Origin of the sequence: Sulfitobacter sp. PS-8MA, assembly GCF_040933935.1 — a bacterium.
Classification (GTDB): Bacteria; Pseudomonadota; Alphaproteobacteria; order Rhodobacterales; family Rhodobacteraceae; genus Sulfitobacter.
In genome coordinates this window covers 448,578-561,033 of the sequence record NZ_JBFQYJ010000006.1, presented here as the reverse complement: position 1 = coordinate 561,033, position 112,456 = coordinate 448,578, and the positions used below count along the sequence as shown (strand labels likewise).

The 112,456-nt window shown below is 64.2% G+C and carries 107 protein-coding genes and 1 riboswitch (2 of these 108 only partly in view); of the genes, 45 read left to right on the top strand and 62 right to left on the bottom strand.

The genetic code is table 11. From position 1 onward, the window contains the following. Positions 1-278, bottom strand: the 5' portion of a protein-coding gene (gene rpmB, locus AB4M76_RS06655) for a 50S ribosomal protein L28 (RefSeq protein ID WP_368441021.1). It extends 22 nt beyond the left edge of the window; the window shows 278 of its 300 coding nt (coding positions 1-278); the start codon lies at positions 276-278; its stop codon lies off the left edge, out of view. 269 nt (positions 279-547) lie between these two features. Here rpmB and AB4M76_RS06650 point away from each other — a divergent pair, with 269 nt between their 5' ends. The 3 genes from AB4M76_RS06650 (at position 548) to AB4M76_RS06640 (ending at position 2,750) form a co-directional block, all read left to right on the top strand. Beyond that, positions 548-1,243, top strand: coding sequence for a phosphatidylcholine/phosphatidylserine synthase (locus AB4M76_RS06650; RefSeq protein ID WP_368441020.1), 696 nt, complete (start codon positions 548-550; stop codon positions 1,241-1,243). 65 nt (positions 1,244-1,308) lie between these two features. Next, positions 1,309-2,166: an MFS transporter gene (locus AB4M76_RS06645; RefSeq protein ID WP_368441019.1), complete on the top strand. Its 858-nt coding sequence runs from the start codon at positions 1,309-1,311 to the stop codon at positions 2,164-2,166. Further along, complete coding sequence (locus AB4M76_RS06640; RefSeq protein WP_368441018.1) at positions 2,166-2,750, top strand: MFS transporter; 585 nt, start codon at positions 2,166-2,168, stop codon at positions 2,748-2,750. The genes AB4M76_RS06645 and AB4M76_RS06640 overlap by 1 nt, the downstream gene beginning before the upstream one ends. On the opposite strand, the gene AB4M76_RS06635 is transcribed toward AB4M76_RS06640, so the two are convergent. Both AB4M76_RS06635 and ileS read right to left on the bottom strand, forming a co-directional pair. Then, positions 2,747-3,202, bottom strand: coding sequence for a methylated-DNA--[protein]-cysteine S-methyltransferase (locus AB4M76_RS06635; protein ID WP_368441017.1), 456 nt, complete (start codon positions 3,200-3,202; stop codon positions 2,747-2,749). The genes AB4M76_RS06640 and AB4M76_RS06635 overlap by 4 nt on opposite strands. A gap of 144 nt (positions 3,203-3,346) precedes the next feature. Then, a complete protein-coding gene (gene ileS / locus AB4M76_RS06630) occupies positions 3,347-6,268 on the bottom strand; it encodes an isoleucine--tRNA ligase (protein WP_368441016.1) in 2,922 nt (973 codons plus the stop codon). A 397-nt stretch (positions 6,269-6,665) separates the two neighbouring features. Here ileS and AB4M76_RS06625 point away from each other — a divergent pair, with 397 nt between their 5' ends. Continuing rightward, the gene (locus AB4M76_RS06625) at positions 6,666-7,409 is read left to right on the top strand and encodes a Crp/Fnr family transcriptional regulator (protein ID WP_368441015.1); all 744 of its coding nucleotides are present in this window, start codon (positions 6,666-6,668) and stop codon (positions 7,407-7,409) included. Here AB4M76_RS06625 and AB4M76_RS06620 read toward each other — a convergent pair. From AB4M76_RS06620 to AB4M76_RS06605, 4 genes are read right to left on the bottom strand one after another with little or no spacing between them, the layout of a single operon-like run. After that, positions 7,406-8,563, bottom strand: a complete 1,158-nt coding sequence (locus AB4M76_RS06620) for a glycosyltransferase (RefSeq protein WP_368441014.1) — start codon at positions 8,561-8,563, stop codon at positions 7,406-7,408. The two genes, AB4M76_RS06625 and AB4M76_RS06620, sit on opposite strands and share 4 nt — an antisense overlap. Next, positions 8,560-9,504: a glycosyltransferase family 2 protein gene (locus AB4M76_RS06615; protein ID WP_368441013.1), complete on the bottom strand. Its 945-nt coding sequence runs from the start codon at positions 9,502-9,504 to the stop codon at positions 8,560-8,562. The genes AB4M76_RS06620 and AB4M76_RS06615 overlap by 4 nt, the downstream gene beginning before the upstream one ends. After that, a complete protein-coding gene (locus AB4M76_RS06610; protein WP_368441012.1) occupies positions 9,476-10,633 on the bottom strand; it encodes a hypothetical protein in 1,158 nt (385 codons plus the stop codon). Before AB4M76_RS06610 ends, AB4M76_RS06615 begins: the two co-directional genes overlap by 29 nt. Beyond that, on the bottom strand, positions 10,630-12,678 hold the full coding sequence (locus AB4M76_RS06605; protein WP_368441011.1) for an HAD family hydrolase: 2,049 nt from the start codon (positions 12,676-12,678) through the stop codon (positions 10,630-10,632). Before AB4M76_RS06605 ends, AB4M76_RS06610 begins: the two co-directional genes overlap by 4 nt. Positions 12,679-12,825: 147 nt before the next feature. Here AB4M76_RS06605 and AB4M76_RS06600 point away from each other — a divergent pair, with 147 nt between their 5' ends. Next, a complete protein-coding gene (locus AB4M76_RS06600) occupies positions 12,826-13,605 on the top strand; it encodes a sulfotransferase (RefSeq protein ID WP_368441010.1) in 780 nt (259 codons plus the stop codon). Positions 13,606-13,609: 4 nt separating this feature from the next. Here the strand turns inward: AB4M76_RS06600 and AB4M76_RS06595 are convergent, their stop codons facing one another. From AB4M76_RS06595 to AB4M76_RS06585, 3 genes are read right to left on the bottom strand one after another with little or no spacing between them, the layout of a single operon-like run. After that, the gene (locus AB4M76_RS06595; protein ID WP_368441009.1) at positions 13,610-14,614 is read right to left on the bottom strand and encodes a YcjF family protein; all 1,005 of its coding nucleotides are present in this window, start codon (positions 14,612-14,614) and stop codon (positions 13,610-13,612) included. Continuing rightward, a complete protein-coding gene (locus AB4M76_RS06590) occupies positions 14,614-15,078 on the bottom strand; it encodes an N-acetyltransferase family protein (RefSeq protein ID WP_368441008.1) in 465 nt (154 codons plus the stop codon). The genes AB4M76_RS06595 and AB4M76_RS06590 overlap by 1 nt, the downstream gene beginning before the upstream one ends. Next, the gene (locus AB4M76_RS06585) at positions 15,075-16,502 is read right to left on the bottom strand and encodes a YcjX family protein (RefSeq protein WP_368441007.1); all 1,428 of its coding nucleotides are present in this window, start codon (positions 16,500-16,502) and stop codon (positions 15,075-15,077) included. Before AB4M76_RS06585 ends, AB4M76_RS06590 begins: the two co-directional genes overlap by 4 nt. 89 nt (positions 16,503-16,591) lie before the next feature. Between AB4M76_RS06585 and truA the strand changes: the two genes are divergently transcribed. Then, positions 16,592-17,365 carry a tRNA pseudouridine(38-40) synthase TruA gene (gene truA / locus AB4M76_RS06580; protein WP_368441006.1) on the top strand — a complete coding sequence of 258 codons (774 nt, stop codon included), beginning with the start codon at positions 16,592-16,594 and terminating at the stop codon, positions 17,363-17,365. Between the two features lie 77 nt (positions 17,366-17,442). Here truA and gndA read toward each other — a convergent pair whose 3' ends face one another. After that, positions 17,443-18,891 carry an NADP-dependent phosphogluconate dehydrogenase gene (gene gndA, locus AB4M76_RS06575; protein ID WP_368442388.1) on the bottom strand — a complete coding sequence of 483 codons (1,449 nt, stop codon included), beginning with the start codon at positions 18,889-18,891 and terminating at the stop codon, positions 17,443-17,445. A gap of 137 nt (positions 18,892-19,028) precedes the next feature. On the opposite strand from gndA, the gene AB4M76_RS06570 reads away from it, so the two are divergent. After that, entirely contained in the window at positions 19,029-19,490 is a 462-nt protein-coding gene (locus AB4M76_RS06570) for an NUDIX hydrolase (RefSeq protein ID WP_368441005.1), read from the top strand. 177 nt (positions 19,491-19,667) lie between these two features. Continuing rightward, positions 19,668-21,149: an inorganic phosphate transporter gene (locus AB4M76_RS06565; RefSeq protein WP_368441004.1), complete on the top strand. Its 1,482-nt coding sequence runs from the start codon at positions 19,668-19,670 to the stop codon at positions 21,147-21,149. A 30-nt stretch (positions 21,150-21,179) separates the two neighbouring features. Here AB4M76_RS06565 and AB4M76_RS06560 read toward each other — a convergent pair whose 3' ends face one another. The 3 genes from AB4M76_RS06560 to AB4M76_RS06550 all read right to left on the bottom strand — a co-directional run bounded on the left by AB4M76_RS06560 (position 21,180) and on the right by AB4M76_RS06550 (position 24,348). Then, positions 21,180-22,202 carry a 2-dehydropantoate 2-reductase gene (locus AB4M76_RS06560; RefSeq protein WP_368441003.1) on the bottom strand — a complete coding sequence of 341 codons (1,023 nt, stop codon included), beginning with the start codon at positions 22,200-22,202 and terminating at the stop codon, positions 21,180-21,182. Continuing rightward, on the bottom strand, positions 22,199-23,104 hold the full coding sequence (gene argF, locus AB4M76_RS06555; protein WP_368441002.1) for an ornithine carbamoyltransferase: 906 nt from the start codon (positions 23,102-23,104) through the stop codon (positions 22,199-22,201). The genes AB4M76_RS06560 and argF overlap by 4 nt, the downstream gene beginning before the upstream one ends. 68 nt (positions 23,105-23,172) lie before the next feature. Then, a complete protein-coding gene (locus AB4M76_RS06550; RefSeq protein ID WP_368441001.1) occupies positions 23,173-24,348 on the bottom strand; it encodes an aspartate aminotransferase family protein in 1,176 nt (391 codons plus the stop codon). Positions 24,349-24,697: 349 nt separating this feature from the next. Here AB4M76_RS06550 and AB4M76_RS06545 point away from each other — a divergent pair, with 349 nt between their 5' ends. After that, entirely contained in the window at positions 24,698-25,306 is a 609-nt protein-coding gene (locus tag AB4M76_RS06545; protein WP_368441000.1) for a GcrA family cell cycle regulator, read from the top strand. Positions 25,307-25,381: 75 nt separating this feature from the next. Here the strand turns inward: AB4M76_RS06545 and AB4M76_RS06540 are convergent, their stop codons facing one another. From AB4M76_RS06540 to AB4M76_RS06530, 3 genes are all read right to left on the bottom strand, one after another. Beyond that, on the bottom strand, positions 25,382-26,176 hold the full coding sequence (locus AB4M76_RS06540) for an SseB family protein (RefSeq protein WP_368440999.1): 795 nt from the start codon (positions 26,174-26,176) through the stop codon (positions 25,382-25,384). Next, positions 26,157-26,756 (bottom strand): uracil-DNA glycosylase family protein, encoded by a 600-nt coding sequence (locus tag AB4M76_RS06535; protein WP_368440998.1) that lies wholly within the window; start codon positions 26,754-26,756, stop codon positions 26,157-26,159. Before AB4M76_RS06535 ends, AB4M76_RS06540 begins: the two co-directional genes overlap by 20 nt. Before the next feature lie 127 nt (positions 26,757-26,883). Next, positions 26,884-28,359 (bottom strand): sensor histidine kinase, encoded by a 1,476-nt coding sequence (locus AB4M76_RS06530; protein WP_368440997.1) that lies wholly within the window; start codon positions 28,357-28,359, stop codon positions 26,884-26,886. 216 nt (positions 28,360-28,575) lie between these two features. On the opposite strand from AB4M76_RS06530, the gene AB4M76_RS06525 reads away from it, so the two are divergent. The 5 genes from AB4M76_RS06525 to AB4M76_RS06505 all read left to right on the top strand — a co-directional run bounded on the left by AB4M76_RS06525 (position 28,576) and on the right by AB4M76_RS06505 (position 34,332). Continuing rightward, the gene (locus AB4M76_RS06525) at positions 28,576-29,382 is read left to right on the top strand and encodes an acyl-homoserine-lactone synthase (RefSeq protein WP_368440996.1); all 807 of its coding nucleotides are present in this window, start codon (positions 28,576-28,578) and stop codon (positions 29,380-29,382) included. 194 nt (positions 29,383-29,576) lie between these two features. Beyond that, positions 29,577-30,236, top strand: a complete 660-nt coding sequence (locus tag AB4M76_RS06520; RefSeq protein ID WP_368440995.1) for an ABC transporter ATP-binding protein — start codon at positions 29,577-29,579, stop codon at positions 30,234-30,236. Next, positions 30,214-31,980 (top strand): capsule biosynthesis protein, encoded by a 1,767-nt coding sequence (locus AB4M76_RS06515; RefSeq protein WP_368440994.1) that lies wholly within the window; start codon positions 30,214-30,216, stop codon positions 31,978-31,980. Before AB4M76_RS06520 ends, AB4M76_RS06515 begins: the two co-directional genes overlap by 23 nt. After that, complete coding sequence (kdsA, locus tag AB4M76_RS06510; protein WP_368440993.1) at positions 31,977-32,810, top strand: 3-deoxy-8-phosphooctulonate synthase; 834 nt, start codon at positions 31,977-31,979, stop codon at positions 32,808-32,810. The genes AB4M76_RS06515 and kdsA overlap by 4 nt, the downstream gene beginning before the upstream one ends. A 25-nt stretch (positions 32,811-32,835) precedes the next feature. Further along, complete coding sequence (locus AB4M76_RS06505) at positions 32,836-34,332, top strand: phosphomannomutase/phosphoglucomutase (protein WP_368440992.1); 1,497 nt, start codon at positions 32,836-32,838, stop codon at positions 34,330-34,332. Positions 34,333-34,409: 77 nt separating this feature from the next. Here the strand turns inward: AB4M76_RS06505 and AB4M76_RS06500 are convergent, their stop codons facing one another. The 5 genes from AB4M76_RS06500 to AB4M76_RS06480 form a co-directional block, all read right to left on the bottom strand. Then, positions 34,410-35,057, bottom strand: coding sequence for a phosphoribosylanthranilate isomerase (locus AB4M76_RS06500; RefSeq protein ID WP_368440991.1), 648 nt, complete (start codon positions 35,055-35,057; stop codon positions 34,410-34,412). Positions 35,058-35,066: 9 nt separating this feature from the next. After that, positions 35,067-35,417: a lipopolysaccharide assembly protein LapA domain-containing protein gene (locus AB4M76_RS06495; RefSeq protein ID WP_368440989.1), complete on the bottom strand. Its 351-nt coding sequence runs from the start codon at positions 35,415-35,417 to the stop codon at positions 35,067-35,069. Beyond that, entirely contained in the window at positions 35,417-35,701 is a 285-nt protein-coding gene (ihfB, locus tag AB4M76_RS06490) for an integration host factor subunit beta (protein WP_368440988.1), read from the bottom strand. The genes AB4M76_RS06495 and ihfB overlap by 1 nt, the downstream gene beginning before the upstream one ends. A gap of 275 nt (positions 35,702-35,976) precedes the next feature. Beyond that, the gene (gene rpsA / locus AB4M76_RS06485) at positions 35,977-37,797 is read right to left on the bottom strand and encodes a 30S ribosomal protein S1 (RefSeq protein ID WP_368440987.1); all 1,821 of its coding nucleotides are present in this window, start codon (positions 37,795-37,797) and stop codon (positions 35,977-35,979) included. A gap of 271 nt (positions 37,798-38,068) precedes the next feature. Continuing rightward, complete coding sequence (locus AB4M76_RS06480; RefSeq protein WP_368440986.1) at positions 38,069-38,893, bottom strand: response regulator; 825 nt, start codon at positions 38,891-38,893, stop codon at positions 38,069-38,071. Positions 38,894-39,021: 128 nt separating this feature from the next. On the opposite strand from AB4M76_RS06480, the gene AB4M76_RS06475 reads away from it, so the two are divergent. From AB4M76_RS06475 to AB4M76_RS06460, 4 genes are all read left to right on the top strand, one after another. After that, entirely contained in the window at positions 39,022-39,723 is a 702-nt protein-coding gene (locus tag AB4M76_RS06475) for a tRNA (guanosine(46)-N(7))-methyltransferase TrmB (protein WP_368440985.1), read from the top strand. Between the two features lie 125 nt (positions 39,724-39,848). Beyond that, a complete protein-coding gene (aroA, locus tag AB4M76_RS06470) occupies positions 39,849-41,201 on the top strand; it encodes a 3-phosphoshikimate 1-carboxyvinyltransferase (RefSeq protein ID WP_368440983.1) in 1,353 nt (450 codons plus the stop codon). Beyond that, positions 41,198-41,695, top strand: coding sequence for a hypothetical protein (locus AB4M76_RS06465; RefSeq protein WP_368440982.1), 498 nt, complete (start codon positions 41,198-41,200; stop codon positions 41,693-41,695). The genes aroA and AB4M76_RS06465 overlap by 4 nt, the downstream gene beginning before the upstream one ends. Continuing rightward, positions 41,692-42,327 carry a d(CMP) kinase gene (locus AB4M76_RS06460; protein WP_368440981.1) on the top strand — a complete coding sequence of 212 codons (636 nt, stop codon included), beginning with the start codon at positions 41,692-41,694 and terminating at the stop codon, positions 42,325-42,327. Before AB4M76_RS06465 ends, AB4M76_RS06460 begins: the two co-directional genes overlap by 4 nt. Before the next feature lie 72 nt (positions 42,328-42,399). Here the strand turns inward: AB4M76_RS06460 and metK are convergent, their stop codons facing one another. The 8 genes from metK to AB4M76_RS06420 form a co-directional block, all read right to left on the bottom strand. Beyond that, entirely contained in the window at positions 42,400-43,581 is a 1,182-nt protein-coding gene (gene metK / locus AB4M76_RS06455; protein WP_368440980.1) for a methionine adenosyltransferase, read from the bottom strand. 4 nt (positions 43,582-43,585) lie between these two features. After that, positions 43,586-43,635, bottom strand: a riboswitch (SAM-SAH riboswitch). A gap of 31 nt (positions 43,636-43,666) precedes the next feature. Continuing rightward, positions 43,667-45,163, bottom strand: a complete 1,497-nt coding sequence (gene lnt, locus AB4M76_RS06450) for an apolipoprotein N-acyltransferase (protein ID WP_368440979.1) — start codon at positions 45,161-45,163, stop codon at positions 43,667-43,669. Beyond that, positions 45,160-46,062, bottom strand: coding sequence for a hemolysin family protein (locus tag AB4M76_RS06445; RefSeq protein WP_368440978.1), 903 nt, complete (start codon positions 46,060-46,062; stop codon positions 45,160-45,162). Before AB4M76_RS06445 ends, lnt begins: the two co-directional genes overlap by 4 nt. A gap of 15 nt (positions 46,063-46,077) precedes the next feature. Then, positions 46,078-46,602: an rRNA maturation RNase YbeY gene (gene ybeY / locus AB4M76_RS06440; RefSeq protein WP_368442387.1), complete on the bottom strand. Its 525-nt coding sequence runs from the start codon at positions 46,600-46,602 to the stop codon at positions 46,078-46,080. 4 nt (positions 46,603-46,606) lie between these two features. Continuing rightward, positions 46,607-47,596 (bottom strand): PhoH family protein, encoded by a 990-nt coding sequence (locus tag AB4M76_RS06435; RefSeq protein WP_368440977.1) that lies wholly within the window; start codon positions 47,594-47,596, stop codon positions 46,607-46,609. Between the two features lie 147 nt (positions 47,597-47,743). After that, positions 47,744-48,067, bottom strand: a complete 324-nt coding sequence (locus AB4M76_RS06430) for a hypothetical protein (protein WP_368440976.1) — start codon at positions 48,065-48,067, stop codon at positions 47,744-47,746. A 12-nt stretch (positions 48,068-48,079) separates the two neighbouring features. Then, positions 48,080-48,631, bottom strand: a complete 552-nt coding sequence (locus AB4M76_RS06425) for an OmpA family protein (protein ID WP_368442386.1) — start codon at positions 48,629-48,631, stop codon at positions 48,080-48,082. Positions 48,632-48,729: 98 nt separating this feature from the next. Next, positions 48,730-48,978: a hypothetical protein gene (locus AB4M76_RS06420; protein ID WP_368440975.1), complete on the bottom strand. Its 249-nt coding sequence runs from the start codon at positions 48,976-48,978 to the stop codon at positions 48,730-48,732. A 103-nt stretch (positions 48,979-49,081) separates the two neighbouring features. Between AB4M76_RS06420 and AB4M76_RS06415 the strand changes: the two genes are divergently transcribed. Then, positions 49,082-49,426, top strand: coding sequence for a hypothetical protein (locus tag AB4M76_RS06415; RefSeq protein ID WP_368440974.1), 345 nt, complete (start codon positions 49,082-49,084; stop codon positions 49,424-49,426). Positions 49,427-49,459: 33 nt separating this feature from the next. On the opposite strand, the gene miaB is transcribed toward AB4M76_RS06415, so the two are convergent. After that, positions 49,460-50,764 carry a tRNA (N6-isopentenyl adenosine(37)-C2)-methylthiotransferase MiaB gene (miaB, locus tag AB4M76_RS06410; protein ID WP_368440973.1) on the bottom strand — a complete coding sequence of 435 codons (1,305 nt, stop codon included), beginning with the start codon at positions 50,762-50,764 and terminating at the stop codon, positions 49,460-49,462. Positions 50,765-50,888: 124 nt separating this feature from the next. Between miaB and AB4M76_RS06405 the strand changes: the two genes are divergently transcribed. The 4 genes from AB4M76_RS06405 to AB4M76_RS06390 all read left to right on the top strand — a co-directional run bounded on the left by AB4M76_RS06405 (position 50,889) and on the right by AB4M76_RS06390 (position 54,036). Further along, on the top strand, positions 50,889-51,758 hold the full coding sequence (locus tag AB4M76_RS06405; RefSeq protein ID WP_368440972.1) for a hypothetical protein: 870 nt from the start codon (positions 50,889-50,891) through the stop codon (positions 51,756-51,758). A gap of 177 nt (positions 51,759-51,935) precedes the next feature. Then, on the top strand, positions 51,936-52,628 hold the full coding sequence (locus AB4M76_RS06400; protein ID WP_368440971.1) for a phosphatidylserine decarboxylase: 693 nt from the start codon (positions 51,936-51,938) through the stop codon (positions 52,626-52,628). 9 nt (positions 52,629-52,637) lie between these two features. Next, entirely contained in the window at positions 52,638-53,417 is a 780-nt protein-coding gene (gene pssA, locus AB4M76_RS06395) for a CDP-diacylglycerol--serine O-phosphatidyltransferase (RefSeq protein WP_368440970.1), read from the top strand. A gap of 1 nt (position 53,418) precedes the next feature. After that, positions 53,419-54,036: a class I SAM-dependent methyltransferase gene (locus AB4M76_RS06390; protein WP_368440969.1), complete on the top strand. Its 618-nt coding sequence runs from the start codon at positions 53,419-53,421 to the stop codon at positions 54,034-54,036. Between the two features lie 29 nt (positions 54,037-54,065). Here AB4M76_RS06390 and AB4M76_RS06385 read toward each other — a convergent pair whose 3' ends face one another. Both AB4M76_RS06385 and irrA read right to left on the bottom strand, forming a co-directional pair. Continuing rightward, positions 54,066-54,392, bottom strand: a complete 327-nt coding sequence (locus tag AB4M76_RS06385) for an SH3 domain-containing protein (protein WP_368440968.1) — start codon at positions 54,390-54,392, stop codon at positions 54,066-54,068. 129 nt (positions 54,393-54,521) lie between these two features. Then, a complete protein-coding gene (irrA, locus tag AB4M76_RS06380) occupies positions 54,522-54,941 on the bottom strand; it encodes an iron response transcriptional regulator IrrA (protein WP_368440967.1) in 420 nt (139 codons plus the stop codon). Positions 54,942-55,103: 162 nt separating this feature from the next. Here irrA and fabA point away from each other — a divergent pair, with 162 nt between their 5' ends. Beyond that, a complete protein-coding gene (fabA, locus tag AB4M76_RS06375; RefSeq protein WP_067261401.1) occupies positions 55,104-55,613 on the top strand; it encodes a bifunctional 3-hydroxydecanoyl-ACP dehydratase/trans-2-decenoyl-ACP isomerase in 510 nt (169 codons plus the stop codon). Positions 55,614-55,678: 65 nt separating this feature from the next. Here the strand turns inward: fabA and AB4M76_RS06370 are convergent, their stop codons facing one another. Beyond that, a complete protein-coding gene (locus tag AB4M76_RS06370; protein WP_368440966.1) occupies positions 55,679-56,281 on the bottom strand; it encodes an SDR family oxidoreductase in 603 nt (200 codons plus the stop codon). 68 nt (positions 56,282-56,349) lie between these two features. Continuing rightward, complete coding sequence (locus AB4M76_RS06365; protein ID WP_368440965.1) at positions 56,350-57,729, bottom strand: NAD-dependent succinate-semialdehyde dehydrogenase; 1,380 nt, start codon at positions 57,727-57,729, stop codon at positions 56,350-56,352. 165 nt (positions 57,730-57,894) lie between these two features. Here AB4M76_RS06365 and fabB point away from each other — a divergent pair, with 165 nt between their 5' ends. Continuing rightward, on the top strand, positions 57,895-59,124 hold the full coding sequence (gene fabB, locus AB4M76_RS06360) for a beta-ketoacyl-ACP synthase I (RefSeq protein ID WP_368440964.1): 1,230 nt from the start codon (positions 57,895-57,897) through the stop codon (positions 59,122-59,124). Between the two features lie 9 nt (positions 59,125-59,133). After that, complete coding sequence (locus AB4M76_RS06355; protein ID WP_368440963.1) at positions 59,134-59,925, top strand: enoyl-ACP reductase; 792 nt, start codon at positions 59,134-59,136, stop codon at positions 59,923-59,925. 185 nt (positions 59,926-60,110) lie between these two features. On the opposite strand, the gene AB4M76_RS06350 is transcribed toward AB4M76_RS06355, so the two are convergent. Together AB4M76_RS06350 and AB4M76_RS06345 are read right to left on the bottom strand one after the other, a co-directional pair. Then, on the bottom strand, positions 60,111-61,226 hold the full coding sequence (locus tag AB4M76_RS06350; protein ID WP_368440962.1) for a class I SAM-dependent RNA methyltransferase: 1,116 nt from the start codon (positions 61,224-61,226) through the stop codon (positions 60,111-60,113). 98 nt (positions 61,227-61,324) lie between these two features. Continuing rightward, positions 61,325-61,762, bottom strand: a complete 438-nt coding sequence (locus AB4M76_RS06345) for a peptidylprolyl isomerase (RefSeq protein WP_368440961.1) — start codon at positions 61,760-61,762, stop codon at positions 61,325-61,327. 193 nt (positions 61,763-61,955) lie between these two features. Here AB4M76_RS06345 and AB4M76_RS06340 point away from each other — a divergent pair, with 193 nt between their 5' ends. The 7 genes from AB4M76_RS06340 to AB4M76_RS06310 all read left to right on the top strand — a co-directional run bounded on the left by AB4M76_RS06340 (position 61,956) and on the right by AB4M76_RS06310 (position 69,055). Next, a complete protein-coding gene (locus AB4M76_RS06340) occupies positions 61,956-62,642 on the top strand; it encodes a haloacid dehalogenase type II (protein ID WP_368440960.1) in 687 nt (228 codons plus the stop codon). Further along, positions 62,643-63,467 carry an alpha/beta fold hydrolase gene (locus AB4M76_RS06335; protein WP_368440959.1) on the top strand — a complete coding sequence of 275 codons (825 nt, stop codon included), beginning with the start codon at positions 62,643-62,645 and terminating at the stop codon, positions 63,465-63,467. It begins immediately after the preceding gene. Continuing rightward, positions 63,464-64,435 (top strand): threonine/serine dehydratase, encoded by a 972-nt coding sequence (locus AB4M76_RS06330; RefSeq protein ID WP_368440958.1) that lies wholly within the window; start codon positions 63,464-63,466, stop codon positions 64,433-64,435. Before AB4M76_RS06335 ends, AB4M76_RS06330 begins: the two co-directional genes overlap by 4 nt. Before the next feature lie 111 nt (positions 64,436-64,546). Further along, positions 64,547-65,350: a 3-oxoadipate enol-lactonase gene (gene pcaD, locus AB4M76_RS06325; RefSeq protein ID WP_368440957.1), complete on the top strand. Its 804-nt coding sequence runs from the start codon at positions 64,547-64,549 to the stop codon at positions 65,348-65,350. Between the two features lie 2 nt (positions 65,351-65,352). Further along, positions 65,353-66,678 carry a lyase family protein gene (locus AB4M76_RS06320; protein WP_368440956.1) on the top strand — a complete coding sequence of 442 codons (1,326 nt, stop codon included), beginning with the start codon at positions 65,353-65,355 and terminating at the stop codon, positions 66,676-66,678. 4 nt (positions 66,679-66,682) lie between these two features. Next, positions 66,683-67,894, top strand: coding sequence for a TCR/Tet family MFS transporter (locus AB4M76_RS06315; protein ID WP_368440955.1), 1,212 nt, complete (start codon positions 66,683-66,685; stop codon positions 67,892-67,894). 69 nt (positions 67,895-67,963) lie between these two features. Beyond that, the gene (locus AB4M76_RS06310; protein ID WP_368440954.1) at positions 67,964-69,055 is read left to right on the top strand and encodes a Zn-dependent alcohol dehydrogenase; all 1,092 of its coding nucleotides are present in this window, start codon (positions 67,964-67,966) and stop codon (positions 69,053-69,055) included. Positions 69,056-69,122: 67 nt separating this feature from the next. On the opposite strand, the gene AB4M76_RS06305 is transcribed toward AB4M76_RS06310, so the two are convergent. From AB4M76_RS06305 to AB4M76_RS06260, 10 genes are all read right to left on the bottom strand, one after another. Then, positions 69,123-70,403, bottom strand: coding sequence for a glycerate kinase (locus AB4M76_RS06305; RefSeq protein ID WP_368440953.1), 1,281 nt, complete (start codon positions 70,401-70,403; stop codon positions 69,123-69,125). A 48-nt stretch (positions 70,404-70,451) separates the two neighbouring features. After that, complete coding sequence (locus AB4M76_RS06300) at positions 70,452-71,420, bottom strand: ROK family protein (RefSeq protein ID WP_368440952.1); 969 nt, start codon at positions 71,418-71,420, stop codon at positions 70,452-70,454. Between the two features lie 114 nt (positions 71,421-71,534). Beyond that, positions 71,535-71,753, bottom strand: a complete 219-nt coding sequence (locus tag AB4M76_RS06295) for a hypothetical protein (protein ID WP_368440951.1) — start codon at positions 71,751-71,753, stop codon at positions 71,535-71,537. 127 nt (positions 71,754-71,880) lie between these two features. Next, the gene (locus AB4M76_RS06290) at positions 71,881-73,017 is read right to left on the bottom strand and encodes a M20/M25/M40 family metallo-hydrolase (protein WP_368440950.1); all 1,137 of its coding nucleotides are present in this window, start codon (positions 73,015-73,017) and stop codon (positions 71,881-71,883) included. A gap of 71 nt (positions 73,018-73,088) precedes the next feature. After that, on the bottom strand, positions 73,089-74,261 hold the full coding sequence (locus tag AB4M76_RS06285) for a M20 aminoacylase family protein (protein WP_368440949.1): 1,173 nt from the start codon (positions 74,259-74,261) through the stop codon (positions 73,089-73,091). After that, positions 74,258-75,943 carry an ABC transporter ATP-binding protein gene (locus AB4M76_RS06280; RefSeq protein ID WP_368440948.1) on the bottom strand — a complete coding sequence of 562 codons (1,686 nt, stop codon included), beginning with the start codon at positions 75,941-75,943 and terminating at the stop codon, positions 74,258-74,260. Before AB4M76_RS06280 ends, AB4M76_RS06285 begins: the two co-directional genes overlap by 4 nt. A 3-nt stretch (positions 75,944-75,946) precedes the next feature. Next, complete coding sequence (locus AB4M76_RS06275) at positions 75,947-76,834, bottom strand: ABC transporter permease (protein WP_368440947.1); 888 nt, start codon at positions 76,832-76,834, stop codon at positions 75,947-75,949. 1 nt (position 76,835) lies between these two features. Further along, positions 76,836-77,777 (bottom strand): ABC transporter permease, encoded by a 942-nt coding sequence (locus tag AB4M76_RS06270; RefSeq protein ID WP_368440946.1) that lies wholly within the window; start codon positions 77,775-77,777, stop codon positions 76,836-76,838. Between the two features lie 110 nt (positions 77,778-77,887). Beyond that, positions 77,888-79,498, bottom strand: a complete 1,611-nt coding sequence (locus tag AB4M76_RS06265) for an ABC transporter substrate-binding protein (RefSeq protein WP_368440945.1) — start codon at positions 79,496-79,498, stop codon at positions 77,888-77,890. Positions 79,499-79,530: 32 nt separating this feature from the next. After that, positions 79,531-81,108 carry a M81 family metallopeptidase gene (locus AB4M76_RS06260; RefSeq protein ID WP_368440944.1) on the bottom strand — a complete coding sequence of 526 codons (1,578 nt, stop codon included), beginning with the start codon at positions 81,106-81,108 and terminating at the stop codon, positions 79,531-79,533. Between the two features lie 161 nt (positions 81,109-81,269). Between AB4M76_RS06260 and AB4M76_RS06255 the strand changes: the two genes are divergently transcribed. Together AB4M76_RS06255 and AB4M76_RS06250 are read left to right on the top strand one after the other, a co-directional pair. Beyond that, a complete protein-coding gene (locus AB4M76_RS06255; protein ID WP_368440943.1) occupies positions 81,270-82,076 on the top strand; it encodes an IclR family transcriptional regulator in 807 nt (268 codons plus the stop codon). 90 nt (positions 82,077-82,166) lie between these two features. Further along, on the top strand, positions 82,167-82,595 hold the full coding sequence (locus AB4M76_RS06250; RefSeq protein WP_368440942.1) for a YqaA family protein: 429 nt from the start codon (positions 82,167-82,169) through the stop codon (positions 82,593-82,595). An 11-nt stretch (positions 82,596-82,606) separates the two neighbouring features. On the opposite strand, the gene AB4M76_RS06245 is transcribed toward AB4M76_RS06250, so the two are convergent. Then, positions 82,607-83,032 carry a c-type cytochrome gene (locus AB4M76_RS06245; RefSeq protein ID WP_368440941.1) on the bottom strand — a complete coding sequence of 142 codons (426 nt, stop codon included), beginning with the start codon at positions 83,030-83,032 and terminating at the stop codon, positions 82,607-82,609. After that, the gene (locus tag AB4M76_RS06240) at positions 83,029-84,327 is read right to left on the bottom strand and encodes a multicopper oxidase family protein (protein ID WP_368440940.1); all 1,299 of its coding nucleotides are present in this window, start codon (positions 84,325-84,327) and stop codon (positions 83,029-83,031) included. The genes AB4M76_RS06245 and AB4M76_RS06240 overlap by 4 nt, the downstream gene beginning before the upstream one ends. Positions 84,328-84,571: 244 nt before the next feature. Here AB4M76_RS06240 and AB4M76_RS06235 point away from each other — a divergent pair, with 244 nt between their 5' ends. Next, on the top strand, positions 84,572-85,246 hold the full coding sequence (locus tag AB4M76_RS06235; protein ID WP_368440939.1) for a L,D-transpeptidase: 675 nt from the start codon (positions 84,572-84,574) through the stop codon (positions 85,244-85,246). Positions 85,247-85,312: 66 nt separating this feature from the next. Here AB4M76_RS06235 and AB4M76_RS06230 read toward each other — a convergent pair whose 3' ends face one another. After that, on the bottom strand, positions 85,313-85,582 hold the full coding sequence (locus tag AB4M76_RS06230; RefSeq protein WP_368442385.1) for a hypothetical protein: 270 nt from the start codon (positions 85,580-85,582) through the stop codon (positions 85,313-85,315). Positions 85,583-85,694: 112 nt separating this feature from the next. Beyond that, positions 85,695-86,177, bottom strand: coding sequence for an Lrp/AsnC family transcriptional regulator (locus AB4M76_RS06225; RefSeq protein ID WP_368440938.1), 483 nt, complete (start codon positions 86,175-86,177; stop codon positions 85,695-85,697). 117 nt (positions 86,178-86,294) lie between these two features. Here AB4M76_RS06225 and AB4M76_RS06220 point away from each other — a divergent pair, with 117 nt between their 5' ends. Continuing rightward, complete coding sequence (locus tag AB4M76_RS06220) at positions 86,295-88,688, top strand: transketolase (protein WP_368440937.1); 2,394 nt, start codon at positions 86,295-86,297, stop codon at positions 88,686-88,688. 12 nt (positions 88,689-88,700) lie between these two features. Here AB4M76_RS06220 and AB4M76_RS06215 read toward each other — a convergent pair whose 3' ends face one another. Further along, positions 88,701-90,059 (bottom strand): formimidoylglutamate deiminase, encoded by a 1,359-nt coding sequence (locus AB4M76_RS06215; RefSeq protein WP_368440936.1) that lies wholly within the window; start codon positions 90,057-90,059, stop codon positions 88,701-88,703. Between the two features lie 86 nt (positions 90,060-90,145). Here AB4M76_RS06215 and hutI point away from each other — a divergent pair, with 86 nt between their 5' ends. The 5 genes from hutI (at position 90,146) to AB4M76_RS06190 (ending at position 96,296) form a co-directional block, all read left to right on the top strand. Then, complete coding sequence (hutI, locus tag AB4M76_RS06210) at positions 90,146-91,357, top strand: imidazolonepropionase (RefSeq protein ID WP_368440935.1); 1,212 nt, start codon at positions 90,146-90,148, stop codon at positions 91,355-91,357. Continuing rightward, complete coding sequence (hutH, locus tag AB4M76_RS06205; RefSeq protein WP_368440934.1) at positions 91,354-92,892, top strand: histidine ammonia-lyase; 1,539 nt, start codon at positions 91,354-91,356, stop codon at positions 92,890-92,892. Before hutI ends, hutH begins: the two co-directional genes overlap by 4 nt. Continuing rightward, positions 92,889-93,689: an N-formylglutamate deformylase gene (gene hutG, locus AB4M76_RS06200; RefSeq protein ID WP_368440933.1), complete on the top strand. Its 801-nt coding sequence runs from the start codon at positions 92,889-92,891 to the stop codon at positions 93,687-93,689. Before hutH ends, hutG begins: the two co-directional genes overlap by 4 nt. Then, entirely contained in the window at positions 93,686-95,365 is a 1,680-nt protein-coding gene (gene hutU / locus AB4M76_RS06195) for a urocanate hydratase (protein WP_368440932.1), read from the top strand. Before hutG ends, hutU begins: the two co-directional genes overlap by 4 nt. A 151-nt stretch (positions 95,366-95,516) precedes the next feature. Continuing rightward, positions 95,517-96,296, top strand: a complete 780-nt coding sequence (locus AB4M76_RS06190; protein WP_368440931.1) for an ion channel — start codon at positions 95,517-95,519, stop codon at positions 96,294-96,296. A gap of 18 nt (positions 96,297-96,314) precedes the next feature. On the opposite strand, the gene AB4M76_RS06185 is transcribed toward AB4M76_RS06190, so the two are convergent. Further along, positions 96,315-97,949, bottom strand: a complete 1,635-nt coding sequence (locus tag AB4M76_RS06185) for a BCCT family transporter (RefSeq protein WP_368440930.1) — start codon at positions 97,947-97,949, stop codon at positions 96,315-96,317. A 305-nt stretch (positions 97,950-98,254) separates the two neighbouring features. Here AB4M76_RS06185 and AB4M76_RS06180 point away from each other — a divergent pair, with 305 nt between their 5' ends. Beyond that, complete coding sequence (locus tag AB4M76_RS06180; protein ID WP_368440929.1) at positions 98,255-98,908, top strand: GntR family transcriptional regulator; 654 nt, start codon at positions 98,255-98,257, stop codon at positions 98,906-98,908. A 15-nt stretch (positions 98,909-98,923) separates the two neighbouring features. Here the strand turns inward: AB4M76_RS06180 and AB4M76_RS06175 are convergent, their stop codons facing one another. The 5 genes from AB4M76_RS06175 to AB4M76_RS06155 all read right to left on the bottom strand — a co-directional run bounded on the left by AB4M76_RS06175 (position 98,924) and on the right by AB4M76_RS06155 (position 105,832). Beyond that, entirely contained in the window at positions 98,924-100,609 is a 1,686-nt protein-coding gene (locus AB4M76_RS06175) for a peptidase M14 (protein ID WP_368440928.1), read from the bottom strand. After that, entirely contained in the window at positions 100,606-101,445 is an 840-nt protein-coding gene (locus AB4M76_RS06170; protein ID WP_368440927.1) for an ABC transporter permease, read from the bottom strand. The genes AB4M76_RS06175 and AB4M76_RS06170 overlap by 4 nt, the downstream gene beginning before the upstream one ends. 4 nt (positions 101,446-101,449) lie before the next feature. Beyond that, positions 101,450-102,373, bottom strand: coding sequence for an ABC transporter permease (locus AB4M76_RS06165; protein WP_368440926.1), 924 nt, complete (start codon positions 102,371-102,373; stop codon positions 101,450-101,452). Between the two features lie 72 nt (positions 102,374-102,445). After that, positions 102,446-103,969, bottom strand: a complete 1,524-nt coding sequence (locus AB4M76_RS06160) for an ABC transporter substrate-binding protein (RefSeq protein WP_368440925.1) — start codon at positions 103,967-103,969, stop codon at positions 102,446-102,448. 33 nt (positions 103,970-104,002) lie between these two features. After that, the gene (locus AB4M76_RS06155) at positions 104,003-105,832 is read right to left on the bottom strand and encodes a dipeptide ABC transporter ATP-binding protein (RefSeq protein WP_368440924.1); all 1,830 of its coding nucleotides are present in this window, start codon (positions 105,830-105,832) and stop codon (positions 104,003-104,005) included. A gap of 267 nt (positions 105,833-106,099) precedes the next feature. Between AB4M76_RS06155 and AB4M76_RS06150 the strand changes: the two genes are divergently transcribed. Then, a complete protein-coding gene (locus AB4M76_RS06150; RefSeq protein WP_368440923.1) occupies positions 106,100-106,969 on the top strand; it encodes a lytic transglycosylase domain-containing protein in 870 nt (289 codons plus the stop codon). A gap of 18 nt (positions 106,970-106,987) precedes the next feature. Here the strand turns inward: AB4M76_RS06150 and AB4M76_RS06145 are convergent, their stop codons facing one another. The 4 genes from AB4M76_RS06145 to AB4M76_RS06130 form a co-directional block, all read right to left on the bottom strand. Further along, positions 106,988-108,061, bottom strand: coding sequence for a DUF1513 domain-containing protein (locus AB4M76_RS06145; protein WP_368440922.1), 1,074 nt, complete (start codon positions 108,059-108,061; stop codon positions 106,988-106,990). Next, on the bottom strand, positions 108,061-109,050 hold the full coding sequence (locus tag AB4M76_RS06140; RefSeq protein ID WP_368440921.1) for an imelysin family protein: 990 nt from the start codon (positions 109,048-109,050) through the stop codon (positions 108,061-108,063). Before AB4M76_RS06140 ends, AB4M76_RS06145 begins: the two co-directional genes overlap by 1 nt. Further along, positions 109,050-110,642: a di-heme oxidoredictase family protein gene (locus AB4M76_RS06135; RefSeq protein ID WP_368440920.1), complete on the bottom strand. Its 1,593-nt coding sequence runs from the start codon at positions 110,640-110,642 to the stop codon at positions 109,050-109,052. Before AB4M76_RS06135 ends, AB4M76_RS06140 begins: the two co-directional genes overlap by 1 nt. A gap of 77 nt (positions 110,643-110,719) precedes the next feature. Beyond that, positions 110,720-111,982, bottom strand: coding sequence for an imelysin family protein (locus AB4M76_RS06130; RefSeq protein ID WP_368440919.1), 1,263 nt, complete (start codon positions 111,980-111,982; stop codon positions 110,720-110,722). A gap of 336 nt (positions 111,983-112,318) precedes the next feature. Between AB4M76_RS06130 and AB4M76_RS06125 the strand changes: the two genes are divergently transcribed. Further along, positions 112,319-112,456: the 5' end (the start) of an iron-siderophore ABC transporter substrate-binding protein gene (locus AB4M76_RS06125; RefSeq protein WP_368442384.1), read on the top strand. Its footprint extends 804 nt past the window's final position; the window shows 138 of its 942 coding nt (coding positions 1-138); its start codon is at positions 112,319-112,321; its stop codon lies beyond the right edge, outside the window.

Here is a 112,456-nt window from a genome sequence, read left to right as displayed (position 1 = left end):
GCGCTGGACTTGGCGATCGCTTTCTTGATCTTCAGCGCGTTCTCGGACAGTTCAACGTCCTTGGCTTTCGCCAGGAACTTGTCCAGACCACCGCGGTGGTCAACGCTGCGCAGGGCTGCGGCAGAGATGCGCAGTTTGAACGCACGGCCCAGTGCCTCGGACTGCAACGACACGTCGTTGAGGTTCGGCAAGAACCGGCGACGGGTGCGGTTGTTGGCGTGGCTTACATTGTTGCCCGTCATCGGGCCTTTTCCGGTCAATTCGCAACGGCGCGACATGGGTTCATCCTTTTGCTGTTGTGCCTTCCCAGCGATCCGGGGCAACACATACGATAGGGGCCGCGCAGAGCCGACCCTGAATTGGTCCGCTGGCTTTAGTGGGAATCGCGGGAGCCGTCAACCCGAAGCGCAGCCGATGGAAGCTTTTCCCTTGAAATGAGGCCGAGCTCTCCCCACCGGCACCCCCCATCTTAGAAAATTGGGCCGCTTTCCGCCATAGAAGCAAGACTTTCCTTTGCATCCGCCGGGCGGATTTGCGATGCAGACCCATGACTTTACAGATGCGCGCGCTCCTCGTTCACCTTTTCACCGCCACCGGTGCCGTTCTCGCCATGCTGGCGATGCTCGCCGCTGTGGAGGAGGAATGGGACCTGATGTTCCTCTGGCTGGTGATTGCCTTTTTCGTCGATGGGATCGATGGGCCGCTGGCGCGGAAATATGATGTAAAGACCAATGCGCCCGAGTTCGACGGCGTCTTGATGGATCTCATCATCGACTATCTGACCTATGTCTTCATCCCGGCCTTTGCGCTTTTCACCTCCGGCCTGATGGATGGCTGGAGCGGCTGGGCGATGATTATCATCATCACCTTTACCAGCGTGATGTATTTCTCGGACACGCGCATGAAGACAAAGGACAATTCTTTCAAAGGCTTCCCCGGCTGCTGGAACATGCTTGTGCTGGTGCTCTTTGCGCTCGCGCCGGAATGGTGGGTCAGCCTGATCATCGTGACCATTCTGTCGGCGGCGATGTTCGCCCCGATCAAATTCGTGCATCCGGTCCGCACCGAGCGCTGGCGCGCGGTGACCCTGCCGATGGCGCTGGCATGGACCTTCTTTGCCGGCTGGTCGGCCTGGGTGAACTTTCACCCCGAAAGCTGGGCGCATTGGGGTCTTGTTGTCACCTCGGTCTATCTGGTCGGCGCGGGGGCGGCGCAGCAATTGATCCCGGCAAAGGACGATTGAGGATCAAAAGCCTTGACCTCAACCTAGGTTGAGGCGTCAGACAGGTCTCATTCAAGGAGACCGCCATGCCCCAGATCACCCCTGATTCTATCGAGACATCAACCGCCTATGTATCCTGGGCCGAGTTTCTGGGCAGCGCCTATGCGGCCTCGCTGGCCCTGGTCTGTCTGGCGGTCTGGCTCCACGCTGCCGACAGTTTGATCGTGGCCACCATGCTGCCCTCTATCGTGGCAGAGATCGGCGGCGCGGCCTTGGTAAGTTGGAGCGTGTCGATCTATGAGATCGGCTCCATCGTCGCCGGGGCCGCGGCGGCCCTGCTGACCATGCGCCACGGGCTGCGCGGACCGATGAGCCTTTCTGCCGTGCTCTTCGGTGCCGGCTGTGCGCTCAGCGCGATCAGCCCATCGATGACGGTGCTTTTGGTCGGGCGCGCGCTTCAGGGCCTGGGCGGCGGTGGTCTGGTCGCGATGAGCTTCGTGGCGCTTGGCGTGCTCTTCCCCCGGCGCTATGCCGCTCGGGCTTTGGCGGTCGTCTCCACCTTCTGGGGCATCTCGGCCTTTCTCGGTCCGCTGATTGGCGGTTTCTTTGTCGAATACGCAAGCTGGCGGCTGGGGTTCTGGTTTTTCGCGGCCCAGGCCTTTGGCCTCGCGCTTTGGATCGCCCTGCGCGGCGGAATCGCTCAGCCCGCTGCGGTGACCGAGATGGACCGTTTTCCGGTCACCCGTCTGGCGCTGCTGTGTCTGGCGGTGGTGCTGATCTCGCTCGGCGGTGTGCGGGTCGAACCGCTGAGCACCACGCTTTACGTCGCGGCGGGGCTTTTCTGTCTCGGCTGGTTCTTCTGGCGCGACAATGCCGCCGGGGAGACCGTCTGCTGCCCGCCGCGTCACTGGACCCGCGCCATGCCGCGGGCGCGACATTGCTGATGTTGCTTTTGCTGTCGATGGCAACGGTCGCGATCCTTGCTTACGGGCCGTTGCTGATGGTGGCTGTGCATGGCACCTCGGCGCTGATCGCGGGCTATATCGTGGCCGCCTCCTCGGTGGGCTGGACCTTGACCGCCGTCGTGGTCAGCGGCGCGCCGGAGCGGCAGGACCGCATGTGGATCGTGGCGGGCATGGCAATGACAACCTTTGCCGTGGCGGGGTTCGCCTATGCGGTGCCGCAAGGGCCCTTGTGGCTGATCGCGGTTTTCGCCCTGCTTGAGGGCGGCGGCTTTGGTCTGGCCTGGACCTTCATTCTGCGCCGCGTCACCGCGCTTGTGCCAGAGAGCGAAGAGCAGCGTGTCTCCGGCGCCATGCCGACGATACAGCGCCTCGGCTATGCGCTCGGCGCGGCCTATCTGGGCATCATCGCTAATGCCTCGGGCTTCCTGACGATGGACGGCGCCGCAGAGGCCGAGACGGTCGCGCGGTGGGTGTTCCTGTCCTGCGTCCCGCTGGCGCTGGCGGGGCTTCTCGCCGTCTGGGGGCTGGTGCGGCGGCATGGCTACGACGCGGGCCTGACCTAGATCAGCAGCCCCGCCGCCCCCTCGTGGCGCAGCAGGGCCACTTTCGTCTCCACCCCGCCCGCGCCGCTGAAGCCGGTCAGCCCCCTAGCGCCCATGACACGGTGACAGGGGATCAGGATCGGGATCGGATTGCCGCCGCAAGCGCCGCCGACCGCCTGTGCCGGGACGCCAAGCTCGCGGGCGATCTCGCCGTAGGTGCGGGTCTCGCCAAAGGGGATGGCCGCGATGGCTCTGCAGACAGCGCGCAGAAAGTCGCTGCCCGCCACGCGCAGCGGCAGGTCAAAGGACCGGCGCCGGCCTTGGGCATATTCGCCAAGCTGCGCAAGCGCGGTTTCCAAAAGGTCAGAGCGGTCCTGCCGCGCGGCCCGCCCCCAGCCAAGCGCCGCGATCGCGCCGCCGTCCTCGGTGAGGATCAGATCGCCGAAGGGCGTGGAGAGGGAGGCCTGTTTCATCCCCCCACCCTGCCCCGGAAAACACTGTTGCGAAAGAGCGCTGAGGGCAGCGCCTCTCTGGCGGGCATCGCTCGGTTGCAGCGGCGCATAAAAAACGGGCGGCGGATGAACCGTCGCCCGTTTCAATCAGATCAAGCGCAAGCCTCAGGCTTCCACCAGCGCCTCACGCACCGCTTCGTCGCAGCGCCCGCAGACGCCGGGATACTCATGCCGCCCGACATCCGGCAGCACCTTCCAGCAGCGCTCGCATTTGGCGCCCTCGGCTTTCTCAAACACCACCGCCACGCCTTGGGTCTCGGGCATGCGGAAGGCCTCTGCCGGGGCCGGATCGCCGGTCACGGTGATGTCGGAGGTGATCGCGACATCCTCGAAAGACACGCTTTCGAGCGCCTCGCGCTGCGCTGCATCATCGACATGGACCACGGGCGCGGCCTCAAGCGAAGCGCCGATCACCTTCTCGGTCCGCTGCACCTCGAGCGCCGCCGTCACCACACGCCGCGCGGCGCGGACCTTGGCCCATTTCGCCGCCAGTTCGGGGTTCAGCCAAGCCTCGGGTGTCTCGGGCATATCCACCAGATGCACCGAAGATGCGTCGCCCGGGAAGCGCTCCAGCCAGACCTCTTCCATGGTAAAGACCAGCACCGGCGCCAGCCATGTGGTCAGACGGTGGAACAGGATATCCAGCACCGTCCGCGCGGCGCGGCGGCGCTGAGTATCGCCGTCACAATAGAGCGCATCCTTGCGGATATCGAAGTAGAAGGCCGAAAGATCGACCGTGGCAAAGGTAAAGACCGCCTGAAACACGCCTTGGAAGTCGAACCGCGCGAAACCGTCGCGCACCACCTTGTCGAGTTCCGCCACCCGATGCAGCACCCAACGCTCCAGTTCCGGCATTTCGGCGGGATCAACCCGATCCGCCTCGCTGAAATCGCTCAGCGCGCCCAGCATGTAGCGCATAGTGTTGCGCAAGCGGCGATAGCTGTCGGCCACGCCTTTCAGGATCTCATCCCCGATCCGCTGGTCGGCGGTATAATCGGTCTGCGCCACCCAGAGCCGCAGGATATCGGCGCCATATTGCTGCACGATCTTCTCGGGCACGATGGTATTGCCGATGGACTTGGACATCTTCATGCCCTTGGCGTCCAGCGTGAAGCCATGGGTCACGACATTGCGGTAGGGCGCACGGCCCGTGGTGCCGACGGATTGCAACAGCGAGGAGTGGAACCAGCCACGGTGCTGATCGGTACCCTCCATATAGACATCGGCGATGCCGTCCTCGGTCCCGTCCTCGCGGTCGCGCAGGGTGAAGGCATGGGTCGAGCCACTGTCGAACCACACGTCGAGAATGTCGGTCACCTGATCGAATTCCGCCGGGTCGACGATGCCCTGAAGGAACCGCTCCTTGGCGCCTTCAGCATACCAGGCATCCGCGCCTTCGGCCTCGAAAGCCTCGACGATACGCTGGTTCACCTCTTCGTTGCGCAGCAGGAAGTTTTCATCCGTCGGCGCCACGCCCTTGCGCACGAAGCAGGTCAGCGGCACGCCCCAAGCACGCTGGCGGCTCAGCACCCAGTCGGGGCGCGCCTCCATCATCGAATGCAGGCGGTTGCGGCCCGACTTCGGCACCCAGTTGACCTTGTCGATGCAGGTCAGCGCGCGCTCGCGGATGGTCTTGCCGTTCTGGTCCAGCCCGTCGCCGACCTCCTTGTCGATGGCGGCGAACCACTGCGGCGTGTTGCGGTAGATCACCGGCGCCTTGGAGCGCCAGGAGTGCGGATAGCTGTGCTTGATCTTGCCGCGCGCCAGCAGCCCGCCGACCTCGACGAGCTTGTCGATGATGGCGCTGTTGGCGTTGCCCTCCTTGCCGTTGGGCTTGAGGATCGCCTTGCCGCCGAAGAAGGGCAGATCATCGCGGAAACGGCCGTCTTCCATGACGTTATAGGTGATCACCTGCGGCAGCATGCCGAGGTCGCGGTAAAGCTCATATTCCTCCAGACCATGCGATGGCGCGCAATGGACAAAGCCGGTGCCCTCGTCCGAGGTCACGAAGTCGGCGGCACGGAAATCGCGCAGATCGTCCCATTCGCCCTCCGCGCCCTCGGCCCCGGCCAGCGGGTGCTGGAGCGAGATGTTGGCGAGCTCGTCATTGGTCACGCCGCGCACCCGCCGCCACATGCCATCCTCAAGCCGCGCCCGTCCCAGCACATCCGCCGCCAGATCGTCGGCCAGCAGATAGCGATCACCGACATTGGCCCAGCATTCCTCCGGTGTCGCGGTCACCTCATAGAGGCCGTAGGAGATGCCCTCGCCATAAACCACGGCCTTGTTCGACGGCATGGTCCAGGGCGTTGTGGTCCAGATCACGACCTTCGCACCGTCGAGGTCACTTTCCGTGCCGACGACGTTGAACTTCACCCAGACGGTGTGGCTTTCCTTGTCGTGATACTCGACCTCGGCCTCGGCCAGCGCAGTCTTTTCCACCGGCGACCACATCACGGGCTTGGAGCCTTGATAGAGCGTGCCGTTCATCAGGAACTTCATGAATTCCTCGGCGATGACCCGCTCGGCGTGGAAATCCATCGTCAGATAGGGGTTTTCCCAATTGCCGGTGATGCCGAGGCGCTTGAACTCCTCGCGCTGCACATCGACCCATTTGGCGGCAAAGTCGCGGCATTCGGCGCGAAATTCGTTGATCGGCACCTGATCCTTGTCGCGGCCCTTCTTGCGGTACTGCTCTTCGATCTTCCACTCGATCGGCAGGCCGTGGCAGTCCCAGCCGGGGATGTAGCGCGCGTCATAGCCCATCATCTGGTGGGAACGCACGATCATGTCCTTGATCGTCTTGTTCAGCGCGTGGCCGATGTGCAGGTTGCCGTTGGCATAGGGCGGGCCGTCATGCAGCGTGAAAGGCTCCCGCCCCTCCTTTTCGCGCAGCCGGTCATAGACGCCGATCTTCTGCCAGCGGTCCAGCCAGCCGGGCTCGCGTTTGGGCAGTCCGGCGCGCATGGGGAAATCGGTCTTGGGCAGGTTCAGCGTGGCTTTATAGTCGGGGGTCTCGGCGCACATGGGGGGCGTCCTTCAGGCATATGGGGGGTTATTCACTCTGGTTCGGTGCGAGCGGCTCAAACACCTCGGCCCGGCGTCTCAATGGATCAGAGCGCCGGGGATATAATTCGAATAATGAGCGCGGTGAGGCGTGTCATGGGCCCGCTTATAAACAGCCCCCCCTGCCCCGACAAGCCCCCCGGCAGGCGGGCGGCCCAGGGGCCGTCTGACCGCGCGCGGCCGCGCAGGCCGCCGTAAAACCGCCCCGGAACCCGTTTAACATTTTTTAAGCCTCTCCCCCGCACTCTTGAATTAGTCGGTTAAAACAGCATGATGCGCGGCATTACTTGACGACTTAAAGCGCGGCCCCCGACATTATGGAAATCGCGACTATATTGATGGGTGGAAAGGCCTGAACGTGGAAATCGAACAACGCCCCTCTCCAGATGCGACCGTCAAGCCTGCGGGCATGGTCAATCACCTTAGCGCGGCACAATGGGAAATGCTCGTACCCCTGCTGGCCGTGCAGGGTGAATATGCGGCGGGCGATGTTGTCAGCCTCCGCGGTGATCTGTTGGACCACAGCCTGCTGCTGCTCGACGGTCTGGTGGCCCGCAGCGTGCCCCATGGGCAGGGCGCGCGCAGCACCGTGGTGGCCTTGCAATTTCCCGGCGAATTTGTCGATCTCCATGCCTTCCCGCTCAAGCGTCTGGACCATGATGTGGTGTCGCTCACCGCCTCTCGGGTGGGCAAGATCAGCCATGACGCCCTGCAAGGTCTGCTGAATGGCAATGTCGAACTTGCGCGCAAGCTCTGGTTGATGACCTTGGTCGATGCGTCGATCCACCGGCATTGGGTGATGCGCAACAGCGCGATGCGGGCCTTGGCGCGGGTGGCGAATTTCCTCTGTGAATATGACGCCCGGATGACCGCCGCCTTCGCCGAAGAGCGGGACATCCTGCCGTTTTCGCTCCGGCAGGCCGATATCGCAGATGCCACCGGGCTGACCTCGGTGCATGTCAGCCGCACCCTGCGCGATCTGCGCGAGCATGGCTGTTGCACCGTGGCGGGCGGCAAGCTGACGATCCATGACCGCAAAGCCCTGTTCAAGATGGGCAATTTTGACGGGGCCTATCTCTATATGCCTGAGCCGGCCCTTTAGCCTGCCGCAGCGCTCGCCCGCGGCTGCGCTTCCACGCGGAAGGCAAAATCGGGGTAGGTTCTCTGCGCCAACTGGCTGTGACGCGCGGCAACGGCACGACGATAGAGCGTCTCGAACCTTGTCACCATGTGATCCGCGTCAAACAGGCGCTCAACCCGCGCCCGGGGGCGCGCCGGCGGGATGGTCAGCGCCTGTTTAAGCGCCTGCGCCAAAGCCTCGGCGGTATCGTCGCAGGCAATCACCCCGGCCTCTCCGATCACCTCCTCCACCGCGCCATGGGGGGTTGCGGCCACCGGCAGCCCGGTCGCCATTGCCTCCACCGCGGCGAGGCCGAAAGGCTCCTCCCACTGCGGGGTGAAAAGCGCGACCGAGGCGCGGCCATAGGCATCGGCCAGCGCAGCGGTGTCCAAATGCCCGCCATAGTCGACCGCCCCATGGAGATGCGGTTTCACCGCCTCTTCGAAATAGTCCCGATGTTCGATCGCGCCATAGATGCGCAGCGGCACGCCCGCCAATTGCGCCGCCTCGGCGGCCAGATGGGTGCCTTTGGTGGGGGTGATCCGACCGGCCCAGACGGCGCTGCCGTCCCCCACGCCGCCCTGCCGCCAATGGGCGAGGTCGATGCCATTGTGGACGACATGGGCCGTGGCGGGCGCCCCTTCGGGATACCAGATGCCGCGCTGGCGCTCGGACACGACGGTGGTCAAATGCCAAGGCGCGCTGCCATCGGTGACCGCGCGGCGCAGAACCTTGAAGGGGGGGATATGCAAAGAGGTCACCATCGGCACCCGTCTGGCGCGGGACAGCCGGGGCAGGAAACGGTGCAGCGCATTGTTGTGCACCACGTCAAACCGGCCTTCGAGCAGCAGCCGGGCCGCGCGGGCATAGCATTCATCAAGGTGGTCATTCAGCACCTCGGTGCCGTGATACTCGTGCCAAGGATAGCGGGCATCATAATGCGCCTCGCAAATAGGCAGCAGCGTCACCCCCGGCGGCAGCCCCGCTGCACTATCGCCACTGGCCAACAGGGTCACCTCATGCCCTCGCGCCGCCAGCATCCGCGCCAGCGCATGGGTAAAGGCCTCCATCCCCCCTTTGAACGGCGCTGCGATGGGATGGCGGATATGGCCGACAATGGCGATGCGCAGGGTCATTCCGCCGCGATCCTTTCCTCGCCCCGCAGATAGCGCAGCACCCGCGCCGTATTGGCATAGGGCTGGTCCGACTGCTGCTCGCAGAGGGCGAAATCCTCGGCATCCGGTTCGCGCAATTGCACCAGCGCGTCGCCATCCGTGTCGACAAGCCCCATCAGGCGAAAGGCGGTCAGCCAGTGGTTCATCGTGCGGTGGCCCCATTTCTCGGCAAAGATCTCGGTATTGCGCAGGATCGACGGGATATGATGGATCGGCGGCATGCAATGGGGGTGATGCTGGTGAAACACCTTCGCGCCCTTGGCCCAGTGGATCGGCACGGCGCGTTCGTCCAGGTTGCGGCCAAAATCCGTGTCTTCGCCACCATAGCCGGTGAAACGCTCATCAAAGCCGCCCGAACGGTTCCAATCATCGCGGTGAATGGCAAAGTTCAGCGACCAGAAGCAGCGGTAGTCATTGCAACGTTTCAACCCTTCGGCGGGTGGCCCCTGACGGTCCGAATGGCGCACCGCCACGGCCTCAAGCTCGGGGTAGGTCCAGCCGTCGGTCGCGGTGCCGGCGGGGAGGTAATTGACCTCGCCCATGATCAACCCGTTTCCGGGGAGGGCATAGCCCACGTAATCCTCGATCAGGTCCGGCGCAGGGATGCAATCGACGTCGAGAAAGACCAGACAGGCGCCACACGCCTCCTCTGCCACGGTGTTGCGCGCCCGTGAAAGGGGCAATTCGCTGCCCCTGACCTGCACCTGCCGGATCGGGAAATCCGTCTGCGGCAGATCGCTGTAAAGCCTGTCCTGCATCACCCCGATGACCAGTTCATCCGGCTGCCGGGTCTGGCGGGTCAGCCCAAGGATCACATTGCGCAGATGCGCGTCCCGCCCGCGGGCGAGCGTCAGGGCGCTGACCTTGGTTTCTTCAGGCGCGGATGGGGTGAACGACGTCATTTAAATCTCCTGTTTTATGCGTTGTTTTGGAAAGCAGCTTTTGGGTTAAACCCGCCAGCCAAAGGGCAGTTCCTGCCGCGGCCTCTTCGTCGACCAAGGCGCGTTGGCGCAGCGGATCATGGCGGGCAAAGGTCTCCGCCATCGCCGCGCGCCACTGGCCTGCCGAGGCCGGAAAGCGGGGCAGATGATGCGCCGCACCCGCGCGGTCGAGGGCGCGGGCTTTCTCGACCTGCTCATCGAAATAGCGCCATTCCGGCACCGCGAGCCAAGGGCTCTCGGCGGCGAGGATCTGGTGACAGGTGGTATTGCCGGTCGAGGCCACAACCATATCGGCGGCGGCGAGGTAATCGGCGGCGTTCTCGACCCAGCCGTGATGTTGCAGGTTCGCAGGCTCCGTCGCGTGCCAATCCCGCGCCATCTGCCCGATGGTGATGAAAGCGGTTTCCGGCATCGCCCGCGCGGCAATTCCAAAGGGCGCCGAGGCAAAGCCCGTGCCACCGCCGCCCGACATCACGACGACCAGCCGCTGATCGGCGGGCACGCCAAGCGCCGCCCGCGCGGCCGCGCGCCGGCTCGCATCGGGGCGCTGCACATCCACCCCCAGACCGCCTGCGAAATGGGTTTTCGCCAAATGCCGCTCCGGCCAATCCGGCTGGGCCAAGGCCCGCGCCGCCGGACAGAGCAGCCCCACCGCCCCGTCATAGGCCGCCTGATGCCCCGGATCGTCGCGCAGCCCATGTTGCAAGACTTTGACATGCGGCACCGAGCAGAGCCGCGCCAGCTGCGCCACTTCCGCCGAGACGTCGCTGATCATCAGGACCGGGTTCGCGCTGTCGAACCAAGCGGCGAGCCGGGCCATGGCGCGGCGGATGCCGGGCCAGCCCAATGGCGCGCAATGCACCGTTTCGGGGGCGGCGGTGTGGTCGTTGATATCCTCCTCCCCCGTGGCTTCGAAAAGCGAGGGCAAGGCGATCACCTCAACCGGGCGCGTGAAGGCGGGAAACATATCGGGCCGGGCAGAAAACACCGTCACCGGCTGCGCGGCGGGCAAGGCATTCACCACCGCGGCACAACGTTCCGCATGGCCCCGCCCCTGATGATGCACGAAATATCCGATCGGCCGGGTCATTGCGCGACCAGCTTGCTGTCGGCGTCTATGGCGTTTCGGGCAAAGCCAAAGGTCTCCAACCCTTCCAGCACCCCCGCCGCATGCGCCGCCCGCGCGTGATAAAGCCGGGTGCCCCTGAGCCGTTCGCGCATCCCGTCCATCGCATTGCCAACCAGAATGCCACGCCCGGGGCCGGCCTCGACCGCCTGCAACATGTCAAAGTCATTGCCACTGTCGCCCGCAACCACCACCTGATCCATCGGCACGGCCAAGCGTTTCGCAACCGCGCAGACCGCCGGCCCCTTGCCCGCCGCCACCGGCAGCACGTCAATCATCCGCCCATGGGACGCGATGATCTGGGCCACCACGCCCCGGCGGTCCAAATGCCGCTGCAGCCGCCGCACGGTCCGGGCCGTGCCAAAGCCGCTCAGCTTCCAGCGCCGCTGTTCGATCGCGGGCTGCCAGTCGAAGCCGAAGTCCTGCAGCGCCCGCAACACATGGCTCCGGCGCCATGAGGCGTCGAGCTTGCGGGCAAAGGCCATATCGAAACAGAGGCGCCCCTCGGCATCCGGCAGATAAATCTCGGTCCCTACCGAGGTGATAAAGACCTCCGGCATCGGCAGGTCCCAATCGCGCAGGACACGGCGCGCTTCGGGCAAGGACCGCCCCGTCGCCACCGCGAAAAGCGGCGCATCGCGCGTGACCCAGCCGCGAAACAGCCCGGCAGAGGGGACACAGCCGGTGAGCGTGTTGTCGATGTCACTGGCCAGCATCACCGGCGCGCGGCGGGTTGGCTGGGGGCGCTGGATTTCCTGACAGATCAGCTGCACCTGCGCGGCCCATTGCGACCAATCATAGCGCGCCACATGCGCCTTGCCGGCCCGGGCGGCGTCCTTCCAGAGCGCGGGGTCATCCAGCAAGCGCAGGACCGCCGCCTCAATCGCGGGTTCATCGCGCGGCGGCACGCAGATGCCATGGCCAAGGTCAGCGACGATATCCGCCGGGCCACCCTCCTGCGTTGCCACCACCGGCACCCCATGGGAGGCGGCCTCCAGCATGGTCAGGCCAAAGGGTTCATGCAGGGCAAGGTTCACGAATATCCCGCCGCTCTGCGCCGCACCTTCGTAGAGCGCGGCCACATCGGCCTGCGTATGCTGCGGCGGCAGCGCCACTTTGCCGCGCAGGTTTTCGCCCCCGAGCAGACGGCGCAACTGGTCCAATTCCCGCCGCGCCTCGGCATTGGCTTGCAACGGATCGCCATGCTGCCCGGCCAAGATCACAAGGTTCGCCCGCGCCTGCAGCTCGAGGCTCTTCGCATAGACCCGCGCCAGCGTTGACAGGTTCTTGCGCGCCACCGGACGGGCCACGGCCAGCAGCATCGGGCGGTCAGGATCGCTCAGCCTATCGGCCAGCAAAGCCCGTCCCGCGCCCTGCGTGGCCGGACGCCGCAGCGAGACCCCCGGCGAGACCCGGTGCACCCGCGCCTGCGCGTCATCGCCATAGGCAGCAACCTGATGTTCGGCCTCATCGCGCGAGGAGAGCACCACCGCATCCGCCTGCGTCAAGGCGCGGCGCTCGGCCGCCACGCGCTGTTCGTCCACCACTGCGCAGGATTTGCTCAAGGCCAGGGAATGCGGCGTATAGATCACCGGAATGCCGAAACGCGCCCGCGCCGCCAGCGCCAGTTCCGCCGCATCCGCGAAATGCGCATGGAGCACATCCGGCTTGCGCGCCGTCGCCGCAAGATCGGCCAGAAAGGCTTCGGTCAAAGCGGGGATTTCAGCAGCGAGGTTCTCCTTGCTCAGATAGCCCCGCTGCGCCGTCCAAAGGCGGCGGATCGACAACCCGCGACCGACCTGCTGATCGGTCTGCGCATAGACCGACCCCAAAGAGGCGTCTTCAAAAGCGCGGGTAACGATCTGCACCTTCTTCACGTCACTGCGCGCCGCCTGCGCGCGGGCCGCGCCAAGGATATAGGCAATATGGCCGCCGGTATCTTCCGTCACCCCATAGTTGACATTCGGAGCTGTCAGACAGCCCCCCAGAGCGATGTGGCAAATGAACATGAAACGGGTCTCCTTACGGTGGGGAAGCCCCGTTCGGGCCGGATACGTTCCGATAACAAATGTTAACGCCCAGAAGGGTGGAAGCCGCGCCAAACCACGCTAGGTCTTTTGCGATCCCTGCCCCAAGCCCTGCGAAGAATTGCCCAGATGACCAACCCAAAGAGGCCGCCGCGCTATCTGTTTATTGGCGGATTGCATCGCTCGGGAACGTCGCTGGTTAATCGCCTGGCCAATGCCCTGCCCGGCGCGGGCGGCATCACCGGTTCCGCCGCGCCCGAGAATGAGGGGGTCTATCTGCAAGGGGCCATCGCCCATACCGCCCAGTCGGGCCGGCCCATGCATTTCGCCACCAACCCGGCAGAGCATCTGACCGAAACACACCTGCTGAACAGCCTCGAAACCCGGCAAAGGCTTGAGCATGATTGGGCGCCTTGGTTCGCGCCCGACCTGCGCTGGCGGATCGAGAAATCCCCGGTCAATCTGACGCGCATGCGGCTGATGCAGCAGCTTTTTCCCATGGCCCAGTTTATCGTGGTGCTGCGCCACCCCGAAGCGGTCGCGGCCTCCGTGGCCTCATGGGTCGAGGCCCCCGCGCCGGCGCTCATTGACCATTGGCTGGCGGCACAGGCGCAATTGGCGCAAGACCTGCCCTATCTTCATGCGGTGATGATCCTGCGCTACGAAGACATTGTCGCAGACCCATCGCAGGCCCTGCGCCGCATCGCAGCCTTTCTCGACCTGCCCGAAGCCCCGCCCCCCGAAGCGGTGGCGGATGGCAACCTGCCCTATCACGGCGCCACGCCCCTGACCGAGGCGCAGGCCGCTCTGGCGCGGGAATGGGGCTATCTGCCGGGGCTGGCGGTTGCCCCATGGCAGGGGCTGGTCCAGCATCCCCTGCGGGCCATTCGCGAGGCTGCCGCCGTCTAGCGGCTCACTCTTTCCCGAAAACCCCGGTCAGGGCGCGCTTGATGATCCCGCGCACGCCGGGGCGTTTCTCACGAGCAAAGGGCAAGGGCCGGCAAACCTCAATCGCCGCCACCCCGACCCTTGCGGTGAGCGCCCCGTTCACCAGCCCTTCGCCAAAGCGGCGGCTGAGTTTCGCGACGAGGGAGCCGCCCAAAAGCGGCTCGATCAGATCATCGCCCACCGCGACAGCCCCCGTCGCCACCAGATGCGACAGCACCGCGCGGGTCAGCCGCCAAGAGCCGAAAAAGCCCGAGCGCCCGCCGTAGATTTCCGCAATCCGCCGGATCATCCGCAGATTGCTGCTCAGCGCAGCAGCCACATCGGCCAGGGCCAGCGGCACCAGCGCCGTGACCGCCGCAACCTGCCGGGCTGCGACCTCGACCTCGCGGGTGGCGGCCCGGTCCAGAGGCGCCAGCACTTCGCGTTCGGCCAATCCGATCAGGGCTTCCGCATCAAACTGATCGCCGCGCAGCTCGGCCAACCTGTCGCGCCCCCAGCGGGTGTCCTCGCGGTGTTTGTAAAGCATCTCCAGCCGGTCGGTCACGCTGCGCGCGGCGGCCAGGTCGCCCTGCGCCAGCGCTTCGCCGGCGTCATGGCGCAGCCCGTCCAGCCGCGCCAACCGGCCAAAGGCGGCCAATTCGCGCAGACAAAGCAGCGCCAGCACCAGCAAAAACGCCCCCAGCAGCAGGGTCATGGCCCAGCCGAGCAGCGGATAGCGCCCCATCAGATCGGTCACGAATGTCCATGCCGCGATCGATACCAGCGCGGTGATCAGCGCCCCGGCCAGCGCCCAGAACAGACGCAGCAGTTTCGACGGTTTGCGCGCCGCCAATTGCGCCGCGATCTGCATCGCCTGACCCTTGGGCGGAGGGGTTTCAAGCTCCATATCCGGCACCGGCTGCGCCTCTGCGACCGAGGGCTGCGGTTTGCTGTCGTCTTCGAGATCGAACAGGATCGGTCCTCGGGCCATCACGCGGCCTCCCTTTGCCAATGCAATGTCAGGTCCGGCAGCCCTTCGTCATTGCCGCTGCCGTCGCTCTGAGCCGTCGTTGAAAACCCATGCCGCTGGTAAAAGGCAATGGCGGGGGCATTGGCCTGAAAGGTCCAGCAGGTCAGCGCCGGGCGTGTCGCCTTGAGCCGCTCCAACAGGGCCGAGCCGACCCCCTGGCCCCGGGCCTGCTCTGCCACATAAAGCGCGTCCAGATCCCGGCCCGCGCAGGCGGCGAAACCCGCGATCTGACCGTCCTGTTCGGCCACCGTGACCCAGCCCCGCGCGATCATCGCATCGGCATGGGCAATGTCTTCGGCGGCACTATGGATGCGCGGCAACCATTTGGTATCGCGGGCAAAGTCGGTCATGATCTCTCCCACCGCCCCGGCGTCCAGCGGCTGCGCCGCGCGCAGGGTGGCGGGCCGTGTCCGCACCGCGCTCATAGCCGGTCCCCGATCAGAAATTCCGCCGCCCGGTCGAGCCGGATATGCGGCGGCCCGTCACCGGGGCGCAGGTCCAGCACCCCCGGGGCAAAGCGCATGATCTGGTAGTCCGCCCCCAGCCATTCCTGCGCGCCCTGCCGCGCGGGCGTCAGCAGATGCGCCGGGTCGTCGGGCAGTTCCCCGGGGTAGAAAGCCGCCTGCCGCCCGCGGGTGTCATCCGCGTTCAGCAAGGTGCCGCGCACCACGTCAAGCTGCTCCCCGCCATGGGTCATCACGTCTTCGGTCGTGGCGCGCAGGCTGGCAATGGCCATGGCCCGCGTGCCCGCGCCGGCATATTGCGCCCGGTCGCGCGCCTCGCGGATCAGCGCCTGCATGATGCCGCTGAGCCGCGGATGCTGGCTGTGGTGCAAATGGTCGGATTTGGTGGCGGCAAAGAGGATTTTCTCGACCCGCTTGCCGCGCAGCAGGGTGGTGAGAAAATTATTCGTCCCCGGGCGGAACGCGCCCAGAATATCGGCCATGGCACCGCGCAGGTCTTCCACCGCGCGCGGCCCCTGGTGGATCGCGCCAAGCGCATCGACCAGCACCACCTGCCGGTCAATGCGCGAGAAATGATCGCGGAAAAAGGGCTGCACCACCTGTTTCTTATAGGCCTCGAACCGCCGCGCCATCTCGCGGATCAGCGATTTGCGCGGCGCGCCGTCCGAGCCGGGCAACGGCGCGAAGGTCAGCACCGGCGAGCCGGCAAGGTCTCCGGTCAGCAGGAACCGGCCCGGCGTGCAGTCGGAATAGCCGTTCTTGCGGGCGGTTTGCAGATAGGCGGCAAAGCTGTCGGCGAGCTTGCGGGCGGTGGTCTCGTCAAGTTCCGCATGGGGGTCGGTTTGCTCGGCCAAGGCCCGGTAGCCCGCCGCCTCTTCACGGCTTGCGATGCGTTCGATCACCTGCGCGGACCAGTCGGCATAGCTCAGATCCAGCAGTGCCAGATCAAGCAGCCATTCGCCGGGGTAATCCACGATATCAAGATGCAGCGTGCGCGGCCCCTGCAACCCGGCCAGCAGCCCATTGGGCCGCACCTTGAGCGAGAGCCGCAGTTCCGAGATCGCCCGCGTGCTTTCCGGCCAATGCGGGGTCTTGCCGGTCAGCGCGGCGAGGTGGTTCTCATAGTCGAAACGCGGCACGGTATCATCGGGCTGGGGCTGCAAGAACGCCGCCTCGATCCGCCCTTCCGAGGCCGCGAGCAGCCCCGGCATCCGCCCCCGATCCAGCAGATTGGCAACCAGCGAGGTGATGAAAACCGTCTTGCCCGACCGCGCGAGCCCGGTGACGCCGAGCCGGATGACCGGCTCGAAAAACGTCTCGCCCACCGTGTCGGTGACATTCTCAAACTGCCGCCAGATGCCGTCGGCAATGCCCGTAATACCCAAAGCTGCGCCCTACTCTTTATCTTTGCCGCTAACATAGGGCTGGCGGGCGGGGATTGCCAGAAGCGCCCGCCCGCGCTAAGGCCCGGTTCATGCCCAGATATGCCCTGAAAATCGAATACCACGGCGCGCCTTTTAACGGCTGGCAGCGCCAAGTTGACCAGCCCACAGTGCAGGGCGCGATCGAGGCCGCTCTGGCGCGGCTGGAGCCCGGCGCGCATACCATCGCCGCCGCCGGTCGCACCGATACCGGGGTGCATGGTCTGGGCCAGGTGGCGCATTGTGACATGACGCGGGATTGGTCGCCCTTTCGCTTGGGCGAGGCGCTGAATTACCATCTCAAACCGCAGCCCATCGCGATCACCGACTGTGTGCTGGCGCCCGAGGATTTCCACGCGCGTTTCTCGGCCCGCGAGCGGCGCTACCATTTTCGCATCCTGAGCCGCCGCGCCCCGGCGGTGCATCAGGCGGGGCTGGTGTGGCAGATCAAACATCCGCTGGATGTAGAGGCAATGCAGGCCGCGGCGGATCTATTGGTCGGGCAGCATGATTTCACCACCTTCCGCTCGACCATCTGTCAGGCCGAAAGCCCGGTCAAGACGCTGGACCGGCTGGATGTCACCAAGGTCGAGACCGCGGGCGGGGTGGAGTATCACTTCGACGTGCGCGCGCGGTCCTTCCTGCACAATCAGGTGCGCAGTTTTGTCGGGTCGCTGGAGCGTGTGGGGGCGGGTTCTTGGAACCTGGCAGATATGGCGGCAGCGCTGGCGGCGCGGGATCGGGCCGCTTGCGGACCGGTGTGCCCGCCGCAGGGGTTGTATCTGGCCGGGGTGACCTATCCGGTGGACCCATTTGCCAAGACGTGACGAGGGCCATTGCCAGCCCGCGGGGCGGCGATCCAGACCTTAATTCCTGCCACTTTATGCTGCGGCCACGGGCGCTCTTACGGCAGCGGATTCCACGTCCCGTGGAACTTGCCTTCACCTTCCGTCCGCTCAAACCCATGCGCGCCAAAGAAATCCCGCTGCGCCTGGATCATATTCGCCGTGCCCCGCGCCCGGCGCATGCTGTCATACCACGCCAGCGCCGCCGAAAGCGCTGGCAGGGCCACCCCCAAAAGCGCCCCTGCCGCCACCACCCGGCGCAGCGCCGGGATGCTCTCTTCCAGACGTTTGCGCATGGCGGGGGCGAGGATCAGGTGACCGCCGGGCAGCTCGCCGCGAAAGGCATCGGCAAACTCGTCCAAGAGCGCCGAGCGGATGATACAGCCCGCGCGCCAGATCTCGGAAATCCGCGCGAGGTCGAGCCCCCAGTCAAATTCGGCGGAGGCCGCCGTGAGAATACGAAACCCCTGCGCATGGCCGATAATCCGCCCGGCCAGCAGCGCCTGCTCCAGATCCCCCGACTCTGGCAAAGGCGCATCCTGCACACCTTCGGGCAAGAGCGGCGCGGCCATCATCCGCACGGATTTCTCGCTCGACCAGCCCCGCGCGCCGACGGCGGCCTCGATCGTATTGGCCGACTGGCCCATCTTGAGCGCTTCGATCAGGGTCCAGCGGCCGGTGCCTTTCTGCCCGGCCTGATCGCGGATCACATCGACCATCGGCGCGCCGGTCTGTTTATCGACCGACAAGAGCGCCGCAGCGGAAACCTCGATCAAATAGGAACTGAGCGGCCCTTTCTGCCAGTCGGCAAAGAGGTTGCCGATCTCGACAGCCCCCTGCCCGCCGGCATCCCGCAGCAGCCCATAGACCTCGGCAATCATCTGCATATCGGCATATTCGATGCCATTATGCACCGTTTTCACGAAATGCCCCGCCCCATCGGGGCCAAGATGCGCAACACAGGGCGCGCCGTTGAACCGCGCGGCAATCGCCTCGGCCATCGGTTGGAACTGCTGCCAGGAATGCTCGCTGCCGCCAACCATCATCGAGGGGCCGTTGCGCGCGCCCGCCTCCCCGCCCGAGACGCCCATGCCGACGAAATGCAGCCCCGTGCCTTCAAGCTCGGCGCTGCGGCGGCGGGTGTCGTGAAAATCGGCGTTGCCACCGTCGATGATTGTGTCGCCCGTCCCCAACAGGGGTTTGATCGCCTCGATCATCGCATCGACCGGCGCGCCGGAGGGGATCATGAAGAGGATGCTGCGCGGCGGGGTGATCGCGGCGACGAAATCCTCAAGCCGCTCGGCCCCGGTCAGCCGCGCGGCCAGCGGGCCTGCTTCGGCAAGAAATGGCGCAATCCACTCGGCCTCGCGGTTGCTGACGGCGACGTTGAATCCCCTGTCTGCAAGGTTGAGCGCCAGCGCCGATCCCATGGTGCCGAGCCCGTAAACGCCGATGTCCGCCCTGCCCGTTTCTGCCGTTTCTGTCTTGGCCTGCGTGCCATGTGTCATATCAACCATGCCTCATCTCTTGCCGGGTCACACCGTCACCGCTTCCGACGTGCAGCGCAACAGTTTGATTTGCGTCGGGAAATACTATATAATGCAAGCATAACAAGAAAAACACCCGACCGAGGCTTAGTTAGTTCATGAATCATGTTTTTAAACGTGCATGGCAGGACATGGTTCTGCCGATCTTCAAACGCCCCAAGCGGGTGCAAGTGGCCGCCCTGTGTTACCGCGACACGGAGGCGGGCAAGAAGGTGCTGCTGATCACCAGCCGCGACACAGGGCGCTGGATCATGCCCAAGGGCTGGCCCATCGACGGGCTTGATGGTGCGGGTGCCGCCTTGCAAGAGGCTTGGGAAGAGGCCGGGGTGACCAAGGCCGACATCGAGACCGAGCCGATGGGGATCTTTGAATATGACAAAGGCCTGGGCGAAGGGCTGACCGTGCCGGTCACGACACAGGTCTATCTGACCCGCGTCCGCGATCTGAGCGAAGACTACCCGGATGCGAGCATGCGCAAGCGGGCGTGGTTCACGCCGCAGGAAGCCGCCGAATTGGTGGATGAGCCTGATCTCAAGGCCATTCTCAGCGCCTTTGGCTAAGCCGGAACCGCAGGCCGCGCCCCTCTGGCCTGCCGTTTATCGCAGGTTTTCCGCCGCACCAACCTCAGGTTGACCCGAGGGCGCATTGGCCGTTTTGCGACAGAACAGCTTGCGCCAAAGGCATCGTTATGCCACCTCAAGTCGGTACAAAGCGACCTTTTGAGGGATCACGACAGCATGGCGAATGAACCGCAAGGCAGCCAGTGGAAGACACTGGACAAAGACCTTAACCGTATTTCACAGGTCGAATTGGCCGCCACCTATGTTGCCCGCCCGCTTGTCGGTCCGGGCATTGCGCTGGCCTTTATCGTGGTGGCCGGGGCGGTCGCGGCGGTGTTCTTTGGCCAGACCCCTTCAAGCTATGTCGTCATCGCGGCGGCTGTTTTCGGCGCCTATATGGCGGTGAACATCGGCGCCAATGACGTGGCCAACAACATGGGGCCGGCGGTGGGTGCCAATGCGCTGACCATGGGCGGCGCCATTGTCATCGCGGCGCTATGCGAATCCGCAGGTGCGTTGCTGGCGGGGGGCGATGTGGTCTCGACCATCTCCAAAGGCATCATCGACCCGGCCAGTGTGGCGGACAACCGCATCTTCATCTGGGCCATGATGGCCGCGCTCATTTCCTCGGCGCTTTGGGTGAACCTTGCCACATGGGTCGGCGCGCCGGTCTCGACCACCCATTCCGTCGTGGGCGGCGTCATGGGGGCCGGCATCGCCGCGGCGGGCTTTGGCGTGGTGAACTGGAGCTCAATGAGCATGATCGCCGCCAGCTGGGTGATCTCCCCCGTCTTGGGCGGCGCCGTGGCGGCGATGTTCCTCGCCTTCATCAAGGCGCGCATCATCTATCAGGACGACAAGATCGCCGCCGCGCGCACATGGGTGCCGGTGCTGGTGGGGATCATGGCCGGGGTCTTTGCCGCCTATCTGGCGCTGAAAGGTCTGAAAAAGATCATCGCCATCGACATGCCCATGGCGCTGATCATCGGTCTTGTGGTGGGTCTGGTGACCTATGCCATCTCGGCCCCGCTGATCCGGCAAAAGTCGGAAGGCATGGAGAACCGCAACCGCTCGGTCAAGATCCTCTTTGGCCTGCCGCTGGTGCTGTCGGCGGCGCTGTTGAGCTTTGCGCATGGGGCGAATGACGTGGCCAATGCGGTCGGCCCGCTGGCGGCCATCGTCCATGCCAGCGAATTTGGCGGCTTTGAGGATAAGGTGAATATCCCGACCTGGGTGATGATCATCGGCGCTTTCGGCATCTCCTTTGGCCTGTTCCTCTTTGGCCCGAAACTGATCCGCATGGTGGGCAGCCAGATCACCAAGCTGAACCCGATGCGCGCCTATTGTGTGGCGCTCTCGGCGGCGATCACGGTGATCGTGGCCTCTTGGCTGGGCCTGCCTGTCTCCTCCACCCATATCGCCGTGGGCGGGGTCTTTGGCGTCGGCTTTTACCGCGAATGGCATATGGAACGGCGGCTGCGTCAGATCGGCGGCAAAAGCGGCGAGGTCAAGCGCATCGCGGTCGAAGAACGCCGCCGCCGCAAGCTGGTGCGCCGCTCGCATTTCATGACCATCGTCGCGGCCTGGGTGATCACCGTGCCTGCCGCTGCGCTGCTGTCGGGCATCGTCTTCTGGGTGCTGAATACGCTGGTGAACTGAGAGAAGGCGCTGCGGCGCCTTTTCTTTTGTCTAGCGCTGCCCTGCCGCGATCTCTGCGCGCAGGGCGGTGACCGGCAGATGCGGCAGTCCTTCACCCGCAAGTTCGGCCCAGCCCATCACCCGCAGCACCATATCCGTGACCGGGGTCGCCCGGCCCAAAGCCTGCCCCATCCGCTGCACCTCCCCCTGTAGCGCGTCGATCTCCGTCGGGCGGCGGGCGGCGAGGTCTTGCGCCATCGGTCGATGCGCCTGCGGATCAATCTCCAGCATCCGCGCGGCGAGGCGCGTGAACAGGGGCGTCGGCATGCGCAGCCCCATGGGCATCAGGCGCGGCGGCAGCGGGGTGGTGAGCTTTGCCTCGATCCCCCCGGCCCGCAACACGGCATGGGCTTCGGCCCATTGATCGGCCATCAGGCGGCGCCAGTCGCGGTCGCAAAGCTGCCTTCGCAGCGGCAGCCCGCTCAGGGCGTTCAAGGCGCTCAGCTGGTCGCTCAGGAACTTGCCCCATTGCAGCGCCTCGATATCCCCCCGTGCAACGGTGGTCAGCCCCGGCACGCTCAGCGGGTCGATCAGATCAATCGGCCCCCGCTCGATCAGCAGATCGCCCCCGCTGGCCCGGTGATAGCCGCCCTGCCCCAGCGGCATAATATCAAAGGGCACCAGCCCCGCACGCAGGTCGACCCCCGGCAACGCATCTGCCAGCAGGGCGCGATTGTCGACGCCATCCTGCAAGCTGACCACCGGCGTGCCCGGCGCGGCATGCTGCGCGATCTGCGCAGCCATGGCGGCGGTATCGCGCGACCTAACGGTGACCAACAGGATGTCGGCATGGCGCAGGCAGGCCGGATCGCCGGTAAGCGTCACATCATCGGGGGACAGATAGGCGGCCATCCCGCCAAAGTCGGTCAGGGTCAGCCCATGGGTGCGGATCTCGGCCTGAATGCGCGGGCGGGCCAGCAGGGTCACCCGCTTGCCCGCCGCGGCCAGCAGGCCGCCGATGAAACATCCAACCGCCCCCGCGCCGGCGACAACGATACGGGGGCCGGCGCTCACGTTCCGAGACACCAGCGCATGACCGCCTTTTGTGCGTGCAACCGGTTCTCGGCCTCGTCAAAGATCACCGAATGTGGCCCATCCATCACGCTCGACGTCGCCTCATCGTCACGGTGAGCAGGCAGGCAATGCATGAAAAGCGCGTCGGACTTGGCACGGCCCATCAGCGCGTCGTTCACCTGATAGCCGCGCAATTGGTTGTGCCGGCGTTCGCGGGCGGATTGCGGGTCATGCATGCTGACCCAAGTGTCGGTCACCACCAGATCAGCGCCCTCCACCGCCTTCAGCGGGTCGCGTTCAATGCTGTAAAGCCCCTTGAGCGCCGGTTCCGGGTCAAGCGGCTCGGGGCCGGTGAAGATCAGATCGAAATCGAACTGTTTGGCGGCATGGGCGAAGCTGGCAAAGACGTTGTTGCCATCGCCCGACCAGACCACCTTGCGCCCTTTGATCGGGCCGCGATGTTCCTCAAAGGTCTGAATATCCGCCATGATCTGGCAGGGATGGGTGCGGTTGGTCAGCCCGTTGATCACCGGCACGGTGGCATGTTCGGCCATTTCCAGAAGCGTGGCTTCTTCAAAGGTGCGGATCATGATCATATCGACATAGCGCGACAGCACGCGGGCGGTGTCGGCGATGGTCTCGCCATGGCCCAGCTGCATGTCGGCGCCCGAGAGCACCATGGTCTGCCCGCCCATCTGGCGCACGCCCACGTCAAAGGACACACGCGTCCGGGTCGAGGGTTTTTCAAAGATCAGCGCGACCATATGATCTTTCAGCGGCTGCTCATCATCCGGCGCGCCTTTCGGACGGCCCTGGCGCGCGGTTTTCATCGCGATGGCGCTGTCGATGATCTGCCGCAGCGCGGCCGGGTCGGTTTCATGGATGTCGAGGAAATCGTTCATCAGGATGTCTCTGTCTTGCGGGCGCCGAGCCGATTGGCCCCAAACCCAAGGAATATCTGGGTTGGAAATTATGCCGGGGTAAGGCTGCGAGCGACGGCATCAAGGCGGCGCAGCGCCTCTGCGATTTCGTCGTCACTGATGGTCAGCGGCGGCAGCAGGCGGATCACATTGTCGGCGGCGGGGACGGTAATCAGCGCCGCGTCATAGCCCGCCGCCACGACATCCGCGTTCGCGACCTTGCACCTGAGGCCGAGCATCAGCCCGGCGCCACGTACTTCTTCAAAGACTGCGGGATGTTCCGCCACCAGCCCTTCGAGACGCTGGCGCATCAGGCTGGCTTTGCGGTTCACCTCGGCCAGGAAACCCTCTTCGGCCACGATATCGAGCACCGCCGAGCCCACCGCGCAGCCCAGCGGGTTGCCGCCATAGGTCGAGCCATGCGAACCTGCGGTCATCGCCGCTGCCGCGTCTTCGGTGGCCAGCACCGCGCCCAGCGGGAAGCCCCCGCCGATGCCCTTGGCGACCATCATGATATCGGGCGTGACCCCCGCCCATTCATGGGCAAAGAGCCGCCCGGTCCGGCCCACGCCGCATTGCACCTCGTCGAGGATCAGCAGCAGCCCGTGTTCGTCGCAAAGCGTGCGCATCTGCTGCAATTCTGCGTCGGGAATGCTGCGAATGCCGCCCTCGCCCTGCACCGGCTCCACCATGATCGCGGCGGTCTTGTCGGTGATCGCGGCCTTTAGCGCCGCGCTGTCCCCTAGGTCGAGATGGACAAACCCCGGCAGCAGCGGGCCGAAGCCCTTGGTCATCTTCTCGGACCCCGCCGCCGCGATCCCGGCAGAGGAACGGCCGTGGAAAGAGCCGGAGAAGGTAATAATCTCAACCCGCTCGGGCTGGCCCTTGTCGTGAAAATGCTTGCGCGCCATTTTCACGGCCAATTCGCAGGCCTCGGTGCCGGAATTGCAGAAAAACACCGTGTCGGCAAAGGTCTCGGCCACCAGCCGGTCGGCCAGCGCCTCTTGCTGCGGGATGTGGTAAAGGTTCGAGGTATGCCACAGCGCCTGCGCCTGATCGGTCAGTGCCTTGACCAGCGCCGGATGCGCATGGCCAAGCGCATTCACCGCGATCCCCGCCCCGAGGTCGAGAAAACGTCGCCCATCCGCTTCGATCAGCCATGTGCCTTCGCCTTTGACAAAGCTCATCGGGGCACGGTTGTAGGTCGGCAAAACGGAAGCGATCATTTTCTTGTCCTTGAAAGAGGGCCTTGTCACGCCGGTAAAAGGGCATGGGGTCGGCGCCGGGTCAATGGGATTTGGTGGTTTTTGAAAGGGTGCAGCCCATCGGCTGCGGATCAGGCCCCGGGGGGCCGCGCAGTTATCGAACGGTGCGTCGTCGGATAGGAGATGTGGCGCTTTTGATCATAGGCCTTGCATAGCCGCGCTTCATCCCCCACGTAAAGCCCCAATCGCATGTGGCCGCCCGGCACAGGGATCGGCGCTTGCACCTGCGGCCCCAGAAGATAAAATGGGGGCCGATACACTGACAAAGCGGTCCGGGCTAGGGGGCCGCTTTTTAACTGGGGAACCCCATATGTCCTGGACTGATGAGCGCGTAGAGACACTGAAAAAGATGTGGGGCGAAGGCCAGTCCGCCAGCCAGATCGCGAAAGAGCTGGGCGGGGTGACGCGCAACGCCGTGATCGGCAAGGTGCACCGTTTGGGCCTGTCCAACCGCACCGCCGGCGCGCCTGCCGCCGCCGCCACGGCCAAGCCGGAAGCCAAGGCGAAACCCGCCGCCCCCAAGGCCGAGGCCAAGCCAAAGCCCGCCGCAGCCGCCGCCCCTGAGCCTGAGGTCGAAGCCGCGCCCGAACCCGAAGCCGAAGAGCCCGCCGCAGCCCCGGCGCCCAAGCTGCCCGCGCGCAAGCAGATCATCCCCGCAGGCCAGCCCCTGCCGCCGCAGCCTTCGGCCAATGAGATCAGTCCCGAGGCGCTGGCCAAGGTCAGCGAAGTGGAGAAGAAGGCCAAGAAGATCGGCTTGATGGAACTGACCGAACGCACCTGCAAATGGCCCGTGGGCGACCCCGCGACCGATGATTTCTGGTTCTGCGGCCTGCCGGTGCAACAGGGCAAACCCTATTGCGAAGCCCATGTCGGCGTGGCTTTCCAACCGATGAGCGCCCGGCGCGACCGCCGCCGCTAAGACCGGCACAGTAGAATGAAGAAAGGCGGGCGGGCGTGATGGCCCTGCCCGCCTTTTTCATGCGCAGCCTGAAGCTCAGCGCAGTTTCGGTGGTGTCGCCGGATCGCTGCCCGGCGCCATGCGCGGCGTGTTCTGCAAGGGCTCCATCTGCGGTAGGTCAAAGCGCAGCCCGACGCGGGCGAGCCTCTCGACCACCGCGTCTTTCGGCCCGAAGAAACCCACATCCATCGCCCCGGCCTCGATCCCCGAAAAGGTCAGCGCCTCAGAGGCGGCCCGCACCAGCGCGTCCTGCGCACGGGGAATCGCGCCGACGAAGGCCAGCAGATGCCCGCGCCCGCCGCTGCTATACTCGACCCCCACCAGGAACGCCCCCGCCGCCATGCCCGTGGCCGTGGCCAATTTGGCGTCAATCGCGGCGATCAAGGTCTCGGGCAGCCCCTGCGGCGGGAACACCCGGTCGATCCCGGCCTCGACCTCGCCCGGCGCATGGGCCAGCGTGTTGCGCAGCCAGTCCATCGCTTCGGCCGGCAGCAGAATCTCCGACGGCGCCACGCCGATGTTCACCGCCATGCCTAGGCGCTGCCCTTCCAACATCGCCGCAATCGCCCGGCCCGAGAGCGCCACATAGGGCGAGGCCGCCCCGACATAGGCCGATAGCCGGGCGGCGCGGTCAAAGACCACCACATAGCTGTCGTCGAGCAACACCGGGCTGATCTGATCGCCCTTCGGCTCCTCCTTGAGCAGCATGAAAAGCTCCACATCCGCGACGCGTTCGTAAAAGCGCAGGCGGGCGGCGTCATCTTCGGGCGCGGCCATCATCGCAGCATGGGCGTCGTCCAGCGGTGTGGCGTCAGGTTTCTCTTGGGTCATTCATCACCTCGGACACGGCGGCACGCAGACGGGGCAAGACCTCTTCCGCGAACCAGGGATTCTTGTTCAACCATCCGGTATTGCGCCAAGACGGATGAGGCAAGGCAAAGACCCCCGGCGGATGGTCGCGCCAGCCCGCCACCGCCTCGGTCACATTGCGAAAATCAGGCAGGTGATACTTCATCGCATAGCCTCCGATCAGCACGGTGAGCCGCAGGGCGGGCAGCATCTCAAGCACCGGCTGGCGCCATGTCCGGGCGCAGATCCGCGGCGGCGGCAGGTCACTGCCCTTGGCGTCATAGCCCGGAAAACAGAACCCCATCGGCACGATGGCAACGCGGTCGCGGTCATAAAATGTCGCCTCATCCAGCCCCAGCCAGTCGCGCAGACGGCTGCCGGAGTTGTCCCAAAAGGGTTTGCCTGCCTCATGCACACGCTTGCCGGGGGCCTGGCTTGCGATCAGCAGCCGCGCCCTAGGTTTGAACCAGACAATGGGCCGGGGGCGGTGCTGCGTGGCCGTGACAGCGAAACGCTCGGCACATAGGCGGCAGGCCTGCAGGTCTTCTCGGATGTCTTTCATGGCGCATAGATAGGCGCGTCAGGGGAAAGAAAAAGGGGAGGACGGATCGGGCGCGGCGGCCCGCGACGCTGGTCTATCTTGGCATGCATGGAGGTCAGACGCGGCGCCCTAGCCCCCGGGCGAGGCTTCAGGCCGCCGATTTCGCCGCGATGGGCCGCTCTTCCGAGGGTTTGTCTAACGCGCTCTTGCCGCTCACGATTTCCCGCACGGCGATGTCTTGGGCCAATTCACAGCCTTTGCCATCGTTCAACGGCAGATCGATAAAGAAGGTGGTGCCGGCGCCCTCGTTCTTGAAGTAATCGATCTGCCCGCCAAGCGCCTCAATGATTCGCTTGGAGATATTCATCCCCAATCCGGTGCCACCCACGGCCCGCTGGTCCGACGAATCGATCTGCGAAAACTCATCGAACACTTTCTCGCGCTCGGATTCGGCAAGGCCGATGCCCTCGTCGATCACGCTGATCCGCGCCATGCCATTTTGCACCTGCGAGGTAACCTTGACCGTCGATCCCGCGGGCGAGAACTTGGCCGCATTGGACAGAAGATTCGACATCACCTGCTGCAAGCGCTTTTCATCGGTGGCGATCCCGGCGCTTTCCGAAGGTTTTGCATAGCGCAGGGTCACATTGAGATTGCTGGCGAAGGATTGGTTCAACTCAATCGCATCTTCGATCACGGTCTGTACCTCCAGCGGCTCGATCTCGAAACTGATCTTGCCCGCCTCAAACTTTTGCAGGTCAAGAATCTCGTTGATGATGGAGGTCAGCCGCGCCGAGTTGCGCTGCGCGATCTTCAACACTTTCTCCATCTGCGGGGTCATCTCCCCCAAGACGCCTGCGCAGGCCATGTCCAATGAGCCTTTGATCGAGGTCATCGGCGTGCGCAATTCATGGCTGATGGTCGAGACAAACTCCGTCTTCGCCTTAAAGGCGATTTTCGTCTTCTCATGCTCTTTCTTCAGCTCTTCAAGCTGGCGCATATTGGTGCGGTACATCTTGAGGAAGATGCGCGAGCAATCGACGATGAAATAAAGGACGAACACAACCGTAAAGAGCTGTGTCCAAAGTTCGGACTGAATCTCGGCGCCGGTTCGGACGATGTCCCAGATCGGGATGAACAGGAATGTCGTGCCATAGATCGCCAGGCGCAGCATCAGCACCGGCAAGACATGGTGATTGTTCATCGAGGCAAAGAGGGCCGCCGTGAAGAGGAAGAACAGCGGCAGGAAATGCGTCGTGGCCCCCTGCTCCAGTGCGATGCCAAGGGCGAAATAGCTGATCGCACCGGCGCTGAGCACCGTGCTGATATAGATTCGCCGCATGAACATCTTGGCCAGCCGAGGGCTGCGCCCCCGCCAGCGGGTGATGTTCAGAAACAGAATGTAATCATAGGTTTCCGAGATCGCGATCAGAACAAGTGCCGAGATTGCCAGCCATAATTCGTAGTAGAAGGCGGACAGGCAGATCGCGGCGGCAAAGATCATCTGGCGCTGCCAGAACAGATTCACGCCCACCTGCGAATAATCGCGCATCTGCTTTACCTTGGTGGCATCGGCCAAGGCTGGGGCATGGGAGGGACCGTAAATCATTTTCTTTTGCGACATTGCGCTCTCGGTTTATTTCGATCGACTGCTCGTTTGATGGCATTCTGCCAGCGATTGCGCCCGAATAATGTGACATTTCAGCATCTAAGCACATCGGAGACGTGGTCTTTGAACGATCTTCCCACATAAATGAGACAGAACTATGGCTATTTAATGCAACTAGAGGTTAGCCTCCCGGGAAAGAGGCAGAATTACACGAGAAGCCGAGGCAGGAGCATGAGTTTACAAGACAGGACTTTTCACGGCAGATCATGGCAAGACGTTCTCCCCGAACTGACCCCGCAGGACGCCAGCGCATTGGAAAAGCAGGATAAACGCCTCCTGCGGAAGGCCGCTGCGGCCCAGGACCCTGCCAAAGACCCGTTCAGCCCCGAAGCTCTTGCCCGGCAAAACCCCTATATTCGAGCCACGACGCTGTCGTTTTTGAACATGCATGAGCATGGTGAATTGTTCGTTAATTTTTTACGCGCCCGGCGTGAAATCTTTATCGATGCCAAAGGCTGGGATCTGCCCCATGTGGATGGCATGGAGTTCGATCAATACGACACCCCCCGCGCCCGCTGGATCGTGCTGCATGAATATGGCGAGGTTCTGGGCGGTGTGCGGCTGATGCCTACGACCTCAACCTGCGCGCAATACAGCTATATGCTGCGCGATGCGCAATTGGGGATGCTGCCGGACATCCCGCAGGATGTCCTGTTCTTCAAAGCCCCGGTGCGCGACGACATCTGGGAGGCCACACGGCTGTTCCTGACCGCCGCGGTGCCGGCCCACCGCCGCATCGCCGTGCAACGGATGTTAATGAACCAGATGGCCGGCGTGGCCTGTTCCATGGGGGCCACCCATGTGCTGGGCATCGTCCCCGCCGCCTTTAGCCGCTGGATGACCCGCCTGCGGTTGATGAGCGCCGTTCCCGTGGGCCCGGTGCAGAACATCGACGGTGACCGCACTCAGGCTGCCTTGATGAATGTCACCTATGTGCAAGACCACGCCCCGCGCGAAGGACTGGCCAAGCTGCACTGACCGCGCACCGCTCTTTGGCTTGCGAAAAGCTCCCCCCTTGCCCGCGCGGCGGGAAACCAGCGAGGGATGATGCCCCTATGGTGGCTTTCAGGGGGATTTCGACATATTCTTGTCAAAATCGGTGGATAGGTCGTTAACATACCTCTGTTACAAGGAGGCGCCACAGAGCCACGACAGCCCCAACCGGAGCAGGAATGCTGGAATTTGAAAATGTCTCCAAGTCGTTTTGGACAGGCTCCCAGCACAAGGTCATTCTGGACCGGGTGTCTTTTCGTGTGGAACTGGGGCATTCGCTGGGCATCCTCGCGCCCAATGGCACCGGCAAGACGACCCTGATCAACATGATGGCCGGGCTTGAAAAACCGGATGAGGGCGAGATTCGGCGCGGCTGCAATATCTCTTTCCCGCTGGGCTTCATGGGCGGCGTGGTGACCAAGGTCTCGGCCATGGAAAACGCGCGCTACATTGCCCGGCTCTATGGGCTCGACCCGGATTATGTGGAGAGTTTCTGCCGCTGGCTTTGCGGTCTTGGGGAATATTTCGACCAGCCGCTTGGCACCTATTCCGCCGGCATGCGGGCGCGGTTTTCATTCGCCCTGATGCTGGCGCTCGATTTTGACATTTACCTGATCGATGAGGGCATGCCCGGCACGACGGATGTTGAATTCAATCGCAAAGCCGGAGATATCCTGCAAGAACGGCTGCGCACCACCACGATCATTATCGTCTCGCATCAGGCGCAGACCCTTGAAAAATTTGCCCGTTCTGCCGCCGTATTGGTGAACGGAAAACTGCATATGTTCGACACCTTGGAAGAAGCGAAACAGCTCTATGACTACGAAACCCAAGGCTAGGAAATTCCGCATCCGCAAAGCCCCGCCCCCCGCAGCCAGCAGCGGCGGCGGCGGGGCGGCCCCGCGGGCGGAGACCGGCGCGGCGAAAGATGCGGCCTCTGCCAAGCCGGACCGGAAGCTGCGCGCGGTGGCGGGCGACCCCGCGCCCGAGGCCAAAGCTGCGCCGCGCGACGCGGCAGCAGACCCCGCGGCGGCGACACCCCCAAAGGACAAACCAAGCCCCCCGCCTGCCCGCGACCCGTCCCGCGCGGGCGAGGTATCTTCGGCGGGTGAGGTCACCGGCGAGCAGGACATCGACGCGATCCGCCGCGAGGGGCTGACCGGACGGCAGTTGCGCATGGCCCGGCGCGTGGCGCAGAAACACGGGCTGGCACCCACCTCGGATTTCGACGCCGTGCGCCTGTTGCGCGCCAGAGGGATTGATCCTTTTCAACGGTCCAACATGCTTGAACTGGTGGTCCCGCAGGACGGCGACGCCCGTGCGGATCAACCCAATCTACCCGCCACGAAAGCCCGGGGCGCCGCGCGGATACAATTGCCCCAGACAGCCCCCCCGGGGGGCCGCGGCGTCCCGTCGACAGAGGTCAGCCCGGCCGAGCGGCGCCAACGCGAGATTTCCGACATTCAGCGCGACATCTCGCGCCGCCGCCGCAAGAAAGGCGCGTTGCTGCTGGTGCGTCTGGCCTTCTTTGTCATGCTGCCAACCTTGATGGCGGGCTATTACTTCTACAAGATCGCAACGCCGATGTATGCGACGGAAAGCCAGTTCCTGATCATTCAAAACGAAGGCGCCGGCGGGCCCAGCCCCTTTGGCGGGCTGCTGCCGACCCAATTCGCCAACAGCGCCGACAGCATTGCCACTCAGGCCTATCTGCAATCCAAAGACGCCATGCTGCGGCTCGACGAAGACGCCGGTTTCCGCACGCATTTCTCGGGCGAGGACATCGATCCGATCCAGCGTCTGCCCGAGAATCCCAGCAATGAAGAAGCCTATAAGGCCTACAAGAAAAACGTAAAAATCGGCTATGACCCGACCGAAGGCGTGATCCGCATGGAGGTGATCGCCGCCGATCCGCAAGTGTCCGAGGAGTTCTCGCAACGGCTGCTCACCTATGCCGAGGAACGGGTCAACAGCCTGAGCAAGCAAAAACGCGACGACGGCATGGCCGATGCGCTCGCAGGCTTTGAAACCGCGCAGGCCAACCGCCGTGCCGCGCAGGAGGCGCTGATCAAGCTACAGGTCGAAAACAACGTCGATCCGGAGGCGATGATCGCCTCGATCCGGACGCAGATCACCAATTACGAGACCTTGTTGATCGAAAAGGAACTCGAACTCGCCGCCCTTCTGGACAACCAGCGCCCCAATAAGGCCAAGGTCGATGGCGCCCGCGGCGATGTCCGCCGGCTGCGCGAACAGCTCACCAAATTGCGAGAACGCATGACCAGCGCCACCGAAGGCGAAAATTCGCTGGCCCAGCAGGCGGTCGCGGCACAGCTTGCACAGGCCGATTTGGCGGCCGCCGATATGGTCCTGCAAAACGCGCAAACCGCAATGGAACAGGCCCGGACCGAGGCCGGGCGGCAGGTGCGCTACCTCACCGTCGCGGTCAACCCCGTCGCCCCGGATGAGGCCACCTACCCGCGCAAGTTCGAAAACACGATATTGGCTTTTCTTATCTTTGCAGGCATCTACCTGATGTTGTCCCTGACAGCATCCATTCTTAGAGAACAGGTAACCTCATGACCCAACTGCGCATCGGAAATCTGACTGTCGGCAATGACCGCCCCCTGACCGTGATCGCCGGCCCCTGCCAGTTGGAGAGCGACGATCACGCCCAGATGGTCGCGGGCATCCTGAAAGAGGCCTGCGATGCCGCGGGCGCGCAGTTCATCTTCAAGGCAAGCTACGACAAGGCCAACCGCACCTCGCTTTCGGGCAAGCGCGGTCTGGGGATCGAAAAAGGGCTGCAGGTGCTGCAATCCGTGGCCCGCGCCAATAACGTGCCGGTGCTGACCGATGTGCATAATGAGGCGCAATGTGCCCAGGCCGGCGAAGTCGTCGACGTGCTGCAAATCCCCGCCTTTCTCAGCCGTCAGACCGACATCCTGCTCGCGGCGGGCGAGACCGGCAAGGCGGTGAACGTCAAGAAAGGCCAGTTTCTGGCCCCTTGGGAAATGCAGAACATCGTCGACAAGATCGAAAGCACCGGCAACCGCAACATCCTGCTGACCGAGCGCGGCACGACCTTTGGCTACAACACGCTGGTGGCCGACATGCGCAGCCTGCCGCAAATGGCCCAGACCGGCTATCCGGTGGTGATGGACGCGACCCATTCCGTGGCCCAGCCCGGCGGCAAGGGCGGCTCCTCGGGCGGCCAGCGCGAGTTTGCCCCCGTCATGGCCCGCGCCGCCGCCGCGATCGGTGTGGCCGCGATCTTCATGGAGACCCATGAAGACCCTGAGCGCGCCCCCAGCGATGGCCCGAATATGATTTACCTCGACCAGATGCCCGGGCTCATCAAATTGCTGATGGACTTTGACGCGCTGGCCAAAACCCACCCCGTTAGCTTCTAAATTTTTCGATAAAGTGAGTAATTACGTGACCAAACCGGCCTCCACCGTGACCCCGAACACTTGGGAATTTCTGCGCGATCCGATGATCACGCCCACCGGGTTCCGCGAATATGACGCACGCTGGAAATACCCGGACGACATCAACCTGCCCGGCATCACCGCCCTTGGCCTTGGCCTCGGCACCCAGATGCACGCCCGGGGGATCGAGCCGGTCATCGCCGTGGGCAATGACTACCGCGACTACTCTCTGGCGATCAAAAACGCCCTTATTCTGGGGCTCATGCAGGCCGGCATCACGGTCAAGGACATCGGCCCGGCGCTGTCGCCCATGGCCTATTTCGCCCAGTTCCACCTCAACGCCCCTGCGGTGGCGATGGTCACCGCCAGCCACAACCCCAACGGCTGGACCGGCGTCAAAATGGGCTTTGAACGCCCCCTCACCCACGGCCCCGACGAGATGGCCGAGCTGCGTGACATCGTCCTCGAAGGCCGTGGCCAGCCGCGTCCCGGCGGCGGTTATGAATTTGTCGAAGGGGTCCGCGAGGCCTATCTCGACGATCTTGTCGGCGATTTCAAAATGACCCGGAAGCTCAAGGTGGTCTGCGCCACCGGCAATGGCACCGCATCGGCCTTCGCGCCCGAATTGTTCCGCCGCCTCGGCGTCGAAGTGGTCGATAGCCACAATACGCTCGACTACACATTCCCGCATTACAACCCCAACCCCGAAGCCATGGAAATGCTGCATGACATGGCCGCCAGCGTCAAAGCGTCCGGCGCCGACCTGGCCCTTGGCTTTGACGGCGATGGCGACCGCTGCGGCGTGGTGGACGACGAAGGCGAAGAGATTTTCGCGGATAAGGTCGGCGTCATCCTGGCCCGCGATCTGGCCAAGCTGCACCCGGGCAGCACCTTCGTGGCGGATGTGAAATCGACCGGGCTTTTCGCCTCCGATCCAGAGTTGAAAAAACACGACGCCAAGGCCGACTATTGGAAAACCGGCCACAGCCATATGAAGCGCCGCGTCAAGGAGTTGGGCGCGCTGGCGGGGTTTGAAAAATCCGGCCATTACTTCCTCGCGGAGCCCATCGGCCGGGGCTATGACTGCGGCATGCGCGTGGCGGTGGAAATCTGCAAGCTGATGGACCGCAACCCGGATATGTCCATGTCCGACCTGCGCCGCGCCCTGCCCCAAACCTGGGGCACGCCCACCATGTCGCCCTATGCCTCGGATACCGAGAAATACGGCATCCTTGACCGGATCGTCGAGAAGCTGGTGGCCAAATCCAAAGCCGGTGACACGATCGGGGGCCGCGCGATCTCCGACGTGATCACCGTGAACGGCGCCCGCGTCATGCTGGACAATGGCGGCTGGGGCCTCGTGCGGGCCTCCTCCAACACGCCCAACCTTGTGGTGGTGTGCGAAAGCCCGGAATCGGAAACCGAGATGCGCGCCATCTTTGCCGATATCGACGCGGTGATCCGCAGCGAACCCGGCGTCGGGGACTACGATCAGTCGATCTGATCGCCCCGGGCGGCAACAGGAATGACAAAGGCCCGGGGCAATGCCACCGGGCCTTTTTTCTTTGATCTGAGAAAGGGTTACTTCAGCGCCGCGTCGCAAAAGGCGCGAATACGCTCCGCATCCTTCACCCCCGGCGCGCTTTCTACGCCAGAGGAGACATCGACCTGACGCGCCCCGGTGAGGGCAATCGCCTCGCCGACATTATCGGCGGTCAGCCCCCCGGCCAGCATCCAGGGCTTGGGCCAGCGCCGCCCCGCGATCAGCCGCCAGTCAAAGGCCAAGCCATTGCCGCCGGGCAGCACGGCGTCCTTCGGCGGTTTGGCGTCCACCAAGAGCTGATCCGCCACGCTCACATAGTCGTTCAGCGCCGCCAGATCATCCCGATCCGCCACGCCGAGGGCCTTCATCACCGGCAGGCCGTAACGCGCCTTGACCTCCGCCACCCGCGCCGGGCTTTCGGCCCCATGCAGTTGCAACATATCAAGGAAAGGCACTGCCGCCAGCAGCGCGTCCAGCGTGGCGTCATCGGCATTGACCGTCAGGCCGACCTTGCAGATCCCCTCGGGCACCGCCTCTGTCATATGGGCCGCGGCGTCCAATGACAGATGCCGGGGGGATTTCTCGAAAAAGACGAACCCCAAGGTCCGCGCCCCCGCCAGCAAGGCCGCGGGCACATCGGCAGGTTCGGTCAGACCGCAGATTTTAACGTTTACATTCTCAGGCATCCGGGGGTTTTAGCCCGTTTCATCCAAAAGCGCCAGAACCTCGTCCTTGCCCTGATGCTTTTCTTCCTTCAGCCGGATCACTTCCCGCTCCAACCGCCGCCGTTCGCGGGCTTGCCGCGCGAGCTCGGCCCGGTGCCCATGTTCGCGGATCCATTCCCAGACGAACCCGACCAGAAGCCCAACGATAATGCTGCCCAGGATCACGATGAAGAGGGGCAGTTGCACGCTGGGGTTCACGGCAAACCAGCCCGAAATCTCGGTCGGCAGGACCTGCAGGGTTACAATATTCCGGTTCGCCAGAGCGACAGAGACAAGAGCCACCGCGAAAAGCGCGATGCAGGCATAACGAATATAGCGCATTAGTCTTTTCCGTTCAGCCGGTCACGCAGGAGCTTGCCTGTCTTGAAGAAGGGCACATGTTTCTCTTCGACATTCACCGTCTCCCCGGTCCGCGGGTTGCGGCCCACACGGGCGTCCCGTTTCTTGACCGAGAAAGCGCCAAAGCCGCGCAACTCGACACGGTCGCCGCGCGACATGGCGCCGGTGATCTCATCGAAAACAGTGTTCACGATCCGCTCTACATCACGTTGATAAAGATGTGGATTGTCGTCAGCGATCTTCTGGATCAGTTCCGACCGGATCATGGCACGTCCCCCGAGATAATGGATGTCTATTCAGACTATAGGAAATAACGCCTCAGTCGGGAAGGTGTTCCGCCACCTGCTTGATTGTTTTTCCAAGCGAAGACCCTGTTTTCTCGCCCCTTTTCGGCAACGCCCGAGGCAGAGCCCGCGCGCAGCCCCGCGCGCGGGGCGTACCGCCCGCTCCCGCTCCTGCGATTCGAACCGCGGCGCAAAGCGCAAAAGGCCCCGCATGTTGCCATGCGGGGCCTTCGCTGTTTCACCTTTTGGGGAAACCCTTAGTCGTCGTCGCCTTTCAGCGCCGCACCAAGGATGTCGCCCAGGCTCGCGCCGGAGTCGGAGGAACCGTACTGCTGTACCGCCTCTTTCTCTTCTGCGATCTCGCGCGCCTTGATGGAGACGCCCAGACGGTGGGCTTTCGCGTCGACATTGGTGATGCGCACGTCGACCTTGTCACCGACCGAGAAACGCTCAGGGCGCTGTTCGGCACGGTCACGGCTAAGGTCGGACCGACGGATGAAGCTCTTCATGCCTTCGTATTCGACTTCGATGCCACCATCTTCGATGGAGGTCACGGTCACGGTCACGATCGAGCCGCGCTTCACGCCGCCAACGGCTTCGGCGAATTTGTCGCCACCGACGTTTTTGATCGAAAGCGAGATGCGCTCTTTCTCGACGTCCACTTCGGAGACAACGGCCTGAACCACGTCACCTTTGCGGTAGTCCTGGATCGCTTCTTCGCCGCGCTGGTCCCAGCTGAGGTCGGAGAGGTGAACCATGCCGTCGATGTCGCCGGGTAGGCCAACGAACAGACCGAATTCGGTGATGTTCTTGACTTCGCCTTCGACCTCGGTGCCCTCGGGATGGGTCTCAGCAAAGACTTCCCATGGGTTGCGCATGGTCTGCTTGAGACCCAGCGAAACGCGACGCTTGGCGCTGTCGATTTCCAGCACCATGACTTCGACTTCTTGCGAGGTCGACACGATCTTGCCGGGGTGCACGTTCTTCTTGGTCCAGGACATTTCGGAAACGTGAACCAGACCTTCAACACCCGGCTCCAGCTCAACAAATGCGCCGTAGTCGGTGATGTTGGTCACACGGCCGCTGTGCACGGAACCCAGCGGGTATTTCGCGCCAACCAGATCCCACGGATCTTCCTGCAGCTGCTTCATGCCGAGGCTGATGCGGTGGGTCTCTTTGTTGATCTTGATGACCTGAACCTTGATGGTCTCGCCAATCGCCAGGATCTCGGACGGGTGGTTGACCCGGCGCCACGCCATGTCGGTGACGTGCAGCAGGCCGTCAACACCGCCAAGGTCAACAAAGGCACCGTATTCGGTGATGTTCTTGACCACACCATCGACGGTCTGACCTTCGGTCAGGTTGCCAATGACTTCGGCACGCTGCTCGGCACGGCTCTCTTCGAGGATCGCACGGCGCGACACCACGATGTTGCCACGGCGGCGGTCCATCTTGAGGATCTGGAACGGCTGCTTGAGACCCATGAGCGGGCCGGCATCGCGCACGGGGCGCACATCGACCTGGGAGCCGGGCAGGAAGGCCACGGCGCCGCCGAGGTCAACGGTGAAGCCACCTTTGACACGGCCAAAGATCGCGCCTTCGACACGCTCTTCTGCGGCATAGGCTTTTTCCAGACGATCCCAGGCTTCCTCACGGCGGGCCATTTCGCGGCTGATGACAGCTTCGCCACGCGCGTTTTCGACTTGGCGAAGGAAAACTTCGACTTCGTCGCCAACTTCGATTTTGGGGGATTCGCCGGGATCAGCAAATTCTTTCAGCTCAACGCGGCCTTCCATTTTGTAGCCGACGTCGATGATGGCTTGGCCCGCTTCGACAGCGATCACCTTGCCTTTGACGACTGTGCCCTCTTGGGGCGTGTCCATCTCGAAGCTTTCGTTCAGAAGCGCTTCGAATTCGTCCATTGCTTTAGTCATGTAGCTTTTCGTTTCCTTATCAAATGTTTCTGGCCGCGCGGTTGTCTCCGCCGGTCTGGAGTTGCAATTGGTCGTCGTGGTGGCACTGAGCAGATCACGCCGGGGCAACCCGACGAAAAATTCACAGCGGTGGTCCACGCGCATGCGCGTGGCGCCGCAGTCGAACGCAAACAAAATAGGGCCGGTTGAAACCGACCCTGCCCGCTATATCGCGTCCGAAGCTGTAACCGCCCCTTAGACAGGGCGTCGTATAGGGGATAATTGCCGCTCTCGCAAGGGCCAAGCGCGCGCGGGCGGCGAACTTGCGCAAACCCGGCGGAAGGCCGCGATGCCTGCAGCCTGGGCGCGCAGGGCTATTTCAGGCGCCTCAATCTCGCATACCTGCCGCCCCTAACCCGCCCCGAGCCCAAGGTTTTCAGCGGCTTGCGCGAAACGGAGAGGGCGGCCTGCCCTCCGGATTGCGCCGCCCTGCCCCAAGCCCGCGCGCGGAGGACAGGGGGCGCTCCGCCAGTGCGTCCTGTGGCAGATCACCGGCTGTCAGATCAGCGCCCGCGTAGGTGCCAAGATCCTCCAGAAACGCCGACAGGCGCAGGCAGGAGCGTTCCATATCCGCCAGCCCATCGGCGAGCGCCTGCGCATTTGCTGGCCCCACCGCGCGCAACTGGCGCATCTGCTCCAGCATCCGGCTTAGGATTGGCCTGGCCTCTTGCGCAGATTCCTTGGCGAACTTCTGCAAAAGCGCCTCAACCTGGCTGCGTTTGAACTCCTGCGTCTCAAGCCCCAGTTGCAAGGCGCTTTTCTGAAGCGCGTTGATCGCTGAGCGGCGCAGGGCGGCGGGGGACAGCTCATCCTTGTCGATGTAGTCGCAAAAACCGCCGCGCAGCGCTTCGATCGCGACCTCGGTCTGATCGGTGCCGGTGATCATCACCGTGGCGGCGGCGGCGTTCCTCTCATGCGCCCGGATCATTTCCATACCCTGCAACCCGGTCCCATCCGGCAGGTTGTAATCCAGCAGGATCAGGTCAAACCGCCCCGCATCCAAGGCCCGGACCATGGCCGCCAGACTGTCAGCCTCGGCCAGCCGGGTGGCAAAATCCAAACCGCCGCAGAGCCGTTTCAGGCGCATCCGGTCAAACCTGTGGTCATCCACGATCAATATCCGCGCCGCGGGGCCCGAGGCCGCGCCCGCCTGTCGCGCTGCCTGCCTCTCCGCCGCGGTGTCTTGGCTGGCCCCCGTCATAAACCGTTCCTCTATCCCGTCGTGCCCCCATGCTAGGGACGCGGCCCCTAAGAAAGCGTTAACCGCGGGCGGAAAAGCCCGTCACTAGACCGTTGCGGTAGCGCGGCAGTGCCGCTACATGAGCGCGCATGAGTGATACAACACGCCCCCGCCGCAATTTCTATGGCCGTCTCAAAGGCAAGTCGCTGAAGAAATCGCAAAAGACCTATATCGACGAAGATCTCGCCCCGCTGTCGCCGGGCGCTGTCGATTGGGATGCGAACCCCGACCGCACACCGCTGGACCTCGACGGTCTGTTTGGCGGGCGCAAGGTCTGGCTTGAGATCGGCTTTGGCGGTGGCGAGCATCTGGTGCATCAGGCCGGCAACAACCCCGATGTCGGCATCATCGGCTGTGAGCCCTACATCAACGGTGTGGCGATGCTGCTGGGCAAGATCCGGCGCGCGGGCGTTGACAACCTCGCGATCCATCCCGGCGATGTGCGGGATATGTTTGACGTGCTGCCAGAGGCGTCGATTGACCGCGCCTTTCTGCTCTACCCCGATCCCTGGCCGAAAACCCGCCACCACCGCCGCCGCTTTGTCACGCCAGAGCATCTGGAGCCTTTGGCCCGGGTGCTGAAACCCGGTGCGATCTTTCGGGTGGCGACGGATATCGAAGACTATGTGCGCCAGACTTTGGAACAGGTGCCACAGCATGGGTTCGACTGGCTCGCCGAAGGGCCGGAGGATTGGCGCCAGCCCTGGGATGATTGGCTCTCGACACGCTATGAGCAAAAGGCCCTGCGCGAAGGGCGGAGGCCGCATTATCTGACCTTTCGCAAGCGCTGAACCCGAGGCGGGGGCCGCACCCCCGGACTCTCGACATAGGTCTTGCCAAAAAGAGCGGGGCGGCGGCGATGGACGCTGGCGGCGGGCTGGGATATCAGGGGCCTTGAGCAGATCAGAGGTACCTCATGTCCAGTCACGGCAGCCCCATTCCGATGTCATCCCGCGCCTGCGGACCGCTTAGCGGCACTGCCGAAGTGCCGGGGGATAAATCCATCTCCCACCGCAGCCTGATCCTCGGCGCCATGGCCGTGGGCGAGACCACGATCACCGGGCTCTTGGAAGGCCAGGACGTGCTTGACACCGCCAAGGCCATGCGCGCTTTCGGAGCCGAGGTGATCGACCACGGCGGCGGCTCTTATTCGGTGCATGGCGTGGGTGTCGGTGGCTTCGCCGAGCCCGACAATGTGATCGACTGCGGCAACTCCGGCACCGGGGTGCGCTTGCTCATGGGGGCGATGGCGACCTCTCCGATCAGCGTGACATTCACCGGCGACGCGAGCCTCAACAGCCGCCCGATGGCGCGGGTGACCGATCCGCTGGCGCTGTTCGGCACGCAATCCGTGGGCCGCGCCGGGGGCCGCTTGCCGATGACCTTGGTCGGCGCTGCCGAGCCTGTGCCGGTGCGCTACACCGTGCCGGTGCCCTCTGCGCAGGTGAAATCCGCGGTTTTGCTGGCCGGGCTGAACGCGCCAGGCAAGACCGTGGTGATCGAGGCCGAGGCCACCCGCGACCATACCGAACGCATGCTCGCGGGGTTCGGCGCAGAGATCACGGTAGAGGAGACCGACGAGGGCCGTGTCATCACCCTGACCGGCCAGCCTGAGCTGAAGCCGCAGCATATCGACGTGCCGCGCGACCCCTCCTCCGCCGCTTTCCCGGTTTGTGCCGCGCTGATCGTGCCCGGCTCTGACGTATTGGTGCCCGGCATCGGCTTGAACCCGACCCGCGCGGGGCTGTTCGCCACCCTGCGCGAGATGGGGGCGGACCTTACTTATGAAAACGAACGCAGCGAGGGCGGCGAGCCGGTGGCTGACCTGCGCGCGAAATTCTCGCCAAACCTCAAGGGCATCGAAGTGCCCCCCGCACGTGCCGCCAGCATGATCGACGAATACCCCGTGCTCTCGGTCGTGGCGGCCTGCGCCAGCGGCGAGACCGTCATGCGCGGCGTCAAGGAATTGCGCGTCAAGGAAAGCGACCGGATCGAGGCCATGGCCAGCGGGCTGCGCGCCAATGGGGTGGAGGTCGAAGACGGGCCGGATTGGTGGATCGTCAAAGGGCGCGGCCATGGCAATATCCCCGGCGGTGCGACCTGCCAGAGCCACCTTGACCACCGGATCGCCATGTCTTTCCTGATCCTCGGCATGGTGGCGCAACAGCCGGTGCAGGTGGATGATGGCGGGCCCATTGCCACCTCCTTCCCGATCTTCGAGCCGCTGATGGCCGAGCTGGGCGCGCAGGTGGCGCGGCTGCCCCAGTGACAGGGCGCGGGCTGACCCTTTTGACGCTGCTGACGGCGATTGCCTTTGCCACGCTGGCGGGGTTTGCCGAGCTTCGGCTGCGCGCCGAAGGGATGGGCGTATTCGACGCCCGGCTGCTGGGCTATGGCGCGGCGGAAGCGCGGGCCTATCTGGCCGCGCTGAGCGCCGAGCAGATCGCCCTGTATGAAAGCCAGTTCCGGCTCGCCGACACCGCCTTTCCCGCGCTTTTGGCGCTGGTCTTGCTGCTTTGGTTCCGGCGCGGGGCGCGCGGCGGGGTTCGGCTGGCGCTGACCTTGGCGGTCGCGCTCTATCTGGCGGCGGATTATACGGAGAATATGTTGATCGGGCGGCTGCTGGATCTGGGGCCTGAGGGCATCACGGAACCTTCGGTCGCCACGGCAAGCCTGTTCACACAGGCGAAATGGGCGATATTGGCGGTCTGTTTGGGGGCGGCAGTGCTCCTTTGGACCCGCAAAGAAAGGACGACGCGATGACGAGCGAGAGATTTGGCGGTCTGACCGTGGCCATTGACGGGCCTGCTGCGGCGGGCAAAGGCACGGTGGCCAAAGCGGTCGCGGCGCATTTTGGCTTTGCCCATCTTGATACCGGGCTCTTGTACCGGGCGGTGGCGGCCAAGACCCTGACCGGCATGGCCCCCGAAGAGGCGGCGCAATCGCTCGCCCCCGCTGATCTGGAAGACCCGAGCCTGCGCAATCCCGATGTGGCGCAGGAGGCCAGCAAGGTCGCGGTGATCCCGGCGGTGCGCGCGGCCCTTGTCCGCTTCCAGCGCAGCTTTGCCGCCCGCGCTGGCGGCGCGGTGCTGGACGGGCGTGACATCGGCACGGTGATCTGCCCCGATGCGCCGGTCAAACTCTTCATCACCGCCAGCCCCGAAGTCCGGGCAGAGCGACGCTTTGCCGAACTGGCCGGCAAGGGGATCGAGACCACCTATGACAGCGTGCTTGAAGACGTACGCCAACGCGATCTGCGCGACATGAGCCGCGATCAAGCGCCGCTGAAACCTGCCGACGACGCCAAGCAGATCGACACGACCGAGATGGCGATCGAGGATGCGATTGCTGCCGCCGTCGCGATGGTCGAGGCCAAGCGCCAGGCGCGGGGCTGAGCCGACCCGCAGACATGCAAAAGGCCGCCCGGCAATGCCGCGGCGGCCTTTTTCGTCTGCTGTCGCCGCGGTTTACACGGCGGCCCTCAACTGATCGACCAGATCGCGACGCTCCCAGCTGAACCCGCCGTCCGCGTCAGGCGCGCGGCCAAAGTGACCATAGGCCGCCGTGCGTTGATAGATCGGCTTGTTCAGTTGCAGATGCTCCCGAATGCCGCGCGGTGTCAGGTCGATGATCTGACGGATCGCCTTTTCGATGGCGGCGTCATGGACGTCGCCGGTGCCATAGGTGTCGCAATAGATCGACAGCGGCTGGCTCACCCCGATGGCATAGCTCAGCTGGATGGCGCATTTATGCGCCAGCCCGGCGGCCACGACGTTTTTCGCCAGATAGCGGGCCACATAGGCCGCCGAGCGGTCCACCTTGGTCGGGTCTTTGCCCGAAAACGCGCCGCCGCCATGCGGGGCCGCCCCGCCATAGGTGTCGACAATGATCTTGCGCCCGGTCAGCCCGGCATCCCCATCCGGTCCGCCGATGACGAAAACGCCGGTCGGGTTCACATGCCAGGCGGTGTCCGCGTCGATCCAGCCCTCGGGCAGCACCTCGCGGATATAGGGTTCGACAATGTCGCGGATGTCGGCGCTGGTCTGTTTCTCGCTCTCATGCTGGGTCGACAGCACGATCGAGCTCACCCCCACCGGCTTGCCGTTCTCATAGCGCACCGAGAGCTGGCTTTTCGCATCCGGCCGCAGGGTCGGCTCGGTGCCGTCCTTGCGCACCTCGGCCAAACGGCGCAGGATCGCATGGGCATAGTGGATCGGCGCGGGCATCAGCTCGGGCGTCTCATCGGTGGCAAAACCGAACATGATGCCCTGATCGCCGGCGCCCTCTTCCTTGCCGTCTGCCGCATCGACCCCTTGGGCGATATGCGCCGACTGGGGGTGCAGCAGATTGGTGATCTCGCATGTCGCGTGGTGGAACTCATCCTGCTCATAACCGATGTCCTTGATGCAGGCGCGGGCAATGTCTTCGACACCGGCCAGATATTCATCGAGCTTGGCCTTATTGGCCAGCCCCACTTCCCCGCCGATCACGACCCGGTTGGTGGTGGCAAAGGTTTCGGCAGCGACCCGCGCTTCGGGTTCCTCGCTGATGAAAGCGTCGAGGATCGCATCCGAAATCCGGTCGCAGACCTTATCCGGATGGCCCTCGGAAACGGATTCCGAAGTGAAAGTGTAGTTCTGACGGGACATGTCGTGCTCCAGTATGAAAAAACGCATCACGTCAGGAAGCCGTTGTGATGCTCGGTCAAAGGCTTAGAGAACCGCTGGTGGATGGTCAATCAGCATTCCCGGCGCGTCGGCGCCGCAGAGCCAACCCCGCCAGCAAGAGCCCCAGCAGAAGCGCCAGAGGCAGGTCGCCGCTGCGGCTATAGAGGGTCGGCGGCAGCGGTTTGGGCAGCGGCGCATCGACGAAACCTTCGGTGTTGAGCGCCAGTGACGCGGTCACCCGGCCCCAGGGATCGATCATCGCGGAAATGCCGGTATTGGCGGCGCGGGCCATCGGCAGACCCTGCTCGATCGCCCGCATCCGCGCTTGCGCCAGATGCTGCTTTGGTCCCGCCGCCTTGCCGAACCACGCGTCATTGGTCACCTGCATCAGAAAGCTCGGCCGCTCTGGCGCGGCGTTCACGTCATGGGCAAAAACCGCCTCATAGCAGATCAGCGGCAGCCCGGTCCCAAGCGCGCCAAGGTCCAAAAGTTCGGCGCCCGGCCCGCTGGAATAGCCATTCCCCTCCTGCGCGGCGAGGCCATGGATGCCAAAACGCGCCATGAGATCCCCCATCGGCATATATTCACCGAAGGGAACGAGGTGATGTTTGTCGTAAAGCTGGTCGACCGCGCCAGTGGCATCCAGCACCACCAGCGAATTATAATAGCGCATGTTCTCACGCCGCTGCACCCCAAGCACCACCGGCACATCGGAGGCAGCGCCGATCTCGGCCAGCGCGCTGCCGGCCATGTCCAAGGCCCATGGGATCGCCGTTTCTGGCCAGATCACCAGATCGGGCGCGGCGCCCGCAATCTGCGGCGCGGCGGCGGTATAGTCGAGCTGGCGTCTGAAGTAGAACTCGAACCTATCGGGGTTCCATTTGTCCCGCTGCGCCGCATTGGGCTGCACAAGACGCAGGACATTGTCGGTCAGCGGCGCGGGCGGCGCTTGCGGCGGCAGGGCCAGCAGCAGCGCCATGGAAAGCGCCATTGCCGCCTGTCCGACCCGCTGCGGCAAAGGCCCGCGCAGGACCAGCAAAGCCGCGATGGCAAAGAGCCAGAGGTTCAGCGCATAGGGGCCGATCCACGCCAGCCCCTGCCCGGCCACCACGCCCACCAGCGCCTGCGCGGGCATCGCCCAGGGAAAGCCGGTAAAGATATAGGCGCGCAGCAGTTCCACCGCCGCCCATGTGACCGCCAGAACCCAGACCCGGCGCGGGGCCAGCCAGCGCGCGGCGGCGAATGCCAGCCCCCAGAACAGCGCCATGCCGGCCGCCAGCAGGATCAGCGCAAAGGGCGCCATCCAGCCATGCCGCGCCACATCGACCATGAAGGGCGAGACGATCCATTGCAGCGCATGAAGGAAGTATCCGAAACCAAAGCCCCAGCCCAGCAAGGCCGCGCGTCCTGTGCCGCCCTGTTGCCTCCGGTAGAGCCAGAATGCCGCGACAAGCCCCGCGAAAAGCGCCAGCGGCAGGTCATAGGGCGCCTGCCCAAAAGCGGCGATGGCCCCGGCGAGCGGGGCCAGCAGAAACCGACCCCGCCGCGCCAGTTCTTCTGTCATCCCCCAGCCCCCTGGGTGCGCACCCGCAGGCGTTTGATGCGGCGCGGGTCGGCGTCGATCACCTCAAACTCCGGCCCGTCCGGGTGCAAGACCACCTCGCCCCGTGCCGGCACCCGGCCCGAGAGCATGGTGACAAGGCCGCCGAGCGTGTCGATTTCCTCTTCATCCACCGTGTCATGTTCGGTCAGCGAATGGCCGATCTCGGCTTCGAAATCCGGCAGCGGCGTCTTGGCCAGCGCCAGATAGGTGCCGGGCTTTTCAACCGTCCAATAGGTGCCCTCATCGACGTCATGTTCGTCTTCGATCTCGCCGATCACCTGTTCGATCAGGTCTTCGATGGTCACCAGCCCGTCAACGCCGCCATATTCATCGATCACCAGCGCCATATGGCGCCGCTCGGCCTGCATCTTGGTCAGCAAGACGCCGATCGTCATCGAAGGCGGCACATAGACCAGCGGGCGCAAGAGCCCCTGCATGTCAAATTTGGTGCCCTTGCCGTTGAACCCGTGGTTCAGCGCGAGATCTTTCAGGTGGACCATGCCCATCGGCGTGTCCAATGTGCCGTCATAGACCGGCAGCCGGGTCATGCCGCTTTCCTTGAAAACGGCCACCAGTTCATCAAGTGTCGCATTGGACGGCACGGCGATAATATCGGCTTTCGGCACCGCCACATCATCCACCCGCATCCGGCGCAGGTTCATCATGCCGTGGCCGCTTGGCCGCTCGGTCTGGGCCGAAGCCTCCACGCTGTCGTCCTCCCCGTCTGACGGGCTGAGCGCCTCGAACACGCGGGAAAAGAAATTACCGGTGCGCAGCGCCGTGTCATCCGGTTGATTTTGGCTGTTTTCATCCAGCAGCGCGCTCTGCGCCGCGTCAGATGATCCGTCTGTATCGCCCATTGGGTCCTGTCTGTGTTAACTGAGCCCTAGAGGCTCGCTCTCTTTATATGGGTCATCCAGACCCAGTTTGCCAAGTATTTCGGTCTCCAACCCTTCCATCAACAGGGCGTCGGGGTCATTTTCATGATCATAGCCCAGAAGATGCAACAGCCCGTGAACAATAAGATGGGTCACGTGATCGGCAAGTGGTTTGTCCGCCGCGTCGGCCTCGGCGGCGCAAGTCTCATAAGCCAGCGCGATGTCGCCCAACTCGGCCATCCCGTCAACACCCGGCGAAACCGGCAGCGGATCGCCGCCCGGAATGGCCGCGCCGCGTTCCTCGGCAGGCCAGCTGAGCACATTGGTGGCGCGGGGCTTTCCGCGGAAATCGCTGTTCAGCGCGGCAATCCGCCGGTCATCGCAGGCCAGCAGGGTCAGTTCCGCCCCCTCGGGGGCCAGACCCAGATGGCCCAGGGTGGCCGCAGCCGCCCGATGGGCCAGAGGCTCAAGGTCGACGGTTTCCCAACGGTCGTCCTCGATCACAACGTCGAAATCCTCCATCAGATCAAGCGGCACCGCTGTCCGCCTCATAGGCTTCGATGATGGCGGCCACGAGCGGGTGGCGCACGACATCCTTGGAGGTGAAGTAGTTGAAGCTGATGCTGGGGATGGTCTTGAGCAGACGTTCCGCATCCTGCAGCCCCGATTGCACCCCGCGCGGCAGGTCGATCTGGGTGCGGTCGCCGGTCACCACCATGCGCGACCCCTGGCCCAGACGGGTCAGAAACATCTTCATCTGCATCGAGGTGGCATTTTGCGCCTCGTCCAGCACAACGAAGGCATTAGACAGGGTGCGGCCCCGCATAAAGGCCAGCGGCGCGATCTCGATGCGCTTTTCCTCCAGCAGCTTGGCCAATTGCTTGCCCGGCAGGAAGTCGTTCAGCGCGTCGTAAAGCGGCTGCATATAGGGGTCGACCTTGTCCTTCATGTCGCCGGGCAGATAGCCGAGCTTTTCGCCCGCCTCGACCGCAGGGCGCGACAGGATGATCCGGTCGACATGGCCGCCGATGAACATCGACACGCCCACCGCCACCGCTAGATAGGTCTTGCCCGTCCCCGCAGGGCCGATGCCAAAGGCCAGTTCATTGTCGAAGAGCGCTTGCACATAGGCTTTCTGCGCGTCGGTGCGCGGCTCCACCCGTTTCTTGCGGGTCTGAATCTCGACCGCGTCGCCCATTGGCATTTCCAGCTGATCCCCCTGGCGCACCCCGGTATCGGCGTCGGAATTGCCCATCCGCAACATGCCGTCCACATCGCCCGCCTCGACCGAACGGCCGCCTTCGAGCCGCGCGTAGAGCGCGTTCAGCATCGCCTCGGCCTTTTCGATGGATTCGCCATCGCCCAAGAGCTGCAGGTGATTGCCGCGCCGGATGATCTGCACCTCAAGCGACTTCTCGATGGCCGCCAGATGCGCGTCATAGGCGCCGCAGAGGTCGATCAACAGGCGATTATCCGGAAATTCCACCACCCGTTCGGCCGCGGTGTCTGGGCTCATCAGATCAGTTGAAGGCAATGCGCGTATCCTTTGTGAAGCACTAGCTGTTGAAATAGGCAGAAAGGGTCGGATTACCAACCCATACGGACAAAAAAGGCCGAAGCGCATTGCGCTCCGGCCCGGTGTTTTCGGTATCCGCCGCCAAGGTCAGTTCGGGTCCTTGATGCGCGACCCACCTTTGAAGTGACCGGCAGTATGCGTCGGAGGGGCCACGCCGGAACATACCGGCTTGCCGAATTTGTCCAACCGCGCCGAGAGATAGCCCTCGACCCCGTCGTCGATGATCCAATGGTCGCAGCCATTGGGATCGACCCAGATGCCGGCCTGAAGCTGGCTCAGATGCTTTTTGTCGATGCCCCGGTCAAAGGTCTTGTCCGAGGGGTAGCCCCGGGTCAGCCCGCCTTCGTAATCGGCACAGGCCGAAAGGCCGACGGCACAGGCGGTGACCATGAGAAGTTTCGTCTTAATCACTTGTCTGTCCCTTCAGCGAATGCAGATAATTTCGACACGGCGGTTCTTGGCCATATTCGCCGCAGAATTATTGGGCGCGGCGGGCATCCGCTCGCCATAGCCGCGCACGTCAGCGATCTTTGCGCCAACCTGATGGGCGATCCGCGCCACGGCATTGGCCCGGTTATAGGACAGGCGCATGTTATAGGCATCCGAGGCGCGGCTGTCGGTGTGGCCGGTGATGATGTAGGACACGGCGCCGGTCGACTTGAAGAAATTCGCCAGACGCGCCTGACCGGCGCGCGAGATGCTGTATTTGTCGGTGGCAAAGAACTGATCCGTCTCCATCACCCCGCAGACATTGCCCCGGCGGCAAACCGGGATGCCCTGACGGCTGACATGAGGCGTCATATAGCCCTCGGCACCATCATCCATGACCCAATGTTCGCAGCCATCGGGATCCACCCAGATCGTCGGCGTATAGATGCCTTTGTCACGGCCCTGTTGCGAAGGGGTCTGGGCGTCGGCGACCGTCCCCGTCACGGTCAGCGCCGCTGCGAGCGCCAGACTGGCCAGCGCGCGCATCGCATTGGAAATATGGTTTCCCACAGCATTCGTCCTTATTTTAATCTTTGGCAAATTCAGCGCCCTTGGGGGCCGTACCTTGGCAATATCTCGTCAGGTTAGGCAAAAACCCGCCGCCTGTGAAGCAGGGTTATCAACATTTTGTGGCTCATTTGGCGGCGATCACAACGATTTCTGAAAATTGTTGCTTTTTTGAGGGCACGGCCTTGCTGCCCCATTCCGCTCCCTTCGGGGGCGAGAAGACGGCCAAAACGCGGCATTGATCCGGCAGGCTCAACAATCAAATCAGCCACTGCCGCACTATCCACCGGCGCGCAACAATGGCGCCGATTTTTCTTGAAATACAAGCGGCTGCACCTATGCCTCTATCTATCGGAGCGCGCGGGTGGGACTTTCGCGCGGCTTTGCCGAAGCCAAGAATTGCTGCAAACTTAATTGGGGGACTATGTGATGATGAAAACAATGCTTGCAACCGCCGTGGCCGGGATGCTCGCTCTGCCCGCCTTTGCCGGGGGTGTGAAATACGCCTACCACAACCAGGGCGTTGCCGTGCCGACCGGCAATGTGATCCACGTCAGCTGCTACCGTGGCCCGTGGCATGACGTGATCTGGGACCGGCCCAACAGCGTCTTTATCGATAGCCTTGTCGCTGTCGGCTATGACTTCCCCACCGCCCATGCCATCGCAGAACGGGTCTGCCGCGATGAGCGTCTGGTGGGCAACCCGGCCGGGTTGAAAGCGCATATGGAACGTATTTTCGCGGATGCGGCATCGCACCGGAAACACAACTACTGAGAGTGCGAGGGGTGCGCGGCGCCGCGCACCCTTTCAGACCAGAACGGCGGCCAGCGAGTTGGTTTTCGCCTCAGTCACCCGGACCCGCTGGATGTCGCCGATCGCGGCGCTGCTGTCCTCGATATGCACCGCATGCAGATACTCCGATTTGCCCAGCATCTGCCCCGGCAGGCGGCCCTTCTTCTCCACCAGCACCGACACCTCGCGCCCGACCATGGATTGCTGAATCTCTTGCTGATGCGAGGTGATCAGCCCTTGCAGCCGTTGCAGGCGGGCGTCGGCCACGGCGGGATCGACCAGCGGGCGTTCGGCGGCGGGCGTGCCGGGGCGGGTGGAGTATTTGAACGAATAGGCATAGCCGTAGCGCACCTGCCGGACCAGTTCCATCGTGGCCTCGAAATCAGCGTCGCTTTCCTCGGGGAAGCCGACGATGAAATCGCCCGAGAGCACAATATCGGGCCGCGCGTCGCGGATGCGTTCAATGAGCCGCAGGTAGCTTTCCGCCGTATGGCTGCGGTTCATGCGCTTTAGGATATGGTCGCTGCCCGATTGCACCGGCAGGTGCAGATAGGGCATCAGCTCCGGCACCTCGCCATGCGCCGCGATCAGATCGTCGCCCATGTCATTGGGGTGGCTGGTGGTGTAGCGGATACGCTCCAGCCCGTCGATCTTGGCCAGCGCCCGGATCAGTCCGGCCAGCGTCATACCGCCGTGATAGGCGTTAACGTTCTGGCCCAGCAGCGTGACTTCGCGCACGCCGCGCTCGACCAGATCGCGGGCCTCTTCCAGTACCTTTTCGGCGGGGCGCGAAACTTCGGCGCCGCGCGTATAGGGCACCACGCAGAAGGCACAGAATTTGTCGCAGCCCTCTTGCACCGTCAGAAAGGCGGCGGGCGCGCGTTTCGCCTTGGGGCGGGATTTGAGGTGGTTAAACTTGTCTTCGGTCGGGAAGTCGGTGTCGAGCGCGCTCTGCCCGCCCTGCACTTTCGCTTCCATCTCGGGCAGACGGTGATAGCTCTGCGGCCCAACCACCAGATCGACGGCAGGCTGCCGGCGCATGATCTCTTCGCCCTCGGCCTGTGCCACACAGCCGGCCACGCCGATCTTGAGATCGGGCCGCGCCTCTTTCAACGGCTTCAACCGGCCCAGTTCGGAATAGACCTTCTCCGCCGCCTTTTCCCGGATGTGGCAGGTGTTGAGCAGGATCATATCCGCGTCATCGGCGCGGTCGGTTGTGACATAGCCCTGACCGCCCAGGCTTTCGGCCATGCGTTCGCTGTCATAGACGTTCATCTGGCAGCCATAGGTCTTGATGAACAGCTTTTTCGGTTGGGTCATGGCGGGCATCCATCATGTTCGGGCAGATTTTGGGCAGATGGCGCCGCATAGCAGCGGCGGGCGCATCTTGCAATGCACCCGGAATTAACCGACGTTGCCCTATTGGGCGGCCATGCGGGGACATATGCGGTATCGCGACCTTGATCATCTTATCAAAGAAGCCCGCGGGGCGCTACGGGCAGGCCCCCTTGCGCTGGTGCTGGTGGAAGATGACGTCGAGGTCGCCACGACGCTACGCCACCACCAGCAGGCGGGGTTCACCTCGGTGGTGGCGCTGATGCCGCCGAGCTTTGATCTGCCGCGCGATTTGCAGGAAACCGTCTTGCGGGTGGACTATGACAGTTCTCACGAAGAGGCGCTGCAGCGGGCGGTGAACCGCGTGATCCCGGCGGTTGCTGGCCAGTGGGTCTATTACTGCTACAACGCCGAATATCTGTTCCACCCGTTTTGCGAGACGCGCAATATCGTAGAACTGCTGGCGTTTCACAGCGAAGAGCGCCGGGATGCGCTGCTGGCCTATGTGATCGACCTCTATGCGCTGGATCTCGACGCGAACCCGCAGGCGGTGTCCCTGGACGACGCGCATCTCGACCGCTCGGGCTATTATGCCCTGGCGCGCAGCGATCCGGCCAAGAACGGGCATCCGAAAGAACGGCAGTTGGATTTCTTTGGCGGGCTGCGCTGGCGCTTTGAGGAACATGTGCCCGCAGAGAGCCGCAAGATCGACCGCATCCCCCTGTTCCGCGCCAAGCCGGGGCTCCTGCTGCGCCCCGATCACACCTTCAATGACGAAGAATACAACACCTACGCCTGCCCCTGGCACCACAATATCACCGCGGCGGTCTGTTCCTTCCGCACCGCCAAGGCGCTGAAAAGCAATCCCGGCAGCCGCGACGAGATCCCCAGCTTTCACTGGCATAACTCCGAACCTTTCGAGTGGCATTCGCGGCAGTTGCTGGATCTGGGGCTGATGGAACCGGGGCAGTGGTTTTGAAGAGACCCCGATAGCAACCCCTTCGGCCTCTGGGCAACACGGGCATGCCCCCAGGGCGGGCGCTGCCCTTACCGCAAGCCCTGCACCCACCCGCCGACGCTGCGCCTATCCCCAAAACCTCCTTGCACTCCCGCGCTTTACTCCTATGACGGAAGACAGCCACCACCGGAGGGTCCGATGTCCGTCAACTTGCTCGACACATTCATCAAGCCAATGCACCGCGAGGGCGTCAAATTCGTCGCGATCTTTGCCGCCGTCACGCTGGTGCTCTTTGCCATCGCCGATGTGCTGGGCTGGATCGGCGTCGGCCTGACCATCTGGTGCTACTATTTCTTCCGCGACCCCGAGCGTGTTACCCCGGATCGGCCCGACCTGATCGTCAGCCCCGCCGATGGCATCGTCTCGCTGATCGAACCCGCCGTGCCGCCCGCCGAACTGGGCATGCCCGATGTGCCCCTGACCCGCGTCAGCGTCTTCATGAGCGTGTTCAACTGCCACATCAACCGCGCCCCCGTCGCGGGCAAGGTGCAGGCGGTGGCCTACCGGCCGGGCAAATTCTTCAACGCCTCGCTCGACAAGGCCAGCGCCGACAATGAGCGCAACAGCCTGTGTATCCGCATGGACGACGGGCGCGATCTGGCGGTGGTGCAGATTGCGGGCCTCGTGGCGCGGCGCATCGTCTGTTTCGTGAAATCCGGCGACGGGCTGGAAACCGGCGAACGCTTCGGCTTGATCCGCTTCGGCTCCCGGCTAGATGTCTACCTGCCCGAAGGCGTCGACCCCATGGTTCGCATCGGGCAAACCATGGTCGCCGGGGAAACCGTGCTGGCCGAATTGAAACCGCCGGTGGCCGAAACCACCCCGCTGTAGGATCTTCGCATGCGTCCCCCTTCTGAAAAGACCGGCGCGGACCTTGCGCTGATCCAACTGCTTCCCAATGCGCTGACCATCACCGCCATCTGCGCGGGGCTCTCCGCGATCCGTTTCGGGGTGCAGGGCAACTATGTGCTGGCGGTGCAACTCATTCTGCTGGCCTGTGTGCTGGATGGGCTCGACGGGCGGCTGGCGCGGCTTTTGCGCTCCTCCAGCCCGATGGGGGCGGAACTGGATTCGCTGGCCGATTTCCTGAACTTTGGCGTGGCCCCGCCGCTGATCCTCTATTTCTGGGCGCTGCAAGACATGCGCTCGGCGGCCTGGATCTCGGTGCTGGTCTATGCGGTCTGCTGCGTGGTGCGGCTGGCGCGGTTCAACGTGAACGACAAGGCCGAAGCCGAGCGGGCCAAGAATGGCGACGCGGTGGGCGAATCCGGCTCTTTCTTCACCGGCATCCCCTCCCCCGCGGGCGCGCTTCTGGTGCTCTTGCCGATGACCCTGTCCTTTGCCTTTCACAACCGGCCGATCCTGCCGGATTGGATGATTGCGCTGCATATGGTGCTGATCGGCTTTCTGATGATCAGCCGCATCCCCACATGGTCGTTCAAGAAGACCAAGATTTCCCGACGCCATGTAAAATACCTGCTGGTCGGCGTGGCGATCTTTGCCGCTGCGCTGGCGACATATGCCTGGACCACGCTTGTGGTGCTTTGCTTTGCCTATATCGGCATGGTGATCTGGGGCCTGCTGCGCAGCCGAAAGCCGAGTAAAAACAAAGAGGTTTGAGATGGATATCAAGGCGGTTGAAACGTCCTATGCCCGTTGGGCGCCGATTTATGACAAGACATTCGGCGCTCTGACCAGCGGCGGACGCCGCCATGTTGTGGCCCATATCAATCAAAGGGCCGGATCGGTGCTGGAAGTCGGCGTCGGCACCGGCCTGTCCCTGCCCCATTACGCGCCGCATCTTTCCGTGACGGGCATTGATTTCAGCGACGAGATGCTCGCCAAAGCCCGCGAACGGGTGGCGCGCGAAGGGGCGACCCATGTCGCCGAGCTGCGCCAGATGGACGCCCGCGACCTCGACTTTCCCGACGCCAGTTTCGACACGATCGCCGCCCTGCATGTGCTCTCGGTCGTGCCAGAGCCGGAGCGGGTGATGGGAGAGATCGCCCGGGTGCTGAAACCCGGGGGCCAAGTGGTCATCGCCAACCATTTCATGCGCACCTCGGGCGTGCTGGGTTTCCTTGAGAAGGTCTCGGCCCCCTTTGCCAATACGCTGGGCTGGCATTCAGATTTCGAGATGGACCGGGTCTTGCAACAGGACGCGCTGCATGTCGAAGATGAACGCGCGCTGCCGCCAATGGGCATGATGACCTTTCTGGTTCTGCGCAAGAAGGGCTGAAAAGCGGCAAAGGCCGCTCGGCGCGGGGCTCAGCCCGCCCCGTCGACCAGCCAATTGCCATGCACCCATCCCTTGCGGCGCGGCGTGCCGTAATAGACGCCGATCCAACGCCCGCTGCGCGCACAGGTCCGCACCGTGTCACCGTTGTAAAGCTGGTCGATCTTCGCGTGCTGCGTGCCCGGCCCTTTGCGCACCGCGAGGAAACCGTCGCCATTCGGGTCCAGGCCCGAGACGATGCTGCCGGCACAGCCCGCCGCCTGGGCATCTTCGATGATCTTGAACTCGACGTCGAGCTGCTGCGCCTGCGGCTGCGCGGCAAAGAGGGTCAGAGCAAGCGCCAGAACCGATATTCGCATTTGAGATACCTCGCTGCCAGATGGCGAGGAGCATAGCGCAGAATGCCGCCCAAAGCGGCGGCGCCGGATCACAGGTCAAATTCTGGCGGAATGCTGCCCAGCCTCCCCGGGCCGCGGCGTGGCGCAGGCTCAGCCCTTGCGGCGCAGGCGGATCACCACATCGACCGAGGCGATCTCGGCCCCTTCGGGCGCGTCGGGCAGCTGGGCGATGATCAGATCTTCAGAGGGCGCATCGGTCAGCCGATCTTCGTCTTCCCAAAAGAAATGCGGATGGTCATGGGTGTTGGTGTCGAAATAGCTTTTCGAGCCATCGACGGTCACCTCCTGCAACAGCCCCGCATCGCAAAAGGCGCGCAGCGTGTTGTAGACGGTGGCCAATGACACCGCATCCCCCTGCCCCTTGGCTGCTTCGAAAAGACTTTCGGCCGTGACATGGCGATCCTGACCGTCGCCGACCAGCAAACGCGCCAAGGTTACCCGTTGCCGTGTCGGACGCAGCCCGGCCTGAGCCAGCCAGCGCGTTCCAGCTTCATGTTCCTGTTCGGACATCACGTTCCCGCCTTTCCATAGTCATATAAAGGAGGAAATCACCAGTTTTCAAACAAAAACCGCCCCAGACGCCCCGCCGCCCGCCGCCTGCGGCTCTTGCGGGCCGCGTGGCCGGGGTGTTAGACGGGGCGTCAGTGAATTCACCATCAGGAGAGCCGCAGCATGGCCGACTACCCCACGAGTTTCGACAAGGAAGATCTGCTGAAATGCGCCCGTGGCGAGCTTTTCGGCCCCGGCAACGCGCAGCTTCCCGCCCCGCCGATGCTCATGATGGACCGGATCACCGATGTTTCAGCCGATGGCGGCGCCCATGGCAAAGGCCATATCACCGCCGAGTTCGACATCACCCCGGACCTGTGGTTCTTTGAATGCCACTTCCCCGGCAACCCGATCATGCCCGGCTGTCTGGGCCTTGACGGTCTGTGGCAGCTCACCGGCTTCAACCTTGGCTGGCGCGGCTGGCAGGGGCGCGGCTATGCGCTTGGCGTGGGCGAAGTGAAACTGACCGGCATGGTCCGCCCGGACCGCAAGATGCTGACCTATAAGATTGATTTCACCAAGGCGATCCAAACCCGCCGCCTGACCATGGGTGTGGCCGATGGGATCGTCGAAGCCGATGGCGAGGTGATCTATCAGGTCAAAGACATGAAAGTGGCGCTGAGCGAGAGTTAAGCTACTGACGGTCTATTAAAAAGGGGGCCTGACGGCCCCCTTTTGCGTTCCAGACAGCGGCTAATTTACGCCGTCTGCATCTCCTGCACCTTACCGTCATGCCGCCCCGTCACGGCGGCTTCGGCCAGAACGGCGGCCACATCCGCCCGATGGGCCCGTGCGCCCTGATCCACATCCGCGCCCAGCGTCACCGCATCGGTTTTGGGATCATCGGTCAGGGCCACCGGGCGCAGGATCGAATAGGTCAGACCCGAGGCTTGCAAATGCGCATCCGCCGCCTGTTTGGCTTTCAGATAATGTGTCATCTCATGATCCTCGGGCGGATTGTCCGCGCCCACGGAACTGAGCATGACGAAGCGCTCCACGCCGGCCTCCTTCGCAAGATCGACCAGATGCTGCGCGCCGTCGCGGTCGACCTTCTCGGTCATCTCCGGCCCGGTGTGGCCGCCCGAGCCGGCGGCGAAGACCACCACATCGACATGATCGCAAACACCGGCCTGCAGCTTGGTCAGGTCCCCTTTGCGCTGTTCGGTGCCTTCGGGCAAGACCGTCGTGTCGGAACCGTCCCGCACCAAAGCGATCGGGCTTGCGCCCCGGTCTTTCAATTCGCTGACCAGCAGCCGCCCGGTCTTGCCGGTTGCACCGGCCACAAGGACTTTCACTGTCATCTCTAACCTCCTGAAAACGTGGAACAATGGACAGGCGGAGGGGCAAATCCCCGCCCGCCGCATCGCGCTTATGACGGCAGGAACACGGCCTTGGCATTGACGAATTCAGTCATGCCGAAGCCGCCATGCTCACGCCCGTAGCCGGAATTTTTCACCCCGCCGAACGGCATATTCGGATCGGCAAGGCCAAAGCCATTGATGCGGATCATGCCGGTGTCGAACTCTTCCCGCGCGAGTTGCAACGCATGGTCTTCGTCGGTGCAAAAGATCCCGCCGCCCAAGCCGTAGCGGCTGTCATTGGCAATGCGCATCGCGTCCGCATCATCCTTGGCTCGGATGACCGCCGCCACGGGGCCGAAAATCTCATCATCATAGGCCGGCATCCCCGGCGTCACATTGGCCAGAACGGTCGAGGGGTAGAACGCCCCGGTTCTCTCCGGCACCTCGCCGCCGCAGAGCACCTCCGCGCCCTTCTCGACACTTTCCTTGACCTGATCCCGCACCGCTTCAAACTGCTCTTGGCTCGACAGCGGGCCGAGCTTGGTGTTCTCATCCATCGGATCGCCCATCTCAATCGCCTTCATCTGCTCGACAAAGGCCTCAAGGAAGGCGTCGTGGTTTTTCTCGGTCACGATAAAGCGTTTGGCCGAGATACAGGTCTGGCCGTTGTTATAGATGCGCCCCGCTGCAGAGAATTTTGCGGCCGTCTCGATATCTGCATCATCCAGCACGATAAAGGCGTCGTTGGAGCCCAACTCCAGCACCGATTTCTTCAGATGTTTCGCGGCCAGCGCACCGATATGGCTGCCTGCCTTGTCCGATCCGGTCATGGTCACGCCCCGCACCAGATCATGGGCGATGATCTTGTCGCTGGTGTCATGGTCGATGATCACCACGTTGAACAGGTCCTTGGGCAGCCCCGCTTCTTCGCAGATCTCCTTTAGCCGCAGCGCGCTGCCGGTACAGATCTGCGCATGTTTCAACACGCAGCCATTGCCCGTCATCAGGTTCGCCGCCAAGACCCGGACCGGCTGGTAAAAGGGGAAGTTCCACGGCTGGATGGAGTAGATCACGCCAATCGGCTGATAGGTGACGACACCGCGTTTCTTGCCGTTCATCAACTCGCGGGTCTCGTCTTGCAATTTTTCCGGCCCCGCCTCGGCGCTATAGTCAAAGATCGCGGCGCAGAGGTCCACCTCATCGAGACTGTCCTGATAGAGCTTGCCGACCTCGCGGGTCATCAGCTCGGCCAGCTCTTCCTTATGCGCGCGCAGTTTCTCGGCGATTTTCTTGAGATAGGGGGCGCGGTCGCTGTGCGACAGTTTGCGCCAGTCCTCAAAAGCCCTATGGGTCGCCTCAAGGGCGCCGATGGCCTCGGCTTCGGACATGACCTCATAGGTGTTGATCACCTCTTCGGTTGCGGGGTTCACTGTCTTGATCTCGGGCATTGCAGTCTCCTTTTGGATGTTGCAACCCCAACACGACGCGTGGCTTTGCCGTTCCATCACGGAACTTTGACCGCGCAGAAGCAACGCGGCTTAACGGCAAACCGCTTGCGCCGTCCCGCCGTGCTGTCATACACCGGGGGTTGATAAAACAAAGGAGTGCTGCCCATGCGCCGCGTCGTCGTCACAGGGTTGGGGATCGTCTCATCCATCGGAAATAACGCCGAAGAAGTGCTCGAAGCACTCAAAAACGGCACCTCCGGGATCGAAGCCAGCCCGGAGATGGCCGAACACGGGTTCCGCAGCCGCGTCGCCGGGACGCTCAAGATCAACCTCGCCGACCATATCGACAAGCGCACCCTGCGCTTCATGGGGCCGGGCGCGGGCTATGCCTATGTGGCGATGGATCAGGCCATCAAGGACGCGGGTCTGGACGAGAGCCAGATCAGCAACCCGCGCACCGGTCTGGTGGCAGGCTCCGGCGGGCCGTCGACCTCTGCCATGTTCGCCGCGCATAACATTGTGAAAGACACCGGGGCGACGAAGCGCATCGGGCCTTTCGCGGTGCCGAAGTGCATGTCCTCGACTGTCAGCGCGAACCTCTCGACCGCCTTCAAGATCAAGGGCATTAACTATTCGATCACCTCCGCCTGTTCTACGTCCCTGCATTGCATCGGCAACGCAGCCGAGCAGATCATGCTGGGCAAGCAGGACGTGATGTTCGCCGGCGGCGGCGAGGAGTTGGACTGGACGCTCAGCTGCCTCTTCGACGCAATGGGGGCGATGTCGTCCAAATACAACGACGCGCCCGAGACGGCGAGCCGCGCCTTTGACGCAGACCGCGACGGTTTCGTGATCTCCGGCGGCGGCGGGATGCTGGTGCTGGAAGACCTCGATCACGCGCTGGCGCGGGGTGCGAAGATCTACGCCGAGGTGACCGGCTATGCCGCCACCAGCGACGGGCACGACATGGTGGCCCCCTCCGGCGAGGGTGGCGAGCGCGCCATGCGTCTGGCGCTGGAGACCCTGCCCGAGGGCCGCAAGGTGGGCTATATCAACGCGCACGGCACCTCGACGCCGGTGGGCGATGTGGGCGAGATCGAAGCCGTGCGCCGCGTCTTTGGCGAGGGCAGCACCCCGCCCGTCAGTTCCACCAAGTCGATGACCGGCCACGCGCAGGGCGCTGCGGGGGCGCTGGAGGCGATCTTCTCGCTGCTGATGCTCGACAATGATTTCATCGCCAAGTCGATCAATGTGCAGAACCTCGACCCGGCGCTCGATCCTTCCGAGATTGCGTTGGAGCGTGTGGACAATGCAGGTCTTGATTCGGTGATGACCAACTCCTTCGGGTTCGGCGGCACCAACGGGTCGATGATCCTGTCGAAATACAAAGTCTGAGGGCGCGTCATGTCAGGATTGCTTGCAGGAAAACGCGGCCTCATCATGGGTGTGGCCAATGAACGCTCCATCGCCTGGGGCATCGCCAAGGCGATGGCCGAGGCCGGGGCGGAGCTGGCCTTTACCTATCAGGGCGAAGCCTTTGGCAAGCGGCTGGAGCCGCTGGCGCAGAGCGTCGGCTCGGACTTCATGGTCGATGTCGATGTGACCGATGACGCCTCGCTCGACCGCGCTTTCGAGGACCTGGGCGCGCGCTGGCCGACGATCGACTTCGTCGTGCATGCCATTGCTTTCTCGGATAAATCCGAATTGACGGGGCGGTTCCTGAACACCAGCCGGGAGAACTTCAAGAACTCGATGGATATCTCGGCCTATTCCTTCATCGACGTGGCCCGCCGCGCGCATCCGCTGATGGTTGAGAACGGTGGCACGCTGATGACCCTGACCTATATGGGCTCGAACCGGGTGACGCCGAATTACAACGTGATGGGCGTGGCCAAGGCGGCGCTGGAAAGTGCCACGCGCTATCTGGCGAATGATCTGGGGCCGGAGGGGATCCGCGTGAACGCGATCTCGCCGGGGCCGATGAAGACGTTGGCGGGCGCGGCGATTGGTGGGGCGCGCAAGACCTATAAGCACACGGATCAGAACGCGCCGCTGCGGTCGAATGCGACCTTAGAGGCCGTGGGTGGCACGGCGGTCTATCTCGCGTCCGATGCGGGGGCCTGCACGACGGGTGAGATCATCCGCGTCGATGGCGGGTTCCATGTGCTGGGGATGCCGCAGGCGGAGCATCTGTAAGGAAGCACGAGGGCCATCGCCTGCCCGCGGGTCGGCGGTGGCAACGTAGCTAGGTACCACTTTATTTCTCAACTATGATGTGGGTTCCGCGAGGTCACGCCCAGCCTCACCAAATCGCCTACCCGGGGGGCGGGCAGGCGATGGCCCGGCGCCTGCGGCTTGATTCCGGGCTGGGGTGGTATCCGCTACCGCAGCACATCCGTCTGCCAGAGCCAGACCTTCATCCCCCCATGCGCAATCGCTGGCCCCTGCGCTTTCCACGGCAGCCCGGTTGCCTTCGCAAGCGTCGGCTCCGAGGTCACCAGCCCAACACGCCAGCCGCGAAACCGCGTCTTCAAAGTCTCACCCAGCGTCCCATAAAGCGGATAAAGCAGCTTCTTGTTCCCGATCCGCCCGCCATAGGGCGGGTTCACGATCACCAGACCGGGCGGACCTTCGGGCGGCTGCACCTCCCCTGCCCCGTGGCAGGCGAAATGGCACCACTCCCCCACCCCGGCCCGCGCGGCATTGGCCGTGCTCATGCGGATCGCGCCCGCGTCCCGGTCCGAGCCATAGAACCGCGCGGCAGGCTCGGCCACTGCCCCATCGCTGCGCATCTCTTCCCACACCCCGGCATCAAAGCTCGCCAAATCCTCAAAAGCAAAACGCCGAGAACGCCCCGGCTTCAGCCCCGCCGCGATCTCTGCCGCCTCAATCAAAAACGTCCCCGACCCGCACATCGGGTCAACCACCGGCTCGCCCGGCACATAGCCACAAGACCGCAGCATCAGCGCCGCCATATTCTCGCGCATCGGCGCCTTGCCGACCGCCTCCTTATGCCCACGCTTGTGCAGCGCCTCGCCGGAGGTATCGAGGCTGAAGGTCACCTGATTGTCGTGAATGCGCACCTTCAACACCAGCGCCGACTCGGCATCCACGGTGATGCCATGGCTTTCGCGCAGCGCCGTTTCGACCCGCTGCTGCGCCGCACCGGCATGGTAGATCTTGGACGCCTTGGTGGTCACCTGCACCTTCACCGGCACATCGGTGCGCAGCACATCGGTAAAGGGAAACTTGCGACAGCGCTTGTCCAATTGCGCCAGATGGAAGGCCATGAAACCGCCGATCCGCGCCAGCACCCGGGCCGCCCCGCGCAGCTCCAAATTCGCGCGCCAGACCTCTGGCCAGCCACCCTGCACCGTCACGCCACCGGGCTGAGCCCGCGCGCCGGCAAAGCCTTTTTCCCGCGCCTCGGCGCAGAGCAAATCCTCTAGCCCGGGCGGGCAGACAAGGAAAATCTCGAATGTATCTGGGGTATCCATGGCCCCTGCATAAGCGTCTGAGCGCATGGGTGCGAGGGGAAAAGAGGCGACAAACGTCTTTGAGGCATGCCGGGGGGAAGCCCCCCCGGCCGCTTAAATCAGGCCGCCGAAGCGATCTTGACCAATTCGATGTCGAACTGCAGGTCCTTGCCCGCCAGCGGGTGGTTCGCGTCGAGGGTCACAGTGGTCTCATCAACCTCAACCACGGTCACCGGCAGCGCCTGACCTTCGGGGGTCTGCATCTGCAACTGCGTGCCGGGATCGAGCGGGATGTCCGCCGGGATACCTTCGCGCGGCACAGCCTGACGCATCTCGGGGTTCACGGGGCCGTAGGCTTCGTCGCTCGCCACTTGAACGACCTTCTTGTCGCCTTCGCTCATGCCAGGCAGCGCGCTGTCGAGCCCGGCGATGATCTGGCCGGAGCCCACAACGAACTCCAGCGGGTCACGGCCCTCGGAACTGTCGAATGTGGTGCCGTCTTGCAACGTGCCGGTATAGTGAATCTGTACTGTGTCGCCGGATTTGACCTCAGCCATCGGGTGTCTCCAATCTGTATGGGGGGAAAGGGGGGAGGCCGCGTATCTGCGCGGGTGCTCCGAATGCCCACGCAACATGGGGATTGCATGCCGGAGAGTAAACCCCCGCAGCGCGGCGCGGGTCAGATTTCGCCCCTTTTCGCCAACGGCACCACATGCCACTCTGCCCGGGAGTTATGGGAGAGCTTGCCAAATGCCGATCACCACTTGCGTTTTCGATGCCTATGGAACCCTGTTTGACGTGGCCTCTGCCGCGCGGGAAGCGGCAAGGGAGCCCGCATTCGCCGCCATTGCAGACACATGGCCGCAGCTTGCAGAACATTGGCGGCTCAAACAGTTGCAGTATTCATGGCTGCGCGCGGTCACCGGGGCGCATGTTGATTTCTGGCAGGTCACGCAAGAGGGGCTGGACTGGGCCCTGGAAAAGATGGACGTGGCCGGAGACCCCGCGCTGCGCGAACGTCTGCTGGCGCTCTATTGGGAGTTGCAGGCCTATCCGGAGGTGCCGGAGATGTTACGCACGTTGAAAGAGGGCGGGTTGAACACCGCCATTCTGTCCAATGGCTCGCCGGACATGTTGGAGGGCGCGGTGAAATCGGCGGGAATCGGCGAGGTGTTGGATGTCTCTCTCTCGGTCGAAAGCGTCGGCATCTTCAAACCCGATTCGTCGGTCTATGATCTGGTGAGCCAGCATTTCGGCTGCGCCAAGGAGGAGGTGCTGTTCGTCTCTTCCAACGGCTGGGACGCGGGCGCGGCGACAGGCTACGGTTTCACCACCGCCTGGGTGAACCGGGGCGGCGATCCGCTGGACCGGCTGCCGTGGCGGCCCGCGCATCGGTTGCAGGACCTCACCGGCATCCCTGCCCTCGCGGGGCTGTAAATGGCGCGGTTCACCACGTCGGACGGCCTGTCGCTGCACTATACGGACGAGGGTAGCGGGCTGCCGATCCTCTGTCTTGCGGGGCTCACGCGCAGCGGGGCGGATTTCGACTATGTCGCGCCGCATCTCACTGCGCATCGGCTGATCCGCATGGATTGCCGGGGGCGCGGGCGCTCGGAATTCGACCCCAACTGGCAGAACTACAGCCTGCCGGTGGAATGCCGCGATGTTCTGGACCTGCTGGACCATCTGGCGCTGGAGAAAGTCGCCATCCTCGGCACCTCGCGCGGCGGGTTGAACGCGATGGGGCTGGCAAAGGCGGCCAAGGACCGTCTGCTCGGGGTGGCGCTGAACGACGTCGGGCCAGAGCTCGACCCCAAGGGCATTGATTTCATCATGGGCTATCTGGGCCGCAACCCCTCGGCCAAGACCTATGCAGAGGCCGCCGCCGCCATGGCCCGGGCCTTTCCCGACTTCCATGACGTGCCCGAGGCGCGTTGGCTGGAAGAGGTCAAACGCCATTACATCCAGACCGACAGCGGGCTGAAAATCACCTATGACCCGCATCTGCGCGATGCCGTGGCCGCGGCAGCCGGGCAAACGGCGCCTGACCTCTGGCCCTATTTCGACGCGCTCGACGGGCTGCCGCTGGCAGCGATCCGGGGGGCGAATTCGACGCTGCTCAGCCGTGAAACACTGCTCAAGATGCAGGCCCGTCGCCCGGATATGATCGCGGTCGAAGTGCCGGGCCGGGGCCATGTGCCGTTTCTGGATGAACCCGAAGCGCTCGCCGCGCTGCACGAATGGATAGGACAAATGCAATGAACATCGACATGATCCGCGCCTCTGCCGCCCGGGCCGAGGGCCATGTGCGCCGCACCCCGCTGCTGAACTCGCACTTTCTGGATGAGATCGCGGGCCGTCGGGTCTGGGTCAAGCCCGAGTGTCTGCAACACACCGGCAGCTTCAAGTTTCGCGGCGCCTGGTCGGCGCTTTCGGCATTGGCGCCGGAGCTGCGGGCCAAGGGGGTGATCGCCTATTCCAGCGGCAACCATGCGCAGGGCGTGGCGCTGGCGGCCAAGATGCATGGCGCGCCTGCGGTGATCGTCATGCCCTCGGACAGCCCGCGCCTCAAGATCGCCAACACCCGCGCCTATGGCGCCGAGGTGGTGCTCTATGACCGCGCCAACGAAAGCCGCGAGGAGATCGGCGCGCAGCTTGCGGAGGAGCGTGGCCTCACGCTGATCAAACCCTACGACGAGCCGCAGGTGATCGCGGGCCAAGGCACCACCGGGCTGGAGATCGCCGAGCAGGCCGCCAAGGCCGGGATTGAGCGCGCCGAGGTCATCGTCTGCTGCGGTGGCGGCGGGCTGACCTCTGGCATCGCGCTGGCGCTGGAGGCCGAGGCACCGGGATTTCGCGTGCGGCCCGCAGAGCCGGAAGGCTTCGACGATACGGCGCGGTCGCTGGCCTCGGGCCGGATTGAAAGCAATGCGCAGGCTTTGGGCTCGATCTGCGATGCCATCGTCACCCCCGCGCCGGGGGAGCTGACCTTTCCGATCCTGCAGCGGCTGGCCGGGCCGGGGCTGGTGGTGCGCGATGCAGAGGCCTTGCAGGCGATGGGCCATGCGTTCAACCGGCTGAAACTGGTGGCGGAACCGGGCGGGGCCGTGGCGCTGGCGGCGGCGCTGTTCCGTGGGGATCAGATCGAGGGGGAGGATGTGATCGTCACAATTTCTGGCGGCAATGTGGATGCGGATATCTTTGCCAAAGCATTGCAGACCTTAGGGTGAAAACGGGGGCTGCGCCGTTCCAAAGGGGCGGAGCAGATAAGAAAGGTTGCGCCTTTGCCCTCAAACCATCCCACGATATGCTGGCGGGCAAAGCGCCATAAGGAGACCCCCATGCAGATATTCGACACCGGCGATGTAAAGCTTCACTACCGCGTCGACGGGCCCGAGGACGGCGCCCCGGTGGTCTTTGCCAATTCGCTCGGCACCGACCTGCGGCTCTGGGACAAGGTGCTGCCGCTGCTCGCCCCCGGTCTGCGCATCATCCGCTTTGACAAACGCGGTCACGGCCTTTCCTCCTGCCCGCCGGCGCCCTATGCGATGGGCTCGCTCATCACCGACACCGAACGGCTGCTGGACCATCTGAACGTGCGCAATTGCGTCTTTGTCGGCCTGTCGGTCGGCGGCATGATCGCGCAGGGTCTGGCGGTCAAACGGCTCGACATGATCCGCGCGCTGGTGCTTTCGAACACCGCCACCAAGATCGGCACCCGCGACATGTGGGACGCGCGGATCGCGGCGGTGGAACAGGGCGGCATCGAAAGCCTTGCCGATGCGGTGATGGAACGCTGGTTCTCTGCCCCATTCCGCGCCACGCCCGAACTGGCGCTTTGGCGTAACATGCTGGTGCGCCAGCCGGACGCGGGCTATGCGGGCTGTTCGGCGGCGATCTCGCATAGTGATTTCATGACCCCCACCTCCGGCCTGCGCCTGCCTGCGCTTGGTATCGCGGGGTCCGAAGACGGTTCCACCCCGCCCGATCTGGTACGCGAGCTGATGGATCTGATCCCGGCCTCGAAGTTCAAACTGATCCGCCGTGCCGGCCATCTGCCCTGCGTGGAACAGCCGCAGGACTACGCCGACACGCTGAACGATTTCCTTGCCAGCGTCGGCCATATTCCCAAACAGAAGGGCTGACCATGGCCGCAAGCGTTTTTGACAGTGCCCTCTACGCCCGGCTGTTTGACTGTGGCGAGGCCGGGCGGCTTTTTACCGACAGTGCGGCGGTGCGCGCCATGCTGCTAATCGAAGGCGCGCTGGCCAAGGTGCAGGGCGCGCAGGGGGTGATCCCCGAACTCAGCGCCGCCGCCATCCACCGCGCCAGTCTTGAGATCCGCGTCGACCCCGGCGCTTTGGCCGAGGCGACGGGCCAGAACGGCGTCAGCGTCCCGGCCCTGCTCGACCAGTTCCGCGCTGAAATGCAGGCGCCGGAACATGCACAATACGTCCATTGGGGCGCGACCTCGCAAGACATTCTCGACAGCGCGCTGATGCTGCGTCTGCGCCAGGCGCTGCTGCTGGCCGAGGCCGACCTGCGCGAGATCATCAAGGCGCTGGCCAAAGCCGCCAAGGACCACGCCCATCTGCCGATGCCCGCCCGCACCTATGGCCAGCATGCCACGCCGACCTCCTTTGGCGCGGTGCTGGCGGAATGGGGCATGCCGCTGATCGACGCGCTCGACGCCCTGCCCGCGCTGCGCAAAGAGACGCTTTATGTCTCCCTCTCAGGCGCCGCCGGCACCGCCTCTGCCCTCGGTCCGGGCGCGGCGCAAACCCGCGCCGACCTTGCCCGCGCGCTTGGGCTGCATGATCCGGGGCGCAATTGGCATGCCGACCGCGGCCCGATCCTGCGCATCGCCGATTGGCAAGGCCGCGTGATGGCGGCGCTGGCGCATATGGGGCAGTCCTTGCTGGGGCTGACCGGCAGCGAGACGCAGGAACTGGCGCTGAGCCAAGCCGGCGGGTCTTCGACCATGCCGCAAAAGCAGAACCCGGTCTCGCCCTCGGTGCTTGTGGCGCTGAACCACCAACAGGGCGGGCTGCGCGCCAGCCTGCAAGCGGCGGCGGTGCATCAGCACCAGCGCGACGGGGGTGCGTGGTTTGCCGAATGGCTGGCCCTGCCGCAGATGTGCCTTGGCCTTGCCACCGCCCTGAACCATGCCAAGACCCTAAGCGCCGAGGTCACCCCGCATCCGATGCAGATGCGCCACAACCTCGACGCCGGGCTGGGGCTGATCCATGCCGAAGCGCTCAGCTTTGCGCTGGCCGAACGGATGCCCCGCCCCGAAGCGCAGCGCGTTACCAAAGCGCTGGCGCATGACGCGCTCGACAAACGGGTGCCCCTGGCCGATCTGGCGCGGGCCGACTATCCCGACCTGCCCGCAGACCTGTTTCACCCCGAGGCGCAACTGGGCCAGGCCCCGGCGGCCGCCAAAGCCTTTGCCGCCCGCGCGGAAAAACTCTGACCGGATGCCGCTGCCGCTGATCTTTATCCTGCTGACGGTGATGATCGACGCCATGGGCGTCGGGCTGATCCTGCCGGTGATGCCCGACCTGATCCGCGAGGTGCGGGGCGGTGATCTCAGCGAGGCCGCGCTTTGGGGCGGGGTCCTGGCCACCAGTTTTGCCGCGATGCAATTCCTCTTTGGCCCGGTGCTGGGCGGTCTGTCGGACCGTTTTGGCCGCCGCCCGGTGCTGCTGCTGGCGCTGGTGGTGATGACGGTGGATTACAGTGTCATGGCGCTGGCGGGGAGCGTCTGGCTGCTGCTCATCGGGCGTCTGGTCGGCGGGGTCACGGCGGCCACCCATGCCACGGCCTCGGCCTATATGGCCGACATCTCGCCGGCTCAGGACCGCGCCGCCCGTTTCGGGCTGATCGGCGCGGCCTTCGGCGCGGGCTTTGTGCTGGGGCCGCTGATCGGCGGTGTCCTGGGCGAATATGGCACCCGCGCGCCCTTCTGGGCGGCGGCCGCCTTGGCGGCGGGCAATGCGCTGCTGGGCTGGCGGGTGCTGCGCGAAACATTGCCCCGGACCAACCGCCGCCGCTTCGACTGGCGCCGCGCCAATCCGCTGGGCGCGCTGCAGGCGCTTGGCCGTCTGCCGGGGCTCGGCAGGCTGCTGATGGTCTATTTCCTCTATCACGTGGGTTTTGCCGCCTACCCCGCCGTCTGGGCCTATTTCGGGCAGGACCGTTTTGGCTGGTCGCCCACGATGATCGGCCTGTCGCTGGGTCTCTTTGGCGTGCAGATGGCGCTGGTCCAGGGCGGGTTGATCGGCCCCGTGCTGCGCCACCTGGGCGCGCGCGGCACGGTGATCGCGGGGCATGTCTTTGCCCTCGCCGCCTTTCTCGCGCTGACGCTGCTGACCTCGGGCACTTGGGCGCTGATCATGACCCCGCTGGCGGCGCTGGCCGGGGTGATCCCGCCGGCGCTGCAGGGCATCATGTCGGCCCGGGTCTCTGCCGATGCGCAGGGCGAATTGCACGGCGCGCTGAGTTCTTCGACGGCGCTGGCGATGATCCTCTCGCCCTTGGCGATGACAGCGGTTTTCGCCCAGTTCACCGGCGACACCGCCCCGGTCTACCTGCCCGGCGCGCCCTTCCTTCTGGCGCTGGCGCTGACCGCCGCCGGATTGACCCTCTTTGCCCGCCGCCCGCTGCCGAAAGACGCGGCGGCACAGTAGCGCGCACTTGCACCCTGCCCTGATCCGCGCCACGCTCGAAAAAATGCCCCCGGATCAAAGGACCGCCCCTTGCAGAGTATCAAAGCCGCCGTCTGCCACGCCTTCGACCAGCCGCTGCGGGTCGAGGAGATCCAGATCAGCCCGCCGCAGGCCGGCGAAGTCGAAGTCACCCTTGATGCCGTGGCGATCTGCCATTCGGATATCTCATTCGCCGAAGGCGCATGGGGCGGGCCGCTGCCGGCGGTCTATGGTCATGAGGCGGCAGGGCGGATCAGCGCCTTGGGGCCCAATGTGCAGGGGTTCGAGACCGGCGACAGCGTGGTCGTCACCTTGATCCGCGCCTGTGGCAGCTGCCCCAGCTGCACCGCTGGCCAGCCGACGATCTGCACCACCCCGCAGGCGCCCGAAGGGCCATTGCAGAGCCGCGACGGCAAACCGCTGTTCCAGGCCATGGCAACCGGCGGCTTTGCCGAGAAAGTCGTCGTGGACCGCTCGCAGGTGGTGAAAATCTCACCCGATATCGCCAAGGAGGCCGCCTGCCTCATCGCCTGCGGCGTGATCACCGGGGTTGGCGCTGTGGTCAATGCGGCGGGCCTGCGGGCCGGACAAGACGTGGTGGTGATCGGCGCGGGCGGCGTGGGGCTCAACGCGATACAGGGCGCGCGGATCGCAGGGGCACGGCGCATCGTCGCGGTGGATATGACCGAAGAAAAACTCGCCACGGCCCGCGAATTTGGGGCCACGGACACGGTGCTGGCGACCGAGGCGAAACCTTGGCGCGCGGCCAGCAAAGCCATGGGCCGCGGCGCCGATGCGGTCATCGTCACCGTTGGCGCGATCCCGGCCTATGATACCGCCACGCGCTACCTTGCGCCGGGCGGGCGGGTGATCATGGTCGGCATGCCCCACAGTGGCGCTGCCTCAAGCTATGAGCCGGTGATCCTCGCCGCCATGGGCCAAGGCATGGTCGGCTCCAAAATGGGCGATGTGGTGATCCAGCGCGATATCCCCTGGATGGTGGACCTCTACCTGCAGGGGCGGTTGCAGCTCGACAGTCTGATCTCGGGCCGCTGGCGGCTCGATCAGATCAATGAGGCCATCGCCGACACCAAAACCGGCGCCGCCCGCCGCAATGTGATCCTTTTCGACAGGACCGACTAACTGCTCTTTCTGGCCAAAACTACGCCAGGGGGGCCGGCGGTGTGCCCCCCGGCGGCGCGCGCCACGTTCAGCCGTCCGGCAACTCCCCAAGCAAGATCGCGCGAAAATCGTTTACATTGGTCCCCGTCGGCCCGGTATGGAACAGATCGTCCACCGCATCGAAGGCCGCATAGGCGTCATTGCCCTGCAACAGCCTGCGCGGATCGACACCCGCCGCCCGCATGGCCGCCGCCGAGGCGCCATCGACAAATGCCCCGGCGTTGTCTTCTGACCCGTCGATCCCGTCGGTATCCGCCGCCAGCGCGGTGATCCCCGCCTGCCCCTCCAAGGCCAAGGCCAGCGACAGGGCAAAGGCGCTGTTCCGCCCGCCGCGCCCCTTGTGGCGCAGGGTCACCGTGGTCTCGCCCCCCGACAGCAGCACCAGCGGCGCCGGATGGGGAAAGCCGCTGTGCTGCGCCTGACGGGCCAGCGCGGCATGCACCAGCGCCACCTCCTGCGCTTCGCCCTCAATCGCGTCCGAGAGCACCCAGGCATTCACCCCCCGCGCCCGCGCGCGCTGCGCGGCGGCGTCGAGCGACAAGGCGGCAGAGGCGATGATGCGGGTGGTGCTGCGGCTGGGGGGCGGTGCTGCCGGCGCCTGTTCGGCCGCGGCTTGCAAAAACGCCATTGCGCGGGGCGGCAGTTCCAGCCCCCGCGCCGTGACCTCGGCCAAGACCGCACTGGCCGCAGGCCGCCCCGGCACCGTGGGGCCAGAGGCCACCGCGCCCGGATCATCGCCGGGCACATCTGACACGATCAGGCTCAGCACCGGCGCGGGATGCGCAAGCGCGGCGAGCCGCCCGCCGTTCACTGTGCTGAACTGTTTACGAATGTCGTTCATCACCGAAATCGGCGCGCCAGAGGCCAGCAGGGCGCTGTTGAGCTCTTGCAAATCCTCAAGCGTCAGCCCCTCGGGCGGCGCTGGCAGAAGCGAAGAGCCGCCGCCGCAGATCAAGGCGATCACCTGATCGTCCGGCCCCAGATCCGCCACGCAGCTTTGCAAGACACGCGCGGCCTCGATCCCCGCCGCGTCCGGCACCGGATGCGCGGCCTCCAACACGCGGATATGGCGGCAGGGTGCTGCATAGCCATAGCGCGTGACCACCGCCCCCTCACAGGGATGCGGCCAAAGCGCCTCCAAGGCCTGCGCCAGCTGCGCCGCCCCCTTGCCCGCGCCGATCACCACGGTGCGGCCCTTGGGCGGCGGCGGCAGAACGTCCTGCAAGATGCGCCGCGGATCGGCGGCGGCGACGGCAGCGTCGAAGAGATCGGCGAGGAATTGACGTTTCGGATCAAGGCGGTCTGGCATATCGGGGCTCCGGCTGGTGGCGCGATCATGGCCCGCGGGGGGCTGCTGTCAATCCACCTGAGCGAACAGGCAGTTGCGCGCGCCTTTGAGGCCAAAATCCGGGTCTTGGCACAGGCCCAGCGGCAGGGCGCGCCGCCAGTTGCTGTGCCGCCCCCCGGCGACGAAGGCCGCGATGAATTCAGCATCGAAGAGCCAAGGATTGGCCTGCGCCACCCCGCCGGTGATGAAAACACCGCCGCGCGCGCCAAAGACCAGCCCCAGATCGCCCGCCAAACCGCCAAGGTATTGCGCGAAAAGCGCGATGGCCTCGCGGGCGATGTCATCTGTCTTGGCGTTCGCGGCGTCAAAAATTGCCTCGGCGGACTGAAGCGGTGCCGCCTCGCCCCGGACCTTTGCGATGGCCTGATACCATTTCGGAACGCCCGACCCTGACAGGATCGCCTCCGCTTCCACGGCGAGCCCCTCGCCCATCTGGACCTCGGGCCAGGCGGCAATCAGGGCTTCAAAATAAGGCACCTCCTGCGCGCGATGCGGCGTGAGGCGCATATGCCCGCCTTCGCCCGGCACCGCCAAGGGCTGCCCCTGATGCCAAAGCAATGCGCCGACACCCAGCCCCGTCCCCGGCCCGATGATCACCCGCGGCTCTTGCTCGGGCGCTGGCGCCCCTTGCAGATAGGTGACCTGATCCAACGTGGCGAGCGACCATGCGGCGGCGGCGAAATCATTGAGCAGGATTATTTTTTCAACGGCAACGTCACAGGCCCGCGCCAGCGCGGCCTTGGTGATATTCAGCCCGGCATTGGTAAAGGTAACCCGATCGTCAACTACCACCCCCGCGGCGGCAATCGCCACGGCGCCGGGTGGGCGGCCCATCTCTGCGATCAAGGCGGTGCATGCCTCGGTCACCGCGGCCTCGCCAGCTGAGGCGCGGCTTTGACGGGCCAGGAAATCACCCTTTGCGTCGACCGCCGCCAGACGCAGATTGGTGCCGCCGACATCGCCGATAAGATACCACATATCTGCCTCCCGCAGCGCCCCTGCCAGAACAAGGGCTCAGTCAAACAGCAAAAAGGCCCGGCGGCATTTCCTGCGCCCGGCCTTCTGCTGATTTACAATGGACCGCGCCTTTTGTCACTCGGTCGGCGCGGCCGGAACTGCGACAGTCCCCTCACCTTCGATCGTCTCGCTCTCTTCGACGATGGCGTTTTCCTCTTCCGGCGCGGTGGCGACTTCTTCGCCCGTCCAATAGACAATGATGCCGACGCCAAAGATCACGACCAGCGCGATGCCGATCAAAGGCCCGATATGCCGACGTTCCTGTTTCTTCAGATTTGTGTCTGGTGGACTCATATGTCGCCCCTTTCCTTGCTGCGGACATTCCCCGAAGGGGGGAGGCGCCGAAACAGCGCCGCCTCATGTCCAGTTACCGGGCCAACCCTTCAGCCCGGAGCAAAGTTCCAAAGGTGGCGCTCGGCCCTCAGGTCAGACGGCAGAAGAGCCCGGCCGCGAGCTTGGCCCGCTCGGTCAGGCTGTCGACATAGATATGCTCTTCCAGCGTATGCAGCCCCTTGCCGCGCACGCCGATACTGTCGAGCGTGGGCAAGCCCAGAAAGCCGGTGAAATTCCCGTCCGAGCCCCCCCCGGCGGAGCTGCCGGTGATCTCGATCCCGATCTCGCTGCCGATTTCCTGGGCCAGTTTCAACATCGCCATGGTGCCGGGTTGATTCGGCTCCCAGACCGGGCGGGTGACGCCGCGGCGGATTTCCATGATGACATCGCCCTCGTCCGAGTTCAGCGCCATCATCTTTTCCACGCCCGCATCAAGCTGCTCTTGGGTCTTGGCCATGGTCAACACCTCGGCATCGCAGACCGAAGACACGCAGTTGACCCATTGCCCCGCGTGGAACACCCCGAGCGAGAAGGTGCAATCCTCGGTGGTCATGCCTTCGATGGTGCCAACCGCCTTGGCCATTTCGGCAATGGCCGAGCGGCCTTCGGCGAGCGCCCAACCGGCATGGCTGGGGCGGCCACGGGTCTGAAGGTCAAAACGCGCGATGGCATAGCGCCCGATCACCGCCCCGCCGTCGGGGCGCGCGGGTTCGGGGACGAGGATGTATTTATGGCGCTTGGCCTCGGCCTCGATCAGCGCGCGGGTGGCGGGGGTGCCGATTTCCTCATCCGGGGTGAAAAGCACCGTCACCGGCAGCGGCGTCTCCACCCCCGCGGCCAGCAATTTGCGCAGCGCGTCGAGGTAGACGTAATTGCCGCCCTTCATGTCCATCAGGCCCGGCCCGTAGCAGATATCGCCCGCGCGCTTATAGGGCAGTTTCGCAAGCGTGCCGATGGGATGCACCGTGTCCATATGGCCGAGCAGCAGGATGCCGCCTTCGCCCTCGCGCGGGTGCGGCAGGGTTGCGCGCAGGCTGTCGCCAAGGCCCATGGGGCTGGGGATCCGCTCAATCCGCGCGCCGAGCACCGCGAGGTCATGTTGCACCACATCCATCATGCGGTTCACGGCGGCGCCGTCAAAGGTGGGGCTTTCCGTCTCGATCCACGGGCGCAGCCCGGCAAGCATCTCGTCGGTATCAAAGGGTAAATTAAGAGGGTTGGTCATATAGGGGTTCCTTGCCCCCGCGCGGCCCAACGGGGCGCGGGGCGGTAAATTGAAGCCGCAGATGCGGCGGTTTAGCTCTCGGTCTTGGGCAGACGGGTTTCCACGATCCGGGCATAGATCGACGCCCCGATCGGCAGGATGTCGTCGTCCAGCACAAATCCCGGGTTATGCAGCGGCACGCTGCCCGCATGGCCCACCCGGCAATAGGCGCCCGGCACGACCTTCAGCATATCCGCGAAATCTTCGGAGCCACTGGCCTGTTCGGTCGACTCGCGCGCATTCTCCCCCCCGACCACGCTGGCGGCGGCCGCGACATAGGCGGTGGTGAGTTCCGGGTCGTTCATCAGCACGTCAAAGACATTGCGGATCTCGACCTCGATCTCGATCCCGTAAGCCGTGGCCATGCCGGCGCAGAGCGCGCGCATCCGCGCCTCGGCCATCTCGATCACATCGGGGTGGAAATAGCGGATCGTGCCGGCGATGGTCGCCGCATCCGGCACCACGTTATAGGCCGAGCCGGCGTTGAATTTGGTGACCGAAAGCACGATCGGCTTGGTCGGCGGCGTGTTGCGGCTGACGACCGACTGCAACTGCTGCACCAGCGCGGTGCCGATGACGATGGGATCGCGCGACTGATGCGGCATCGCGGCGTGGCTGCCGGTGCCCTTGACGGTGATGTCAAAGAACGCCGCCCCCGCCATGGCCGCGCCGGGGGTCACGCTGACCTTGCCCGGATCGGAGTTCGGATCGTTGTGCATGCCGTAGATTTCATCGCAGGGGAATTTCTCGAAAAGCCCCTCCTCCAGCATCCGGCGGGCGCCGCCCAAGCCTTCCTCGGCGGGTTGAAAGATCAGCACCACGGTGCCGTCAAAATCCCGGGTTTCCGCCAGATAGCGCGCCGCGCCCAAAAGCATGGTGGTGTGGCCGTCATGGCCACAGGCATGCATCCGCCCGGGGTTGGTCGAGGCATAGGGCACGCCTGAATCCTCGACAATCGGCAGCGCGTCCATATCGGCGCGCAGCCCGACCCGGCGGTTGCCGCCGCCGGTGCCCTTGATGATGCCCACAACCCCGGTACCGCCCAGCCCTTCGTGGACCTCATCCACCCCGTAGGCGCGCAGCTTTTCGGCCACGATCCCGGCGGTGCGGACCTCTTCAAACCCCAGTTCGGGATGGGCGTGGATGTCTTGGCGAATGGCGGTGAGATCCGCGGCAAAGGCTTCGATTTTTGGAAGAACGGTCATGCGGTGGCTCCTGTCCGCATGGCGGCGCTGTCGAGCGCGCGGTAATTGGCGAAATCCCAGTGACGGCCCGGGGCCGCCTCGATCAGATTGCGGGTGTAATCATGGCGCGGGTGGGCCAGCACTTCTCCGGCGGGGCCGTATTCCACGACCTGCCCGCGTTGCATGACCAGCACCTCGTCGCAGATCTGCGCCGCGACGCGCAGATCATGGGTGATGAAGAGCATGGCGACGCCGAACTTCTCCTGAATGTCATCCAGCAGATCAAGCACCTGAGCCTGAACGCTCACGTCAAGCGCCGAGACCGCCTCATCCGCGACCAGCAGATCGGGCTTCATCGCCACCGCGCGGGCAATCGCGATGCGTTGGCGTTGCCCGCCCGAGAACTGATGCGGATAGCGGTCGAGCGCGTCGCGCGGCAGGTCGACCAGTTCCATCAGCTCGGCGGCATGGCGCATCGCCTCATCGCGCGGGGTGCCGAAATTGATCGGCCCCTCGCAAAGGCTGCGCGCCACGGTCCAGCGCGGGTTGAGCGAGCGGTAGGGGTCTTGGAACACGATTTGCAGATGTTTGCGGTGATCGCGCAGCTGACGGCGCGAGAGCTGCGCGATCTCGGTCCCCGCGACATTCACACTGCCTGCGGTGGGGTCGATCAGCCGCATGATGGCCCGCGCCACGGTGGATTTGCCCGAGCCGGATTCGCCCACAATGCCCAGCGTGCGCCCCGGCTGGATGGTAAAGCTCACATCCTGCGCGGCCTTGACCCCCTCGCTGCGGCGCAGGAAGCCGCCGCCGCCATAGGTCATGTCGAGCCCGGCAACCCGCACCACTTCGCTCTGCGATGCCGCCGCCCGCGCCGGGCGCGGGGTGAGGTTGGGCACCGCGGTCAGCAGGGTGCGGGTGTATTCCTTTTTCGGGTTGGTCAGCAGCTCGGCAATCGGGGCGCGTTCGACAATCTGCCCCTGCTGCATGACCGTCACGGTATCCGCAATCTCGGCCACCACGCCCATGTCATGTGTGATGAAAAGGACGGCGGTGCCGTGGCGCTCCTGCATCTCGGCGATGAGCTTGAGGATCTGCAACTGCGTGGTCACGTCAAGCGCCGTGGTCGGCTCATCCGCGATCAGCAGATCGGGGTCGAGGATCAGCGCCATGGCGATCATGATGCGCTGGCGCTGCCCGCCGGAAAGCTGATGCGGGAAGGCCGAGAAGATGCGGTTCACATCGGGCAGATGCACCTGATCCATCATGTCGAGCGTGCGTTTCTTGGCCTCTGATTGGCTCAGATCACTGTGCATGTTCAGCACTTCCATGATCTGCTCGCCCACCCGCAGCACCGGGTTCAGCGCTGTCATCGGCTCTTGGAAAATCATCGCGATGCGCCGCGCCCGCAGCTGGCGCATCTGGGCATGGCTGGCGCTGGTGATCTCGAAATCATCCAGCGTGATGCTGCCGCTTTGCACCTCCAGTGCCGATTTCGGCAGCAGCCCCATGGCGGCCAGCGAGGTCACCGATTTGCCGGAGCCGGATTCCCCCACCAGACAATGCGTCTCGCCCGCGCGGATGGTCAGGTCGATCCCGTCGATCACCGGCATGGCCTGTGGCCGCCCCGCGAGCCCGATGCGCAGGTCGCGCACTTTGAGCACCTCACGCGCGCCTGAGAAGTCCTTGTTCTTGAACTGCATCTCTCAGCCCTCCCGTTTCTTCATGCGCGGATCCAGCAGATCGCGTGCGGTGTCGCCCAGAAGGTTGATCGACAGGATACAGAGCGACAGCAGCAGCCCCGGCCAGAAGATCAGCCCCGGTTTGATCTGAAAATAGGTCCGCCCTTCGGCCATGATGTTGCCCCAGGTGGGGATCTCGGTGCTGACGCCCGCGCCGAGAAAGCTCAGGATCGCTTCGATCAGGATCGCCGAGGCGCAGATATAGGTGCCCTGCACGATCAGCGGCGCCATGGTGTTGGGCATCAGGTGCTGGATCAGGATTTTGGGCATGGAGGAGCCGAGCGCGATGGCGGCTTCGACGTAAGGTTCCTCCCGCGCCGAGAGCACGACCGAGCGCACCAGCCGCACCACGCGCGGCACCTCTGGCACGGTGATCGCGATGATGACCGAGCCGAGCGACGGCCCGTTCAGCGCCACCAAGGCAATCGCCAGCAGGATCGCGGGGATCGCCATGAGACTGTCCATGATCCGCATGATGATACTGTCGGCGGTGCGGAAGAACCCGGCCACGAGGCCAATGGCCAGCCCCACCGCGACACTGACCAGCGCCGCGCCGACGCCAATCAGCAGCGACACGCGCCCGCCGACCATCACGCGGGAGAATGTGTCACGCCCGTAGGGGTCGGTGCCGAGCAGAAATTCATCGGACGGGGGTTTCAGCCGCGCCGCCGAGTTCATCGCCAGCGGGTCATAGGGCACGTAGAGCGGTGCAAGAATGGAGGCCAGCACGATGGCGGCGAGCGTCAGGGCGGCAAGCAGCGGGCCGATGCCGACCCTCGCGCCTGCGGGCAGCGACAGCAGACCGGTCAACACCTGAAAAGCGCTGTGGCGGGATTGGGGTTGCTCGATCATGTCAGTACCGGATCCTTGGGTCGAAGAATGAATAGGAGACGTCAACCAAGAGGTTCACGAAGACATAGATGCCCGCGGTCAGCAGGATCATCGCCTGAATGACGGGGTAGTCGCGGGCGAGGATCGCATCGACCGTCAGCCGCCCGATGCCGGGGATGTTAAAGACGCTTTCGGTCACCACCACGCCCGAGATCAGCAGCGCGAAACCGGTGCCGATGATCGTCAGGATCGGCACGGCGGCATTGCGCAGCGCGTGGCGGAACAGCACGACGTTCTCCCGCACGCCCTTGGCCCGGGCGGTGCGGATGTAGTCTTCGCCCAGAACTTCGAGCATGGACGCGCGGGTCATCCGCGCGATGAGCGCCACATAGATCGTGGCCAGCGTCAGCGAGGGCAGAATGGCGCGCGAAAAGAACGGGCCGATACCCTCCGAAGGCGCCTTATAGCCCTGCACCGGCACCCACCGCAGCTCGATGGCGAAAATCTGGATCAGGATATAGCCGATCACAAAGACCGGCACCGAAAAGCCCAGCACCGAAAAGGACATCACCAGAAAGTCGACCCAAGTGCGGTGCCGCCATGCGGCGATCACACCCATCGGCACGGCAAGCAGCACGGAGATGGTAATGGTCATCAGCGCGATGTTGAGGGTCGGCCCCAAACGGTCACCCAACATGCCCGCGACAGAGGTGTTGGACAGCAGCGACACGCCCAGATCGCCGCGCAAGAGCTGGCCTATCCATGTGAAGAACTGCGTCAGCAGCGGATCATTGAGGCCCAGACGGTCGCGGATACGTTCCAACTGGGCGGGGGTGGCGGCATCCCCTGCGAGGATCGCGGCGGGGTCACCGGGGGTCAGACGCAGCAGCAAAAACACGAAAACGGCGACGATCAGCATCACCGGGATCGTGGCCAGCACGCGCTTCAGGATATAGACGAGCATGTTCCGGAAAGTCCCTTTCGACGGAATGAAGACAGGCGGCGCGGGTCAGACCGCGCGCGAAAATTGGGAGCGGTGGAGAGCGCGACCGACGCGCTCTCCGGGGGGCTGGATTACTCCGCCTCTTTGGTCATGTTCCAGAACACCGGCACCGGCGAGGGGATCATGTTCTGGATCGCGTTGCGGCGGGCCTGCGGGATCAGATATTCGCCCATCATGATGTAGTTGACGTTGTCCATGACGTGTTTCTGAATCTCGACCGCGACAGCTTTCTGCGCCTCGGCCCCTTCGGCCTTCATGAACTTGGCCCGCAGCTCTTCGATCTCGGGATCATCCGGCCAGCCGAACCAGGCATCATCGCCACGGCCATTGACCATCACGTTGATCAGCGGGTCCGAGATTTCAGGCACCATCCAGTTGGTGAAGAAGAGGTTCCAACCGCCCTCGGACACCGGGCTTTGCTGGGCGCGGCGTTGGACGACCGACTGCCAGTCCATCGACTGCATATCGACCTCGAACCCCGCTTCGCGCAGCGCCTGTGCTGCAACCACGGGCTGGTTGATCAGGGTGGTGACATCCGTCGGCGCCATCAGCGTGATCGGCGTGCCGTCATAGCCGGCCTCTTCGAGCAGCGCCTTGGCCTTTTCGATATCCGCGCCGCCTGTCACGATTTCCGAATCCGCTTCGTCGCCCAATGGGGTCGCACAGCCAAAGATCGCGCCGCAGACGTTGTAGTAGGCGGGATCGCCCTGCATGGTCTGAAGCATGCTCTCCTGATCCAGTGCCGCCATGGCCGCCTGACGGACCAGTTTGTTGTCAAAGGGCGGGTGCAGGTGGTTGGGCCGGCCAATGGTGACATAGCCAAGGTCATCGCGGGTCTCGACCGTCACATCAGGGCTGGCTTCGAGGATCGGCAGCAGGTCAATCTGCACCTGTTCGAGATAGTCGATCTCCCCCGCCGAGAGCGCGTTGATCGCGGTGAGCGCGTCGGGCATCGTGGTCCAGACCACACGGTCGACATTGACCACCTTGCCGCCCGCCATCCAGGAGGCTTCCTCGTCGCGCGGCACGTAGTCGTCGAACTTTTCATAGGTGACGTTCACGCCGGGCTCATATTCATCCTGATTAAAGACGAAGGGGCCGGAGCCGATATATTCCGTGATCGTTTCATCGGGCGAGGTTTCGGCCACGCGCTTGGGCATGATGAAAGGTGGCACCGCGGATTGTTTGGAGATCACGGTCAGCAGCGGCGCGAAGGCTTCGCTCAGGGTCCAGACGACCGTCTTGTCATCCTGGGCTTCCAGGCTTTCGGTCACGTCAAAGATCAACTGCCCACCGCTGTCGCGCTCGCCCCAGCGTTTGAGCGAGGCCACGACATCTTCCCCGGTCACCGGGGCGCCATCGTGGAAGGTCAGCCCATCGCGCAGGGTGAAAGTATAGGTCAGACCGTCCTCGGAAATCTCCCAGCTGGCCATCTGCGGCTGCGGCTCGAAATTCGCATCGACGGCGGTCAGCACGTCATAGATCATATAGCCGTGGTTGCGGGTGATATGGGCCGTGGTAATGACCGGGTCGAGCACCCGCAGGCCGGAATGCATCACGGCGGTGATCGTGGTTTCGCCTTCCTGCGCGGCCAGGCTTGCGGGGGCCAGCAATGCCGTGGTCGCGGCAAAGGCGGCGGCAAGGCCACGGGTCTGTTTCAAAGCAGATCGTAGAGGTAACATGTGTATTTCCCTTGTTGGTATAGGTCGTGATTTTATTGTTGGGCCGCGGCGGTGAGCCCGCCACGGTCAGGACGCGCCTCAGCGGCACGGTCAGCCCCGAAACGGGGGCCATCGGGGGACAGCCTCAGCCCCGCGCGCAGGCGGGTGAAAGGCAGATCGGCCGGATGAAGCGGCATCGGCCCGGGGGCGCAGGCCACGAGGATATCGCGCGCGATAGGCGCGAAATCGGCCCGGAAGTGGGTCGAGCTTTTGACCACCAGCAGGGCCTTTTCCTCTGGCACGATGCCGAGGGATCGGAACATTTCCCGATCCGCCATCTGCGCGATGCCCGAGGTGACAGCGACATCAACGCCCCCGATACGCAGGCAGGCCGAAGGGCCAAGATCGAGCATGGTCCCGCCATAATAGGGGCCGGTGGCATGCACCCTGCCCTCCGTCAGATGCATCACCTGCGCGCTCGTCTCGAAGGGCGCATCCCCCGGCACGCTGGCATGCCCGCCAAGCGCGACCGATATCTGCGCGCCGACCCCGGCGGCATGGGCCGCCGCCGCCGAGGCGGGATCGACGATCAACCCGATTGCTGCGTCCTTTGCCCCCGCCGCGACCAAGGCGCGCAAGAGCCCGGTGGTGGCCGAGACGCCGCCCGCGCCGGGGTTGTCTTGAGTGTCCGCGATCACCACCGACCCGGTACCTGGCGCTGCCGCGCGTTTTTGTGCCTCGGCCACCGCCTCTGCTGCGCTATAGGCGCGGTGGGTCAGAAAATCTGGCGCTGCGGCCTCATAGGCACCTGCGATCTTATCCGCCGCGGCATTGGCCGCCGCCTCTGTCGCGGCAAAGGCCACCGCCACCGGGCCGCAATCGGGGATATCCGCCGCCGGGAAGCCCATGAACAGGCTGGCCGATTGCGCGCCTTCGGCTTCACAGGCGGCAAGCTGCGCATAAAGCCCCCGGCCCGGTTCCATCTCGGTCGACTGAAAGGGGATCGGAACCAGATAAGACATCCGCCGGACCGCCTTGGCCGGCCGCGCGCCGCTGCGCATGATCTGGTCCAGCATCCGCGCAGCCGCAGCCCCCGTATCGGCCATATCCACATGGGGATAGGTACGAAAGCCGACCAGCCCGTCGATATCGGCCACGAAATCCGGGGAGATATTCCCATGCAGATCGAGCGCCGCCGTGATCGGCACATCCGGCCCCACAGCCGCGCGCAAACGGCGCAGCAACTCCCCCTCCCCATCGTCGATATGTTCGGCCACCATCGCGCCGTGCAGATCAAGAAAGATGCCATCCAGCGGCCCGGCGGCGGTGATCCCGGCGATGATCTCTTCGGTGATCTGCTCATAGGCCGCGCGCGTCACATGGGCCGAGGGGATCGCACCGGCCCAGAGCACCGGCACCGCGTCCCAGTCGCAAGCGCGCGCCACCTTCATGGCACCGGCCATGCCAAGATTGACCTGCGTGAAAGCCTCCCACATCGCCGCGCCCCGCACCATCGGCACATAGCCGCCGCCGACGCGGAAGGCCTCCATATCCGCAGGCTGGGGGGCGAAAGTGTTGGTCTCGTGCAGAAATCCGGCAAGGGCCACTTTCGGTCGAGGAAGGTCTTGCACGTCAGGCTCCCGCTGCATGCCGGGTGATGCCGGCGTTTCGCAGAGCAGAATGACTTCAGGTCAATTCTGCCCAACATATCTTGTGTATCGCGTGGCGATATGACCATATCGCTCTGCAAGCCTAGGCGGCAGGTTTGAGATTCGTCAAGCGGGAGATTAACGTGAGTAGTATTTTGCGGGCCGACCCGCCCCAACCGCTCGATATTCAGGCAGAAGATGACCGGCTCTTCGTCCGCGCCGCAGGCCGCGCGATGCAGGTGCTGAGCGCTTTTCACAAGGCCACCGGCCCGCTGAGCCTGTCGAACATCGCGGCCGAGGCGCAGATCGACCGTTCGGCGGCGCAGCGTCTGGTGCATACGCTGACCCGGCTGGGCTATATCCGGCGCAGCGCCGATGACCGGGGCTACCTGCCCGGCATCCGTCTGCTGGACCATACGCTGGACCTGCTGCGGCTTGATCCGATCGTTCAAAAGGCAACCCCGGTGCTGCTGGAACTGCGCAAATCCCTGCGCGAGCGGGTGGACCTGAGCCTCTATGATGAGACGCGGTTGATCTATGCCCTGCGGATGCAGAGCAAACGCGAGACATTCTATGCAAGTCTGGTGGGGCATAGTGTGCCGACCTATTGCACCGCCGGGGGCCGCGCGGTGCTGTCGCAATTGCCCCGGGCCGAGGCCCGCGCGATCCTCGACCGCGCCCCGATGCACGCCTTTACCACCAAGACCGAAACAGACGCCGCTGCGGTCATGCGCGCCATTGACGAAGCCCGCGAGCAGGGTTTTGCCGTGATCTGCGACGAGTTTGTGCAGGGCGAAATCGCGCTTGGCGTGGCGATCACGGACCGCGACGGCGCGCCGCTCAGCGCCATCCACATCGGTGGTTCGCTGGCGGAATGGACGCCCGAGGCTTTCACCGCCAAAGTCGCACCGCTGACGATCGAGGCGGCCCGGGCGATCATGGCGGGATGAGCCGCGCCCGGCCTGCGCTGCCTTGACCTATGGCCATGGCGCTTGCCAGTTCAGGCGGCTACGACAGGCCAATCAGACAAAGGAGCGCCGATGCTGGCCCTGTCGAGCCTTTTTGCCGCGGCTTTCTTTGCCGCCACCCTGATCCCCGCCCAATCCGAAGCGGTGCTGCTGGGGCTGATCTGGGCCGAGGCGCATCCTGTCGCGCTGCTGCTCTTGGTCGCGACAGCAGGCAATGTTCTGGGGTCGCTGGTCAACTGGCTCTTGGGCCGCTATCTGGCCCTAGTCGCCACCCGGCGCTGGTTTCCCTTTTCGCCGGCGCAGCTGCGACGGGCGTCTGACTGGTATCAGCGGTGGGGATATTGGAGCCTGCTGGCAAGCTGGATGCCCCTCATCGGTGACCCGCTGACCCTTGCCGCGGGGGTGCTGAAAGAACCGCTCTGGCGCTTTCTTTTGATCGTGACCCTTGCAAAGGGCGGGCGCTATCTGCTGCTGGCGGCGGCGGCGCTGAATGCCCTATGATCGGGCGCATCTCAATGCGGCCGGTTGCGGCTGGCTTGGCTTTCCTGCGCCCGCGGGGACCATGTTGATCTGATATAGGCGAGGATATCCCAAATCTCCGCATCTGAAATCACCCCGTCAAAGGCCGGCATGCCGCTGGCGAAATCGTCAATCCCCCGCGCGGCCAAAGCGCCCCGCCCGCCGAGCTTGGTATAGTCAAACAGCAGGACATTGTCGTGATGCCAGGTATGCCCGCTTTCATCATGGGGCGGTGCGGGCAGGATGCCCTCTGCGTTGGGGGTGCGCCAATCTGGTTGCCCTTCAAGCGCCGCGCCGTGACAGGCGGCGCAATGCTCGGCATAAAGCGCCTCGCCCGCGGCGAGGTCGCGGCCCTCAAGCTCATGATCCGCCAGGGCGGCGCCTGCGCTGAGCAGCAGGATCGGCAGCAACGCTTTCATGCGACCTTGACCCATGTACGCATGCCCCCGATGGAATGGCTCAGCATATGGCAGTGGATCAGCCAGCTCCCCGGATTGTCGAAAACGCAGATCACATCGCGGCTTTCGCCCGCCGCGACGAGGGAGGTGTCGCGGAGATCGCCGAGACTGCCATCGCTGGAGACCTCATAGAAGTGATGCCCATGCAGGTGGATGCCATGCGGAAAGGCGGTGTCATTCACAAAGGTGATGCGCGCCGTCTCCCCCCGCGAGAATGCGCCGAAAGGCGTCTCATGCAGATCGGACAGATCGTTGAAGGCCCAGATATTCGCCCCGCCGTGGCGTCCGCCCATGGCGCCGCCCATCATGGTCAGCGTCAGATGTTGCGCGGGCGTGCCGGGGGCGGGCAGCTCTGGCGCGGCAAGGGCCGGGATATCTGCCGGCTGCCGCTGGCCATTGCGCCCCGCCACCGTGAGATCGGCCAGACGGTAGGCACCTTGGCGGGTCATCATGTCAAAGCCGACCGGGCCGGTCACATCGGCAATCACATCCGCACGCTGCGCCGGGGCAAGCACCAGATCGCCCAGATCGCGCGGCTCTTTGAGGGCCATGCCATCCAGAGCCACAACCTTGCCCGCAACCCCTGAGACCGCCAGCGGGAAGATCCGATTGGTGGCCGCATTGATCAGGCGCAGGCGCAGACGGTCGCCCTGTTGCACCTGCTCTTTCGACAGGAAGGCGCGGGCGAAATTGCCCATATAGCCCCCATGCGCGACACTGTGCATGTCGGTATATTCATCCACCAGCGCGCCGCTTTCCTCCATCCGCCAATCTGACAGCAGCACCGTGATGTCATGGTCCACATCGGGCGGGGTGTCGTCTTCGACGATCAACGGGCCCATCATCCCGCGCGCCACCTGCTCCTGCGAGATATAATGCGAGTGATACCAATATGTGCCGGCATCGGGCGGCGTGAACCTATAGGCCATGCTGCTGCCGGGGTTGATGAGATTCTGCGTCACCACCGGCACACCGTCCATTTTGTTGTCCAGCCGGATGCCATGCCAATGCACGGCCGTGCCTTCCTCAAGCCCGTTTTCCACATTGATCGAGACCGGTGCCCCGCGCTTCAGCCGCAGCTCCGGCCCCGGCATGGAGCCGTTGAACCCCAGCATGGCGGTCGCCCCTTCGCCCTCGGGCAGAATCTGTCCGGTGACAGCTTCGGCCTTGAGCGTCAGCGGCGTCTGCGCCGCGCGGCCGGGCATAGGAAGGACCGCCGCCGCGGCGGTGCTGGCCAGAAACTGTCGTCTGTTCATCAAAAACCTCATCAGGTGGACATGCCGTGGTTCAGCGTAACGCTTCTGCCCGCAACTGCCCATGCGACGATTTGCTACCGCCCGCACCCCGGCGGATTTGTGCACTGTCCCGCAGGGTACGGCAAAAAGATCACATTCTATTGTTCGACCGCGGCTTTGCTGAACTTTCCCCGGGGCCGGCGGTTGGTCTATCATACATCCAAACGGTTCAGCCGCTATTTTGAACCAACGACGGAGCGAGACAATGCTGACGAGACGACATTTCATTCAAACGACAACGGCGCTCTTTTCCGGGGCCATCGGGGCCATCGGGGCACCGGCTTTGGCCGCCGCCCGCCCCACGGCCGCGCAAAAGGCTGCCTGGGACGCGCAGGTGACCCCGCCGAATTTCGATCTGATGACCTCTAACCCATGGGGCATACATCCGCGTTTCCTGCCCACAAGGGTAGAGGCGAATGACAGGTTGGTGCCGGGGGATGTGCATGTGGATGCGGTCGCCCGTTACATCTATCACATCGAAGAAGGCGGCACGGCGATGCGCTTTGGCGTCGCGATTGCGCGCGGCAATCTTTACGAGCCCGGCACCTATACGATCAAGCGCAAGGTCGAATGGCCGACCTGGACGCCGACGCAGAATATGATCGCACGCGATCCCGAGCTATACGGCGCTGTCGCAGATGGGGTTGATCCGGGGCCGACGAACCCGCTCGGCTCGCGGGCGCTTTACCTCTTTGTCGGCAACCGCGACACCTATCTGCGCATTCACGGCACGCCCACGCCGGAAAGCATCGGCGGGCGGGCAAGCTCGGGCTGCGTGCGGATGATTATGGCGCATATCAACCATCTCTACCCGCAGGTCAGAACCGGCTCGACCGCGCATCTCTACTCTGCCGAAGACAGTGTGGTGCCACGCAGCTAAGGCGCTTTAGAGATAAGGTATTTAAGAGGCCGAGAGGCGCGCCCCGGCGCGCCTCTCGGCAAGGTCTTATGTCGCGCGTTGCGTGCAGATCGGGTTACCGCCCACGGCGCGCAGCGGCACCAGCGTGGTCTCGACGGGGCCGTTGTGCTCATACCAATAGCAGCCATCTTCAGACAGCAAACGCGCCGTGCTCAGATCCTGGTTCGGCGCGGCCATGCTGGCCACATTGGCCGGCAGGTTGCCGACCCGATCCGGACGCTGCGCGGTCTCCATCGGTGCCGTACAGCCTGCGACGGTCAGTGCAGCCGCCCCAATCATCAAAGTTGTTCTGCGCATCATAGCCCTTACCATTTCATGTGATTTTAATCGGCGACAACCTGACATACCGCAGTGGGATTGCAAGCGGCGACTGGCATCAATCAGAGGGGTGTGACCCAGCCGCCAAAACTCATTCCAGCCGCGCGGCCTGATCCTTGATCCGCCGGATCGGGATCGAGGATTCGATCGACGCCACACCGTTGAACTTGGTCAGCCGCCCGGTCAGGAACTGCTCATATTCCTGCAAGTCCCGCGCGGCGATGCGCAGCAGATAATCGAAACTACCGGTCATCAGCCAGCAATCGACCACTTCGGGACAGTCCAGCAGTTGTTCTTCGAAAGACACCAGCCGGTCATCCACCTGCCGGTCGAGCTTGACCGAGACAAAGATCGAAAACCCAAAGCCGAGCGCCTGTTCGTTGATCCCGGCGCGGTAGCCGGTGATGATCCCCTGCGCCTCCAACTGCCGAATGCGCCGCGCGCAGGGCGAGGGCGACAGGCCGACGCGCTCGCTCAGTTCCTGATGGGTCTGACGCCCGTCGCGGTGCAGCTCGCGCAGGATACGCCGGTCAATCTCGTCCAAGCCTGCCCCTGCGCTCTTGCTCTTTTCCATCAATGAATACCCCTTTCGCGCTCAATTCAGGCGCAGAATGGCTGAAGTAGCACAAGCTTTGCCAAGAAATGAAGCACAAAGCGCCCTAGGATGCCCGCAAGAAGAGGAGACCCATGCGTGACCGACCAGACCCCGCACCTGAAGACCGTAGAACAACGCCTGCTGTGGCTGTCCCACTACATGATCCATCACGCGAATAACCTCCGCAGTTCCCCGGACCGGATCAAGGTCGGCGGCCATCAGGCCAGTTCTGCCTCAATGGTGTCGATCCTCACCGCGCTCTATTTCTCGGCGCTGCGCCCCGAGGACCGGGTTGCGGTCAAACCCCATGCCAGCCCGATCTTTCACGCGATGCAATATCTTATGGGCAACCTCGACCGTGCGCGGATGGAGAACTTTCGCGGCTATGGCGGGGTGCAATCCTACCCCAGCCGCACCAAGGATGTGGACGATGTGGATTTCTCCACCGGTTCGGTCGGGCTGGGGGTGGCGATCACCTCCTTTGCCTCGATGGTGCAAGACTACATCAAGGCGAAACCCTGGGGCAAAGATGCACCCATGGGCCGGATGGTGGCACTTGTGGGCGATGCGGAACTGGACGAGGGCAACGTCTATGAGACCCTTCAGGAAGGTTGGAAAAACGATCTGCGCAACTGCTGGTGGATCATCGACTATAACCGCCAGTCGCTCGACGGGATCGTGCGCGAAGGGCTGTTTGAACGGGTCGAGAAAATCTTTGACGCCTTCGGCTGGCAGGTGGTGCGGGTCAAATACGGCGCGCTGCAACGGGCGGCGTTTGAGGAGCCGGGCGGCGCGCGTCTGCGCGACTGGATCGACAGCTGTGCAAACCAGGAATACGCCGCACTAACCTTTATGGGCGGGGCGGTCTGGCGCAAACGCCTGATGGATGATCTGGGCGACCAGGGCGATGTCACCGCGCTGATTGAGCGGCGCAGCGATACGGAACTGGCCGCCTTGATGGAGAACCTCGGCGGCAACTGCGTGGAAACCATGGCCGAGACCTTTGCCTCTATCGACCATGACGCGCCGACCTGTTTCCTTGCCTATACGATCAAAGGCTGGGGCACGCCGATTGCCGGGCATAAGGACAACCACGGCGGCCTGATGAACCCCACGCAGATGCAGAAATGGCAGGAGCATATGGGTGTGCCGGAGGGGGCCGAATGGGAGCCTTTCGCCACGGTAGAGGATGAGGCGGGGCTGCGTGATTACCTCGACAAGGTGCCCTTCTTTGCCAAGGGCCGCCGCCGCTTCGAGGATGACAAGATCGACGTCCCCGCCCTGCCCGCGCCGCAGGACACGGAAATCTCGACCCAGGCCGCCTTTGGCAAAATCCTTGACGGATTGAGCAAGGGCGACACGCAATTGGCCGAGCGGATCGTCACCACCTCGCCCGATGTGACCGGCACCACCAACCTTGGCCCCTGGGTGAACCGCCGCAAGCTTTTCGCCCGGGCCGAGATGGCCGACGCCTTCATCGAACACCGCATCCCCTCCACCGCAAAATGGGAATTCACGCCCAAGGGCCAGCATATCGAGCTGGGCATTGCCGAGATGAATCTCTTCCTGCTCTTGGGCGCGGCGGGGCTGGCCGATAGTCTCTTCGGCAAGCGGCTGATCCCCATTGGCACGGTCTATGACCCCTTCGTGAACCGCGGCCTCGATGCGCTGAACTATGCCTGCTACCAGGATGCGCGTTTCATGATCGTCGGCACGCCCTCGGGCATCACCCTCTCGCCCGAAGGCGGCGCGCATCAGTCGATTGGCACGCCGCTGGTCGGCATGTCGCAGGACGGGCTGGCGGCTTTTGAGCCTGCCTTTGCCGATGAACTGGCGGTCATTATGGAATGGGCCTTTGACTATATGCAGCGCGACCGGGGCGATACGCCGGTGGCCAAGGATGAAGCGCCAACGCCTTCCGCGACATGGCTGCGCGATGAGGCGGGTGGTTCGGTCTATCTGCGGCTCACCACGAACCCCATCGAGCAGCCCGGCCCGCGCGACAGCGCCGCCTTCCGGCAGGCCGTGACCGATGGCGCCTATTGGCTGCGCGAGCCCGGCCCGAACTGTGAGGTGGTCATTGCCTATCAAGGTGTCGTCGCCCCCGAAGCGATCCGCGCCGCCGGGCTGCTGGCCGAAGACCGCCGCGATGTGGGGGTCTTGGCCGTGACCTCGGCAGATCGGTTGAACGCAGGCTGGACCGCCGCGCAGAACGCCCGCGCGCAGGGCAACCGTGACGCGCATTCGCTGATCGAGCGGCTGACTGCAGACCTGCCGCCGCATTGCCGCATCGTGACGGTGATCGACGGCCACCCCGCCACCCTGTCATGGATCGGCGCGGTCTCTGGCCACCGCACCATCCCGCTGGGGGTCGAGCATTTTGGCCAGACCGGCACCATCGCCGATCTTTACCGCCACCACGGGATCGACGCCGAGGCGATCCTGCGCAAGGTCAACGACCTGATGCCCGGCAGGCCGCTGCGCTATTGACCGCAGATCGGCTTAGACCGCAGCCATCAGCCCTTGCAGGGCGGCCCGGTAAGCGCGGGTGATCGCCTCGCGGTCCTTATGCCGGCCGCCCTGCACCGCATGGCGTCCGGCAGACCAGACATCTGTCACCACATCCGCTTTGGCCGCGAAAACGAGACCATCCAAAAGCTGATCTTGGCGCAGCGCGCAAAGCGCGGGGGCGCTGCTGTCAAACGCCATCAGATCGGCCCATTCGCCCACCGCGATCTCTCCTGCGCCGCGCCCAAGCGCCTGCGCCCCGCCCCGTGCCGCGCCGGTATAGAGCGCGTCGCCAACGGAGCCTTCGGTGGTCACCATCACATTGCGCGCCACATCCCGCAGCCGCTGCGAATATTCCAGCGTCCGCAGTTCTTCGGCCAAACCGATCAGGACGTTGGAATCGGACCCGACGCCAAAAGCACCGCCGGCCTCAAGATAGGTCGGCCCATTGAACGGCCCGTCCCCCAAGTTTGCCTCTGTCACCGGGCAGAGCCCTGCAACCGCGCCTGAGCGGGCCATCTGAGTGGTTTCCGCCGTGGTCATATGGGTGGCATGGATCAGGCACCAGCGCTCGGAAACCTCGACATTCTCCAGCAACCAGGCCACCGGACGCGCGCCGAGCCAGCTTTCAATGTCCCGCACCTCCTGCGGCTGTTCGGCGATATGGATATGCACCGGCCCCGAAGGATGTGCCGCAAGAACCGCGTTCAGGTCATCCGGCGCGGTGGCGCGCAGCGAATGGGGGGCGATGCCGACGCGGCAGTCGGCCGGCAGCCCCGCAACCTGCGCCTTGGCCCGCGCGACCAGCGCGTTGAACCGGTCCACGTCATTGCCGAAACGCGCCTGCCCCGCCTGCAACGGCTGCTGCCCCGCCCCGCCGTAGCTATAGAGCACCGGCAGATGCGTCAGCCCAATCCCCGTGGTCTGCGCCGCCGCCGCGATCCGGGCAGAGAGCTCCCCCAGATCGTCATAGGGCGCCCCGCCGGGCTGGTGATGCAGATAGTGGAACTCGCCCACAGCGGCATAGCCCGCCTCCTGCATCTCCATAAAGGTAAAGGCCGCAATCGCTTCGATCTGCTCGGGCGTCAGATGTTCGGTAAAGCGGTACATCAGCTCGCGCCACGTCCAGAAGCTGTCTTTGCCCGCCATGCGGTACTCTGTCATCCCGGCCATGGCGCGCTGAAAACTGTGGCTGTGCAGATTGCCAAGGGCGGGCAAGAGCGTGTCGACCCGCTGGTCCGAAGCCTGCGGTGCCTGCCCCGGCTCGACCGCGGTGATGCGCCCTTCGGTCTGTTCGATACGCACATCAGAGGCCCAGCCACCGGGCAATTTAGCTTGTTTGGCAAAAATCATAGATGCGGCCTTTCGTTTTTATGTATAGACATAAAGCATGTTTGATCGTACCAGAAAAGTGAAATTATCGCCGGGGAGGAACGGATATGGCCGAAAACAGCAGAATCTTCACGGATCTTCAGGCCGCGACGATGGAATCGGCGGGCACCCCTTATGGGCTGATCGAAGACGCCGCCATCGTGGTGCAAGAGGGGCAGATCGCATGGGTCGGCCCTATGGCAGAGTTGCCCGAAGCGCATAGCGGCCTGCCCCGCACCAGTTTGGAGGGCCGTCTCGTCACCCCCGGGTTGATCGACTGCCACACCCATATCGTCCATGGCGGCGACCGCGCGGTCGAGTTCGAGATGCGTCTGAACGGGGCCAGCTATGAAGAAGTCGCACGCGCCGGCGGCGGCATTGTCTCCACCGTCAAAGCCACCCGCGCCGCCAGCGCAGAAGAGCTGCTCGCCGATGCCCTGCGCCGCGTCGATGTGCTGATCAGCGAAGGGGTCACGGCGATCGAAGTGAAATCCGGCTACGGGCTTGATATCGACACCGAGCTGCGGATGCTCCGCGCCGCCCGTGCCATCGCCGCCGAGCGCCCGATCCGCGTGAAGACCACCTTCCTCGGCGCCCATGCCACCCCGGCGGACTATGCCGGGCGCGACGACGCCTATATCGACGAGGTCTGCATCCCCGCCCTGCGCGCCGCCCATGCCGAGGGGCTGGTCGATGCGGTGGACGGGTTCTGCGAGGGCATCGCCTTCCAGCCCGCCCAGATCGCCCGGGTCTTTGACGTGGCGCGCGACTTGGGCCTGCCGGTCAAACTCCATGCCGAACAGCTGTCGAACCTCGGCGGGGCAAAGCTCGCGGCCTCCTATGGTGCCCTATCGGCGGATCATATCGAATATCTCGACGAGGAGGGCGTCAAAGCCATGGCCGAGGCCGGCACCGTGGCGGTGATCCTGCCCGGCGCCTATTACACCCTGCGCGAGACGCAGGCCCCGCCCATCGAGTTGCTGCGCAAACATGGCGTGCCAATGGCGCTGGCGACGGATATCAACCCCGGCTCCTCGCCGCTCAATTCCCTGCTGCTGACGCTGAACATGGGCTGCACCCTGTTCCGCATGACGCCCGAAGAAGCGCTGCGCGGCGTGACCCAACATGCGGCGCAGGCGCTTGGCTTCACCGATTGCGGCAGCCTCGCCCCCGGCATGCGCGCCGATCTGGCGGTCTGGGACATCAAACACCCGGCGGAACTGGCATACCGCATCGGCTTCAACCCGCTTCACTCTCGCATTTTCGGAGGCATCGCGTGACCACCTTAACCCTCACCCCCGGCGCCGTCACTCTGGACGATCTCGCCAAAATCTATTGGACCGAAGCCTCGGTACGTCTGGACCCTGCCTGCCATCCGGCCATCGAGCGCGCGCAGGCGCGGATCGCCAAGGCCGTGGCCGGCACCGATGCCGTCTATGGCGTCAACACCGGTTTCGGCAAACTCGCCTCGGTCAAGATCGCGGCAGACGACACGGCGACCCTGCAACGCAATCTGATCCTGTCGCATTGCTGCGGCGTCGGCCCCGCGATCCCGCGCCGCCATGCGCGGCTGCTAATGGCGCTCAAGCTGCTCAGCCTCGGGCGCGGCGCGTCCGGCGTGCGGCTGGAGGTTGTGACCCTGCTCGAAGAGATGCTCGCCAAGGGCGTCACCCCGGTGATCCCGGCGCAGGGCTCTGTCGGCGCATCGGGCGACCTCGCCCCGCTGGCCCATATGGCAGCGGCGATGATGGGCCATGGCGCGGCGGAGTTCGAGGGCAAGGTCATGCCCGGCGACGACGCGCTGAAGGCGGCGGGGCTGACGCCCATTCAGTTCGGCCCCAAGGAAGGTCTGGCGCTGATCAACGGCACGCAATTCTCGACCGCCTTCGCGTTGGCCGGGCTTTTCGGCGCATGGCGGGCCGCGCATTCGGCACTGGTGACCTCGGCGCTGTCGACCGATGCGATCATGGGCTCCACCGCGCCGCTGCAACCCGAAATCCACGCCCTGCGCGGCCACCGCGGCCAGATCGAAGCGGGCGAGACCATGCGCGCGCTGCTGGCGGGCTCCGAAATTCGCGAAAGCCATATCGTCGATGACGCCCGTGTGCAGGACCCTTACTGCATCCGCTGCCAGCCGCAGGTCACCGGCGCCGCGATGGATGTGCTGCGTCAGGCCGCCCGCACGCTGGAGATTGAGGCCAATGCCGCCACCGACAACCCGCTGGTGCTGATCGATGCCGATGTCATCGTCTCGGGCGGCAATTTCCACGCCGAGCCGGTGGGTTTCGCCGCCGATATGATTGCCCTCGCCATTGCCGAAATCGGCGCCATCGCCCAGCGCCGCGTCGCGCTGATCGTTGATCCGGTGCTGAGCTTCAACCTGCCCTCCTTCCTCACGCCCAACCCCGGCCTGAACTCCGGCTATATGATTGCCGAGGTGACCACCGCCGCGCTGATGAGCGAGAACAAACATCTCGCCAACCCCTGCGTGACCGACAGCACGCCAACCTCGGCCAATCAGGAGGATCACGTCAGCATGGCCGCCCATGGCGCGCGGCGGCTGGGGCCGATGACCGACAACCTCAACCGCATCCTTGGCGTCGAACTGCTCTGTGCCGCGCAAGGCATCGACTTCCGCGCGCCGTTGGCCACGAGCGACACGTTGCAACGGGTCGTGGCGCGGGTGCGGCAGGATGTCGAGACGCTGGGCGAAGACCGCTACCTTGCCCCCGATCTGGAACAGGCGGCCGAGATGATCGCCAGCGGCGCTATTGTCTCTGCCGCAGGTATCGACATGCCGGAGTTGCTGACATGACCCCGGTCGAAGTACAGCGCGGCGACAGCCCGATCGTCCTGGGCCTGCCGCATACCGGTACCCATGTGCCGGACGCGATCATGGCAAAGCTGAACCCGCGCGGTCAGGGGCTGGACGACACGGATTGGCATATCGACCGGCTCTATGACGGGCTGCTGCCCAGTGCGACCACGGTGCGGGCGACGTTTCACCGCTATGTGGTGGATGCCAACCGTGATCCTTCGGGAGTCTCGCTCTATCCCGGGCAGAACACCACCGGCTTGGTGCCGCTGACCGACTTCGAGGGGCGGGACATCTGGACCGAGGCGCCGGAGGAGGCCGAGGTTGCGGCCCGCCGTGAAGCCTTTCACGCGCCCTACCACGCGGCGCTGGAGGCCGAGCTGGCGCGGGTGCGGGATCTGCATGGGGTGGCGATCCTCTATGATTGCCACTCGATCCGGTCTGAAATCCCCTTCCTCTTCGACGGCACCCTGCCCGACTTCAACATCGGCACCAATCTGGGCGCCACCTGCGCGCCCGAGATCGAAGCCGCGGTGCAAGAGATATGCGCCGCCGCAGACGGCTACACCTCGACCACCAATGGCCGTTTCAAAGGCGGCTGGACCACGCGGCACTATGGCCGCCCCGGCGAAGGCTTCCACGCGATCCAGATGGAACTGGCGCAGAGCACCTACCTCAGCGCCGAGGCCGCCCCCTGGACCTATGACACCGCCAAGGCCGCGCGCCTGCGGCCGCATTTGAAAACCATTCTGACAACCCTGGCCGATCTGGCCCCGACACTGAAAGGCACGACATGAGCGATCCGCGCAAAAACACCCGTGACGTCTATCCCGCCACCGGCACCGAACTGACCGCCAAAAGCTGGCTGACCGAAGCCCCCTTGCGGATGCTGATGAACAACCTGCACCCCGATGTGGCCGAGAACCCGCATGAGCTGGTGGTTTACGGCGGCATCGGCCGCGCCGCGCGGACCTGGCAGGATTACGACCAGATCGTCGCCTCGCTGCGCGCGCTGGAAGAGGACCAGACGCTGCTGGTGCAATCGGGCAAGCCCGTCGGTGTGTTCCAGACCCACAAGGACGCGCCGCGCGTGTTGATCGCCAACTCCAACCTCGTGCCGCATTGGGCGAATTGGGATCATTTCAACGAACTCGATAAAAAGGGTCTGGCGATGTATGGCCAGATGACCGCCGGATCTTGGATCTACATCGGCTCGCAGGGCATTGTGCAGGGCACCTATGAGACCTTCGTCGAGGCTGGCCGCCAGCATTATGACGGTGATCTCAAAGGCAAATGGATTCTCACCGGCGGCTTGGGCGGCATGGGCGGGGCGCAGCCCTTGGCGGCGGTCATGGCGGGCGCCTGCTGCCTGGCGGTGGAATGCAACCCCGACAGCATCGATTTCCGCCTGCGCACCCGCTACGTGGACGAAAAGACCGACAGTCTCGACGAAGCGCTTGAGATGATCGAGCGCTGGACGGCAGCGGGCGAAGCGAAATCCGTCGCCCTCCTAGGCAATGCGGCGGATGTCTTTCCCGAATTGGTCAAACGCGGCGTGCGGCCTGATATCGTGACCGACCAGACCTCTGCCCATGACCCGGTGAACGGCTACCTGCCGCAGGGCTGGAGCATGGCCGACTGGCGCGAGAAGCGCGAGAGCGACCCCAAAGCCGTTGAAAAAGCGGCCCGCGCCTCGATGAAGGTGCATGTCAAAGCCATGGTGGACTTTCATGCTGCCGGCATTCCCACGGTGGACTATGGCAACAACATCCGCCAGATGGCGCTGGAAGAAGGGCTCGACAATGCCTTCGACTTCCCCGGCTTTGTCCCCGCCTATATCCGCCCGCTTTTCTGCCGCGGCATCGGCCCCTTCCGCTGGGCTGCCCTCTCGGGCGATCCGGAGGATATCTACAAGACCGACGCCAAGGTGAAGGAAATCTTGGCCGAAGACAGCCATCTGCACAATTGGCTCGACATGGCCCGCGAGCGGATTTCCTTCCAAGGGCTGCCTGCGCGGATCTGCTGGGTCGGGCTTGGCGTGCGCCATAAGCTGGGGCTGGCGTTCAATGAAATGGTCCGCAATGGCGAGCTAAGCGCCCCCATCGTGATCGGCCGCGACCATCTCGACAGCGGTTCCGTGGCCTCGCCCAACCGGGAGACGGAAGCGATGAAAGACGGCTCCGACGCCGTGTCGGACTGGCCGCTTTTGAACGCGCTGCTCAACACCGCCTCCGGGGCGACATGGGTGTCGCTGCACCACGGCGGCGGGGTCGGCATGGGCTTCTCGCAGCATTCCGGCATGGTGATCTGCTGTGACGGTTCCGAAGACGCTGACCGCCGCATTGAACGGGTGCTGTGGAACGATCCGGCGACCGGCGTGATGCGCCATGCGGATGCGGGCTATAACGAAGCGCTGGATTGCGCCCGCGAAAACGGCCTGAACCTGCCGGGCATTCTGGGCACGGCTGACTAAGCGCCCCCGCCCCTGCCCCCGGCCATTGGCTCGGGGGCAGCGGCCTTGCGGCGGCGCATCACCGAGCCACCCCCGCGAAAGTCCAGTGAACTCAACCCCCTGCGGCTTCTATCCATGGCCCCGCGCCGCGCCTTGTGGCATGTTGCAAGCCATGAAAAATCTGCGCCATAAAATTCGCCTCCTATATACCGGCCAAAGCACCCGCGCGCGGCGGTTTCGCTTTGGGCTGATCGGTTTTGACATCCTGACGATCATCTATTTCATCGTCACGGTCGCCCTGTCCGAGACGCCGACGATGACGGTGCTGAACGCTCTGCTCGGCGTGGTCATCGTCATTGATTTCTCTGCCCGTCTTTGGATTTCGCATAACAGACGCCGGGAACTCACGCGGATCTATACGCTTGCCGATATCGCGGTCGTGCTGTCGCTGCTGCTCGCGCCCTTCATCTCCGGCAACCTCGCCTTTCTGCGCGTGCTCCGGGGGCTGCGGCTGATCCACGCCTATCACTTGCTGCGCGATCTGCGGCGGGAGAGCCATTTCTTCCGCAAACATGAGGATGCGATCCTCGCGGCGGTGAACCTCTTTGTCTTTATCTTCGTGACCACCTCGCTGGTCTTTGTTCTGGCCTTCGGCCCGGCGGCGGGCCCGGCGGGCTATGTCGATGCGCTCTATTTCACCGTGGCCACACTGACCACGACGGGCTTTGGCGACATCACCATGTCCACGCCGGGGGGCAAGCTCTTGTCCGTCTTCATCATGGTCTTTGGCGTCGCGCTGTTCGTGCAGCTGGCGCGGGCGATCTTTCAGCCGTCAAAGATCAAATACAAATGCCCCGAATGTGGCCTGAACCGGCATGAAACCGATGCGATCCACTGCAAACATTGTGGCGAGCCGATCAAGATCGAGACCGAAGGAGATGCGGCAGCGTGACGGGGCGCGACCGCGCCCTTATGTCTCGACCCCGCTTTTCGTCTCAAGCTCCTGCAACTCGGGGCGTTCATTCACCGAAACATTGTCGATATTCTCATTGGTGAAGCCGCGGATCAGGGACGGTATCATCATGCAGACCAGAATGAAGATCGGGAGGCCAACCACGGTGATGACCTGCTGCAAGGCGGTCAGCCCGGCTTCGCCCGTCAAGACGATCAACATCGCCGCCACCAACCCTTCGGCGACGCCCCAGAACACCCGCTGACGCACCGGACCGGGTTTGGCATGGCCGGTGCAGAGCATGTCGACCACCAGCGATGCCGAGTCTGAAGATGTCGCAAAGAAGATGGCGACAATGACCACGGCAAAGCCCTGAACGAACTGGGTGAAGGGGAAATGCTCTAGGAACGCAAAGATCGCCAGCGGCACGCTTTCCGACACCGCCCGGCTGATCTCCCCCGCCTGATCGCCCAGAGCCGCGCGGGCCGCAGCGCCGATGCCGTCGAAATGCATCGCCTGCCAGCCGAATATGGAGAACCAGACGAGCGTGAAAGCCGTCGGCGCCAGAAGCACGCCGAACACGAACTCTCGGATCGTCCGACCGCGCGAGATACGCGCGACGAAAAGCCCGATAAAGGGCGACCAGGTGACCGTCCACGCCCAGTAGAACACGGTCCAATCGCCTTGCCAGCCCCAGTCCTGGTTCGAGGGGTTCTGGTTCGCCAGCATGTCGTTCCAGAACGCCAGCCGGGGGAGGTTTTCGAGATAGAGCCCCATGGTCTCGACCATGCCGCGCAGCAAAAACAGGGTGGAGCCGGTCACCAGCACGAAGATCATCAAGACAACCGCCATGCCGATGTTGAGGTTCGACAGAAGCTTCACGCCCTTATCAAGCCCCACGACAATCGACCCCACCGCCACCATGGTCAGCACCGACAGGATCGCGATTTTCAGGAATGTATTGGCATCCCAGCCAAAGAGCGCCGAGAGCCCGGCGGCGATCTGCGATGAGCCCAGCCCAAGCGAGACAGCGACACCGAAGATCGTGCCGAGGACGGAGGCGATATCAATGGCCTTGCCGATCGGCCCGTGAATCCGGTCCCGCAGCAGCGGGTAAAAGACCGAGCTGACCCGGACCGGCAGATCGTAGCGGTTGATGAAATAGGCAAAGGCCAGACCCGGCAGCGTGAAGATCGTCCAAGTATGCAGGCCCAGATGGTAGATCGCGATGGAAATCGCGTCTTTGGCGGCCTGTTCGGAATAGGGCTCCACCCCCGGCAGCGGCGGGGTGGAGAAATGGCTGATTGGCTCGGCCACGCCCCAGAACATCAACACGGTCCCGATCCCGCCCGCAAAGAGCATGGTGAACCACGACAGGTTGGTATATTCAGGCGTCGACCCTGTCGGCCCCAAGCGGATATGGCCATGCTGCGACATGGCGGCCCAGATCAGAAAACCCAGCCAGATATTGACCCCCAGAATGAAAAACCAGCCGAGGTTGGTGACCACCCAGGCGCGCCCCGCGGCAAAGGCGTTGCCGATGGCATCGGGGGCGGCGATGAGCAATATGACAAAGGCAACCGTCAGGCCCGCGGAGATGAAAAAGATGGTCGGGTCGGTCTTGAGGCCGAGGCGTCGCGCTAGGTTTTCCACAGTGGCTCCCTTCGTGGGGGTGACCTTGCTGCGAAACATCAAGGCCGATCAGATGGTTAACGATTGAATGGCCGGTCCCGTTCCGAATAGGATGGCCGAAAATATGACCGGGCTTGGCCATGCTGCGGCGGTCCGGGCTGCACCGCCTCGCCTCATCAAGCGCGTTTGACCGTGACAGCCTCGCCGCCGCGACCCGCGTCCCCGCTGCATCAGCAAATGCCAATATCAGGTTGAAAAATAGGTAGATTTTAGGCAAGAGACAGCGACATTACGTCCTCTTCTTGATCAGCTTTGCGGTATTGCTCATGTCCAAACCCGTCACCTCATTGGCAAGCCGCGTGGCGGATCAGCTGCGCGATCAACTGACCCTTGGCGAGCTTCTGCCCGGCCAGCGCCTCTCTGAAGAGGCGCAGGCACAGCGCATGGCGGTCTCGCGCAACACGCTCAGAGAAGCCTTTCGCATGCTGACCAATGACGGGCTGCTGGTTCACGAGGCCAACCGGGGTGTTTTCGTGGCCACCCCCTCGCTCGATGCGATCATCGACATCTACCGCGTGCGGCGCTGCATAGAGATCCCGGTGCTGAAAGCCGCGCATCCGCATCACCCGGCGGTCGCGCGTATGGCCGCCGCTGTCGAGGCCGGGCGGCGCTGCAAGGATCAGGAGGATTGGCGCGGCGTGGGCAATGCCAATATGGATTTTCACGCCGCCATCGTCGATCTGGCCGACAGCCCAAGGCTGACCGCCTTTTACGGCAATCTCTCGGCGGAGTTGCGTCTGGTCTTTGTGGCGCTAGGCACCGCCCGCTGGCTGCATATGCCCTATATCGAGATGAACAGCGCCATTCTCAAACAGCTGCAAAACGATACCGGCCATGCGGCGGCCGATCTGCTTGAGACCTATCTGGCGCAGTCCGAACGCACCGTGCTCGCGGCCTTCAGCGACTGCAACCGCAACTGAGCGGGGCGCGCGTCCTTAGACGCTGCCCAAACTTTGCCAAGCCGCATGGGCCGCCAAAACAGTCTGCATCTGCGCCTCATGCCCCGCGACAAAGGGCGCGCCATAGAGGGTTTCGTCGGGGTATTCGGTGATCAGCGTGAGCGGCACGCTATGGCGGTCATCTTCGTGAATATAGCAGGGAAAGCCGTTGATCATCTCAAAGCCGGTCTCCCCCGCATGGCTGCGGTAGAGATCGATCTGCCGTTCGTTAAACGCCGCCAGCCCCGGCACCGCCATCAGCGCCTCTGTCACCTCCTGCGTCACCTGACGGGCGACCCCGGCCCAATCGGGCAGGTGCCGCATGACGAGGAAGAACCCCTTGGGCAAGGTCCACATCGCAAAGCCGCGTGGGATATAGCCGGTCATCGGGCGTGTCCATTCATGGGCGGGATAGCCATGTAGATTGACATGCAGCAAAGCGCCGGAGCGCTGCTCGGCCTCTTGCCGGATCGCCTTTTCATAAAGCGCGCGGGGGGCGGTGCGATACTCCAGATCGTCCCCCAGGGCGGTATAGCGCGCCGCATGGAGCATATGGCGCGGGGTGCGCTCGGCCAGACGCCCATGCAGCGCGTAGCCGTCCGGGTTCTCCATCGGGGAGATCACAAAGTCCGCCCCCGCCCCCGCCAACCGATGCGCGGCGCGCAGGGCACCGACGACGGGGGTCGTTTCATTGGCATGTTGGCCCGCCGAGATCATGATCGGCTTGCCGCTGCCCCTATGGTGATGCGCCAGCACCGCGCGCCCTGCCCGGCTGGTGGTGCGGAAGACCTCGCCACCGATCTGCGCCAATTCGGCGTTGATCTGCGCAATCGACAAAGGCGCTTCGGCCTGGTCCAAGGGCTGCGTCGCGCCGCCCCGATCGGCGGTATGATAGGGGCGCATGGTGACGCTGATCTGCGGGCTGGCCCCCTGCGCGATCTCCGGCACGATTTGGCCAGGTTGGAGGTGACGGTCCCCAAGCGCGCGGCCAGAGTGACGCTGGAAAAACTCAAGGCAGGAGAAATAGAGATCCTCATGCAGCGCTTCGACAAGGCTCACCACCTCATCGTCATAGCCAAGATCGAAATCCGCCGCGGGGACGCTGGCGGTGATGTTCAACTCTTCAAAGAAGGGCTCGTCATCGCCCCAATCATGCGCCGTGATGGCTCCCATCGCGGCGTGAAACAGCTGCTCGTAATCGGTCTCCAACCGCCGCGCGCCCGCGTCATCGATGATCCAGCCCGTGGGGGACAAGACCTGCTCGCCCACGTGGTCGGTATGCAGACGGTTGGGGGCCAGAACGTCATGGCGCTCCGCCCCCTCTGGGTAGGTGAGCGTCACCGAATACTGCGTGTCAGACGCGCCCTCCTCAAATGTCATCTTGGCATCGGCATAAAGCGCCGCCAGCGGATAGCTCTCCAGCAGGAAGCGGTTCGGCACGGCTGCCGCATGGCGTGGCCAGACGATATGGGCGGCGGTGAAACCGGGGCGGGCGTCTTCGAGGAAGAAATGCAAAAGCGGCTTATAGGCGCTGTGGATGCGGGCCGTGATCCCTTTTGCGGCGAGCCTTTCCTCAGCCGCGCGCCGCGCCGCGCGGTCGTCAAAGGTCCAGGCGTCAAAGGGGCCCTGCGCCTCTGCCACCAGAGTGTCGAGCGTGCGGTCCGGGGAAAACTGATAGTTCATCTCTGGGTTCTCCCGGTCGGGTCGAGCGTATCGCGCAGCCAGTCGCCCAAGAGGTTCAGGCCCAGAACCGTCAGCAAAATGGCGATGCCCGGAAAGACACTGACCCACCAAGCGGTCTGCAGATAGGTCCGCCCATCCGCCAGCATCCCGCCCCAGCTGGGGATCGTCGGATCGACGCCCAGACCGAGGAAGGTCAGGCTGCTTTCGAGCAGGATGTTATTGGCGACGTTGAGCGTCATCAGCACGACAACCGGCCCCATCAGATTGGGCAGCAGGTGGCTCATGATGATATTGCGGTTCTTCACGCCGATGGCACGGGCGGCCAAGACGAACTCGCGGTCGCGCAGCGCCAGAACCTGCGCCCGCACCAGACGCGCATATTGCACCCATTGCGAGACGATCAGCAGGATGATGGTATTGGTCAGGCTACCGCCCACAATGGCGATGATGGTGATGGCCAAAAGGATGAAGGGCAGCGCCAGCTGCACATCCGCAAAGCGCATGACGATAATGTCCCAGACCCCGCGGTAATAGCCCGCGATCACCCCCATCAGCACGCCGATCACCACCGAGCCGAGCACCGAAAGAAAGCCGACCTTGAGCGAAATCCACCCGCCGACAAATATCCGCGCCATGACATCGCGGCCCAGCGGGTCGGTACCAAGGATGTGGTCGGGCCGCTCGAAGGGCGGCACCAGACGCGCCATAAGGTCAATCGCTCCGACATCGGGAAAGAGCCAGCGCGACAGCAGCACCCCGATCACGATAAAGGTCGTCAGACCGGCCCCGAGGATGAATTCAAGCGACCAGTAGCGGGATTGGAAAAACGCGGTCATGGGCTTACTCCGTCCGAATGCGGGGGTCGATCAAGCCGTAAGCGATATCGACCAAAAGGTTCACCATCACGATCAGCGTGGAGAGGATCATGATGACGGATTGCAGGACCGGGTAGTCCCGCGCGGCGACGGCATCAAAGGCCAGACTGCCCATGCCGGGCCAGTTGAACACCCGCTCCACCACGACGATCCCGCCCAGCAGACCGCCGAATTGCAGCCCGAGAAAGGTGATCAGCGGGATCGCCGAGTTGCGCAGCGCGTGTTTGTAGAGAACGCTGCGCTCTGACAGACCCTTGGCGCGGGCCACCATGACATATTGCGACTGCATGACTTCGAGCATCGAGGTCCGCACCAGCCGCACATTGGTCGCCGTCAGGATGACCCCCATGGTCAGCGCGGGCATCACCAGGGTCGCCCAGCCGGTCATGCCGCTGGGGGGCAGCAGATGCAGGGTGATCGAGAACAGCAAGACCAGCATCGTCGCCAGCCAGAAGTTCGGAAAGGACAGGCCCACCAGCGACAGGATGCGGATCACCTGATCCTCCCATTTGCCGCGCCGGATGGCGGCCCGGATGCCCAGCGGGATCGAGATCACGATCGACACCAGCAGCGAGGAAAAGGCCAGTAACAGCGTGGCGGGCAAGGCCCCCGCGATCAGGGTCGACACTTCGGTCCCGCCCAGGAAACTGCGGCCAAAGTCCCATGTGAAGAGACCCGACAGGGTCGCCAGATACTGTGTCAGAAACGGCTCGTTCAGGCCCAGCCCCTCGCGGATGCGTTTAAGGTCGGCCTCGGTGATATCGGTGGCCCCCTGGGCCACGATCAACGCCGGATCGCCCGTCATACGCACCGCGACAGAGACGATCAGCGTGACGACGACAACAACGAAGATGGCCTGGGCCAGACGTTTTAAGAGGAAACCGGCCATGAATGAACCCCACGAGGTATTTGGAAGAAGGACCGCGGCGGGAGCAGATCTGCCCCGCCGCGGTGATATGCTTTACTCGACCGAGACTTTGTCCAGACGCAGACGGTTGTCCGGTGCCGGTTCTAAGTTTTGGACGCGCTTGTTGATCGCGTAGATCGCGTTCATGTTGTAAAGCGGCATTTCCAGCGCGCGATCGGCGGCATAGGCGGCGATCTCTTGCAGAACCGTTTCGCGCTCAGCCTGGTCCGTCATGGGGCGCTGCTTTTCCAGCATCGCGTCCAGTTCGGCATCGCTGTCATAGGGGTTCCACTTTTGCCCGCTGTGATACATCGCATAGGCGGTGTTGTCATAGTCGAAGGTCCAGCCGCCCCAGCTTTGCTGGAACATCTCGCCGGTTTTGCCCTGCGGAATGATGTCGTTCAGCAGAACATTAGTTTCATAGGGTTTGATCGTCGCGTTCACGCCCGCCATCGACAGATAGGCGGCCACGGCCTGTGCAACCTCGTTAAAGGTGGCGTCATTGCCGCGGGTGTTGATCTCGACAGTGGCACCCGGCTCGACACCGGCTTCCTTGAGCAATGTCTTGGCCTTTTCCAGATCATAGGGCAGCGGCTCCATGCTCTCATCATAGCCAAAGGACCGCGCGCCTTGGAAAGAGGCGATGACCGAGGCCTGCCCGGCCAGAATGGTGTCGACAATCGCGTTGCGGTCCACCGCCATGATCAGCGCTTTGCGCACCTTTTTATCGGCGGTCAGCCCGTTGCCGGTGTTGAACCGCAGCGCGGTGACGGTTGGGCCGGGGGTCGAGATAATTTCGAGGTTCTCATCCGCTTCGATGGTCGGGATCATGCCCACGGGAACCGAAGGCGGGATCACCACGTCAACGCCGCCGGACTGAAGCTCGGCCAATGCGGTCGCGGGCTCTGCGATAAAGCGGTAGTCGACTTCAGAAAGCGCCGGTGCGCCGCCCCAATAGTCTTCGTTGGCGACCAAGGACGCGCCCACTTTCGGGGAATAGGAGGTCATCTTGAAAGGACCGGTGCCAACCGGCTTGGTGTTGAACGTCGCATCGCCCACTTCGGCGATATACTGCGGCGGCACGATCATCGCGCCATAGCCTGCCAATTTGGTCAGCAGCACCGGATCAGGCTGGGTGAGGTGGAAATCGACCGTGGTCTGGTCGATGACTTCAACCTCTTTGATCGAGGTGTAGTTGGCCTGCTGCGGGCCTTTGGCCCCCTCTTCGCCCAGCAGACGCTCAAAGGTGAATTTCACCGCATCCGCGTTGAAAGGCTCGCCATTGTGAAAGCTCACGCCTTCGCGCAGCTTGAAGCGGATGCGCATGCCCTCGTCGAGCGTCTCCCATGAGGTCGCAAGCGCCGGCACAAGCTCCATATCCGGGCCGCGATAGGTCAGACCCTCAAAGACATTGGTCGCCAGCGAGGCCCAGTTGATCAGGAAGGTGTCAATCGGGTCCCAGCTGCCGGGGTCTTGGGGTGAGGACACGGTGATTTTGCCGTCGGCCAGCGCGGGCGCGGCAAAGCCGGTCGCGGTGAGCGCCAGCGCAATCGCTGTTGCTGTCAGGGTCTTTTTCATCTGGTCTTTCCTCCGTCAATAAAATCAATCGCGTCAGTGCCGCGCGACGAAATGGCCCTTGGCGATTTCGTCGTAAACGGCCATCGCGGGGCGATCCCCTGCCCGTCTGGTGGCCGAGGGAAGCTCGCCGCTCAGCGGCTCGCGCTCCGGCTTGGCTGTCGGGTCGGGGTTTGGCACGGCGGACAACAGCCGCCGGGTGTAGGGATGCGCGGTATTCTCGAAAACCTGCCTGCGACTGCCCAGTTCGACAATCTGGCCGAGGTAAAGCACGGCAACCCGGTGGCTGATCTTCTCCACCACTGCCATGTCATGGCTCACGAACAAGAAGGCGATGCCCTCTTCTTTCTGCAGGTCCATGAACAGGTTGATCACCTGCGCCTGTATCGACACATCCAAAGCCGACAGCACCTCATCCGCGATGATCAAACGCGGCTTGCCGGCCAAGGCCCGGGCGATGCAGATCCGCTGCCGCTGCCCGCCAGAGAATTGATGCGGGTAGCGTTCGGCCACATCCGCAGGCATGCCGACCCGCTCCAGCAATTCGCCGACGCGGCGCTTTATGTCGCGCTCGTTGTCGATCAGCCCATGGGTGCGGATCGGTTCGGCCACAGACCAGCCCACCGTCTGGCGCGGGTTGAGCGAGGCGAAAGGGTCTTGAAAGATATACTGGATATCGCGCCGCAGTTTTTGCCGCTCCGAGAGGCTCATCGCCGCCATGTCCCGCCCGTCAAAGGTGATCCTGCCCTTGGTCGGTTCGACCAGCTGCATCACCGTGCGCGCGATGGTGGATTTGCCCGAGCCGCTTTCGCCGACCAGCGAGATCGTCTCGCCGGGGTAGACGTCCAAAGTCGCCTGAGACACCGCGGGGACGTAGTGGGTCGTGCGCCCGTACCATGTCTTCTTGATATCAAAATCGACCGACATATCGCGCACCGAAAGCAGCGGCGCGCCCTCTGTCTGAGCGGTGTCCTGCACCCGCGTCTCGCCGACCAACTCTGGCTGGCCATCGACCAGAACCGTCAGCGGGGTCTTATAGGGAAAATCCTCCCCCTTGGTCGATCCGAGCTTTGGCACTGCCGACAAGAGGCTGCGGGTATAGGGGTGTTCGGGCTGCGCGAAAATGCGTTTGACCGGCCCCTCTTCGACCTTCTCGCCCTTCCACATCACCACGACATCATCCGCGATTTCCGCAACCACGCCCATGTCATGGGTGATAAAGATGATCGACATGCCCATCTCGGTCTGAAGATCGCGCAGAATATCAAGGATCTGGGCCTGGATCGTCACGTCGAGCGCCGTGGTCGGCTCATCCGCGATCAAGAGCTTGGGGCGGCAGGCCACGGCAATCGCGATCATGACCCGCTGGCGCATCCCGCCCGAGAGTTGATGCGGGTAGCGTTTCAGCATCGCATCGGCATCAGGCAGCCGCACGAGGCGCAGCAGCTTCGCCGCTTCCGCCAGCGCCGCTTCGCGCGAGACCCCATTGTGCAGCATCAGGATCTCGGCGATCTGCTCGCCAATCGTATAGACCGGGTTGAGCGAGGTCATCGGCTCTTGAAAGATCATCGCGACGTCCTTGCCGCGAATTTTCCGGGCCTCATCTTGGGTCAGGTCGAGCAGATTGACCTCGCCAGCCTCCCCCTCCAGCAGAATGCGCCCGGCGTCGTAGCTGGCCCCCGTCAGATCGGCCAAGCGCATGATCGACAGGGAGGTCACGCTTTTGCCAGACCCACTTTCACCCACCACGGCCACGGTGCGACCCTTGCCCACTGAAAAGCTCAGCCCGTCGATCACGCGGCTCTTGCCGAAAGAGACAGAAAGCCCCTCAACCGACAGAACTTGCGAGGTAGATACATCTTTCATGAGGCCCTCGGTCATGCAGTGGTCACGTCTTTTGATCGACAGGGGGTGCATGATGGCGGTCCTGCCCCGACGAGAAGTTTGGCCCATCAATCTGATCAGGGGGATGAATGTCAATACAATCGACGCAATTTAGCTCTACAGGAATAGCGTAATTGTTGAACAATAAAGCAAGATTTCCTGTCACCCGCCGCTCTGGGGCATCGCCATGTTCTACGAACGATTGACAGAGAGGCCGGCAAACCGCACCACCTAAGGATGAGAGTTTGGTTGACCATCTTGATGCTTTCGGCCGCGCAGGCCGCCTGGGCCGAGCCGCCGGACCGGTACTGCTCCAGCACGAAATGGGGGCAATCCCACTGCATCCGCGACGCGCATTTTGTCTATGACACCTGCAATGCCATCTCGGTATTCTCCAAACGCCATGGGCTGAATGAAGATTTCTTTGCCCGCCTGATCTGGCAGGAGAGCCGGTTTGATCCCAATGCGCTCAGCCATGCCAATGCCCGGGGCATCGCCCAGTTCATCCCCTCCACCGCCGCGCTGCGCGGTCTGGCTGATCCCTATAATCCCGCCGACGCGCTGGAACATTCCGCCCAGTATCTGGCGGAAATGGTGCGCCGCTATGGCAATGAAGGCTTGGCGGCAATCGGCTACAACGGCGGCGAGCGGCGGGTCGAAGGGTTTTTGAACGGCGGCGGCCTGGCGGCTGAAACCATCGCCTATGTCCCGATCATCACCGGGCTGGACGCGGAAACATGGCGCGATGCACCCCCCGAGAAGCCCGATTTCCGCCTGTCCAAATCAGAGAATTTTCTGCCCGCCTGCTACGCCATGGGCAAGGCGCGGCGTCTCACGCCGTTGAAACTGCCGGAACCGCCGCTGAAACCCTGGGGCGCGCAGATCGCCTTTGGCAAATCCACGGCGCAGGCAAAGGCGGCCTTTGCCCGGCGTCTGGCCAAATGCACGGCCCCCCTGTCGGGCGAGACGCCGGATTACATCAAGGTCAAACACCGTGCCGCCGGGCGCAAGGGCTATATCATGGCACGGGTGGGGCGGAACAGCCGCAAAGCTGCCAATAGGTTCTGCGCCTCGGTGCGGGCGGCAGGCTGCGCCTGCGCGGTCTACGCGAATAAATGACGCCAGAGGTGGGCGCGGTCAATTGGCAAGCGCCACCAGATGATTGTCCCAGGCCCGCTCTGCCTTGCCCAGCGGCGCAAGCCCTGCCCCGCCGCCGCGCAGCAGCCCGCCCAGCCCGTCGGTGGCCACGAAACCGCCCGCGCCGGGGGCAAGGCCGCAGATGTCGGCCCGGCGCTGCGCCGCCATGAACTGCCCGTCGGTCCCGAAAACATGCAGCCGCCCGCCGCGCGGTGAGGTAATGCCCACGGCGCTGCCATCGGCCGTATAGGCCACGCTCCCCGCATAGCCCGCCATTGCCATCTGCTCGACCAGATCGGCCTCGGCCAGCACCGCTGCGCTGCCGCGCCGGTGAAGGCCCAGAAGCGGCCCGGCGGCACCGGGATCGCCCTGCCACTGCATGGCAAAGGCGACCTGCCCGTCCGGGCCAAGCGCCAGATGGCGGATCGAATTTTGCCGCAACTCAGGCGCCAGTTCCACCTGTTCCAGCACCGCACCATCGCGCGTGACATAGGACAGATTGGGCCGCATCACCGGCAGGTTGAGCTTGTCACGCCCGCTGTCGGGATGGGTGCGGATGCCGCCGTTGGCGATCACCAGAACATCCTCAGACCAGGCGCGGATCTCATGCGGGCCAACCCCGCCCGATGCAATCTCACCGATCCGCGCATAGCCACGCCCGCGCGCCCAAAGCCCGATCCGCCCGGCGCCGCTGTCGATGTCATTCTCGCTGGTGGCGAGGATCTCTCCCCCCGCGAGAAAGGCACCATGGCCGTAGAAATGCCGCCCCGCGGGCGCGTCGAGACGGTGCAGGAGATTGCCGCTCACACAGTCGATCACCAGCGCAAAACGACCGGGGCGGCGGGCAAAGGCGACGGCCTCGGGCGCGGTGGGATGGGCGGTGGCGGCATGGCCCCTGTCCGGCAGGGGAATGCGAAACAGATCACGCCCGCCCGCGTCCAGCCCAAAGAGCGCATAGGCGCCCGACGGCTCCCGCGCGGCGGCAAGATAGGCCGGGTTGCCCGCATCGGCCCAGCTTGGCCGGGGCAGGCTCAGCGCGGCGAGACCGGCCAGAAAATGGCGGCGCGACGGCATCAGTCGCCATCCGCCGAATTGAACCCGACCGAGACGCCGAGCGCGGGGGCGATTTCCTCTGCCACGGCGTTGTTGATCTGGGTCACAAGCCCTTGCAACGCCTCCACCCGCAGACGCCCCACAGGGTCCGCGACCCCCGCAAAGATCGGGTCTTGCAGCGTCGCGGCCCTGTCCAGCGCGGCGGCAAAGGCGGCTTCGGTCCGGGGGATCGGCTGGTCTGAAAGGTTGCGGGCCAGATCGCGCAGCGCGTCCAGAGACAGGACAACATTGCGCAGGGACCGGCCAGACCGCCGCGCTTCGGCGACCCGCGGTTTTGGCGCATCGAATGTCCCCATCGGGCGGCCCAGCCGCTGATCGGCGACGAAAGAAAGCCCGGTGGCCAGCGCCGTGTAAAGCGCCTGCGCCGCCTCGCGGTCACTGAGGAAACGGGCGTTGCCCTCGGCCCCGGCGCTGCGCAGCGTGGCGGCAAAACTGTCGCGCCAGCCGCCGTCGATCTCCTGCCCCATGCGGACGAGGTCTTGGGCAATGGCGCGGGTCAGCGTGCAACTGTAGCTGTCTGGGCGATAGCCCGCGAAGCTTTCGTCATAGAGCAGCCGTTCCAGAGCGAAAAGCCCGCGCCCGGCGACCGAGACTTCGGCAAAGTCGTCGGCGCGCTCGGCCACCGGGTCTTCGTCGGCGACAAGCTTGGCGACAGTGCGCCCGACCAATCCCCGCGAATCCGGCCAGAAACCGATGGTCAGGCCGCGGCCCTCCTCCTCCAGCGGGCCAAGCGCCAGATGCGCGATGCCGAGCCATGCGTCGAAAGTCTCATGATAGGCCGGGCGCAGGGCCTCCGCAGTGCACTCCTTGGCGGCGGCAGCATCAAGCGCCGCGGTCGCTTCGGCAAAACGCGCCACGCCGGGCAGCGCATGGGTGTCGATCACCTCCTCCACCCCGGCCAGGGCGGGGGCGGACAGAAGGCAGAAGGTGGCGGTCAGCAGCAGGCGCATTACAGGCTCTCCAGATAGCGGATCAGGGCGTCTCGGTCGGCCTTTGGCATGTCCACAACCGCATCGCGCGCCGCCTGCGCCTCGCCGCCATGCCAGAGCACGGCTTCCAGAAGCGACCGCGCCCGCCCGTCGTGCAGGAACTGCGTGTGGCCATTGACCTGTTGGGTCATTCCAATACCCCAAAGCGGCGCCGTGCGCCACTCGCGCCCCGAGGCCCGCCCCTCGGGCCGGTTGTCGGCAAGACCCTCGCCCATGTCATGCAGCAGCAGATCGGTCATCGGCCAGATCAGTTGAAAGCTCTGTTCGGGCTGGTCCTGCAAACGGTGGGTGACGAATTTCGGCGTGTGACAGGCGGAACAGGCAGCTTGGTGAAACAGCGCCTTGCCGCGCAGCACCTCGGGGTCGGCCACGTCACGCCGCGCGGGCACGGCAAGGTTGCGGCTGTAGAAGGTGACAAGGTCCAGCCCTTCGGCGTCAATCTCGGCGCCGCGCGCATCGCCATCGCCATGCGGCGCGTTGCGGCAGCTCTCTTGCTTTGGGGTGCAATCGCCCCATGGGGCGGTGAAGATCGGAGAGGAGATGCCGATATCCCCCGCAAAGGCGCTTGCCGATTGCTCCCGGATCGTCGGCGCGCCTGCCTTCCAGCCAAAGCGGCCCAGCATCGGGCGTTCATGTTCAAAGGACCAGACCACCTGCGCCCGGCCCGAAATCCCATCGCCATCGGCATCGTCAGGATCGGCAAGCGCGAGGATATCCGCGGCCGGGATCGCCTCCAGCAGCCCCAGCCCGATCATCGGCGGCGCAATGCGGGGGCTGAGCATGGCACCTTCGGCGAGCGGACCATAGCCCAGATCCTCGGCCCTGTAGGTCGGGCGGCGCAGGGAGGCGGTTTCGCCCTCGGACAGCGCCACTTCGACCTCCTCATAGGTGATCCCCAGACGGTATTCGGCCTTGAGCCCGGCCACCGCCACATCCTGCAACTGCCCGCCATAGGTCGGGTCAGGCCGGGTGCGCGGGGTTTCATCGCCGACGGACAAGAGAAACGCCTCGATCTCGCTCATCGCCGCTTCCGGGGCGGCGGGGACAGAGATGCGCAGGAACATCGAGGTGGCGTCATCCTGAGGCCCCTCCGGCGGATGGCCGCGCCCGTCTTTCAGGTGACAGCGCTGACAGGACCGCGCGTTATAAAGCGGCCCCACACCGTCCGAGGCCAAGGTCGATGAGGGCGAAGAGACCCAGAGCTTGCGGAACAGCCCGTTGCCGACCTTGAAGTCCAACTCACGTGCAAAGGGGATATTGGCCGAGGGCTGTGAGAAAGCGTCAGCGGTGCCGCGCGCGCGCACGGTGGCGGCACCTGCGGGGTTGGTCTCGAAGGGCTCGGGCTTGTCGAATTGCGCGGGCGGGGCGGTGACCGCGGCGATGCGCGCAAGCTCCGCCGCGCTGCGCGGCACCACATTGAGATGGGGCAAGGCCAGCGCCTCCGCCCCCGGCTCAAGGGCAAAGCCCGGCAGCGCGGTGAGGCCCGCCGCCAGCCCGGCGGCCAGCGCCGCAGAGGGGCCGCTCAAACGGATCGGTTTTCGGAAACGCGACATGGGCAGATCAGCCTTTTGGGATGCAGAGGCGCAGGCGTCCGGTCAGGCCGGGGCACGCAGGCCCCGGCAAAACGGCTTTACTGGAAAACGGCGTTGGGATCATCAAGACTGTCCGAGCCTTCGAACGCCAGCGCATTCCCGCCCAGCACGGTCACGGCCCGTTCTATCGCGCGGGTCTGGTCGACCAGCGCGTCGACCGCTCCCATGATCAGCGCTTCGCCCTCCGCATTGCCGCGCGCCAGCATCATGTCATAGCTGAAACCGGCCTCGGCGGCGGTTTTGATCTGGCCCAGTTCGACCATCGTGGCGTTCAGCCGGTCGCGCAGATCCGCGTCGACCGTGGCATCGGCTGCGGCCACGAGGTCCGAGAGCGCAGGGCCGGAGACGACCGAGCCATCCACCCGCAGGTATTCGCCCAGATAGACATTCCGCACGCCCAGCCCGTCATAATAGTGGCTGTTGTGGGTGTTGTCGGAAAAACAGTCATGCTCTTCTTCGGGATCGTTCAACATGACCCCCAGTTTCATGCGCTCGCCGGCCTGTTCGCCATAGGACAGTGAGCCCATGCCGGTAAGGATCGCGTTGATCCCGGCGGTTTCATCTTCGAGCAGCGCTTGCCGCGCCGCGCCGCCTTCGACCCATTGATCCGCCATCCAGTCCAGATCGCTGACCAAAAGCGCGGTCGCGGCCTTCAGATAGGCGCCGCGCCGGTCGCAATTGCCGTTGGTGCAGTCATCGCCGCTGGCGTAATCGGTCCAGGGCCGGTTGCCCGCGCCGAAATCGGTGCCGTTCAGATCCTGCCCCCAGAGCAGGAATTCGATGGCGTGGTAACCGGTGGCGACATTGGATTCGATGGCGCCGGCCTCATGCAACTGACCTTCGAGCAGGGCCGGCGTGATCTCTGCCGCATCGACCGCTTCGCCGCCCAGCGTGAAGCTGGGGTTGGCCACCACATTGAGCGCGGCCAATTCGTTTTCGTCGGACACCCCGCCATAGGAGGCGTCAACGTAATCGATCAGCCCCTCGTCCAATGGCCAGGCGTTTACCTTGCCTTCCCAATCGTCAACGATGGCATTGCCGAAGCGGAACACCTCGGTCTGCTGGTAGGGCACCCGCGCTGCCAGCCATGCCGCCCGCGCAGTCTGAAGCGCTTCGGCAGAGGGGGCCGCGATCAGCGCCTCAACCGCCTTTTGCAACGCCTGTGCCGTGACAAGACTATCCGCATAGCCCGCCTGTGCGATATCGGCATAGGTGCCAAGCACTTCGGTCTTGCTTTGCGCGAATGCGGGGGCGGCTGCGAGGGAGATGAGCGCGATGGCGGTGGTGGTTCTAAAGCGCATCGGGGGGTCCTTTGTTTTGATTTGTTCAACCGCACCGGACACGTCGGGTGCGCTAATTTGGGCATAGGTGACTGATTTAGTCGGGAATAGCAAGGGGCCGTGTGAGCGGCGTGAGCGCGCCGGGACATTGGGCGGCACATCATTGATACAAAAGGCATTTGATCCCGGCGACCCGCTTCGAAGTCCCCTACTGCGTGACGAAATGGGTCGCCTTTGGCGCGACCAACCCGGGAAAAAAACACTTGTATCTGCCCGATATGCGCCCTACCCCGCTTAACTGACTAAAACACTAAGGTAAGGAATGCGCCAGTGTCCAGATCCCTTCTCATTCTCTCTATGGCTCTCTTCGCCCCGGCGGTCTGGGCGCAGGACTTCCCCGTCACGGTGCCCCATGCCTTTGGCATCACGACAGTGACAGAGGCGCCGCAGCGCATTGCCTCGGTCGGCTGGGCCAACCACGAAGTGCCGCTGGCT

Coding starts and splice junctions, on each gene's coding strand:
- AB4M76_RS06650 (WP_368441020.1), top strand. CDS start 548: ATGACTTTACAGATGCGCGCGCTCCTCGTTCACCTTTTCACCGCCACC.
- AB4M76_RS06645 (WP_368441019.1), top strand. CDS start 1,309: ATGCCCCAGATCACCCCTGATTCTATCGAGACATCAACCGCCTATGTA.
- AB4M76_RS06640 (WP_368441018.1), top strand. CDS start 2,166: ATGTTGCTTTTGCTGTCGATGGCAACGGTCGCGATCCTTGCTTACGGG.
- AB4M76_RS06635 (WP_368441017.1), bottom strand. CDS start 3,202: ATGAAACAGGCCTCCCTCTCCACGCCCTTCGGCGATCTGATCCTCACC.
- ileS (WP_368441016.1), bottom strand. CDS start 6,268: ATGTGCGCCGAGACCCCCGACTATAAAGCCACGCTGAACCTGCCCAAG.
- AB4M76_RS06620 (WP_368441014.1), bottom strand. CDS start 8,563: ATGACCCTGCGCATCGCCATTGTCGGCCATATCCGCCATCCCATCGCA.
- AB4M76_RS06615 (WP_368441013.1), bottom strand. CDS start 9,504: ATGACGTCGTTCACCCCATCCGCGCCTGAAGAAACCAAGGTCAGCGCC.
- AB4M76_RS06610 (WP_368441012.1), bottom strand. CDS start 10,633: ATGACCCGGCCGATCGGATATTTCGTGCATCATCAGGGGCGGGGCCAT.
- AB4M76_RS06605 (WP_368441011.1), bottom strand. CDS start 12,678: ATGTTCATTTGCCACATCGCTCTGGGGGGCTGTCTGACAGCTCCGAAT.
- AB4M76_RS06600 (WP_368441010.1), top strand. CDS start 12,826: ATGACCAACCCAAAGAGGCCGCCGCGCTATCTGTTTATTGGCGGATTG.
- AB4M76_RS06595 (WP_368441009.1), bottom strand. CDS start 14,614: ATGGCCCGAGGACCGATCCTGTTCGATCTCGAAGACGACAGCAAACCG.
- AB4M76_RS06590 (WP_368441008.1), bottom strand. CDS start 15,078: ATGAGCGCGGTGCGGACACGGCCCGCCACCCTGCGCGCGGCGCAGCCG.
- truA (WP_368441006.1), top strand. CDS start 16,592: ATGCCCAGATATGCCCTGAAAATCGAATACCACGGCGCGCCTTTTAAC.
- gndA (WP_368442388.1), bottom strand. CDS start 18,891: ATGACACATGGCACGCAGGCCAAGACAGAAACGGCAGAAACGGGCAGG.
- AB4M76_RS06570 (WP_368441005.1), top strand. CDS start 19,029: ATGAATCATGTTTTTAAACGTGCATGGCAGGACATGGTTCTGCCGATC.
- AB4M76_RS06565 (WP_368441004.1), top strand. CDS start 19,668: ATGGCGAATGAACCGCAAGGCAGCCAGTGGAAGACACTGGACAAAGAC.
- argF (WP_368441002.1), bottom strand. CDS start 23,104: ATGAACGATTTCCTCGACATCCATGAAACCGACCCGGCCGCGCTGCGG.
- AB4M76_RS06550 (WP_368441001.1), bottom strand. CDS start 24,348: ATGATCGCTTCCGTTTTGCCGACCTACAACCGTGCCCCGATGAGCTTT.
- AB4M76_RS06545 (WP_368441000.1), top strand. CDS start 24,698: ATGTCCTGGACTGATGAGCGCGTAGAGACACTGAAAAAGATGTGGGGC.
- AB4M76_RS06540 (WP_368440999.1), bottom strand. CDS start 26,176: ATGACCCAAGAGAAACCTGACGCCACACCGCTGGACGACGCCCATGCT.
- AB4M76_RS06535 (WP_368440998.1), bottom strand. CDS start 26,756: ATGAAAGACATCCGAGAAGACCTGCAGGCCTGCCGCCTATGTGCCGAG.
- AB4M76_RS06530 (WP_368440997.1), bottom strand. CDS start 28,359: ATGTCGCAAAAGAAAATGATTTACGGTCCCTCCCATGCCCCAGCCTTG.
- AB4M76_RS06525 (WP_368440996.1), top strand. CDS start 28,576: ATGAGTTTACAAGACAGGACTTTTCACGGCAGATCATGGCAAGACGTT.
- AB4M76_RS06520 (WP_368440995.1), top strand. CDS start 29,577: ATGCTGGAATTTGAAAATGTCTCCAAGTCGTTTTGGACAGGCTCCCAG.
- AB4M76_RS06515 (WP_368440994.1), top strand. CDS start 30,214: ATGACTACGAAACCCAAGGCTAGGAAATTCCGCATCCGCAAAGCCCCG.
- kdsA (WP_368440993.1), top strand. CDS start 31,977: ATGACCCAACTGCGCATCGGAAATCTGACTGTCGGCAATGACCGCCCC.
- AB4M76_RS06500 (WP_368440991.1), bottom strand. CDS start 35,057: ATGCCTGAGAATGTAAACGTTAAAATCTGCGGTCTGACCGAACCTGCC.
- AB4M76_RS06495 (WP_368440989.1), bottom strand. CDS start 35,417: ATGCGCTATATTCGTTATGCCTGCATCGCGCTTTTCGCGGTGGCTCTT.
- ihfB (WP_368440988.1), bottom strand. CDS start 35,701: ATGATCCGGTCGGAACTGATCCAGAAGATCGCTGACGACAATCCACAT.
- rpsA (WP_368440987.1), bottom strand. CDS start 37,797: ATGCGCGTGGACCACCGCTGTGAATTTTTCGTCGGGTTGCCCCGGCGT.
- AB4M76_RS06480 (WP_368440986.1), bottom strand. CDS start 38,893: ATGACGGGGGCCAGCCAAGACACCGCGGCGGAGAGGCAGGCAGCGCGA.
- AB4M76_RS06475 (WP_368440985.1), top strand. CDS start 39,022: ATGAGTGATACAACACGCCCCCGCCGCAATTTCTATGGCCGTCTCAAA.
- aroA (WP_368440983.1), top strand. CDS start 39,849: ATGTCCAGTCACGGCAGCCCCATTCCGATGTCATCCCGCGCCTGCGGA.
- AB4M76_RS06460 (WP_368440981.1), top strand. CDS start 41,692: ATGACGAGCGAGAGATTTGGCGGTCTGACCGTGGCCATTGACGGGCCT.
- metK (WP_368440980.1), bottom strand. CDS start 43,581: ATGTCCCGTCAGAACTACACTTTCACTTCGGAATCCGTTTCCGAGGGC.
- lnt (WP_368440979.1), bottom strand. CDS start 45,163: ATGACAGAAGAACTGGCGCGGCGGGGTCGGTTTCTGCTGGCCCCGCTC.
- AB4M76_RS06445 (WP_368440978.1), bottom strand. CDS start 46,062: ATGGGCGATACAGACGGATCATCTGACGCGGCGCAGAGCGCGCTGCTG.
- ybeY (WP_368442387.1), bottom strand. CDS start 46,602: ATGGAGGATTTCGACGTTGTGATCGAGGACGACCGTTGGGAAACCGTC.
- AB4M76_RS06435 (WP_368440977.1), bottom strand. CDS start 47,596: ATGAGCCCAGACACCGCGGCCGAACGGGTGGTGGAATTTCCGGATAAT.
- AB4M76_RS06425 (WP_368442386.1), bottom strand. CDS start 48,631: ATGCGCGCGCTGGCCAGTCTGGCGCTCGCAGCGGCGCTGACCGTGACG.
- AB4M76_RS06415 (WP_368440974.1), top strand. CDS start 49,082: ATGATGAAAACAATGCTTGCAACCGCCGTGGCCGGGATGCTCGCTCTG.
- miaB (WP_368440973.1), bottom strand. CDS start 50,764: ATGACCCAACCGAAAAAGCTGTTCATCAAGACCTATGGCTGCCAGATG.
- AB4M76_RS06405 (WP_368440972.1), top strand. CDS start 50,889: ATGCGGTATCGCGACCTTGATCATCTTATCAAAGAAGCCCGCGGGGCG.
- AB4M76_RS06400 (WP_368440971.1), top strand. CDS start 51,936: ATGTCCGTCAACTTGCTCGACACATTCATCAAGCCAATGCACCGCGAG.
- pssA (WP_368440970.1), top strand. CDS start 52,638: ATGCGTCCCCCTTCTGAAAAGACCGGCGCGGACCTTGCGCTGATCCAA.
- AB4M76_RS06390 (WP_368440969.1), top strand. CDS start 53,419: ATGGATATCAAGGCGGTTGAAACGTCCTATGCCCGTTGGGCGCCGATT.
- AB4M76_RS06385 (WP_368440968.1), bottom strand. CDS start 54,392: ATGCGAATATCGGTTCTGGCGCTTGCTCTGACCCTCTTTGCCGCGCAG.
- irrA (WP_368440967.1), bottom strand. CDS start 54,941: ATGTCCGAACAGGAACATGAAGCTGGAACGCGCTGGCTGGCTCAGGCC.
- fabA (WP_067261401.1), top strand. CDS start 55,104: ATGGCCGACTACCCCACGAGTTTCGACAAGGAAGATCTGCTGAAATGC.
- AB4M76_RS06370 (WP_368440966.1), bottom strand. CDS start 56,281: ATGACAGTGAAAGTCCTTGTGGCCGGTGCAACCGGCAAGACCGGGCGG.
- AB4M76_RS06365 (WP_368440965.1), bottom strand. CDS start 57,729: ATGCCCGAGATCAAGACAGTGAACCCCGCAACCGAAGAGGTGATCAAC.
- fabB (WP_368440964.1), top strand. CDS start 57,895: ATGCGCCGCGTCGTCGTCACAGGGTTGGGGATCGTCTCATCCATCGGA.
- AB4M76_RS06355 (WP_368440963.1), top strand. CDS start 59,134: ATGTCAGGATTGCTTGCAGGAAAACGCGGCCTCATCATGGGTGTGGCC.
- AB4M76_RS06350 (WP_368440962.1), bottom strand. CDS start 61,226: ATGGATACCCCAGATACATTCGAGATTTTCCTTGTCTGCCCGCCCGGG.
- AB4M76_RS06345 (WP_368440961.1), bottom strand. CDS start 61,762: ATGGCTGAGGTCAAATCCGGCGACACAGTACAGATTCACTATACCGGC.
- AB4M76_RS06340 (WP_368440960.1), top strand. CDS start 61,956: ATGCCGATCACCACTTGCGTTTTCGATGCCTATGGAACCCTGTTTGAC.
- AB4M76_RS06335 (WP_368440959.1), top strand. CDS start 62,643: ATGGCGCGGTTCACCACGTCGGACGGCCTGTCGCTGCACTATACGGAC.
- AB4M76_RS06330 (WP_368440958.1), top strand. CDS start 63,464: ATGAACATCGACATGATCCGCGCCTCTGCCGCCCGGGCCGAGGGCCAT.
- pcaD (WP_368440957.1), top strand. CDS start 64,547: ATGCAGATATTCGACACCGGCGATGTAAAGCTTCACTACCGCGTCGAC.
- AB4M76_RS06320 (WP_368440956.1), top strand. CDS start 65,353: ATGGCCGCAAGCGTTTTTGACAGTGCCCTCTACGCCCGGCTGTTTGAC.
- AB4M76_RS06315 (WP_368440955.1), top strand. CDS start 66,683: ATGCCGCTGCCGCTGATCTTTATCCTGCTGACGGTGATGATCGACGCC.
- AB4M76_RS06305 (WP_368440953.1), bottom strand. CDS start 70,403: ATGCCAGACCGCCTTGATCCGAAACGTCAATTCCTCGCCGATCTCTTC.
- AB4M76_RS06300 (WP_368440952.1), bottom strand. CDS start 71,420: ATGTGGTATCTTATCGGCGATGTCGGCGGCACCAATCTGCGTCTGGCG.
- AB4M76_RS06295 (WP_368440951.1), bottom strand. CDS start 71,753: ATGAGTCCACCAGACACAAATCTGAAGAAACAGGAACGTCGGCATATC.
- AB4M76_RS06290 (WP_368440950.1), bottom strand. CDS start 73,017: ATGACCAACCCTCTTAATTTACCCTTTGATACCGACGAGATGCTTGCC.
- AB4M76_RS06285 (WP_368440949.1), bottom strand. CDS start 74,261: ATGACCGTTCTTCCAAAAATCGAAGCCTTTGCCGCGGATCTCACCGCC.
- AB4M76_RS06280 (WP_368440948.1), bottom strand. CDS start 75,943: ATGCAGTTCAAGAACAAGGACTTCTCAGGCGCGCGTGAGGTGCTCAAA.
- AB4M76_RS06275 (WP_368440947.1), bottom strand. CDS start 76,834: ATGATCGAGCAACCCCAATCCCGCCACAGCGCTTTTCAGGTGTTGACC.
- AB4M76_RS06270 (WP_368440946.1), bottom strand. CDS start 77,777: ATGCTCGTCTATATCCTGAAGCGCGTGCTGGCCACGATCCCGGTGATG.
- AB4M76_RS06265 (WP_368440945.1), bottom strand. CDS start 79,498: ATGTTACCTCTACGATCTGCTTTGAAACAGACCCGTGGCCTTGCCGCC.
- AB4M76_RS06250 (WP_368440942.1), top strand. CDS start 82,167: ATGCTGGCCCTGTCGAGCCTTTTTGCCGCGGCTTTCTTTGCCGCCACC.
- AB4M76_RS06245 (WP_368440941.1), bottom strand. CDS start 83,032: ATGAAAGCGTTGCTGCCGATCCTGCTGCTCAGCGCAGGCGCCGCCCTG.
- AB4M76_RS06240 (WP_368440940.1), bottom strand. CDS start 84,327: ATGAACAGACGACAGTTTCTGGCCAGCACCGCCGCGGCGGCGGTCCTT.
- AB4M76_RS06235 (WP_368440939.1), top strand. CDS start 84,572: ATGCTGACGAGACGACATTTCATTCAAACGACAACGGCGCTCTTTTCC.
- AB4M76_RS06230 (WP_368442385.1), bottom strand. CDS start 85,582: ATGCGCAGAACAACTTTGATGATTGGGGCGGCTGCACTGACCGTCGCA.
- AB4M76_RS06225 (WP_368440938.1), bottom strand. CDS start 86,177: ATGGAAAAGAGCAAGAGCGCAGGGGCAGGCTTGGACGAGATTGACCGG.
- AB4M76_RS06215 (WP_368440936.1), bottom strand. CDS start 90,059: ATGATTTTTGCCAAACAAGCTAAATTGCCCGGTGGCTGGGCCTCTGAT.
- hutI (WP_368440935.1), top strand. CDS start 90,146: ATGGCCGAAAACAGCAGAATCTTCACGGATCTTCAGGCCGCGACGATG.
- hutG (WP_368440933.1), top strand. CDS start 92,889: ATGACCCCGGTCGAAGTACAGCGCGGCGACAGCCCGATCGTCCTGGGC.
- hutU (WP_368440932.1), top strand. CDS start 93,686: ATGAGCGATCCGCGCAAAAACACCCGTGACGTCTATCCCGCCACCGGC.
- AB4M76_RS06190 (WP_368440931.1), top strand. CDS start 95,517: ATGAAAAATCTGCGCCATAAAATTCGCCTCCTATATACCGGCCAAAGC.
- AB4M76_RS06180 (WP_368440929.1), top strand. CDS start 98,255: ATGTCCAAACCCGTCACCTCATTGGCAAGCCGCGTGGCGGATCAGCTG.
- AB4M76_RS06175 (WP_368440928.1), bottom strand. CDS start 100,609: ATGAACTATCAGTTTTCCCCGGACCGCACGCTCGACACTCTGGTGGCA.
- AB4M76_RS06170 (WP_368440927.1), bottom strand. CDS start 101,445: ATGACCGCGTTTTTCCAATCCCGCTACTGGTCGCTTGAATTCATCCTC.
- AB4M76_RS06165 (WP_368440926.1), bottom strand. CDS start 102,373: ATGGCCGGTTTCCTCTTAAAACGTCTGGCCCAGGCCATCTTCGTTGTT.
- AB4M76_RS06160 (WP_368440925.1), bottom strand. CDS start 103,969: ATGAAAAAGACCCTGACAGCAACAGCGATTGCGCTGGCGCTCACCGCG.
- AB4M76_RS06155 (WP_368440924.1), bottom strand. CDS start 105,832: ATGAAAGATGTATCTACCTCGCAAGTTCTGTCGGTTGAGGGGCTTTCT.
- AB4M76_RS06145 (WP_368440922.1), bottom strand. CDS start 108,061: ATGCCGTCGCGCCGCCATTTTCTGGCCGGTCTCGCCGCGCTGAGCCTG.
- AB4M76_RS06140 (WP_368440921.1), bottom strand. CDS start 109,050: ATGCGCCTGCTGCTGACCGCCACCTTCTGCCTTCTGTCCGCCCCCGCC.
- AB4M76_RS06135 (WP_368440920.1), bottom strand. CDS start 110,642: ATGTCGCGTTTCCGAAAACCGATCCGTTTGAGCGGCCCCTCTGCGGCG.
- AB4M76_RS06130 (WP_368440919.1), bottom strand. CDS start 111,982: ATGCGCTTTAGAACCACCACCGCCATCGCGCTCATCTCCCTCGCAGCC.